Here is an 83889-nt window from a genome sequence, read left to right on the forward strand (position 1 = left end):
TTCGTATATGTAGATGCTGATCAGAATTAACGTAATCACAAAACTCAGTAAAGCCGGTGCTTGCAGTTTAGTTACAAATTGACGGAGCTTAGAGAGTCTCATCACATTCACTATTCCTTTAGATCATGGCTGGTGTGTGTCAGATATATTGTTACATAGTTTATAAGGGTTTTAGTGTCTACTATTTACTCTTTTTTTAACAGACCTAACGGTCTTTATGCCTCAGATCATGGTTTTATAGAAGGTTTTTAAGTTGAATAGGAAAAAAGATTCTGGTGAGAGGTAAGGGGCATGAAACGAGTAACCGGTTTGATTTTAGGTTTGTTAGTAGCGGCATCACCTATGACAGTACAGGCTGATGGTCAGGCAATTTACGACAAACACTGTAAAGGGTGTCATGTTGCTGGTGTGGGTGGTGCACCTAAACCGGGTGATAAAGCTGCATGGGAACCCCGTATTGCCAAAGGGGTCGATGTGATGGTTCAGACGGTGGTCAGTGGTAAAGGGGCTATGCCGCCTAAAGGGACCTGCATGAGCTGTGATGAAGCTACGCTGAAAGCAGCGGTAGATGTGCTGACTGCACAGTAAGTATTATCCGCTGTCCAGAGAGGGCTGCCTTAGGGCGGCCTTTTTTATACCTGCTATTTATGCCACTCTTAAGGATAATTATGAGTCGAGGGTGTTATGTCAGATTACATCAGTGAAATTCAGCTCGATGAGATGTTGGCTAAACTTAATCAGCTACGCAATGAGCTGGAAGAGGAGGCTTCATCTTTGCAGCACGCATCTGAACCGGTCATGCTGGATCAGCAGTCTGTTGGACGGGTTTCGCGAGGTGATGCATTGCAGCAGCAAAATATGGCGATTGCGAGTCTGGGGCACTGTCAGGAACGGATCCGCCAGATCGAGGAAGCATTAAGTAAAATTGATAATGATGAGTACGGCTATTGTGAAGGTTGCGGTGAGCAGATCCCTTCTGCTCGCTTGAATGCAAAACCCGAATCACCGTTGTGTATCTCCTGTCAGGAAAAGCAGGAGCAAAATGCGCCATAAGTATTTTATAAATTATTCGTGATCTATTTTTTATGTCAGAAAAGAACGCTCCCATCGATGTAACCTCTCCGAACGCTGAAGATGCGTGGGTCAGTGTCATCCAGAAAATGGATGAAGCCTATGCTGATCTGGTGCATTCCCAGGTAGAGGTTGAGGAGAAAAATGCAGAGCTTGAGGAGAGTAAGCTGTTTTTTGACAGTGTCCAGAGCTCGATGAGTGATGTCCTGATTGTATGTGATCAGGTAGGAGCGATCCAGCGGGTTAATCGTGCCCTTGAGCGCTTGACCGGAAAAAGCAGTGAGCAGCTGTTTGGTGTTCATTTTACAGAGTTGGTGGATTCGCGTTACCTGCAGAAAGTAAACAGCTTTCTGACTCAGATTAAGCTGCAGCCTGTTAAGGACTGTGAACTGGAACTGAAAACCCAGGAGGGCTCAGTACCTCTCTCGATGAACTGCTCTCCCCGTCGCAATCATCGGGGAAGACTGGTTGGGATGGTGCTGGTAGGACGTCCACTTGGGGAGTTACAGAAGGCCTATATCGAACTCAATAGCGCTCATGCTGAGTTAAAACTGGCTCAGGAACGGTTGGTTCAGTCTGAAAAAATGGCATCGCTGGGTCGTCTGGTTGCGGGTGTCGCTCATGAGCTGAATAATCCGATCAGTTTTGTTTACGGCAATATGCATGCACTGCAACGCTACACTGACAGACTCAGCCAGTATTTCGATGCGATCAATGAGGGGCAGTCACGGGAAGCATTGCGTGAGATGCGTGAAAGCTTGCGTCTTGATAAGTTGATCAAAGATCTGAACTCCTTGGTTGAGGGAACCATGGAGGGAGCTGATCGGGTCAAAGAGATCGTAAATGATCTTAAACAGTTCTCCTCGTCACAGGAGTCCGAAAAGCAGCTGTTTGATCTCACCCATGTTATCAGAACGGCACTTCATTGGATCATCAAAGAGAGCAAGCGGCCGATCGAAGTTGTAGAAAAGATCCCGGATAAAGTTCAGGCATTCGGGCATTCGGGTCAGATTCATCAGGTGGTCGTCAATCTGATTCAAAATGCGGTTGATGCGATGAGCGATTCATCGCGACAATGCCTGGAGCTAACGCTTAAGCAGAGCGATTACCAGATTGAGTTCACTGTTACAGATAGCGGTCCCGGAATCTCTGAGGAAAATCTCTCGCGCCTGTTTGATCCCTTCTTTACGACAAAGCCGGTTGGCCAGGGAACTGGTCTTGGACTCTCGATTAGCTATGGGATTGTCTCTGAACATGGGGGAGTACTCGAGATAAAGAATTGTGATCCGCAAGGTGCTCGGGCGCGATTGGTTCTATCCAGTCAGGAGCCGGCTGATGTTTAATGTGCTTTGGTTGCAGTCTGCGGGGTGCGGTGGCTGTTCAATGTCGCTGCTGAACGCAGAATCTCCCGACCTGCTCTCTATACTTGAATCTGCCGGAATAAATCTGCTTTGGCACCCCTCTCTCAGTGAGGAGACCGGATCAGAAGTGGTTTCGATTCTGGAGCAGATTCTGAGTGACCAAATACAATTGGATGCCCTCTGCATCGAGGGATCAATCCTGCGTGGTCCCAATGGGACAGGGCGTTTTCATATGTTGGGAGGCACGGGCTGCTCGGTGATGGAGTGGGTGCAGAAACTCTCACAGAAATCGCGTTACCTTTTTGCAATCGGTTCCTGTGCCGCTTATGGCGGTATTTCCGCAGCGGGTGAAAATATAACCGATGCCACTGGCTTGCAGTTTGAAGGGGAGTTGGCGGGAGGGCTACTGGGGGATCACTACCGCTCGGTAGCGGGATTTAAAGCGATCAATATCTCCGGTTGTCCGGTACACCCTAACTGGGTAACAGAAACCCTGATTAGTGTGGCGCTCGGTGAACACGAGGAGGCAGCCCTTGATGCGTTTGGTCGCCCTCGAATGTATGCTGACCAACTGGTTCACCATGGCTGCAATCGGAATGAGTATTATGAATATAAAGCGAGTGCCGAGTCGCCGGGTGAACGTGGTTGTATGATGGAGAATATGGGCTGCCTGGGTACTCAGGCGCATGCTGATTGCAACAGTCGGCCCTGGAACGGAGAGGGGTCATGTACCAAAGGGGGGTATGCCTGTATTAACTGCACCGCTCCAGAGTTTGAAGAACCCGGCCATAGCTTTACCGAAACCCCCAAAATAGCGGGCATACCTGTCGGATTACCTACCGATATGCCGAAGGCCTGGTTCGTAGCACTGGCTTCCCTATCGAAAGCAGCTACCCCTGACCGGTTACGTAAAAATGCGACCTCTGAGAAGCTGATCTATCCGCCCACTATTCATAAGAGAAAAAACTGAAATGAGCCGTATTTTGGTAGGCCCGTTTAACCGGGTTGAGGGTGATCTCGAGATCAGCCTCGATATTGAAGAGGGTCAAGTGAACAGTGCGCGCGTGAACTCTCCGCTCTTCAGAGGTTTTGAACGAATCCTTCAGGGTCAGCAGCCGATGGATGCGTTGGTTTATACCCCCAGGATCTGTGGGATCTGTTCTGTCAGTCAGTCAGTTGCCTGCGCCAATGCGCTAGCAGATCTTATGGATCTTGATGTGCCGGAAAACGGTGAACTGGCTACCAATCTGGTGCTTGCCAATGAAAACATGACGGACCTGCTGACACATTTCTATCTGTTTTTTATGCCAGATTTTGCGCGGGAGATATATGCAGGTCAGCCGTGGTTTAGTGAAGTTGAATCGCGCTATAAGGCCCAGAAAGGGAGTGCGTCGCAACGGATGCTACCGGCTCGTTCTGATTTCCTCCATCTTATGGGGATCATGGCTGGTAAGTGGCCGCATACATTAAGCCTGCAGCCTGGGGGTAGTTCAAAACCGGTTGAACCACAGGAGAGAATACGTCTTTTAGCCGTGATCGGCTCATTTCGTCGGTATCTGGAGCAGCACCTGTTTGGTGATGATCTGGAGGCGATCACTGAGCTGCAATCAGTTGACGAACTGCAGGATTGGGCTGACAAAGCCGATTGGGCAAGCAGTGATTTCCGTACCTTCCTCCACCTGAGTGATAAGTTACAGCTGTCTGAGCTGGGACAGGGGACCGGTCAATTTTTGAGCTACGGAAATTATCCCGTTAAGGGGCAACGTTTTATCCGTTCTGGAACCTATCTTGATGGAAAGATTAACCCAGTAGATTCTTCGCAGATCACTGAAGACCTGGCCTACGCCTGGATGCAGGGGGGGGACCAGCCATTACACCCAAGTTCCGGCATTACTGAGCCCTCACTCGATAACAGTGAGGCATATAGCTGGTGTAAGGCTCCCCGGTTGCAACAGCAGGTGGTTGAGGTGGGTGCGCTCTCCCGGCAGTTGATCAATGGTCATCCGCTTATCACCGATCTGGTAAGGCAGCAGGGAGCAACAGTTGAAAGCCGTATTATCGCTCGTCTAGTTGAATTGGCTCTGGTTATCCCACAGATGCAACACTGGGCAAAAGCACTGAATCCCAATGAACCGTTCTGTCACCAGGGTAAGTTACCGAAAGAGGGAAGTGGTGTAGGTATGGTTGAGGCGGCCAGAGGGAGTCTGGGGCACTGGTTGAGGGTTGAAAAAGGCCGGATCAGTAATTATCAGATCATTGCGCCCACCACCTGGAACTTTTCGCCACGAGATCAGCAGTCGGTACCCGGTGTGTTGGAGCAGGCCTTAGTCGGTACACCGGTACAGCCAGGGGAGAAAGAACCGGTTGCTGTCCAGCATATCGTCAGATCGTTTGACCCTTGTATGGTCTGTACGGTTCACTAGATTAGTTAAAGATAGAGAGATCCAGTTGAGCTGAATCACCCAGCCACATGGCATAATCCCGATGATCTTTAAGATGATCGTCAGTAACGGGGTGTACCAGGATCCTCAGTCCATTTCGATGGGCGTTGAGCCAGGGGATCAGCTCTGCAAAAAGCTCTGCTTCAAAACTGAGTTGGCAACTCCAGAAGGGGTGCGGACCTACCGGTTTCTGGTGTATGCGTCCCATGCGTACAGGAAAATGTTCCGCTGCCGAATGGCAGAGAATTTCAGCCTGTTCTAATGTGCTTTTATCAAAGTAGATATGGGCATGATAGGCCGGGAATGGGGACATAATCTCTCTTCAGTATTGCTACTCCCCTGAGTTTTCAGGGGAGTAGGGTTTGTGACTTAATTGATCTTAAACTGACCTACTTTACCATTCAGGTCAACCGCCAGCCTGGAGAGCTGTTCGCTGGCAGCGGAGATCTGAGTCGCGCCATCAGCGGATTCCTGAGAGGCATCATTGATCGCAACCAGTGAGCGATTGATCTCTTCGGCTACGCTGGTCTGCTCCTCACTGGCAGAGGCGATGTGAGTGTTCATATCGGTAATCATACCCACGGCCTCTGAAATGCCCTGCAGTGCCGCACCGGCTTCAGCTGCTTTGCCTCCGGCTTGTTCTGCTTCCGTATGACTCTGTTCCATTGAGGTAACAGCCATTCGGGTGCCAGACTGCAGTCGATCAATGGCTTGTTCAATTTCAGTAGTGGATTGCTGAGTGCGCTGTGCGAGTGTACGTACTTCATCTGCGACGACGGCGAATCCGCGGCCCTGATCGCCCGCACGGGCAGCCTCAATCGCTGCATTCAGAGCGAGTAGATTAGTTTGCTCGGCGATATCATTAATTACACCAACAACAGAACCGATACTTTCGCTGTCCGCTTCAACCGCCTTAATCCGTTCAGAGACTTCGCTGACATTACCTACCAGCGTGTTAGTGGATTGTACGGCTGCGTTAACAATTTTATTGCCCTCATCGGCCTGGTCGAGCATCACTTTTGCCTGGCTATCGGCGTGTTCAGCATTGGTGGCAACATCCTGAGAGGTGGAGACCATCTCATTCATAGCGCTGGCGACCTGTTCAATCTCCAGGCGTTGATTATTAATGCTCTGGGTTGCCTGAATACTGACGGATGACATCTCTTCTGCCGCAGCACTCAACTGATGAGTGGCGTTACCAATTTCACCAATCAGTGCCTGTTGATGTTTCAGCATCTTATTGAAATTATCAGAGATCTCAGAAAGCTCATCTCTACCCGTCACCTCAACCGAAGCGGTCAAATCAGATTCGCCAGCGACTTTATTCATCGCAACATTCAGACGGTCCAGAGGGTGCTTAATAGAGCTGTATACCAATCGACTCGAAATACCGAGAATCAGTATGGTAATCGCACCAAGGACGATCATTAAGGTGATCGCACTATGGTACTCATCATCTACGTATCTCTTCTCTTCAGCTGCGACCACCAGTTGGAGATGTATCAGCTCTCCAAGTTTGTTACCTACAGGATCGATGCTGGCGTATAGCGGGCCGTCAAATTCATTTAGCAGCCCGGCGACATTGCCGCTACCCAACGCTTTCAGTGCATTTTGCAGTTGATCGATTGAGCGATTGGCCATAGCGAACAGGGCTTCAGCCTCTTTGGCTAAAAGGGCCTCCTCCGTTGTCAGGGTTGTGGCCATATATTTCTGCCACTTCTCATTAATGTGAGCCCGCGCTTTCACAATACCGGCCTGGGCTTCACTGCTGCTCATTAAACCTGCATTGGCCTTGTTAACAGCATCAATGACATGAACTGCGTAATCATCCGCAATCAGTTTTAAGTCCTCCAAAGGGACAACACGATCATCGTAGATGCGGCCAACACCTTCGTCTGCGTGTTTCAGTTTAGTTAGGGAGGTAGTGATAATGATGATGATGCCTATGACAGGCAGAATTGAAGTGATTAGCAGTTTACTGCGTATGGTTAAGCCGTTTAAAAGCATATCTTGTCCCCAGCATTGCGAATTGAGTCTGCTGCCGAGAACAAGAGTGTTCAGATCCGTGGCTGCTCTTTGAAAGTTATTCCATACGTACGATTAGAATTATTATCTCTTTGGAATTTATAGCAAAAAGTCAGTTTATTACAAACAGTTACTTAATTTTTTTGTGTTTTTCTTTTTCAATTACCTTATTAAACCACTTGGTTATTATAGTCGAGTATTTTTTATTCGATAATTGAGTGACTTTTCTAAAAAAAAGGAGTGTTCATTCAGCTAGAATTAACGTTAGCTTAAGAGGAATCGTCGAAACAGGGTAAAGCTAAATTTATCGTCAAAAAAATGCGTGTATCATCGTTTTGCTGGACTAAAATTTAAAGTGGAACTGTCGTTGAAGGGGCTTCTGTGAAAGCGTTGGTAGCGGGCTTGTTGTGTCTGGTCAGTACTCTTGTTTTTGCGCAAGAGAACATCTCATTGCAGCTGTTGTGGAAGCATCAGTTTCAGTTTGCCGGGTATTATATGGCGATTGAGAAGGGTTTTTATGCTGAAGAGGGTATCGGTGTTGAACTGAAGGAGTTTGATTTCGGTATTGACCTTGTGGATGAGGTCTTACAGGGAAACTCTCAATTTGCTGTTGCCAGAACCTCGCTATTGATCGATAAAAATGCGGGCGCAGATGTTGTTGCGTTGTTTGCCGCATATCAAAAATCCCCTCTTATGCTGTTAACCACCAAAGCCTCCGGAATAAGCACTTCGTCTGATCTTAAAGGGCGAAACATCATGATCACCAACGATGCAAAGAAAGTGGGTGAGGTGATTGCAATGCTGTTGCAGGCGGGTATTACCCTTAATGATTTCAATCAGCAGCAACATAGCTATAACGTCGCTGATCTTATATCAGGTAAAACCGAGGCGATGGCGTCCTATGTTTCCAATGAGCCTTTTCAGATGGCAAAAAAAGGGGTGCCCTACCATATCATTCATCCGAAGGATTACGGATTTGATATGTATTCGGATATTCTTTTCACCTCACGCGAGTTTATTGAAAAAAATCCTGAGCTAACTGATCGCTTTTATCGGGCTTCTATCCGAGGTTGGCAATATGCTTTCAATCATATTGGCGAAACGGCTCAGGTTATTTTTGATAAATACAACTCTCAGGAAAAAACACTCGATGCACTTGTGTTTGAGGGGCAGGAATTAAAGAAGCTTGCGTTTGATTCCGAGGGAAGTTTTGGCACCCTATCGTTAGAAAAGTTTAATGAGATGGCACAGGTTTATCTGATTACGGGCAGTATATTCCTTGGGTATGACTTCTCAGACTTTATCTATCAACCGCCGAGCAATCTATACCGCCTGAGTCAGGATGAGTTGAAATATATCCGAGAAAGGGGGCGTGTAAAGGTGTGTATTAATCCGGATTGGTACCCCTATGAATCTTATCTCCGTGGGGACCATGAGGGGATGATCTCTGATTATTTGAAACTGATCATGGGTAATGTGCATTTGAAATATGAGATTGTGCCCAGTACAACCTGGTCAGGTACGCTGCAACTAGTTCGTAGTGGCCAATGTGAATTGATTGCCGGGGCGATGCAAACCGTCAAGAGAAGTCATTATCTAAAGTTTACCAAGCCCTATCTGAGCATTCCTGCTGTCGTCGCTACCCGAACGGATAATGAGGAAAAACCTCTGGCGGCAATGAGAGTCGGGGTGATTGAAGGATCAGCATTCCATGAGATTCTTCAAAGCCGATATTCAGGGCTGAAAGCGATCGGTGTGAACCGTAATATTGATGGTCTTAGGATGGTGATGTCAGGTGAGGTGGACGGTTTCATTGGAGGGGATGCAAATATCGCCCATCACCTGAAAGCGCACCAGTTGAGTGGGATCACTCTATCAGACACGCTGCGCGATAGTTGGGATATCAGTATCGCTGTCTCACAACAAGCGCCCGATTTTCTTTTGAATATTCTGAATAAGTCGATCTCCTCGATTGATGCTGATCAGCAGGATAATATTTTTAAACGCTGGGTTGTGGTCAATTACGAACGCAAGATCGATTACACCATTATTTGGCTGATTCTGGGTGTGGCCGTTATTCTGATGTTGATTGGTTTATACCGTTATCTTAGTGTGCTTTCCTACAATCGAATGTTGAAACTGATTGCTGAGCAGGATGCATTAACGGGGATTTTAAGTCGACGTAAGATGAGAGAAGAGCTGGAGAGTTTTACCAATCTAGCACAACGCCACAATTGGAATATGTCCGTGATCTTTTTTGATGTCGATGATTTTAAGCGTGTCAATGACAGCTATGGTCATGATGCAGGGGATCGGGTTCTGATCAGTGTGACTAATCTGATTAAAAAGATGTCCAGAAAAACAGATCGGTTTGGTCGCTGGGGTGGTGAGGAGTTTCTCTTCCTGATGATGGAAACCGATCTGGATCAGGCAGACCGGATTGCGGAAAAATTCAGACAATCCATCGCCGAGCATAAATTTGGATTAAGGCGCTCTGTAACCTGCAGCTTTGGTGTCGCACAGTACCGAAGAGGAGAGAGTGTTGAAAGTTGGATAAGTAGGGCGGATGCCGCACTATATTTGGCTAAAGCTGAGGGTAAAAATTGTGTCAGATATGAATAAAAAAAACGCCGGGGTTTCCGGCGCTTTTTATTCAGTCTTACTTAGTCGATCAGGCCGTAATCCTTACGCAGGATCTCAACGATCTCAGCTTTAGGGTTTTCTGACAAAGTCAGTTTTTCACCTGTGATCTTCTCCGCGATACCGACGTAAGTTTCGGATACCTTCATCAGCAGCGCTTCTGGTAGATCATTCTCTTTTGCCAGCGCATAGCGCTCATCCATACGCTCTTTATTCAGCAGGATGTCAGGATCTGGGAAGTGATTCAGCAACTCCTGGCGGAAGACCTCTTTAGAGTTTTCGATCACTTTGCCTTCACGGTAGGATGGGCCATCCCAGATGCGTGATGAATCTGGCGTGCCGACTTCATCCATATAGATCAGTTTCTCATTACCTGATGCGTCAGTGACATAACCGAACTCAAATTTGGTATCAACGAAGACCTGATCCAGTTTTTCAAGTTCACTGCTGATGACATCGAAACCTTCCTGCAGCAGTTTTTCATACTGAGCGATATCTTCCTGGCTACGGAACTGGAAGGCTTCATGGTTGTTAACGATATCATCACGTGTGATGTTGACGTCGTCGACCTCAGGAACACCAGGGATGCCCGTCAGAATTCCTTTAGTGGAAGGGGTGATCAGCAGTTCAGGTAGTTTCTGATCTTTTTCAAGCCCATCAGGTATCTGAATGCCACAGAACTCACGCTCACCTTTTGCGTAGGAGCGCCACATAGAGCCCGTGATGTACTGGCGGCAGATCGCTTCTATCATCACTGGTTTTGCTTTCTGGACAATCCAGACAAATGGATGAGGAATGTCCAGGATGTGGCTGTCAGCAAGCCCATTTTCACGGAACAGCTTGAACCAATGGTTGGAGATCGCATTCAGAGCGGCGCCTTTGCCAGGTACGCCGTTCATGCCGCCTTCGCCGTGCCAGATGCATTCAAAAGCGGAGATTCGGTCACTGATTACCATGATGGCCAATGGGGCATCTTCGGCAACATCGTAGCCTTTCTCTTTGATCAGTCGTTTACTGTCTTCCTCTGTTAACCAGTAAACAGAGCGAACTTTGCCGCTGTGAATAGGGAGATCAGTGCGAATGGGAAGATCATTGTTAACAGCCAATACTTTATCAGCAAGACTCATGGATATATGTCCTGTATTAATTCTTTAAACGGTTAAAAGTAGTTATTGGTAAATGAAAATATCTTAGAAACTGGTTTGCCGTGTGGCCTCATATCAGGAGTAGCGTTTTACATCACGCATCAGTGAGCTCAAGTCCAGCCCCTGCATATCTGCAAGCGCTTCGAGATCGTTAGAGGTCCGAGGCGGTAATTTTTTGAGTCGCTCTCTCTCTGCTTCCTTGCGCTCTGCGTGTTCATGCAGTTGTTGTTGAATAGCATCCAGTTGCTCTGTTGATAAAGATGCGAGGCGACTGATTAATTCTTCTTCAGTCATGCGCTTTGCACTTACTCCGAAACAGCAAAAATTAAACGAATAGTATACCAGAATAGTGCGATATCTGATCAATAGGTAGTGTGAAATATATGATGGAAAGTAGCTTTCCACAACGGAGCTAAAATGGAATGTTAATTTCTTTTAGTGGTGTGTTTATATTTTGTAACCCTAAGCGTAACAGCCATTAATGCGGCCCTCCCAGTGCTATCGACAGGTTTGGCACGTTCCTTGAAGTTACTGGTGTAAAGCGAGGTTGTAACTCAATGTGTAACAGTTGCTGTGACGGTAAAGAATAATGACAGACACAGAAACCCCTCTAGACAAACAGGTCCTGATTCTGGGGATTGGAAACGTTTTATGGGCTGATGAAGGATTTGGTGTCCGCTGTGTGGAAGCTTTGAACCATCAGGTCCAGTTTAGTGAAAGTGTAAAATTGATGGATGGTGGCACGCAGGGGATCTATCTGGTGCAGCATGTTCAGGCTGCTGACGTGCTGGTGGTGTTTGATGCGATTGATTATGGATTGGAACCAGGCACGCTGAAGAAAATTTACGATGAAGATGTGCCTAAGTTTATGGGGGCAAAACAGATGAGCCTCCATCAGACAGGATTTCAGGAGGTGTTGGCGATGGCTGAATTTACAGGGAGCTATCCTGAGCATCTACTGTTGGTGGGATGTCAGCCGGTTGAGTTGGAAGATTTTGGAGGTAGCCTCAGAGATAAAGTGAGAGATCAGATCCAGCCAGCCCTGAAAATTGCACTGGATTACCTGAAAGAGCTGGGCATTGAACCCGTGACACGTTCCGGGCGACCTGAGGCGCTGGCTCCGGGCGAGTTGGAGATCGGTATGTATGAGTCCGGCAGGCCCTCAGAAGAGGATGCTTTTCGGGAGGGGGACCCCCGTTTTGTTAATCCGATCAGCAGGTCTGAGTGATGTGTCTGGGTATTCCGATGCAAATTGAGAGTTCCGATGCTCAGACTGCAATCTGTCGGCATGGAGAAGTTCAGGAGAGGGTAGATATCTCTCTGTTGGGTGTTCAGCCACCTGGGACATGGGTTCTGGTTTTCCTGGGGGCTGCACGAGAGATCCTCAGTGAGGAGAGAGCATGCCAGATCCAAAATGCACTGCAAGCCGTGGCGGCAGTCATGCAGGGAGAAACCGCTGATGTTGATTCGCTGTTCTCTGATCTGCTAGAGCGTGAACCACAACTTCCACCCCATCTGCAAAATAACAATTAAGAGAGTGACATCATGAGTTCACCATTAATTAACCGTTTGATTGAAGAGTTGAAGTTTCCATTATTAACTGAGGAAAATTTCACCGCTTTTATTCAGGCACATGATTTTTCCGTATTGTTTTGTACTGAAGAGCCTAAGCGCTTTCCGGAAAGTAATGATGTGGCGGTCATTCTACCTGAGCTGGTTCGTCAGTTCCCTCAACTAACGGCAGGTGTTGTTTCTCCCGCCTATGAGAAAACAGTGCAGGGGCGTTACAACTTTACTGTCTGGCCGACGCTGGTTTTCCTCAAGCAGGGCCGATATCTGGGACATATCAGTAAAGTTCAGGACTGGGATATCTACCTTGCAGAAATCAACAGTATTCTCAATCTGGAACCGCGCCGCGATCCTGGAATTGGGATCCCTGTGGTCGTCAACCCTTCAGCTACACCGTGCGGGCAATAATCAGAGGAATTCAAGATGGAAAATAATGGTATCCCTTTAGTGAATGTTCCGATGGGCCCGGGTAGCCAGGATGAAGGTGACATGGTCCTGGATTACATGAAGATGCCCTCCGAGATGGCTAGTTATGATATCCCTGTGCTGCCTGAAGCCGAGCAGGCTGCTGATTGCCCACAAGCGTTAGCGGTTATGGAGCTACTCCAGAAGGCATTAGAAACTTACCGCGTGGGTGATGATACCGCTAAAATTATGCTTTCCTCTTTAGCCGATAAGGATCGAGCGCTTCTCAATCAGATACTGGGTGAAGGGGAGGTGAGTATCTCCATTCAAGGCAACCAGAAGCTGGTAGCCCAGGAAACAGTTTTAGCTGGTGTCTGGTGGATACGTGAATTGAATGAAAATGATGGTTCGTTAAAGGATGAGTTTCTTGAGGTTGCAGATGTACCTGCAATGGTTAGAACCTATGCTTTTGAAGAGGCCCGACCTATGAGATTGACAGAGCCAGCTCTTCCTCAGGACGTACTTAATGCACCGTCCGTTCTGGTTGAAATCAGTGATGCCTCACAGGCTTATATCGCACTTAAAGAGGAGGGTTTCGCAGGGTCGACACCTCATGTTATCAATCTGTCTCTGCTGCCCTTCTCCCCTCAGGACCATCTCTACCTAAGTGAAGTAACCGGTACAGGAGCTGTGACCGTTTTGTCTCGTGGATATGGCAACTGTCGTATCACCTCCACCCGTGTCGAGGGGCTTTGGCGGGTACAGTACTACAACAGCACAGATCAACTGATACTAGACACCCTTGAAATTACCGATGTCCCGCTGGTTGCCTGTGCAGCGCAGGAAGATCTGGGAGATTCTGCGGAGCGACTTCATGAGATCAGAGAGGTGATGGTGTGAATGGACAATATCAGGGCTTTGAGGGAAGTTATCTGGGGGATAACAACCGTCTGGATGAGGGAGCCCGCCTTGAATGCAAGATCTGCTGGCATGTCTATAACCCCGAAGAGGGGGATTCGGTATGGCAGATAGCTGCAGGGACTCCGTTTAGCCAGCTTCCTGATCACTGGCGCTGTCCTGAGTGTGATGGCGACAAAGAGCAGTTTATGGTGATTGAGGATTGAGTATGCAGACGCAGATTGAAGCTGTTAAAGCACCGTTTTTACGTGCGGCTGAGCGAATGGCTGATCTGCCGGTCTACAACCCAAAACTTGAAGTTGATTTTATCGGATATCAACCCCTGAACTCATACCGTATGGGGGTGCTGATCACGCCTTGGTGTATGAATCTCTTGTTACTGCCTGACAACAAAGATCAGTGGAACGCTAATGAGATAGGTGAAACCCAGATCATTGAACTACCGTCAGGACGCTATGATTTTATCCGTCACTGGGATGCGTCTTTGGGAGGCTATCTGAGTTGTTCTCTATTTTCGCCTATGGCTGAGTTTGAAGATCAACCCGCTGCGGTAGCGGTGGCTGAGGAGGTGATCCGGGCTGTGGTCGATAAAGATCATGTAGCGTTGACCGATCGTCAACGTGAATTGAGTACCAAAGAAGAGCAGGAGAACCGTACTGCACCGAGTGGCAGTGTCAGAAGATCCTCTCCGTCCGAAGGAGTGAGCCGGAGAGGTTTCTTGACTGCTACCTGGGCAGACAGGCGCTGAGTGATTGTTATGAACATGCATACGAATATTGCCGGTCAGATTAAAGTGGGTGTCCATTATCGTAGAGGATATATTCAACAGGTTGAGCTGATCTCCTCCCGTCCGGTCCAGCTAACCCGCATGCTGGAGGGAAAAACTCCGGATGAAGTTGTGCAGCAGGTACCGCTTTTATTCAGTCTTTGCCGCTGTGCTCAATCCGTTGCAACGTTGACTGCAATTGAATCTCTCCAGGGGTGGAAACCGCATGCTGCAGTGATAGAGGCTCGCCAGTTTCTGCTGTTAGCGGAGACAGCCAGAGAGCTGGGGATCCGTCTTGCTCGGGATTGGATGCCAGAGAGTAAAGTGATCGACCTTCCTAAGCTGCTGTGTTGGTATGCCGAAGTGAGCAATGCATTGAGCTGGGCCCTGTTATTGAAGCCTGGCAGGGAGCCTTCGGTGCTTGCATATTCTGATTGGGCTGCCGAGCTCTGCCGGATTCTTTCTGTAATCACTGAAGCAGATGAGCTGCAGTTTAAAGAGGCGGTCTTAACACATCGACGTTCCCATCCTGTTGGGCAGGTTGTCGCTGAGTTAAGTGAAACATTCAAAGGTATTGAGTTAGGGCGGGGCTGCCATGAAATTCAGATGACGCCGGGGTACTTGGGGCATAAACTGAATACTGATGCGTTTGAGTTTTGTGCGAAACCTGTTACTGAAACGGGTTGTCTTGAAACCAGTATGTGGACACGAAATAGAACCCGGCAGATGATTAAGGAATCAGAGCTGTTAGCGATGCACCCCATAGCGCAACGTTTTCTGGCTCTGTTGCTGGAGTTACGCAGTTTGCCCCAGCGTTTACATCAGATTAAAGCTGAGAGTCTGATTGAGGTAGAGGAGCCTGGATTGGTCAAAGTAGAAGCAGCAAGAGGGATGTTGGTTCATCAGCTTAAGACTGAGATCAGTGATCAGGGGGAGCGTGTCAGAGGCTTTAAACTGATCGCACCTACAGAGTGGAACTTTCATCCGCAGGGAACACTGGTCCGAATGCTCGAGGGAGTCAGAGTGCCCGCAGATAAGTTGAAATTGTTGGTAGAAAAGCTGGTTCTTGCTGTTGATCCCTGTGTTTCTTATGAGGTTGAAGTGATCTGATTATGCATGAGATGTCGATTGCAGAAGGGATTGTTCAGGTACTGGAGGAGCAGTCAGCCACACAGAACTACACCCGGGTAAAAACGGTCTGGTTAGAGATCGGCCCATTAGCGATGATTGAAGCAGAAGCACTGATCTTCTGTTTTGATGCAGTGACCCGGGATACGCTGGCAGAAGGTGCAGTTTTGAAAATAATAGATATAGAGGGTGAGGCGTTCTGTATGCAGTGTCTGAAAAATGTTGCGATCACCCAGAGATACGATTGTTGTTCTCTCTGTGGCAGTCATCAGTTACAGGTGACTCAGGGTGATGAGATGCGAATTAAAGAGCTGGAGGTGGAGTAATGTGTACTGTCTGTGGATGTAGTGAGGGTGAAGTACAGATTGAGGGAGGGCAGCACAGCCACTCTCATGATCACCCGCACACCCATGATCATCATGAACACGCCAGCCCGATTGAGCAGGATGGTGATAATCTTCACTTCGGAAAGGGGCCTGCACATGCACATGTGGCGGGTATGAGCCAAAGCCGTATGGTGCAGATCGAGCAGGATATTCTTGGGAAAAATGATCGTTACGCTGCGATCAATCGGTCCCGCTTTGAAGCCCTGAGCCTGTTTGTGTTAAATCTGGTTTCAAGTCCAGGTTCAGGCAAAACGACACTTCTGACTGAGACGATAAACCGGATTAAATCTGAGCGTCAGGTCGCTGTAATTGAGGGGGATCAGCAGACCGCGAACGATGCTGATCGTATTCGTGCAACGGGGGTGCCTGCGATTCAGGTAAATACCGGTAAAGGGTGTCACCTGGATGCGCATATGGTGGGTCATGCCCTGGATAATTTTACTGAGTTGAAAGGGGGGATGCTGTTCATTGAAAATGTCGGCAACCTGGTCTGCCCGGCAGCCTTTGATCTGGGTGAGGCTCACAAGGTGGCTATCCTTTCCGTCACAGAGGGTGAAGATAAACCGCTGAAATACCCTGATATGTTTCATGCTGCGGACCTGATGATTCTGAATAAAGTGGATCTGCTTCCCTATCTTCAGTTTGATGTTGATAAGTGTATCGATTTTGCTCGTCAGGTGAATCCTGACATTCAGGTGATAAAGCTATCAGCAACCAGTGGTGAGGGGATGCCCGAGTGGATTGAATGGCTTGAAAACAATCGCAGGGAAATGATTCAACAGCGTATCGATCAGCTTGAATCTGAGATCCACCAGTTTAAGGCGCTACTCTGATGCTTTCACGAACCCGACCTACTGTACTCTGTGTTGATGATGAGATCCGCTCCTTAGAGACGCTGGAGCGAACCCTCGATGAAGAGTTTGATGTGTTAACTGCATCCAATGCCGAACAGGCGATGGAACTCCTGCAGAAAAATGAGGTGCACGCGATTCTCTGTGATCAGCGGATGCCCGGCCAGACTGGCGTTGAGTTTCTGACAGAGGTACGCCAGCGCTGGCCTCAGGTGGCGCGCCTGATTCTCTCTGGATATACCGATTCTGAAGATATTATCAAAGGGTTGAATGAAGCCGGTATCCTGCAGTACATCACGAAACCCTGGCACCCGGATAACCTGTTACTGATCATGCGGGGGGCGTGCCGGCTCTATGAGCTGCAAAACGAGAATGAGTTGCTGGCGATGGAGATGCGCCTGACGGAAGGTCAGGCGGAGCAAAATATTGCAGCGAAGAAGCAGCGCCTGCAGCAGACCTTTCAACTGGATGAGATCCGTCGCCATCCCGCCAGTCCGATCAATAACCTCTGTGATCAAGCCGCGAAAATTGCGCCTTATGATGTATCTGTACTTGTGACGGGTCCCTCAGGTGCGGGTAAGGAACTGTTTGCCCGCGCGTTGCACTACAACAGCCTCCGTGCAGATCGACCCTTTGTGGTTGAGAACTGCGGTGCGATGCCGGATGAGCTACTTGCTTCGGAGTTATTTGGACATAAGAAGGGCTCTTTCACTGGTGCGATTACCGATCATGTCGGCCTGTTTGAACAGGCTGATGGTGGCACGATCTTTCTTGATGAGATCGGAGAGATCAGCCCGGCTTTCCAGGTAAAACTACTACGAGTCTTACAGGAGCGGGAGGTCCGCCGTCTGGGTGAGCATCAACGCCGCAAGGTCAATGTTCGTGTGGTTGCCTCAACCAACCGTGATCTGGAAGAGGAGGTCAGGGCAGGCCGGTTTAGACAGGATCTCTATTTCAGATTAGCTGAAGTCACGCTGGAGCTGCCCGCACTCGAAAAGCGTGGGATGGATATCCCGGTGTTGGCGCAGGCCTTTCTCGCTACAGCAGTGCAGGCGTTTGATAAACCGGTTCAGGGATTCACCGAAGAAGCGCTCGATTGTATGAGGCGCTACTGCTGGCCGGGCAATGTTCGTGAACTGCAGAATGAGATTCGCCGCATGCTGGTTTTGACAGAAGGTGAGTGGTTGTCAGCAGATCTGTTGAGCCCCAGAGTTCTGCGGGCAGCGCCGGTTGAGGAAACCGCCGAGACCGAAGTGCTTGCGGGTCTCGATGGTACGCTGAAAGAGCGCATCGAAACATTGGAGAAACGGATTCTGAGAGAAACACTGATCCGTCACCGCTGGAACAAGAGTCAGGCTTCACGAGAGCTTGGATTATCCCGAGTGGGCTTGCGCTCCAAGTTGGAACGCTACGGGTTAAACAAGGATTTTCACTAAGTGTGAGGTCCGGATGCCATTATGAGCAACTCAGCATTTAATATTCAGATTCATGGCCAGGTACAGGGGGTCGGGTTTCGTCCCTTTGTGCACAATCTTGCCCGACGCCTGGGAGTTGAAGGTGGGGTTTCGAATGGAGCTGATGGTGTCAAAGTGATTGCTCAGGCTCCTGAAGAGGTGCTGGAGCAGTTTGTGCATCTGCTTCAGTCCGAAGCCCCATCCATGGCCGAGATCGATACCATCAGTATTGACGCTGTTGATGTCATTCACGAGTGTGATGGCTTTAAAATTTTGACCACAGAGGGCGGGGAGGTTGATCAGACAGTCACCCCGGATGCTGCAGTGTGTATGGATTGCCTGACTGAGCTATTCGACCCGGACAATCGACGGTATCGGTATCCGTTTATTAACTGTACTAACTGTGGCCCGCGCTACAGTTTGATTACCGCACTGCCCTATGACCGCATCAATACGACGATGTCAGCGTTTAGTTTATGTCCTCCCTGTCGAGAGGAGTATCTGAACCCTGATGATCGACGCTTCCACGCACAACCGACCGCTTGTGAATCTTGTGGGCCGCAATTGGCGCTTCATGATGCAGCGGGCGAGTTTACAACCAGTGAAGATCCTTTAGCGGATGCCCTTGAACTGATTCTTCAGGGGGGGATTTTGGCCATGAAGGGCGTGGGTGGATTTCATCTTGTGTGTGATGCGCGCAATGCCGACGCTGTAGAGAGGCTGCGATTTCGTAAACATCGGGATGAAAAACCGTTTGCGCTGATGGCTGCTAACCCGCAATCGCTGTCGCCGTTTGTGGAGCTGAATGAATCACGCAGGCAAAGGTTAACAGCCATGGATGCTCCGATCTGCCTGTGCCCGAAAAAGGAACTTGGAAGTGACCCGCTACCTGAGGGGATTGCGCCCGGGCTGGCCTGGTTGGGGGTGATGCTGCCACACGCCCCTGTGCACTATCTGCTGTTTCATAAAGCCTCAGGAGAGCCCACAGGCACGCAGTGGCTATCTGAAGCGCAATCACTCCTGTTGGTCATGACCAGCGCTAACCTCAGTGGAAACCCTCTGATTATTGACAATGAAACGGCTCTCAATGATCTGCAGGGTATCGCTGATGGTTTTTTAGTGCATGACCGGAGGATACATACCCGTTGTGATGATTCAGTTGTCAATGCGGTTCCCTCTAAGCCTTTTTTGATCCGCAGGGGACGGGGGTTAGCCCCTCAGCGCATCCGTTTACCCGCAGCGCTGAGATCCACCAATCGGTCGGTGTTGGCGGTGGGTGCATTCTTTAAAAATACCCTTTGCCTGACCAAAGGGGAGTACGCATATGTGTCGCAGTATATCGGTGACCTGGACAATCCTGACTGCTGTCGTCAGTTGAAACAGACGGCAGAAGCACTGAAGTTGCTGCTGAACATTGAGCCTGATCTGGTGGTATCTGATAACCATCCGGATTTCTACAGCTCTCAGTTTGCAGCACAGTACAGTGAATCGTTCTCTATCCCTCTTCTCAGGGTTCAGCACCACCATGCACATATCGCAGCGGTAATGGCGGAACATCAATTGTCTGAACCTGTTATCGGTTTAGCGCTTGATGGGTTGGGTCTGGGTGAAGAGGGAGCGCTTTGGGGTGGTGAGCTTCTCAGAGTTGAGGGAGAGGGGTATCGTCGTTTATCCCATCTATCACCGTTAATGTTACCTGGAGGTGATCAGGCCGCGAAAGAGCCCTGGCGGATTGCGGCGGGCGCACTGTCGCAACTGGGGCAAAGCGAACAGATCGATACCCGGTTCGCAGATCATCCAGGCCATAAGGTGATCCGACAGTTGCTGGAGCGCGATATCAACTGTCCGCAGACCAGTAGTGCCGGACGATTGTTTGATGCAGCAGCAGCCCTTTTGGGGATCAAAGAGGTATCAAATTATGAAGCGCAGGCCGCGATGATGCTTGAATCCAGTGCGTATCGATATCTGCTTAAGCACGCCTGGCCGCAGGAGGAGAGGTTAATCTTCCAGCAGGGTGAGGCACTTAATACGCTGCCGCTTTTATCCCGTCTCACGCGGTGCGAGGATGCTGAATTTGGTGCTGCGCTGTTTCATCGGCAATTGATTGATGCTTTAGGTGACTGGGTTACCGAGGCTTCTCACCAGCAGGGGCTCACCAGTGTTGTCTTAGCGGGTGGCTGCTTTCTCAATCAACTGCTGCTGACTGAGCTGTCTTCGTTATTGTGTGCCCGGGGGGTGAAAGTCTTCTGTGCTGAAAAGATGCCCTCCAATGATGGTGCCATTGCCCTCGGTCAGGCTCAGATTGCTCTGATGCAGCTGGCGGGGGGTCAACATAAAGAAAATAATAAAAGAGAATCTGTATGTGCCTAGCCATACCCGTTCGAATTGAAGAGATTTTGGATCAAGAAACGGCGATTGCCGATATCGGTGGTGTCAGAAAAGAGATCAACGTTGCCCTGATCACTGATCTGGCTGTGGGGGATTATGTGATTATGCACGTGGGCTATGCACTGAATAAAATCGATCCGCAGGAAGCTGAAAAAACACTGGCACTGTTTGCTGAACTGGATCAGCTCAGTCAGCAGCAGGCGATTGAGGCCTCCCAATGAAATATGTAGATGAATACAGGGACGGTGAACTCGCTCGGGAGATAGCGGCTAAAATTCGCACGGAAGCAGATCCAGAGCGTGATTATCACTTTATGGAGTTTTGCGGCGGTCATACCCATGCGATCTTCCGTTATGGTATTCCTGATCTGCTACCTGACAATGTGAAAATGATTCATGGGCCTGGTTGTCCGGTATGTGTATTACCTATCCCCCGCTTGGATGCTGCGATTGAGCTGGCCGTCACCCATGGTGTCATACTCTGCTCTTATGGCGACATGCTACGTGTCCCGGGATCTCGAAAAAGGAGTTTGCTGAAAGCTAAGGCGGAGGGGGCCGATGTCCGAATGGTCTACTCCTGCATGGATGCACTAAAAATAGCTCAGGATAACCCGGAACGGGAGGTGGTATTTTTTGCGATCGGTTTTGAAACGACCACGCCACCAACAGCGCTGGTGATCCGTCAGGCAGAAAAACTCAATGTGAAGAACTTCAGTGTTTACTGTAACCATGTTCTAACACCCGCTGCGATCAGTAATATTCTGGAATCACCCGAAGTAAGGGAGCTCGGTGTGCTGCCTCTGGATGGCTTTGTGGGGCCTGCTCATGTCAGTACCGTGATCGGTGCGCAGCCCTATTACTATTTTGCTGAAGAGTATCAAAAGCCTGTTGTGATCGCTGGTTTTGAACCACTTGACGTATTGCAGGCGATCCTGATGTTGGTGCGCCAGATTAACGAAGGCAGAGCTGAAGTAGAGAATGAGTTTTCACGTGCGGTGACAGCTGAGGGGAATCCACAGGCAAAATCAATTGTTGCAGATACGTTTGAATTACGTCGCTCGTTTGAATGGCGCGGCTTAGGTGTTGTGCCCTACAGTGCATTGCGAATTAAAGAGGCGTTTGCCTCTTTTGATGCTGAGAAGCGCTTCACCGTAGATTATCGTAGCGCCAGAGAGAATAAGGCCTGTGAGTGCGGGGCTATTCTCCGAGGGGTTAAATCGCCTCGTGACTGCTCTCTGTTTGGTGATCCCTGTACCCCTGAAAATCCACTTGGTTCCTGCATGGTATCCAGTGAAGGTGCCTGTGCTGCCTATTATAGTTATGGCCGCTATCAGGAGCGTACATTTGCATCTGATAAGACCCATCCTGCTGCCTGAAAAGAGATCTATATATGAGTAATCAACGTCAATTCAGTTCAACGCTTGACCTTAAAAACGGTAAGGTGGAGATGGTACACGGTAGCGGTGGTAAGGCGATGGCGCAGTTAATTGATGAACTGTTTCTGCCCGCTTTTTCTAATCAGTGGCTGGATCAGATGAACGATCAGGCATGCTTTGAACTACCCGCCGGCCGGGTCGTGATGGCAACGGACAGCCATGTTATATCACCACTCTTCTTCCCTGGGGGGGATATCGGAGCGTTGTCGGTGCATGGAACAGTGAATGATGTAGCGATGTCTGGCGCTGTCCCTCAATACCTCTCAGCGGGTTTTATCTTAGAGGAGGGATTTCCGCTTTGTGATCTCCAACGCATTGTTCACTCAATGGCGGCAGCGGCGGAAGAGGCTGGCGTTGCGATCGTTACAGGCGATACCAAAGTGGTAGAGCGTGGTAAAGGGGATGGCTGCTTTATCAGTACAACCGGGGTTGGTGTGGTTCCTCAAGGTATCTCGTTAGGAGCTGACCGCGTATCGGTGGGTGACAAAATACTGGTATCAGGAACACTGGGCGATCATGGGGTTGCAATCATGTCTCTGCGTGAAAACCTGACCTTTGAAACTACCATTGAATCTGACAGCCAGTCGCTCGATCGGTTGGTGGCTAACATGGTTAAAGAGGTGCCGGAGTTGCACTGTTTAAGAGATCCAACGCGTGGTGGTTTGTCTGCAACTCTCAATGAAATAGCGCAGCAAGCGAACGTCGGTATGCAGATTTATGAAGCGGACATTCCGGTCAGATCTCAGGTTAAAGCGGCGTGTGAATTCTTAGGCCTTGATCCACTGTTTGTAGCAAATGAGGGAAAATTGGTGGCGTTCTGCCCAGCCGATAAAGCCGATCTTTTACTTAAGACCATGCAGGAGCATCCTCAGGGCAGGGATGCGGCTGTGATTGGCGAGGTGACCGAAGATACGTTGAATTTTGTACAGATGCAGACCGCTTTTGGTGGCAACCGGATGGTTGATTGGATCAATGGTGAGCAACTTCCGAGGATCTGTTAATGCGCATTCTGCTACTGACACACAGCTTTAATAGTTTGACCCAACGTTTATTGGTTGAACTGCGTCAATTGGGCCATGAGCTTTCCATCGAATTTGATATCAATGATGAGGTTGCGGAGCAGGCGGTTGAACTTTTTAAACCGGAATTGATCATTGCGCCTTATCTGAAAAGAGCGATCCCGGAATCGATCTGGCAGCATCATCGCTGCATCATTGTCCATCCTGGAATAAGAGGAGACCGTGGGCCCTCTTCAGTCGATTGGGCGATCAGCAGAGATGAAAAAGAGTGGGGAGTGACTTGCATTGAGGCGGTAGCGGAGATGGATGCTGGAGATATCTGGGCATCCGTTAGTTTCCCTATGCGAACCGCCAGTAAAAGCAGCCTCTACCGCAATGAGATTACAACTGCAGCCATACAAGCGGTCAGGTTGACGCTTGAAAGGATTCAATCAGGTAGCTTTTTCCCTGAGCCGTTGAATTATGATGACCCGGAAATAAAAGGGCAGTGGCACTGCCTGATGCAGCAGTCGGAGAGACAGATCGACTGGGGTCAGGATGATACTGAGACGGTGTTGCGTAAAGTAAGAGCGGCTGATTCCTTTCCGGGTGTGAAAGAGTCGATTGCTGGACGCGAGTACTATCTATATAACGCTTTTCGTGAAGATAATCTGTCTGATTTTGAGGGAGAGGCTGGGTCAATCATCGCCATGCGTGATGGTGCAATCTGCCTGAAAACACGTGATGCTGCGATCTGGATAACTCATCTTCGTCTGGCTCATCCGGTTTCTGACGAGTTTAATTTCAAACTACCTGCCACAGAGTTATTGGCTTCGCATATTGATAAAGCGCCTGAATCATTAAGAGTACCTGAAATCGCAATCTCCCCGGCATCTGAACTGTCGGGGGAAACCTGGCAGGAGATCCGGTATCGGCAAGTGGGTGATGTCGGCTATCTCCATTTTGATTTTTACAATGGCGCGATGGATACACACCAATGTCAGCGCCTGCAACAGGCTTTGGTTGATGCGAAACAACGACCGATTAAGGTCTTGGTACTGATGGGGGGTGAGGAGTTTTGGTCGAATGGGATTCATCTCAACCAGATTGAGGCGGCTGAGAGTCCTGCAGAAGCCTCCTGGGATAATATCAATGCAATGAATGATCTGTGTCTGGAGATTATCAATACGCCGGATCAGTTAACCATGGTTGCAATGCAGGGGAATGCAGGAGCGGGAGGCGTTTTCATGGCTCTTGCAGCAGATCAGGTTTATGCCCGAAGTGATCTGATTCTTAACCCGCACTATAAATCGATGGGTAACCTCTATGGCTCTGAGTATTGGACCTATCTGCTACCCAAACGAGTAGGGACAGATCAGGCGGAACAGTTGATGCAGAACCGGCTGCCACTCTCTGCCATAGAAGCGGAACAGGTGGGGCTTATCGAAGAAGCTATTACTGCAGATCGTCACGGCTATATTGAAACTATCCATTCCAAAGCGCAGCAATTAGCCGCCAGCTCTGACTTTCAGGCCCGCTTGGCTATGAAAAATCTGCAACGTCAGCAGGATGAATTGTGCAAACCATTGCAATCCTACCGCGATGAGGAACTTGCTCAGATGAAACTAAACTTCTTCGGTTTTGACCCCAGTTATCATGTGGCTCGTTATCACTTTGTGGAGAAGTTACCAAAGGCTAGAACACCGGTGTATCTGGCAAAACACCGCGCATTATAGGTAGAGAAAAAGAGTTGATTACAGGTTGGCTTGACGATAAAGTGCAGGTGAAACTTTTGACATCAAGAGTAGGGCTGACGTCCTCACCAACCTGCCAACCTGGGCAAGGTGGTTGCTGAAAAGCGATGTGGTCGATACCGACAATTAATCAGGTAGACCTCCAACGTCAGCTCTCATTAATTTATGGGAGCCAATCATGTTCGAAGCACACACACTTTACTCTACTGAACTTCATACTGCCTCTGCTGTTGTTTTGCCTATCCGGCGATATCAACGTTTTCACCTGAAACAGTTAATACCATTGAGCATCTGGTTTGTTGAAGGAACAACGCAGTGCGCAGGTGAAAGTCCTAAGCGAGCAGTGTTTGTATATACAGAGTACTGTGACCAGCAGGGTAACAACCGGGCTGTCTGTCAGTGTTACCCCTATCCTGAGTTCCTGCTGCAACAGACTATTGAAAATTGGTTGAAACAAGCCGCTTCTCGCCCATTACAGGTGTGAGCCACTGACGTGTCTGCTAGCAGTAAAGTTTTCGGTTGACCAGAGTACAGTGAGCACAGCTATGCGTTTTAGGGCACTGACTGGAGGTCAGGCTTTCCAGTTCAGCCAGTTTGAGGCCGACATGTTTCTGTATATGTGAAGGTATCTGCTGCTGAACAGCATAGTGCTTGCTCAGTTCTGTTACTTCATCAAAACTCAAGGTCAGGGGCGAAGTGGTGTGATCACAGCTACTTAGTGTGAAGTTCACCGCATTTTTATCGATGAGAATGCTGGATTCGACGGCGGGGATCCCTCTGAACTTAAATCCTTTGCTGCAGATCAGGTTGAGTATGGAGTGAGTTATTGGGGCACAAATTTCGTTATCAGTCGCGCCTAAACTGGTAATAAAGATACTCATGGCGACGTCCTGTCATAGATGTTGAACGATGACTTGATAATAGAGGAGTTGGGCTCTGTAGGGTACTGGTAGAACTGTTAGTCCCGAATGGTCGGTTTCAAAAAGTATCCTGGGCTCTAGTAGATTTTTGACATAAAAAAACCGGGCAAAAGCCCGGTTTTTTTTAGAAGGTGATCACTTACTTAGTGATAGCCTGCAGTTCAGCCATAGCTGCATCGCGAGTTTCGTTAGCGATTGCAGTGAATGCTTCACCCTGGCCTTTAAGCAGTTCGAACAAAGCTTTGTTAGCTTCCATGTTGAACTTGATCAGCTCTTCAGGAGTTTTAAGTTCTTTAGCTTTCTCTGCTTCAGTTTTGAAGAAAGAAGTCAGCTCTTCACCAGATTTTTTCTGCTGCTCGATAGATTTAGTAACTGCCTGAGCCTGTAGGTTCATCAGAGACTGAACAGCTTCGAAAGACTTCTGGAAATCAACAGTAGGATTAGTCATAGTATTCTCCAAAAAAATTAGTTTGTTGCACTGCACAATATAGAGCCTATTTTAGGCTGTTTTTTAATCAAGTCAATATTTTTTTTGTGCACTGCACAAAAAATTAACAGAATGATTTCTCTCTATTCTTTCTGGATCTTGATGAAGCGGAATGATCTCTGGACCTCGGATAAACATCTTGCTCTAATTGTCGCCCTGAAATTGAACTATGTGTGGTTAGTGTGATGGCAGGTATCGAAACAATTCTGACTCTGTTTATTCTGATCGGCTTAGGCTATGTCGGTAAAAGAACGGTGTTATCTGGACAGAGCATCGCCCCACTAAACACATTTGTATACTATTTTGCGGTCCCTGCGCTGTTGTTTAATTCAGTCTATCAACTCTCCCTTGAACGACTGTTTCAACCCATCTATCTAGCGGCTTTTCTGATTGCGGTGGTGATGACTGCTATTTTGGCTGCCGCTGGATCGGCGTATTTATTTAAGGAACGTAACCGGGAGGTTCTGGTTATACGCGCCCTGAATGGCACGTTTTCAAACTATGCCTATATGGGTATCCCTATGGTCTTTGGGTTATTGGGTGAAGCTGCCTATGGTGCGATGATCAGCATTATCCTTTTAGGTAACGTGTTTCAGATTGGGGGCACTCAATTTTTGATAGAGAGTCAGCGTCAGGAAGGGAGGGGGATAAAGCAGTTATTAGCCATACTTGATAAAGCACTGCTGCGTAGCCCTATCTTTCTCGCAACCCTCTGTGGTGTTTTAGCTTCTGCTGTCGAGCTTAAACTACCTGTCATTTTAGCTTCCACACTGGAGCTGCTTGCTCCTGCTACGGTCCCCGTCGCACTCTTCTGTCTGGGAGCCAGCCTCGAGTTTAAAACGCTTAAAGAGAGCAAGGTCGAGTTAATCTGGTTGGTCGGGGTGAAGCTGTTGATTCACCCGTTATTGACACTGCTGATCTTCACCCTGTTTGGCTTAGAGGATAAGAACTGGTTGCTGGCGGCGGTATTTCTTGCGGCTTTGCCAACTGGCGCGTTGGCACACGTTATGGCTCTGAGGTATGACGTTAAGGAGAAGGAAACATCTTTGGTTGTCGTGCTTTCAACTTTGATCGCTCTAATCAGTGTGTCTGCCTGGGTTGCGTTGTTGATGTGAGTTCCCTGGCCTCTTTATCTGCGCTTTAAGGCTGTTTTAGCAGGCAGTTCTAAAAGCGGCTTATTACCTCAGAGGGTTATGCTGCCGACCTGCCTTTATAGAAGACAAACAGTTGATCGGGTTGTTGCGGATGGTTGGTAATTTCAGTGATAGTTTCGTAACGTTCCGGTTGGAGATCAACTGCGACTATGTTTAATCTGCTGCCGCAGAGGTAGATTTTTATTCCCGCATAACCACTCTCCTGAAGTATCTCTCTGACAGATCCAATAACTTTGGCCTTGTTACCACGGTCTACACCAAATAGATGGCCATAAAGTTTCATTGTTCACCCCCCAGTATCGGTTACAGCAATGTGTTGTAGATTCAAGAGTCTGTAACTGATACTGAAAATCGACTTGATTGGATCACATGGGGATGAGTAGAAGTAAGATGACAGTGGGTATGTTTGATACCCACTGAGTGGTAAGGAGTTCAGTGTTTGTGCTGGTGGGTGATCAGGACTCTTCCTGCTCCAGCGCTTCGCGCAACTGATTCACCACTTTACTGGGCAGACGATTGATGATGATCCGGCCATTGTCTTCATCAAATTCGATATCTTTTCCTGCGTTAAGGTCACCCAGATTACGTTTAGTAAAATCCAGACTCCAATTATCAGATTTGACCTTTAGCTTGGCAAAACGGTTGATGGTGCTGGTATGTGGTTGGAACTCCTGACTGACATTATAAGGGCCCTTATTGGCAAAGCTACCAAATGTACCTGCTGCGGTTTCTGCTTGCTCGGGCGGGATATAAGCGTCAAACAGGTTTTCAATATCATGCAGGTTGGCTGATTCCTTTTCGGTTCGCTGTCTTTCAAGGTAACTGACCACATCTTCAACTACCTCCTCTTTTCGGTCAGTCATGTTGTTCTGGTTACAGAAGTCTCTGGCTGCTCGGATCAATTCACCGGTAGATTTGCGGGATGGAGTAACATCGGTACAGCCAAATGCGTTGGAGAAATAGTGGGTGATCTCACCTTTCTCTTTACTACCGATAAAGCTCAGGTAGCTGTCCTGCTTTTTCTTAAACGTGCTGATATTGATGCGTGCACCCTGATGCAGCTGGTCAAGATTAACCTCCATTACCTCTGTGGGGTGAAGGTCATTATCAAATCCGATGCTGGCTTTATCACGGACCAGTGCGATCAGCAGGTATTCATAACGGTCACTGGCATAGAGCGCAAACAGGACATATCCACCATGTGCGGTGTGTGCCGAAGGGTTATTGATCGCAGCAGCCAGCTGGGTCATGCTTTTGTCAGTTAATGTAGTAAAGCTCTCCTCATTCCAGTCAGATGATACGAATGATTCAAAGGCTGAAATAAAGGGGTAGCCCTCTTCGTTTTCATTATTAAATGATCCATGGGTCAGGCTGGAGCGGCGGCTAAAGGCCGCGTTCAGGGTATCAAACAGCTGGTTTGCAATCGGTTCTGTGGTGGGGATGATCCCGCCTCGATCAGTGATACGTGCAGGCGCATCTTCATTTTCTTTTACCAATTCACGAATAGCCAGGTGCTTTAGTTCCATAGGGACCTCAAAGAGAGAATGTGCAATACCAAGAGGCGATTGTATTTAAAACAGCAGGGGGATGCAGTATAAAGATGCCTCAAACTCTCTTAACAGGCATCCTAATGGCACTTAAACCGACGATCTATAAAGCCTCACTCAATCTCGTAGATATGAACCGCGATGTTTATACCACCGAGAAACTGACATTGGCGTTACACCCATCTGAAACAGAGATTCGAATGATGGTGCGCTTGTTGGCTTATGCGCTGAACTATGATGAGGATCTGCAGTTCAGTAAAGGGCTATCTGCGACGGATGAACCTGATCTATGGGTTATACGACCGGAAGGAAGTGTGGCTTGTTGGATTGAGGTGGGTCAGGCCTCCTCTGATCGCTTACGCAAAGCGGTTAGCCGCGCTGACCAGATCAAGTTATATGCTTACGGTTCAGAAGTTGATATCTGGTGGGGTAAATATCAAGAGGAGATGTCCGGGCTGGCCAAAACCAAGGTATATCGTTTTGATGCTGATGAAGTGGAAGCATTGCCAGAGATCTGCAGCCGTAATATGGAACTAACCATTACCCTCAGTGAGGAGCAGATCTTTATTGCATCGGGAGATCAGCAACTGACATTAAATCTGTATACACTTCAGGATTGAGTTCTCAGTAATCAACTTTACCGCGCGCTTTTTTTATCTGACCCCGTTTGGTTTTTTTATCCATACGCTTCCGTTGAGAGCTGCGCGTCGGTTTTGTTTCTCTTCGAGCTTTCTCAACCACTGTGGCCAATTGAATCAACTCTAACAGCCGTGCCTTGGCATCCTCTTTATTCCGCTCCTGATCTCGGAAGTTCTGTGCTTTTATAACGATGATCCCTTCATTGGTGATTCTTTGATCACGAAAAGCGAGCAGACGCTCCTTATAAAACTCAGGCAGGGATGAGCGCCGGATATCAAAACGCAGGTGGATCGCACTGGAGACCTTATTAACATTCTGGCCTCCACTGCCCTGAGCCCGAATGGCGTTGAACTCCAGTTCATGGGGGTAGATAAATACGCGGTTAGATACTTTTAGCATAATGCTATTGTATCAATGGCTGATAGGGATAGGGAAATAAGAGTGAAAACTGACAACCGGCCTTAAGTAAGGAGGCTAACTGGTGTTGATGGACGTCAAACAGTGACCTTTAGCGGATCAGATGTTGGCTATCTAATCATCCCACTCATCAAAGACATCTTTTAGATCTTTGAGGAGTTCCCTCTCTTCTCGCATCGCCTCAAGCCTGCGCCTTTTGGCAGGGTTGATGCCGTCTTTCTGGTAAATTTTTGCATCGTTCAGGCCGGAGTCCAGATCATCCTCCTGCATCCATTCATCTGATTCTGCAAAGGTATCCTGTGGATTATCAGTATGGCTTTGGCGGCTCATAGCAATCTTTCCCCTGGTAATACGGATTGGTCAAGGATCAATGAAATTGTTCACGGCGTTATAGCCTGATTATGGTACAGATTTCAGAATTGGGAAGTAAGAATTTAGACTTATAGAAAAGAGGAAAAAAGTCGGGCAGGGAATGCCCGACGAAACCACTTTTGGGTGATGGTACGAATGAAAAAGAAGCTGGCCGCCAGAGGGCAGCCAGAAAGGGAGCTCTCTCTGTAAGTGAGTGGAAAGAGAGCTCCAGCGAAGTTAGCTTAAAAGGAATATTGCACCTGATACACTCAGGAATCCGCCGATCAATTTATGGGCTACAGGCATCATTCGGGTAATAGAATGGCTACTGGCTACACCTGTTATGTGGAGTAGAGCACTGGCAGCGATAAAACCGATTGCAAACAGTCCCGCACTTGCGGCACCGAGCTCTGCTCCGTGGGCAAAGCCGTGGAATAAAGCAAAGATCGCAATCAATGGAAGTGCTGCTGTGGCTGAGAGCTGTGTTGCGGAGATGATCAGGAAGCCAAGAATAAGCACGGATGTGGCGATACCGCTCTCTACACCCGGTAGGGTGATTCCGCTAAGAGCAATGCTGAAACCCAGTATCAATGTAATGATAAAGGTTGCTGGTATAGCCAAGGTTTTTTGACCTGTTTGTTGCGCGGCCCAGAATCCAACAGCAAGCATGGCCAGAAGGTGATCGAATCCGGTGAAGGGATGAAGAAAGCCACTCAGCAGACTGGCCTCAACAGTGGCGCCGGTATGTGCAAGCGCAGGAATAGAAGTCAGACTCAGGGCAATCAGTGTCAGCCCGGTTACAAATTTGTTAGATCGCTTCATAAGGCTATCCTGTCGTTATGTTTTTGGGATTGGCGTTGTGGTGATAAAAATCTACTTACCGCCTTAACTGCAAAGGTAGTGCCAAATAAATGAAACAGAGTGTTGTTAAGGTAACTGGGTCTGCATATCGTGATATAAGTGCCCTGAAGAGCAACCTCGATGTTCCTCTCCAAGAGAGGCAGGCTTAGGATTGGCTGTTTAAGTGGTAACTTAGTTACCGAATACTGGAAAGCTGGACTGCTTTCAGTTCACATCATGAGTACTATGTGCAATGAATCAGTATTTATTGATCCTTCTCAATAGGTTTATAAGCAGTTTGTATTTATGAGACTTTGGTATAGTTTTATAGTTTTGCTGCAGTGCAAAAAAGGATAAGATGGCTCTATTAGCAAGAGAGGATATAACTGAGTGTCTACCAAATACCTGAAACGCTTTTTTAAGCCCGCTTCTATCGCAGTCTTCGGTGCATCAGCCCGTGACAACAGTATGGGGGGCGTCGTGTTGCAGAACCTCCAGGAGGGTGGGTTTAAAGGTACGCTTTATGCGGTCAATTCGCAGGGGTATTCAGAGGTGCATGGGGTTCCATGTTATAGCAGCTTAGCGGATCTTCCTGAGATGCCTGATCTGGCGATCATCTGTTCACCCCCTGAAACGGTAGCTGACATTATCCGTGCACTGGGTGTCAGTATGGTCAAAGCGGCCATGATCCTTACCGGCGGGCTTTCAATAGCACAGGGTGACAGTAACCAGAGCTTACGTGATGAGGTCCGCGAAGCGGCTAAGCCTTATGGCATCAGAATTCTTGGGCCGGATTGCATGGGTATGCTGGTGCCTGGGCATAGCATGAACGCCAGTTACTCTCATATGAACATTATGAAGGGCAAGGTCGCTTACATCGGCCAATCCGGGATTCTGGGTACCGCCATGATCGATTGGGCGACCGGGCAGGAGATCGGATTTTCACATTTCCTGACTCTGGGAGATGGTGCTGATGTCGATCTGCCTTCAGTGATCGATTACCTCGCTCAGGATCCATACACCCATGCAATTTTAATTCAGCTGAATAGAGTGGATGGCTCTGCCAGGGACTTTCTCTCTGCGGTTCGTTCTGCATCACGTAATAAGCTGGTTTTGGTACTCAAAAATGACACCTTTATCGGTGAAAAATCAGATACTGAACTTGCGCCGGGAATCTACGACGATGACATGGTTTACGATGCTGCGTTGAGACGCGCGGGTGTTGTCCGGGTTGAAACTTCGGATGAGTTGTTTAACGCACTGGAAACGCTTACGCGTATGAAACCGATGCGTGGAGAGCGACTGGCGATTGTCTCAAACGGAGCAGGTCCTAATGCTTTAGCGACAGAGAGGCTGCTGAGTCAAAATGGAAAGCTTGCTCAGTTGACGGCTGAAACCACCGACGCATTGGCTGAACTGCTGCCGGATCACTGGAATCGATCTAATCCGGTTGACCTGAACGCAGATGCAGAACCTCAGTTGTTTGCAGATGCGGTGCGGATCCTGACCAAAGATAAGAATGTCGATGCGGTATTGATGCTCCACGCACCGACGCGTATGGCTCCCTCAGTTGAAACCGCTGATGAAGTGATCCAGGTTGCCAAGAAAACCCCCCGTAATGTTTTGACCTGCTGGATGGGGCGTGCGACTGCCATTGAAGCCCGTAACCATTGTAACTCGGCGGGCATCTCCACCTTCCTGACGCCGGAAGAATCTGTTGATGCATTTATGCACATGGTGGATTTTCATCGTAATCAGGAGGTGATGAAGCAGACACCACCCCCCTATATTGAGCAGAACACGCCTAACCATATTAAAGCCCGTGAGCTTATCCAGAACGCATTGAAAGATCAGCGTGATTATCTTACGCATCAGGAGGCCTGCTCCCTGCTGGACCTCTACGATATCCCAGTCGCTAATACGTTCTACAGCGATCAGATCGATCAGGTCGTCGCTCACGCACGAAAATTAGAGACCTCTGTGCAGATCAAGGCGTTACATAAACAGAATGCTTACCCATTCAGTTATGATGATCGAGGTAGTCAGCGCTGGAAAGATATCGCACAGGATCTTTTCTCAGCATCTGAAGTTAAACATGCAACCACACAACTTTCATACCGTATGGGTGAATCCTTCTCTGCGGAAGAGCAGATGGGATTCTGCGTACAGCAGATGAAACGTGGATTTCAGTCACTTCAGATTAATGTGGGTATCACCCGTGACCCAACCTTTGGTCCGGTCATTGTTTTTGGTGCGGGTGGGCATACAGTCGACGTACTGGCCGATCGGCATGTGATGCTGCCGCCGCTGAATTTGGCATTGGCATCGGAGCTGATCCGTCAGTCCCGAATCTGTCAGATTATCGAGGAGAACAGCTACCGCCCTAAAGAGGATATTGATCAGCTGGCTTCGTTGCTATTAAACCTGTCGGAGATGATTGTCGATCTGCCTAACCTTAAAGGCTTGGAGATCAATCCGCTGCTGGTGAACAAAACGGGGCTTCTGGTGACAGACGCTTCTGTCTCAATCTCGGAAGAGGAGGGGCGCCTGTCGATCTCTCCCTACCCTGAACACCTGACTGAAGAGATCACGCTGAAGCGTTCAGGCCGCAAAGCGATCATGCGTGCGATCCGGGGTGAGGATGAGCCAAACCATCTGGAGTTCTACAACAAGCTGAGTCCTCAGTCGATCCGTCTGCGCTATTTCTACAGCCGTGGGATTCCAACCCATCAGGAGTTGGCGAACTGGACTCAGATCGATTATGACCGTGAGATGGCCTTCATCATTACCGTCCCTCGCGATGAAGGGAAGGGGATGGAAACGCTGGGTGTCGTCCGCGCTGTAACTGATGCTGATAATGTCCGCTCTGAATTTAGTGTAGTTATCCGTGATGATCTTCAGGGTGAAGGGCTCGGGGTTGCTCTGATGAGTAAGATTGTCGAGTACTGCAAGAGCCGTGGAACATTGCAGATTATCGGTTCTACCCTTCCCAATAATAAAGGGATGCAGAACCTGGCTCGGAAACTGGGTTTTGCCAACAGTTTCAATGTCGAAGAAGATGTTGTCGATATGAAGATGATGTTGAATGAACCGACAGAGGATTGGCAGCGCCTACGCCTTAACCTGCCGCTCTAGTCTTTTTCCCGTAATATCAGGGCACCGCGGTGCCCTGATAAGCTTATTCCCTCCACAATCACTACCAAACATCTATAGCTGAATATTCAGAGTAGGTGAAAACCCTTATTTATCTGTTACTATCGATCCTCCTGAAAGATTAATAAGGTATCCAGATGTCTAATGCATTTATCATCGCAGCGGCTAAAACAGTTGATAGCTTGGGTTGTCAGAAACACTGCCTTGCGCTTGAGCAAGAGATTCGCTCATTGGGTGTTCCCATTCAGGAACTGGTGATTGAACCTCTCAGTGCAGATTGGCATAGTCCTGAGCCCGCAAACCATTTTCGCAGTGGTTGTGCGCCGATAGAAGCGTTAGCACGTGCCCGAGAGTTGATAGAACAGGGGATGGAGGCTGTGGTGATCAGTGGTGAAGATCACCTCAAAAGTGGGTATGCCCGTGATGAACGGCTGAACAAAATGGCGGTCTATGGGAATGATTACCCACTGACCGAAGCTTACAACGACTTGGCTGAGCACTTTCTTCGGGTGCATGATCGTGAAGATGAGCATTTTCGTGACATCGCCCACTCGCTGTTTGAAAACTATAAACTCAGCTATCGCAATTCACTCGCGGATGACTTCAATCCTGAGCTGTTACCGGATGAGCGCTGGTACCGCCCCATCACCTCACTCTTCCGTGGTGTAGACTGTGCTAATCCGTTGGTTGATTTCTCGGGTCGCTTGCTGATCTGTTCTGACGCCCTGTTACAGCGATTATCGGTCTCTGCTGATACTGTTGTTGCGATCAGGGGAGTAGGGCTGGGCCGCCTGGCGGGGGACGGACCTGAATATATTCAGGAGATTGCGGATTATACCCACCTAAAACAGGCTTACGAGCAATGTTGCGCTGAAGCCAATATCGATTTCCCCAAACTGTTCCGCTCAGGTGAGGCGCTTTTGGAGGCTTATACCTGTTATCCGGTTGTGCCGATGGCATTTCTGTTGATGAGTGGTCTGGTGGATCTGTTGGAGGAGGTGCCTGCTTTTCTCGAGGAGCACAGCATAACGATTACCGGTGGAATGAATCTGGCCAGAGCCCCCTGGAACAATCCAGCACTGAATGGACTGATTACGATGTATGAACGTCTCATTGAGGGGGATGAACACTATGGCATGGTTCATGGAAATGGGGGGCTGGGCTACCGGCAGGGTGTTGCATTGTTATCCAGTGCGGCATCGTGAAACGGATACCTATTCTGATCTGATAATGACACGGATGCGTAATACACCCCATAGGAGGGTGTATGGGCATCAGTCAAAACTTTTGGGTGAACTTTACCGGCTTCCAGTTAATCTGGTGGTTATCTATTCTTTATGGGAATAGTGCGGCTCTCCCTGTAACCATTCTGATACTGCTCCATCTTCTCCTCCATACACAGCCCCTCATCGAGCTTTTCACTCTGATACTGACTGCACTGCTGGGGTTTTCAATTGATTTTTTGCTGACGCTGAATGGTGTCTTTATCTTTACCGAAAGTGAAGCTGTTCCTCTCTGGCTGGGACTCCTTTGGTTGGGGTTTTGTGCCACCTTGCGAAATAGCCTGAGCTTTTTCTCGGGACGATATCTCCTCTCGGCATTTGTTGGCAGTATCGGTGGAAGTACAACCTATTTAGCTGCAGCTACATTGGGAGTGGTTGAACTCGGTTTTTCCCCAATCACTGTCTTTATCATTCTCCTGCTCATCTGGGCAGGTTTATTCCCTCTATTAATCTTCCTAAGTCATCGTATAGGTGTTCGCTATGCTCTCCGGCCAAATTAGGGATCGTTTGCACGTCATGCTGGTGCTATTGGCAATGAGCACTGCTGTCCCTGCTGAGGAGGTATCCGAGCGATGGCAAAAAGTAGGGAGCGCCACGTTATCTGTTCTTTGGTTTGATATCTACGATGCGTCTTTGTATTCGTTATCAGGCCAATTCAGAGGTTATGACGAACCGTTGCTGTTTCAGCTGGATTACAAAAGAGAGATTAGTCAAAAGGCGTTACTTGAAGAAACAGAAAAGCAGTGGAGTCGGTATCTGCCAGGCTCTCACCCACAAAAACGCTGGTTATCTCTATTAAAAAAAATATGGCCTGAGATCCGTAAGGGAGATCAGTTGGCATTGGAACTCACTTCTGAGGGGGAATCCAATTTTTATCACAACCGTATGCTGATTGGGGTCATCACAGATCAGCAATTTGCACCCTCATTTCTACAGATATGGCTCTCAACTGAGAGTCAATATCCAGAACTGGCGAAGCAACTGAGAGGTGAGCAACGATGAAACCTATTCAGATCATTACGGTGACTCTGCCTCTGCTTCTGCTTCTGGTGGGATGCGGAGCAACATTAAATGATTATCAGATGGAGAAGCCAACGCTTGTACTGGAGGAGTTTTTTCTCGGACAGCTGGAAGCGTATGGCATGGTTCAGGATCGTAATGGAAAAGTGGTTAGGCGATTTCGTGCGGATATCCGAGCACAATGGAAAGATAGGCAGGGTGTAGTGGATGAGCAATTTTATTTTGCTGATGGTGAGATGCAGGTTCGGTGTTGGCGGTTAGTAAAAATTGGTAATCAATATGTGGGGACTGCAGATGATGTCATTGGGCAGGCAACCGGTCGTGTCGCAGGAAACGCCTTCAATTGGCGGTATCGGTTACAAATACCTGTAGCTGATAAAAGCTGGGAAATAGACTTGAATGATTGGATGTATCTGGTTGATAAAGACAATCTGCTGAATAGGGCCGTGATCTCTAAATTTGGTTTTAATGTGGGAGAGATAACGTTGTATATCCGCAGGGTTTCATCACAACACCATAGGGAACCTTCTCAGGGATGTGTCATTTAATGGCCAGCTATAAGTATTCTGCTGCGCTAAAGGTCATAAACGACGGGAGTCTGGAGCCTATTTTGTGTAATGACTGTCTCTTTTTGGTCGTTCTTGAATATCTGGGGGATCTATGAAAATTTCTTCGTTGCCATGGGAAAGTGCATGGATTACGGGGGCGGGCAGAGGGATTGGCGCGGCTTTAGCTCGATTGCTCTCGCAGCAAGGGGTCACAGTATATATATCAGCACGAACCCCAGCAGATCTGGAAAAAGTGAAACAGGAGTGTCTGGATTACTCAGGCATGGTGGTCCCTATCCCGCTTGATATTACTCAGCCGGCTGAGATTGAGGATATGATGCAAAGCTGGGATCAGGGGGCGGGTATCCCTGAACTGGTCGTTCTGAATGCTGGGACACATGACCCTTTTGCGGCAACTGAATTCAGTGCTCGGAGATGTAGAAAGCTTCTGGATATTAATCTACAGGGAACCCTGAACTGTATTGATCCGGTATTAAAACGGTATCTTGAAAAGAACTCGGGACAGATTGCAGTGATGACTTCAGTTGCCGGCTATCGGGGATTGCCTACAGCCGCTGCTTATGGGGCAGGCAAAGCCGCACTGATTAACCTCTGTGAAGCACTGAAGCTGGATTTGAAAGGGAGCCAAATCAAATTGCAGATCATCTCACCTGGGTTTGTTAAAACACCCTTAACAGATAAAAACAGGTTTAAAATGCCAGCGATGATATCTGCTGACGAGGCTGCAAGGGAGATCATTGAAGGGCTTTGTAAGGAGCGGTTTGAGATCACCTTTCCCAAGCGCTTTACCTATATCCTAAAACTACTTCGTATTCTTCCTTATTCGATCTATTTCAGATTGTTGGGGAGTTTAGTTCCGACAGTTAAACCCGAGGCGATTGAGCAAAAACATGGATAACTGGTTAGAAAACTACGTGGCTGGGCTTGAAGCGCTTAACCTTGATTCGTTGGACGTGATTGAACCACTGTTAGCAAAGGAGATGTTTTTTAAAGATCCGTTTAATGAGACTCATAGCCGTGCTCAATTCCTGATGCTGATGCGACACACCTTTGAGAGGCTTTCCGATGTGAGATTTGAGGTTCATCAGCAGATCTATCAGGAGCGAGAGGGGTTTATCTATTGGACCTTTCATGGTGAAAGTAAGATGACTGGTTCATTCAGTTTTAGAGGGACCAGCCGGATATCTGCGAATGAGAAAGGACTCATTACTTATCATGAAGATTTCTGGGATGCGTCTGTCCTGATGACGTGCTTACCTCTGGTCGGAGGCTTAATCAGACAGATCCGTAAAAAGTTTGTAATAACAGTCACCTAACCTGTTGTCTGCAAAAAACCAGAGCTCCAAATCCACTTCTTTTACTATGAGTCCCCCTCATAATGAATTTGGTACTTTTGACTGATTCTTTTTCCGCTCCCTTGTATAAAGAAAACGAGCGTTTTAGTGTGGTATTCCGTTGAAGTAAAGATAACTTACAAGGATATAAGTTTTGCTTGACGCACTGAGACACCGTGAGACGGTAAGGAACGCTACGATCATTGGGAAAAATCGTCTGCAGGCAACGATGTTGTGCAATTTTTTGATTTCAGAATTGGGGATAGCCTGTCAGACAACCCACCTCTCCAAAGCGGAAGATATTACAGATCCGCAACTCCTGCTGATTGATTGCGGCTCATACTCTATTGACCAGATTCAAAACCTTCTTGAACGGATTGATACTAAACGCAATCCCTGTTTTGTCGCCTTGTTGAACTCTCCCCATGACACCGCCTACGAAGCGCTGACCCATTGGCCCCAGGTGAAAGGTATTTTTTATGAAGATAACAGTACCGAAATACTGGCGCTCGGTGTTCAGGAAATTATCGAACAGGGGTTGTGGTTACCCCGGAAATTAACTCATTCCTTACTGGAGTATTATCGCAAACCGCTCACACAACGAGAGCCTTCTGTTTCTGATCAATTGACAAAGAAAGAGCGGAAGGTGCTCGAAAAACTCGCTGTTGGTATGAGTAATGAGGAGATCGCTTCAAGCCTCAATGTCAGTTGCCACACGGTAAAAAGTCATCTCTACAAAGTCTTTAAAAAGATTGGCGTCAGCAACAGATTGCAGGCAGCGAATTGGGCTCAGGAATATTTGTAATGCGCAAAAAAGGCCTTCTGGTTATGACAGTGATCAGTTTCTTATGGCCTCCCATGCTCAGTTCCCAAGGCTTAGAAGATGAGATTAAGGGATTTACAACGGATAACACCATCACAAGGATTGGTCATGATTTTACGCGTTACCTCAGTGACTATCGGCACACCCATATCCCTGATGGTGAATACAACCTGAGTATTTTTGAGCGCCCTTCAGCCCGTTGGGGGAATCTGATTTGGGTCGAAAAAGATCATAAAACGGTGTACCGCCGATTCCTTTCGCCGAGTAGCACAAACTTGCAACGTGAGGCTGAGCAGGCTGCACGGCAGATAGATAAAAGGGTGAAGCAGTTGGAGCTAAAAGCGCTCTTCTCTGACACCTTTGATATTGATAAAGATGAATTATGAGGTGATCAGCATGATGAGTAGATGGATCGCAGGGAGTCTGTTGTTAATCAGTTTACAGGCGGTTGCGACAGAACTGGTGTATACACCGGTCAACCCCAGTTTTGGAGGCAACCCAATTAATGGCAGCTACCTCTTGAGCAATGCACAAGCTCAAAATGATAAGACCGATCCGGATTCGGGTGCTGGTGGCTCACCTTTCTCTCAGACATCTGCGATCGAACGTTTTACTCGTGCCGTAGAGTCCCGTTTGTTGAGTGATCTCTTATCCAATGCGGAGGAGGGGACGCCAGGGCGTCTTGAAACCAGCGATTTTATCGTCGATGTCATCTCTGAAGATGGCTCTCTTTCTATTTTAATCGTGGATAAGCTCACCAACGAATCAACACAGATTGATGTTAGTGGTTTTTAATCACGTTTAATGGATTAAACAGGAATAGGTTATGCAATCTCCACAGGTTAAACAGATAGGCAAACTCGTTTTAATAACCGCCACCATGTTACTTGGAGCCTGTAGTGCGGTACAAAAAAGTGGGAGTGCAGTGTTTGGTCCCGGGGAGCAGGAAGCACAACTAACTCCTCGGGCCAGCACCTATCAGGATCTGAAATCGTTGCCCGCTCCCCGTGGAAAAATAGTTGCCACAGTTTATAACTTTCGTGACCAAACCGGTCAGTATAAACAGGCACCCGCCAGTTCATTTTCGACAGCAGTTACCCAAGGGGCAACCGCGATGTTGATCGGTGCGATGCAGGATTCCGGGTGGTTTATTCCCTTGGAGCGTGAGGGGCTGCAGAATATTCTGACAGAGAGAAAGATTATTCGGGCCGCCCAGAAAAAACCCAATACGCCGATCAATAATGAGATTGAACTGCCTTCACTGTTAGCTGCTAATGTAATGCTTGAAGGAGGAATTATTGGCTATGACAGTAACATCAAAACAGGTGGTTTGGGGGCAAAGTATTTTGGAATCGGAGCATCTGAGCAGTATCGTGTTGATCAGGTGACGGTTAACCTGCGTGCAGTGGATGTGCGTACCGGACGAATTTTGCATTCAGTGATGACAACAAAATCGGTTATGTCTCGTGAGATCAGTACCGGCGTTTTCCGTTTTATTGAATTTAAGCGTTTGCTTGAACTGGAAGCGGGAACAACCAGTAACGAACCTAAGCAACTGTGTGTTTTATCTGCAATCGAATCAGCTCTGCTTCACTTGATTGCTCAAGGGGTTAAAGATAAAAGTTGGGGGCTCAAATCACCTAAGATGATTGATTCTCCTGTTCTCAAGCACTACATGAATGCACAACATGAGTTGATTTGATAGTCACTCAATACCTCCCCCCCCCCCCCTGTGGTGGCTTTAAAAAGGGGTTTAGCTTCCTGCTAGGCTCCTGAATTTGAAGGTAATCGGTTATTCAATTCTAATCATTTTCTGATCTATAAAATCATACTTTTGCCTGATCTTTTCTGGTTTCTATCAGCCGGATGACTGAAAAAAATAGTCATGAAAATCAGTCTTCCCCCTGATGGCAGGGTATCACCTCAAAGCTAAACTGGATTCAACTCTGAGTTTAATGATTATCAGCCTGAGCAGATAACAGAGGATGTTTCTCCCTTTTACAAAATGATTTGGGGAGATCGCTAAGGGTAGCTAGGGAAGGTGGAAGATAAGCATGCTAACTAAGGATACTGCATCAGGTTTTGCGCCTTTTAAGCCGAAGTTACGCTCTTCAAAGAAAGCGCAGGCTATGACTCAACCCATCTTAATGTACTGGCTTCAGGCTTTATTTCTCACCCTAACAACCACCTCGGCTATTGCAGCAGATCTGGATCCGTTATCTGAACTTGATGATACCGTCCAGCAGGGGCAGCACTATCTCGCTGCTGAACAGTGGGGGGATGACCATCAGCTCCGAGTGCTCCAATCCGGTACTCAGCAGCATGCTCTGATTCTTCAGAAGGGTCGATCAGATCAGGCTCAGATTGAGCAGTATGGGCAGCAAAACCAGATAAAGCTGAGTCAGGACGGAGTTGAAAATCTCATACTGGCTCTGCAGTCAGGAGCGGGTAACCAGATCAACAGTGTTCAACGTGGTGGATTCAATCAGTCGGAGATCACTCAACAGGGTGATAACAACCTGGCGGGAATCGATCAGGTCGGTAGTTTCAATACCGCTTTCATAGAGCAGATTGGAAGTGGTCTTGAAAGTCATGTCAGCCAGTTCGGTGACTCACTTTCAGTCTCAGTAAGACAGTTCAACTAACCCCCGTGCTAGTAATGAAACATAATGAAAAGGACAGCGTCATGAAAAAACTTACACTTAGCTTAGCGATTGCCGCCATTACCGCCTCTTCCTCCGTAGCGATGGCTGCCGGTAACAGCGGTTACCAAACTCAGTATGGCAATGGAAATACTGCGTTAATCGACCAGACTACCGGTTCGACCAATAATTACGCTTCTCAGTATCAGAGCGGCAATAATAATGATGCTACGACGACTCAGGAGGAAGCCGATTCTAACAGTGCATCTCAGTCTCAGTATGGCGATGATAATGTTGCTACTGCGGATCAGTATGAAGCGGATCAAAACTACGTATCTCAGTATCAGTCAGGTACCGGAAACGGTGCGGATAGTGATCAGGAGTATGAACTGAGCAGTATTGCATACCAATCTCAATATGGCAGTGGTAACGCTAGCTATAATCAGCAATTTGGTGGGCAGGATAACTATACATCCCTGTACCAATATGGTGATGGCAACAGCAACGCAAACTATCAATCTTATAGCCTGAACAGTTCAACACGGGTATGGCAGGGCTACACAACCGATGGGGGTTATGCTTACAGCTCAAATAACGCTGCGACAGCTTATCAGGATGGCCAGGATGCCAGTGATATTTTGATTGAGCAGGCGGGAGATAATAACATTGCAGCTACGTGGCAGTATTATTCGGGCAGTGCGAATGAGGCCTCCACAACGCAGGTAGGTAATGCTAACACGGCAACTACCTACCAGTATTATACGGTTGGATCGACTGTTGATGTTGATCAGACGGGTGATAATCACAACTCATATGTCCTGCAGGATGTTACAACAACGTCTCAGGTGGATGTGGATCAGTTAGGTGATGGTAATATCTCCGATGTTTATCAGACCGGTACCGATCTGGCGGCTACGGTTTATCAGGATGGTGTGGGTAACGACTCTGATATCGATCAGAGCGGCTCTCTGCATCAGGCTTACGTAACTCAGTACGGTACAACCAATATGGCGACGATTGCACAGACTACCTCTGGTAACTACGGTTCTATCTACCAGAATGGAACCAGCAATATGGCCACTATTCTGCAGAACTAAGTTTTTGATAAATAGCATGAATGGCCTGAGTTTAAACACTCGGGCCATTTTCTTGGGCTATTCGAATGGTGAATCAACTACTGGATGTTGAGTTTGATTGAGTAAGCACGAATAGGCCGACATCCACAGTCCCCTCTTCAAACCCGCCTTCACAGTAGGCGAGATAGTAGCGCCAAAGTCGGTAGAACTGTTCATCAAATCCCAGCTGGATGATCTGCGGCCAGTTGTTTTCGAAAGCGTAGCGCCACTCTCTCAGAGTCTGGGCGTAATCTTTGCCGAACATCTGCTGCTGAGTGAGTGTAAAGCCATGTTGTTCAATCTTCGCTTTCAGGGCTTCAACACTGGGTAGCATCCCGCCAGGGAACACATAACGCTGGATAAAATCAGCCTGCTTGCGATAACTGTGAAAACGTTCATCATCGATAGTGATCACCTGTAAGACTGCGTTGCCACCCGGTTTTAGTACCCGTTTTAGGGTATTGAAATAGGTATCCCAGTGCGCTTCGCCCACCGCTTCAAACATCTCTATCGAAACGACCCCATCATACTGATGCACAAGATCACGGTAGTCGGTCAGGCTTAAATGGACCTGTTGCTCTAAATGGGCTGCTGATATGGCGTGCTTTGCCCATGCAAGTTGCTCTTTTGACAGGGTAATACCATGCATATTAAGGTTTTCGGTCTGCGCCGCCTGTGCTGAAAAGCCTCCCCAACCACAACCAATCTCTACAATCTGATCACCCGCATCAGCGTTCAGAAGCTCAAGGATGCGTGCATTTTTTGAGTACTGTGCTGCTTCCAGGGATTGCTCCGCAGTTTGATAGAGTGCTGCGGAGTATGTCATCGAGGGGTCCAGCCAACGGCTGTAAAATTCATTGCCCAGATCATAATGGGCTGCAATATTTTGGCGACTCCCTTTGCGGCTGTTGTCACGGTACCAGTGATAAACATTGTGCAGTGACTGGGTAACAAAACCCGCTTTCGAGAGTTGGTTGAGTTGAGGTTCATTGCGTAAGGCCCATCGAACAAGTGATGTCAGGTCAGAGCTGACCCACTCTCCAGCCAAATAACTCTCAGACCAACCGTTAATTCCGCCAAAAAACAAGCGTAGAAGTGGTCGGTAGCTCTCAAGTTTTACATCAGCTACGGGCTGTCTATCCCCAAAGCTAACTTGGTGTCCAGAGGGTAAAGTGAGGGTTAAACTCCCGATAGCATTCTTAAGATTCGCATTAAGCACACTCACCAGCTTTTGTTCGACCCAGGTCAGTTCGCTTGAACCTCGGAACGCTTTGGGTGTTAGCTGCTCATAAACTTTCATAGTGAGATACTCCTTGTTCATCCTGCCAACTGATCGTGTTAGATCGGTTTTTTTCGCGTGGTTGAATGCTCAGTTTCTTCCGCCACAGTCTGAAGGCTTCCCAATGTATCGCGGTGATGACCTTCAGTGTCATCAACGGATAGAGGAAAAACATTTTTATTAAGGTACGGTCTGAAAATGGATTCCGATCACCTGAGAATGTTGCATGTAACAACGGGCGTTGCTTGCCGTCGGTATCCGCTTTCTCAGACTGCCGGATACACACGGCTACTTTGTCGGCGGGAGGGGTGATATGAAAGCTGTATTGTGTTTCCAACGGCATAAAAGGGCTGACATACATCGTTTTATTACATGTTTGTCTGATACGTGATTCGCACTGTTTATTCTCAAGCAGGTAGGTGTGGCGTGAGCCAAATGTGTTACTGACCTCATATAAGATCACCTTAAGTTGCCCTGAAGAGTTGTAGCAAAAATAGACACTCAGGGGATTGAAGGTATATCCCAGGATTCTGGGGTAACAGAGCAGTTTGATTGAGTGTGTGGCGTTGCGGTAGCCTCGTTTTATCAGTAGTTGGCGTATAAACCCCGCCAGATCTCCCTCTCCAGATCCATGATCTTTTTCGTGGAAGCTAAACAGATTAAACCGGTTGATGGAGAAAAACCTCAAACGGTTCAATCGGGGCAGCTCATCGAGATCAACGCAGAGAGAGAAAACCCGATAGATAAAACGGTGTCGCACCGGATGAAATCTGTGATGCATGACTAAGCCACGATAGATGCCTGAACACTGATCATCCATGCGCACTGACCCTCTGATGCAGGCCCGGCGAGGATACAGGCAGATCCCGAACATAGATCCGACTGTTTTTATTCTCCAGAACCCAGGGGCGGGGGAGACCGCCTAACTGCTCTGCGACCGCAAGACCTGCCTGTAATCCATCTTCATGAAAACCGTAGCCAAAGTATGCACCACAGTACCAGGTTCTCTGTACACCCTGCAGCTCCCACAATCGTTTTTGATTGGCTAAGGCATCATGGCCAAATTCTGGATGATCATAGAAAAAGGTACGATGAATGCTCTCTTTTCCGGGCTCTCTGAGAGGGTTCAGAGAGACAAACAGGTTTTGCCCGGTATTCAATGGTTGAAGGGTGTTCATCCAATAGGTGACAGATACACTCTGTGTCAGATCACGTTCCCCCTCAGACAGATAGTTCCAGCTTGACCAGACCGATCTTCTTTGGGGCATCAAACGGTCGTCCTGATGAAGGTAGGCTTTGTTGCGTTGATAGGGAAAACAACTTAAAAGCTTTTGTTCTAATTCTGATGGTGTTTCGAGTAACTTCAGAGCTTGGTCGGAATGGCAGGCGAGTACGACATCATCATAGTGCTCACTGTGACCATGATGATCTAAAATCGTAATGTGTGTGGGATGGCGGATGATCTTATGGATCCGGCTGTTTAGACGGATTTTCCCTTCGAGGGTCTCGGCAATTTTATCAATGTACTGCTTGCTGCCGCCGTTGACTGTTCTCCATTGAGGCCTGTCTTTTAACTGTACCAGACCGTGGTTTCTGCAAAACCTCAAGAAGCTGCTGGCGGGATAGTTCAGCATCTTTTCAACCGGTGTTGACCAGATCGCTGCACCCATGGGTAGCAAGTGATTGTAGATAAAAGCGTTGCTGTAGCCATGAATATTGAGTAACTCCCTTAGAGAGATCTGATCGACATCCTCTCTGTTCAGCATCTCCCCCGATTCACGGTAAAACCGCATAAGGTCGCGTATCATCTGCCAAAAGCTGGGTCTGAGAAGGTTTTTTTTCTGAGCCAGTAATCCCGACATACCGGTGCCGGAGTATTCCAGATCACCCTTATTAACTGAGACAGAAAACGACATATCTGTTTCAACCGAAGGGATATGCAGAGTCTCAAAAAACTTGACCAAGTTCGGGTAGTTGACCGGATTGAATACGATAAAACCGGTATCCACAGCGATATCCTTACCCTGAATCGGTATCGTGACTGTATTGGTGTGCCCCCCTAGACGATCATCTTTCTCGTAGAGTGTCACATCATGTGCTTTGCTGAGAAGCCATGCACAGCTCAAACCGGAGATGCCCGATCCAACGACTGCTATTTTCTTTGGACGTATGGCCGCAATTTTCATCTGATCATCCATAATTTACTGATAGAGTTACTTTTTACTACGAGGTGATCATAGAAAAGGATCAGTAATTTTTAAAAATAGCTTATTTAACAAGGAGTCGATGCGGTACTACCAATAATGGGTGATAGAAAAATATTTAATTAATGGTGATCCACTGCTTAATCTGATGCGTAGAGAGGGATATGGAAACTAAACCACCAGGTGACGACGTGGAAAATATTGTAGCGATTCCCCAGCAGGAGATGAAAAACAACTGGAGTGATCTGTTAGTCCAGTTGGCTGAACGTAGGGATAAGCAGATCTACATTGCGATATTTCGTCATTTCGCTCCAAAAATTAAAGCTTATATCGCGCGCCTTGGCCTTGTTGAATCGACGGCTGAAGAGTTGATGCAGGAAACAATGCTGGCTGTATGGCGAAAAGCTCACATGTACAACCGCTCCAAGGCGGCTGCCAGTACCTGGATCTATACACTTGCACGTAATCTGAGCATCGACTGGATGCGTAAGCAGAAGTATCCGGAGTATGGGCTGGAAGCCTGGCATGAAGAGCCTGACGAAGAGCGTAACAGTGGAGAGGATGAGGTGACAGCAGATCGCCTGCAAAAAGCGATCAGCCAGTTACCAGAAAAACAAGCTCAGGTGATCTATATGTCATTCTTTGAAGGTCGTTCACATACGGATATATCCGACCGCTTGGGAATCCCCTTAGGGAGTGTTAAATCGCGGCTAAGGTTGGCCTCAGAAAAACTTAAAATGATATGGAGGGATGATGTATGAACATTAAACATCACCTTGATGAAGCAACGCTTGTCAGCTACGCAGCCGGCTCTATGTCTCAGGCGATGGCGTTGGTTGTTGCCTGCCATATCTCTATGTGTTCCTCCTGTCGGCAGCGAATCCATCAAACCGAGATGATCGGCGGTATGTTACTAGAGAATCTTGAACCGGCAGATATCAGTGAAAGTGCGCTTGAGCAGGTATTAGCCTGCATAGATGAGGCACCTGAAATCGAGGAGTCGGTAGCCGCAGCACCAATATTTGATTCTGCGCCATTAGAAAATGGGGCAGACCGTATATCGGACCTTCCTGCTCCTCTGGCTGATTACATTGGAGGTTCTCTGGATCAGGTGGAATGGAGCAGGATTGTACCGGGCGTTTACTACCATGATCTGCCCTGTAAAACCGAACGGGGTGGTGTATCCCGTCTGATGAGAATAGCGCCTGGAAAAGCGATGTTACCTCACAGTCATGATGGGAATGAACTGACCCTCATATTGAAGGGATCATTTTCGGATGAAATCGGGCGCTTTACCGCGGGTGATATTGCCGATCTGGACAGTGAGATTGAACACCAGCCACTGGTTGACAGTGATGAAGACTGTATCTGCCTGATCGCCACTGATGCACCCCTGAAGTTCAGTACGTTGCTGGGCAAACTTGTTCAGCCAATGACCGGATTCTGATTTTTGTGAAGGAGAACCCTATGCACACCGTTAACGATCACGCCCTCATTCCAGTGGGTATCAGTGCTTGCTTACTGGGGCATAAAGTTCGTTATGATGGAGGTCATAAACGCTCCAAGTACTGCCTCAATGTATTGAGCGAGTGTTTTGAGTTCCGTCCCTTCTGCCCAGAGGTTTCGATCGGTCTATCCACTCCCAGAGAACCGATTCGTCTGGTAGGCAGTGCGGAAGCACCGCGTGTTGTCGGCACAAAGGATCCATCGTTGGATGTGACCGAGCCGCTGCAGCGATATGCCGATGAAGTCGGGCAGGCGCAGCCAGATCTTTGTGGGTATATCCTGATGCAGGGATCACCCAGCTGCGGTATGGAGAGGGTGAAGGTATACCATGAAAATGGCATGCCCAATGTGGCTGGTAGTGGTGCCTATGCGGCGCGCCTGATGAAAAACAATCCAGCCCTTCCGGTTGAAGAGGAGGGGAGACTGAATGATGCAATTCTCAGAGAAAACTTCATTACCCGTGTGTTTGTATATCATGCCTGGCGCCAAGAGGTGATGCAGCAACCTTCGCTGCATGAAGTGATTCAATTTCACAGCCGGCATAAATATCAGCTCATGGCTCACAGCTATGAGGGATATAAAGCACTGGGTAAGTATCTTGCCGAAGAGGCGTCGGAGTTGCCTCTGACGCAGGTATTGGAGACCTATATCCTCAGGTTGATGACCTTTTTAAAAAATAGAGCGAGTCGTAAATCCCATACCAATGTGTTGATGCATATTATGGGTTATCTGAAAAAAGAGATAGATACCGATACCAAACAAGACCTGCTTGAAGCGATTGAGCAGTACAGAACCAATAAAGTACATCTGGTGGTTCCTCTGGCGTTGTTGAAACACTACCTCAAGCGACATGGCTCAGAATATATCCGCACACAGGCGTATCTTGATCCCTATCCCCATGAGTTGGGCTTAAGAAACTATATCTGAGAGATAATTTAATATGAAACTGGTCTGGTTTCGTAACGATCTAAGGACGGGAGATCACCACGCCCTCTATCATGCCTGTCAGGATAACCGTGGTGAGGGTGTTCTTGCCGTTGCAGCCCTGACACCCCATCAATGGATCTTGCAGGATGAAGCTAAATCACGGGTACAGTTCTGGTTGGCGAACCTGGCTCCACTGAAAACTGAACTTCAGGCTTTAAATATCCCGCTGCTGATTTTGCAGGTTGAATCGAATCAGCAGCTGCCGGCAGAGATGTTGGCTCTGGCTCAAAAGCATAAAGTAACAGGGCTTTACTTTAATCGTGAGTATCCTGAATACGAACGGATACGTGACCGATCGGTGAAACAGCTATTCGAAAAACAGTCGATACCCTGCCTGAGTTACGAGAGTGATCTTATTATTGCCCCGGGAACTGTCCTGAATAAACAGGGGGGGGCTTACAAAGTCTTTACTCCGTTTAGCCGTGCGTGGCGTCAGCAGTTTCTCACTCAGCTTCCGCAGCCGCTGCCTGTTCCAGAGGTACAAAACCTTGTTGCGGTGAACTCAAGCCTGATACCGAAGAGTATCCCCTATGAACTTAGGAGTGGAGCGGATTGGTCGGAGCGCCTGTGGCCTGCTGGCAGTGAAGCTGCGCATCAACGGCTCTACCGTTTTATCAGTTCAGCCGTAGGACGCTATAGTGTCGAGAGAGACCTTCCCGCTTGCACAGCGACCTCATCACTCTCACCCTATCTCAGTCAGGGCGTTATCACTGCCCGCCAATCTATTACTGCCCTGAATAGCTTCAGTGATGATCCTGATTGGTTCGAGAGTCAGTGGATGACGGAGTTGATCTGGCGGGAGTTCTACCGGCATCTACTAGTTCAGTATCCGGAGATGAACCGCTGGAAACCATTTAAACCGGAGGTGGAAAAACGGTTGGAGTGGAGCCAGGATGAGAAGCTTTTCCTGGCATGGAGTCGAGGTGAAACAGGGTTTGCGATCGTTGATGCCGGTATGAAACAGTTATTACAGACCGGATGGATGCATAACCGCCTCAGAATGATCACCGCTTCGTTTCTGACTAAAATTTTGCGTCAGGATTGGCGCTTAGGTGCACGTTTCTTCATGCAACACCTCATCGATGGGGATTTTGCATCCAATATCGGCGGGTGGCAGTGGAGTGCATCGGTTGGGGCGGATGCTGCACCCTATTTCAGGATCTTTAATCCAACTCGACAGGCTGAACGGTTCGATAACAGGGGCGAGTATACCGCTCGCTGGTTGCCAGAGTTAGCGGGCCTGTCCGCCACTGAGCAGCATAATCTGAAGGTTCTTCAGCAAAGGGGAGGGCTGTTGCCCATCGTTGATTATCAGCAGGAGCGACAACACAGTCTTGCGATCTACAATAGAGGGAAGGGCTGATGAACCGCTTCAACCCTGAGAAACTGCTGCATTCAAAATGGACAGCGGTGGTTCCGGCTAAGAAACGTAAGCATTTTATAGTTGTGGAACTGTTGCGGGGCGGGGAGGATCTTAGAGTAGTCGGTTGTATTCTGGAAGCGGTTATTGATAAACAGCGGTTTCAGATGGAACTGTGTGATCTGAAGCTGGTTGAGCACTGGAGACAGGGGGGGCGTTGATAGTCTGTTGTGATCCTATTCAGCCGGTTTGACGTAACAGTCTCATCCTTGTTTTGTGGAGATGGATAATGCAGTGGCCTCTTTCCTCATTGATCATGTTGGTAGCCCTATCATGTTTGGTAGTAATACCCGCCCAGGTGTAACCTCTTTAATAACAGTGAACTCTATTTGCGTGGCTCGATGGAGCAAGCTCTGTTGCAGCGATGGTTTATACGCCATCGTGTGAACAGGAGATAGATCTTTTGCAGAGGCGCTTTAAGCTTTAGCAGACGAACCCCACTGGCCAACCAGCGGTAATAAGGTAACTGCTCCCATATCATCATAAATGATTCAACCCCTCTGATCTTTTCACCTGTAGGGGAGATCCCATGCAGTTGCTCCATCGCATCCTTATATTTAATCTTAAAACGCTTGAGCTCTTCGGGATTGCGGGTGATGTCGATCCAGAGGATTGAGTTGGCTGGAGCGATTCGCTGGTAGTGTTGTATCTCTTTACGGCAAAGAGGGCAGCCACCATCGTAGAAAATGTAGGGTTCCCTCACGTTGTATCTGAGTGTTCTCATCTCTCTACCACCTCAAAAATCATTCTTCTGGTACGAAGCTGGGGGGAGATTGGTTCAGTCCGGGTCTAGCTCTTTACACATTTTCTGCCTCGTAGTTTCTTTGTACCCCTTTGCGAAAGAGGGGTCGAAGGATAATAGGGGTGATCCGGATAGGAGTTCTGCTCGTAAAAGCAGTGACTACCTAAATGGTTTGGATGATGAATACACACCTTCAGAAGCATTGGCCTCAACAACTGAATATTTTTGAATATTTTTCAGGGAGGACTGTGGCTTACGGACTGTTTGAAAGTCGTTTTGGTTCTGTCCGCAGACGCTTTGTCGTTGAGATCGATGGCAGGGTTCAAAATGACGAGTTGATCCTGAATGAGTCGTTTATTTACGATGATGGTGAACACCAACGTCGTATCTGGACAATCGTTTCTGATCAGAAGGGAGGTTACCAGGGACGGGCTGATGATGTGATCGATGAGGCTGTGGGGCATGTTATCGGTAACTGTTTGAACTGGCGTTACGAGATGCTCTTGTCGGTTAAGAATCGCAAGTTTAAAGTCAGCTTTGATGACTGGATGTATCTAATGCCGGATAACGTATTGTTCAACAGAGCTGACCTGTCTAAGTTGGGTGTAACCATCGGAAGCGTTTCCATCAGCTTCCATAAACCGGTAGATAGTCGTTTTGTCGGATGAGCTGGTTCGTACAGCCCGCTATCAAGAGGCCTGTAATTTACGCCGGCCTTTTCTGACAGGTGAGGTCTTCAAACGAGCCATGTGGACATGAATCATTTTTTTCTGAACAGGAAAAGAAACATTGAATACCCTAAAAGGCATACAAAGAAACAGGTTAAAAAGCCGTATATGATTGAATGAATATAAAAAGCACTAGCCCTGCGTTCTTTCTCTTTGATATAGCGTTTCCTCACATCACTAAATGCTTCGCCATTATGTGTAAAGCCCACTATGGATCTATAACCGAGCGCATAATCTGAAGCTCTACTATAGAACCAGTAAATATTTATGTTTCTATCCTCAAAGTCCTTTTTTACTATTTCTTCAAGAGCTTTTCTGTCAGGGAGCCTCATATATTTTAATGGCTCACCATCGCCATATGAATAACCCCGAATCCCTTCTCTAGCATCCTTCCCGATAGCATACGCTATTTTATCTACCCTAAACTTATCTTGATTAAGCTCTTCAAACCTCTCGGGATACATGAAATAACCATCTGCGACTATCATCATAGGTAAATAAATCAATATGAGAGCTGGAAGAACGGCCTTAGGATACCGATAAAGGATTTCACCTAATGCAGAAAGAAAGTTCACCTTATTAAGCTCCTTTCATGTAAAGCAGAGCACGTAAATCGAAGATGATTAGGCTTTTTGGCTGACTCATCACATGACTCCCTTCATGCTGTATTCCAGTTAAGATATGAGCAAGTACTGAGAGGCTATCATGTCTTTTTTGAAATGTCTGTTACTGGCACGGAGCAGTCATCTGTAGCCCCTCCGTGCTTACTCAAGTCAGCCTGCCGACACGGAATAGACCTCATAAGCCTACCCTAGCCTATTCGAAGTCCTCTACCGATCCATTGCGGACATGATTGTGCGAGTGATAGCTGCCATTGTGGTGCTCGAAGCAGACATTTACTCCGCATGTCGGAATGGTATTTCTATAGGGTTTTCTGACTCTGTTACAATCTTGCTATGAAGAACTCAAACCTAAAGCTAGAGCTTCGTAGTTACAGTTCTGAAAATCATACCCATCATCATGATTTTCACCAGCTAGTACTTCCGGTAGCAGGAGAGTTATCCATGAATGTGGATAAACAGGAGGGGCTCGTATGCTCACAGCAAGTTGCTGTTGTTGCCGCCGGTCAAGAGCATGGATTTTCTGCTAATGACAAAAATATCTTTATTGTGGCAGATGTGCCGGAAGCATTAGCTCCAGACTTAGAACGCCTTCCTGCATTCATATCGATAGATCCTGCATTAACTCAATACGTCTTTTTTTTGCATCAACAGCTGATTACAGACTCATGTAGTCAAACTAGCGAAAGACAGATGCTGTTACTACTGATCCAGCTACTACAAGAACGTTATGGTGAAGAGTTACGACTAGATCGTCGCATAGAGGCTACTCGGACATACCTTGATCAACACTACTGTAAACCAGTTTCTCTTGCACAATTATCGATTATCGCAAATCTAAGTTCTCGACAGTTAAGTGAGCTTTTTAAGCGTCAATTGGGTATGACTCCACAACAATACTTAACTGAAAAACGGATGCAGAAAGCTTGGCAATTGCTGGAAAGTTCAGCTTTGAGCGTGCAACAAATTGCTGATCAAGTCGGCTATCAAAATCTGGCGAGTTTTAGTGATAGGTTCCGTAAGCACTTCGGTCACTCACCCAGTTATTTCCGCAAGATTGGCAAATAATTCCGCTGTATATCAAAAGATCATCTCTCCTCACCCTCATACACTTAGGTTTCATCTAACTAAGTACCAGTTGAGGGGAGTTTATGTCTCGGTTACATAGGGCAACTTTTATCGGGTCGTTATCCATCGTACTTTGGGGCGCGTTAGCTTTACTTACGAAACTGACCGACGGACGTATTCCAGCCTTTCAGCTAATGGCGATGACTTTTAGTGTTGCATTTTGCCTCATGGCCCTGCGCTGGTTACAGCAAGGACATTTGGGATTAAGGTATTTACGGCAACCTCCTGTTGCTTGGATATTAGGTGTGGGGGGGTACTTTGGATACCATTTTTGCTATTTCATGGCGATGAGCAAGGCTCCTGCCGTAGAAGTTAGTTTGCTAGCTTATCTGTGGCCTTTGCTAATCGTTTTATTCGCTGCTCTTTTACCGCAAGAAAAGTTTAAGGTTCAGCATACAATAGGAGCACTCATTGCGCTTTTAGGTTGTTGGGTATTGATCAGTAAAGATGGTGCGAACTTTAGCTCTGAATATCTATATGGTTATCTTTTAGCACTTGCTTGCGCTTTTATATGGTCGACCTATTCAGTAGCCAGCAGGTTATTGAGTGCGGTACCTACAGATGCTGTGGGTTGGTTCTGTGCTGTTACTGCTTTGTTGGCGACTATCTGTCACCTTTGGTGGGAGCAGACGATTTGGCCTCTTGATCTCCGACAGTGGATCGGTGTTTTAGGGCTAGGTTTAGGGCCAGTGGGTATAGCATTTTTTACTTGGGACTACGGTGTAAAGCATGGCAATCTCCAACTATTAGGTACGCTTGCTTATGCCGCACCATTAATCTCTATCTTACTTCTAGTGGCTGCTGGAGAAGCCGAAGCAAGCTGGGAAATCGCTTTGGCATGTATAGCTATTGTTAGCGGATCAGCATTGGCAGGGATAACCAGAAAGCAGAACGTATCAGGAAAAGCTTAATGCCCGCACTGGGTAGTTAGCCGAACTATTTGCTATGCCAGCTTATGGCACCTAGCTGCCGTTCTTTGAATTCTACACCGAGTGCGCTTTGTGCCGTTAGCTGCCCCTTCTTTAGGTAGGCTAGTGGCACAAAGTTAAAGCTTTTACCCTGATCTAATCAGAATTTGAGAGGGATCGCCTGTTGATCATAGTGAACCGCTGAACTGATACAGGCTTCATCGTGGGGGATTATCTGAACGAGCTCTGCATGGTGAATACCTGTATCCCGGCAGAGTTCATAGGCTTGTGTGATATTTTTAAATGCGAGTACTTCGCCCCGCCTGTCTTTGAGCAGATCTGTTTTGAGATCGGTCACTTTGCCATACTGCACTTCAATGACCATTGGGCTGCAGCCTGATTCAATAAATCGGACCTGATTAATCTGAAGTTGCTGTGCAATACTTCTGAAATCTTGGATTGTCATGTTGCCTCCGCTGTAGCTGTCATTTGTATCCAACTATTAGCAATTACGCAGAGGCAACCATCTCAGATCAATTCTATCAGTGTACCGCTATGGGTTTCTTAGAAAAGATCGGGAAATGGAAAGTCATCACACATCATGCGGGGATGTTTGGTTACCTTGATTGCATGCTCTATATCAGAGCCTTCTCGCATCGCATTGATCAGCAGTGTTAAGACAAAGGTGATGGAGTAGTACTCGATATCATCCGTTAGAAACGGGAGCTGGATATCATCATGAGCTTGTTTGCTCAGACGGGCAGCGAGCTGAGCCGCTTCACTATCATCAAAGCCTTCATCAAGGTTATGTATCAGCTCATAGATCTCATTAGGAAGCAGTTCATAGAGATAGGTATCAATTTTTAAAACCACTTTCACCAGGACATTGTGCTCTTTCTTTTCATTCAGGAAAGGCAGGCTAACTTTTTCTGATAAGCGTTGAGCGATTGCGATAGCTTCTTTATGGCTCAGAAGTCTACGGGCGGTACGTTTGGCAAAAAACTCTTTAACCAGCGTGTTGTACAGACTTTCCGATAGTGAGATACGAGCCATTGCGATTCCTTAATATCCGATTGGCGAACGAAGTATCACGATTTTAGGTCAGTTTGCCTGCAGAGGGTAGTGCGAAGATCATCAGAGATTAAGACACTGTTGATAAAGACCGGGTTATCTTCTCCTAAAGTACTGAATTACGACAAAATCATTAAATATTCGATAGTTAACTAATGAAACGATTTCTGAGTCCAGTTAATATGTGCACAACTTAACCACTATTAGGGAGGCAGTTCTGGATGTTCTTCTCAGGGAAACTAAATCTGCAGATTAAAGAGTTACAGGGAGAGATCGATACTCTGCAGTTAAATAATGCTCAGCTGGTTGCGGAAAACCAGGAGCTAACCCGTCGCTGTTATGAGAAGGAAGACACACAGCAGAATAATGCCAGTGATCAAGAAGCGATCTGTGCATCTTGGGTAAAAGGTGGTCAACTGGTTTCTCAGGTTAGAGAGACGATTGCTCAGGCAGCCTCTAATCTGGATTCAGAAAAACAGAGCCTGGAGGACTCTCTATCAATCTTTGATGAGACGCGACAGGCAGTAGAAACGATTCTGGATCGCGTTAATGTGATTCAGGTTAGAGCACAGGATGGCAACCAGCAGGTTAAGGGGTTGTTGAGTGTGACTGAGCAGATTGAAAAATTTGTGGGCGTTATCCGTGATATCTCTGATCAGACCAATCTGCTTGCATTGAATGCGGCTATTGAAGCGGCACGTGCGGGTGAATCCGGTCGAGGGTTTGCGGTTGTTGCTGATGAAGTGAGAAATTTGGCACGTAAAGCCAATGAAGCCAGTGATGAGATTGCAAATTTAGTGGGCGAGATCAGTTCTCAAACAGCTATCGCATCAGATGATATTGGGCAGGTTGATCTGCTGAGTTCTGAAGTGGTTGCATCGGCAGAACAGATTAAAGCCGGTGTTCGTGATGTAGTAGCACTCTCTGACCGTATGAGTACCGTGATTGAGCACAGTGCTGCAGATACGTTTGTAGAAACGGTCAAGCTGGATCACGTGAATTGGAAGAACAGTGTTTATGAAGGCATTGTTTCGGGCAATTTAGATAGTATGACGGCGTTGGCGGATCATACCTCCTGCCGTTTAGGTAACTGGTATTACCATGGTGTTGGCCGTGAAAAATATAGTCATCTTAGCAGCTTCTCAGAGCTGGAGTATCCCCATGAGCAGGTACATACCCACGGTTTAGCAGCTGTTGAATCTGCGCGTGCAGGGGATCTTCAAGACGCAGCCAAACATCTTTCCGAGATGGAGCGGGCGAGTCTGAAAGTTGCTCAGATCCTTGATCGAATTAACGCCGATCATAAGTAAACGCTTCTGATGCGATCTGTTGCTGTTTTTTGTGGTTCAAAACCGGGTTTCGACCCGGTTTTTCTTCGTCAGGCCAAACAATTAGGTGAATTGCTGGCTGAGCGTGGGATTACTCTCGTTTATGGTGGCGCCCGTTCGGGTCTTATGGGGGCCTTGGCTGACGCTGTTCTTCAGAGAGGGGGGCTGGTTATCGGTGTTATGCCGGTACAGCTGGAATCCAAGGAGAAGGTTCATCCCGGCTTGACGCAACTGATTGAAGTGCCAGATATGCAAACCCGCAAAGAGCAGATGATTCAGCTGAGTGATGGTTTTATCGCCCTTCCGGGTGGAACGGGCACTTTAGATGAGATCTTTGAAGTGATCACGCTCTCACAGTTGGGTATCCATAAGAAACCTTGCGCGTTTCTTGATGTGGCCGGTTTCTATGATTTGCTCTTCCAATTTATGAAGGGTGGAACCTCTCAAGGGTTTATTCACCCTGACTACAATGAGATGTTAATTCGCTCAACAGATAGCTCTGACCTTCTCAATCAGATGGCCTGTTTTCAGCATCCGCACCTTACGAATTAGCAGATCACACTCTAAGAAAATCGCCTATATAAGAAATTGATATATTAGTTTAATTGAATATATTGGTGTAACAAGACAGACTAAAGCCTGACATTTTTGACAAGCTACCAGTCATCGCTGGCAGTATGTAGGAGAGCCGTCTTGATTAACACCGTGATCGGTGATGAAGAGTTTATCTCTTTGTTGAATGCCTTCAGCCAACCCGCCGCTATCCTGTCTGCGGATTACAAAATCGTTGCCACTAATCAGGCCTATAAAGAACACCATAAGGTTACTGAATCGATTATTGGGCAGTACTGCTATCGTGTGTCACACGGTTACCAGCGCCCTTGTGATCAGGAGGGTGAATCCTGCCCCTTAAAGCAGTGCCAATCCTCCGGACTGCGTCAGCGGGTATTTCATCTGCATAATACCTGTCACGGTCAAGAGCATGTAGATGTGGAGCTACTACCTCTACCGCAAGGAACAAAAAATCCACAGTTTTATCTGGAAATCATGCATATGGTAAAGGTGGCTACTGCCCAACCCGAAGGTGAAGGTCTGGTTGGACGATCAGCTATTTTTAACCAGATGCTTTCGCTTATACAGCGTGCTGCACCCAGCGAAATATCTGTACTGCTGCAGGGGGAGTCCGGAACGGGTAAAGAGTTAGTGGCCAAGGCGCTGCACACAGCCAGTAGACGATCTCAGTCACCCTTTGTCACCGTTGAGTGTTCTGGCTTAAGTGAAACCCTGTTTGAGAGTGAGATGTTTGGACATGAGAAGGGGGCATTCACGGGAGCAATCAATAAAAAAGAGGGGCTTGTTGCAGCTGCAAGAGGGGGAACTCTGTTTCTGGATGAGGTTGGGGATATTCCTCTTTCACTGCAGGTTAAGTTACTGCGCCTTATTGAAACGGGTAGTTACAGGAGCGTGGGGGGAGTCGAATTGCAGCATGCTGATTTTAGGCTGATCTGCGCTTCTCATCATGATCTGAAAAAGCAGGTAGAGCAGGGCGTATTTCGTCAGGACCTTTACTATCGCATCAGTAGTTTCCCCATTAAATTACCTTCGTTGAAAGAGCGATCTTCTGACCTGCCAATGTTGACAGAGGTACTCTTGAAGAGGATCCAGGGCGGAGAGGGGGTGACCGTTTCAGATGAAGCGATGAGTATCCTTCGACGATATGGCTTTCCCGGAAATATCCGTGAGCTACGAAATATTCTGGAGCGTGCTGTGCTGTTGGCTGACCAGGAGTGCATCCTGCCAGAACACCTGCCTGAGGAGTTGTTGCATTCACAGCCGCTTCCAGCAGAAAGCAATCTGCTTAATGCGGACCTGATACCTCTCTCAAAACTGGAGGGGGCTTACCTGCAGAAGGTTAAAGAGCATTTTCAGGGCAACAATCGTGAGCTGGCTGAAAGGCTCGGAGTCAGCGAGCGGACCCTCTATCGCAAGCTACAGCTGCTTTAGAATGCGTGGGGTTAATTAAGATATTAGTTATGTTTGCATAAGGTAAGCTTAAATTAGCGCTATACGATGGTCGAATTCTTGTATATTCATTGATAGAATATAGTTATTACTAAAAACAATATAAAGAATAATAAAGCGCTTTTGGTACGCCACGTGGAGGCATGAATGTCCAAGATCATCAAAGGTCCTAGCACGCGCGAGCTGATGGAGCAGATGGTTCGGGAATCCGAACATCTCTCGATCAATGATCGTCGTGACTTTTTGCGAAAAGGGGTGGCCGCAGCTGCGGGTATGGCTGCAACAACCATCGCAGGTCAGTCCATTGCGAGCGAGGTAAGTAAAGCTAACCTTCCTCCTAATGAACCCGCCTGGGGTAAACAGCTCGGTCACGGTGTGGTCGAGCATCCCTACGGTTCACCTTCACGATTTGAAAAGCATGTTGTCCGCAGAACCGTACCCTGGTTGACCGCAGATTCTATCGCCTCCATCTCCATGACGCCTCTACAGGATCTGAAAGGCATTATCACCCCCAATGGTCTGGTGTTTGAACGTTATCACGGCGGCGTCCCTCAGATACCGGCTGAAGAGCATCGATTGATTATTCATGGCCTTGTTGAACGTCCAATTATCTTCACGATGGAAGATTTGATGCGCTTCCCTTCCGTTTCCGAGATCAAATTTATTGAGTGCCCTGCAAACGGTGGTATGGAGTGGAAGGGTGCTCAGATGGAAGCGCTACAGTTTACGCACGGTATGTTGAGCTGCTGTGAATGGACCGGCGTTCCTCTACGAGTACTACTTGAGGAAGCAGGGGTTAAACCTGAAGGGAAATGGATTCTGGCAGAGGGTGCTGATGGTTCCCATATGAGCCGTTCTATCCCGATTGAGAAAGCACTGGATGATACTCTGGTTGTTTATGCACAGAACGGTGAGATGCTGCGCCCTGAACAGGGATACCCACTGCGCCTTCTGAACCCGGGCTGGGAAGGTAATACCTCGGTCAAATGGCTTCGTCGCCTGGAGATTGGAGATAAGCCCTGGTACCACCGCGAAGAAACGTCGAAGTACACCGATCTGATGCCTGATGGTCGAGCGCGTAAATTCACTTTCGTTCAGGAAACAAACTCCGTTATCACAAGTCCTTGCCCTGAAAACCCTCTCGTTAAGCCTGGTTTCCTTGAGATAGAGGGCTTGGCTTGGACGGGTCGTGGAAAAATTAAACAGGTGGATATCTCTTTTGATGGTGGTGTCAGTTGGGTGCCTGCAAGCCTGAAGGGCTTGGTACTGGATAAGGCACTGACCCGATTCAGCTTGGTCACTAAGTGGGATGGTCAGCCTTGGCTGCTGCAATCAAGAGCCATCGATGAAACAGGCTATGTACAGCCGACACTGGGACAGTTACGTAAAGTACGTGGCGGTAACTCCATCTACCATAAAAACTCGATCCACACCTGGAAAGTGGCACCTACAGGGGAGGTTACCAATGTTCAAATTACTTGATAACAAACTTAAGAACTCCCTGCTAGCCGTTGCTATCGGTGCGACTCTTTCTCTGTCTGGCATAGCTCAGGCTGGAAAATATGGGATCGGTGAAACCGCAACAGCAAAAGAGATCGCGGGTTGGGATATCGATATTCGTCCAGACGGTAAAGGGCTACCTGAAGGTCAGGGGACAGTAGAGGCAGGTGAAGAGCAGTACGAAGCCTTGTGTGCAACCTGTCACGGTCTGTTTGGTGAAGGTGAAGGTCGCTGGCCTGTTCTGGCGGGTGGTGAAGGTACGTTAACCGAGGAGCGCCCTACTAAGACTGTAGGTTCCTATTGGCCATACGCTTCTACACTCTACGATTATATTCGTCGTGCGATGCCATTTACTGCACCCCGTTCTCTGTCAGATCAGCAAGTGTATGATATTACAGCGTATGTTTTATATCTGAATGAGATCATTGATGAAGAGTTTGTGCTGACAAAAGATAACCTGGCACAGATTGAGATGCCGAATCAGGCGAATTTCTTTGTCGATCCCCGTCCTGATGTAAAAAATACCCGCTGCATGAAAAACTGTGCTGATCCGGACAAACTCCAAATTGCCGGAACATTGCGAGGTATCACTCCGGTAGGACATTTTGTCGAAGGTGCGGATGCACCGGCTGCCTCTCACGATGCTCAGATGGAGCAGGAGCAGCATAAGGAGAAAGCGCGTAAGGCAACACTGAAAGGTGAGTCGCTGGCTGCGCATAGTTCATCTGGGGCCGTCACACTCTCGGCTACCGCTGAGGCGGGCAAACCGACTTACGAGGGCGCTTGTAAGGTATGTCATGGTTCAGGACTGACAGGGTCTCCTAAATTTGGTGAGCCTGATGCTTGGACTGATCGTATCAAACAGGGCATGCCTGTACTGGTAGACCACGCAATTAAAGGATTTACTGGTGATACGGGTGTGATGCCGCCAAAAGGTGGACGTGTAGACCTTAGTGATAAGCAGGTTGAAGAAGCTGTGGCATACATGGTTGAATCTAGTCGCTAAAATTTATTAGTATATAAGATTTGGTTATAAATTGGGCGATATACAACCCGTTCAGGGATTTTGATAACAATAAAAATACTGTCACTAGACAGAACTCCGGAGGAGAAACAATGCGTAAGCTGACCACCTCTCTGTGTGCAGCTGGTTTGATGGCGATGTTTACGACAGCCCCGGCTGTTGCAGACAACCATGCAGACCAGATAGCGCTGGGTAAAGCAGTTTATATGGGTAAATCCCGCGGTAACTGTATCTCCTGTCATGCGATCGATGATCCAGACGCAAATTTGGCAGGAAATCAGGGACCACCCACTGTTGCGATGAAAACTCGCTACCCGGATAAGCGCAAACTGCGCGCACAAATCTGGGATGCCACTAAGAATAATCCGCTGACAATCATGCCACCTTTAGGTAAGCATTGGATTTTGTCAGAAGAAGAAATTGATGCTGTTGTAGAGTATATCTACCAGTTCTGATCTCCCTTTGGGTGAACGTAAGAGGAAACATAGAATGAGCATGAATCGTCGATCCGTAGTTAAAGCGATCGCAACAGGCGGAGCACTGATCGGTGCAAGCGTACTGATGCCACGTATCGCAATGGCAGCCTGGAGCAGCAAAGCATTTAAAGCGGAAGATCAGGCAACAGCAATGAGTGAGCTTTTGGGCGGAACGCCTTCAGAGAGCGCAGAAGTGACGTTGAAAGCACCTGATATCGCAGAAAACGGTGCAGTTGTACCGGTTACCGTTCGTTCGACACTGGCGAACGTTGAGTCTATGAGCATCTTTGTAAAAGATAACCCAACACCTCTGGTTGCAGAGTTTATGATTCCAGCCGGTACTGAAGCCAATGTTTCTACCCGTCTGCGTATGGGTAAAACGTCAACTGTTACAGCTGTCGTTAAAGCGGATGGCAAGCTCTACAGCGCTTCTAAAGAAGTTAAAGTAACCATCGGTGGTTGTGGCGGTTAATCCCAGTTTAAGCCGAATACAGAGGTAAGAATCATGGCTAAAGGTATTTTGAAAGTAAAAGCAAAGGCTTCTGGTGATAAGACCAAAGTAAAGCTGATGGCGAAGCACATCATGGAGAGTGGGCAGCGTAAGGACAAGAAAACAGGTGAGTTGATCCCTGCGATGTTCCTGCAGGAGCTTAAAGTGATGCACGCAGGTAAAGAAGTGTTTGCTGCAAATCTTGGCACTGCTGTTTCTAAGAACCCCTACTTTGCGTTCAACTTTTCTGGTGGCGCCAAGGGTGATGAATTGACCATGACCTGGGTTGAGAGCACAGGCAAAACAGCAACAGAAACTGCCAAAATCAAATAAAGGCAGCCGGTTATCCGGTTGAGCTGTGGGGTGTGATAATGAAAATAATAAAAACATTTGCGCTAGGTCTGACGGTTGCTGCAGCATCCCAGATGACCTTCGCGGCGGATTCAGGTTTCGACTTGAAAACAGTTGATCCTGAGGCTGATCGAATTGCTTTGCAGAACTACTTCAAAGCACGTTTTCCTGAGTCAGAGATCTCTGATTATGTGAATGGTATCTATGCAGTTGATGCCGGATCACGTGAACAGTGGGAGGAACTGGAAGAGTTTCCTCCGTACGAGTTTGATGTTGAGAAAGGTGAAGAGCTTTTCAATACTCCCTTTGCAAACGGTAAAGGTTATGCGGATTGCTTTGAAAACGGCGGTATAGGGATTCGTCATAAGTTTCCTTACTGGAGTAAAGAGGAAGGCACCGTTAAAACTCTGGAGCAGGAGATAAACGAATGTCGTGAGGACAATGGTGAGAAACCATTGAAGTGGGGTAAAGGTGAAATCGCTCAGGTTTCAGCTTATATGGCCTGGACTTCTCGCGATAAAGTCTTCGATGTTCAGATTCCAGCAGATGATAAACGTGCCTTAGCGGCATATCTGGATGGCAAAAAGTTCTTTTACGCAAAACGAGGACAGCTGAATCTGTCTTGTGCAAACTGCCATGTTCAGGGAACGAATATCCGAATTCGAGCTGACTTGCCGAGCCCACAGCTGGGTCATGTCTCTCACTTCCCGGTATTCCGTTCCAAGTGGGGAGCTTTAGGTACACTGCATCGTCGTTACAGTGGTTGCCATAAAGATTCTCGCTCTAAGCCATTGAAGCCTCAGACTGAAACATTCCGCAATCTGGAATATTTCCAGACGTATATGTCTAACGGTCTGATCGCAAATGGGCCAGGTGCTCGTAAATAATTGGAGGGTGGCAAAATGAAGAAAGGTTTAGTTATTGCTGCTGCTCTGGCATTAGCACCAACATTTGTAGCTGCAGAGAGCTTCCAGGAAGCGTTTGAAATGAACCGGGCTATGTATGGAAACGACCATGTCTTTGATTGGAATGGTGGGAAGTATCACACCAACCATGAAGAGGAGTTGGAGGCGCGTGTTCAAGCTACAAAAACAAATGCAGAAGATCTTCTGGCAAAAGCAAATGCAAAAAATAAAGAGGTTGCTGAATTAGGTTTCGAATGGAAACTGACCGGCGGCATTCTTAAAGATGCGCAAGCTGCGATTGATGAGGGAGATTACCAGAAAGCGTTGGATCTGGCTGCTCAGGCTAAGTATCACGCGCGGATCGGAATTGATCAGTATCATTACGCACAGAAAAACTGGCACCTGTCTGTACCTCAGTAGGAGGTGATCAGAAATCGTCAGAGAAAATGCCTGCCACGTTACAGACGTTTGCAGGCTTTTTTTTACCTCAGGACATAACATTAGGGTGATTTAATATGTCTATGACACGCCGTGAATTTGCTCGTTTATTGGGCATGGCTGGTGCAGCGGGCGTGCTGCCAGTAACTGGGTTTGCTGCAAAGAAACAACCTTCTGAACTCTATGAAGTGCCGAAAAGCGGTAATGTCAGATTGCTGCACATGACAGATTGTCATGCCCAATTACTCCCTGTTTATTTTCGTGAACCCAATGTGAATTTGGGTATCGGCTCCGCTTATGGTCAAGCGCCACATCTGGTAGGTGATAAATTACTGAATCATTTTGGGATCGCTTCGGGGTCTTTGGAAGCCCATGCATTTACCTATCTTAACTTTGGGGATGCTGCCAGCCAGTACGGTAAAGTGGGCGGGTTTTCTCATCTGAAAACATTGGTCACCCGATTGCGTGAAAGCTTCGGCAGTGCCAACACGTTGTTACTTGATGGTGGTGATACCTGGCAGGGTTCTGGAACTTCGTTCAAAACTCGTGGCATGGATATGGTTAAGGCTACTAATGAGCTGGGCGTAGATATCATGACCGGTCACTGGGAGTTTACCTATCATCAGGAGGAGATCCTTAACAACATCAAAGCATTCAACGGTGAGTTCCTGGCGAACAATATCTTTGTAACCGAAGATGCGTTATTTGATGGCGCTGATGAATATATACACGATGAAGATACGGGTCACGTCTTCAAGCCCTATTCGATTAAAGAGCTAGGGGGCGCGCGTATCGCTGTTATTGGTCAGGCATTCCCGCGTACCAAAATTGCCAATCCAGCCCGGTTTATCCCGGATTGGACGTTTGATATCTATGACAGTGAGATGCAGGAGTTGGTTGATCAGATCCGCTCCGAAGAGAAAGTGGATGCCGTTGTTGTTATCTCGCATAACGGTATGGATGTGGATATCGCGATGGCAAACCGAGTGACCGGGATCGATGTGATTCTGGGTGGTCATACCCATGATGGCATGCCGAAACCCACCACAGTGAAGAATGCCAAAGGTCAGACCCTAGTCTGTAATGTGGGTTCCAATGGTAAGTTCCTCGGTGTCATGGATCTGGATATTCGTAATGGCAAGGTGAAGGGCTATAACTATCGGCTGTTGCCGGTGTTCTCGGAACTACTTCCGGCCGATCCGGCTATGGCAAAACTGATCAATGATATCCGGGCTCCTCATCTTGATTGGCTTAGCGAAGAGCTGGCAGTTGCAGATGAAGTGATGTTCCGTCGTGGTAATTTTAACGGCACCTTTGATCAGGTGATCTGTAATGCTCTGATGGAGCAAAATAATGCCCAGATCTCCCTGTCTCCAGGTTTCCGTTGGGGTACCAGTGTTCTGGAAGGGCAGAAGGTGACGATGGAGCATGTTCTTGATCAGACCTGCCTAACCTATCCTGAGACTTATGTTCGTCCGATGAAAGGATCTGAGTTGAAACTGATTCTGGAGGATGTCGCTGATAATATCTTTAACCCTGAACCCTATCTGCAATCGGGTGGGGATATGGTGCGTGTGGGTGGCTTTGATTATATCTGTGATCCAATGCAACCGATCGGCAAGCGAATTTCAGAGATGCGTCTGGATAACGGTGAGCTTATTGATGCTAACAAGAGCTATACCGTTTCGGGTTGGGCTACTGTTGGGGCTAAGTCGGATGGTCCAATCATCTGGGATGTGGTTGCGGAACATCTACGTGATAAGCAGGTCGCCCGTATTGATAAACTGAATACACCGGTACTCAAAAATGTGACGGATAATCCAGGTATCGCTGCTTACCCTAAAATGAGCTGATCTACCTGTAACTCATACTAAAAGGGCCATAGGGCCCTTTTTTGCTTATAAGCCCTAATGTGTTCTCGCCGTTGTAGCCTATTTTTGTTTAAATTGGCAGATCTGAATTTGGTGGCTTGGTACTTCAGGAGAATGAAGGTGAATTTACCCCGATCAATATTGCTGCTGCTGACGTTATGCTTAACCGCCTGTAACTCTGCAGGTGTGAAGTCTGATACGTCTTCGGCATCACCTCAAGAGATACCCAGTTCTGTTCAGACTGCTCAGCCAGATTCATCATCTCAGGCACAAAATAAAGCTGATGTAGCCTCCCCGGAAGAGGCTGCAGGCCAGTTGGAATTGATAGCCAATCGAATGACCGCAGTTCAGGACCACCTACTTCAGATCAAGTCTCAATCTGTCAAACTGCAGCAACAGAATCAGGCGCTCGCCATGCAATTGCAATCATTGCAAACTGCTTTGGGGGACTATGTGTCTGAGGCTGATACGAGCTCCCCTGAATCGGTGCCACAGCCGGATGCTTTTAACGGCGTTTTGGATCAGATCACGATGATGGCGAATGAACTAAGCAGTCAGGTACAGGATGGTCCTTTCCGGATTACGTCAACTTACACTGCGAAAGGGCAGTGGGTACTGATCCGTTACCATCGCTACAGTGGGGAAACCTGGTTGGCTGATAAGGGTCAATGGAACCTGTTAGAGGAGAGCGACAGCACTGGTACTGCTGAGTACGAAGTAGTAGTGTTGCGCGCAGATAAAGATGTTAAAGGGTATGTTGCCTCCAGAGTAAACCGCTTAAATGGTGACAGCTGGTGGCTGAAGCAAGATACCTGGCAGCCCTACCTGAGCAACTGATAGGCCTCGTGTGAAAGAACCTGTAGTAGAAGAACTGATCTCGCTGTTCAATCAACTGTTTAAAGAGTCATTGAATACGGTACTGGTGAAGGGTGACGATGAGCCTATCTACCTGCCAGCAGATCAAGATAACCCACATCATCGTGTCATTTTTGCCCATGGCTTCTATGCCAGTGCCCTGCATGAGATAGCCCATTGGTGTGTTGCCGGACCTGAGCGTCGTAAGCTGGAGGACTTTGGTTACTGGTATAAACCAGATGGCCGAACTGCTGCCGAACAGGCCGAGTTTGAAAAGGTTGAAGTTCGTCCGCAGGCCTTTGAATGGTTAATGTCGAAGGCTGCCGGACATAATTTTAATTTCAGTGCGGATAACCTGTCAGCCGATATAGGTGCTAGTGAAAGCTTTAAAAAGGCTGTGTTGCATACCGTACACCAACTGCTGGAACAGGGATTGCCGGAACGGGTTGGTATGCTGGTAGATGCTCTGTGTCTGCACAGTGGCAGAAAACCTCTAGCTAAAGAGGAGTTCTCCCTTTAGGGCTCTGGATTATTCCTCACGTGTGTGAAGTGGGGAGTGCGCGGTGACTAGTTGAGGTGTTTATCCGCTTCAAGACGTCGACCGAGGATATCAATCAGTCCTCTTACTTTACTGTTTTCATAGCGCCCCTCACGGTGCAGGATATGGACGGGCATCGCTACCGGTTCGTATTGCTCCAAAACTATTTTAAGCTCACCTGCCTGTAACTCGTCTGAGACCTGATATGAGAGGGTTCGGATAATCCCCAGGTGCTGTTTAGCCGCTTCAATGGCTGCCTGATTTGTAGATACTTTCAATCGGGGCTTCAAGCGTTGGATTCGGTTTTTCCCATTGAGAGTGAACTGCCAGTCATGAGACAGACTGCTGGCCGTTGTCATTATTGTTGTGTGATAACTAAGCTCTTCAGGTGACTGTGGGATACCATTTTGTGCAATATATTCCGGTGATGCCAGACAGTGAAGCCGAACACTGCCGACTCTTTTTGCCCGCATGGTTGAGTCTGGGAGGTGGCCAATACGTATTCCCAGATCAAATCCCTCCTCCAGCAGATTGACAACACGGTCAAGAAAGACGGCATCGACCTGTGTGTCTGGATATCTGTTGAGATATTCGGTGATCCCGGGGAGGATGAACTTCTGACCAAAGAGTACTGGCGCTGTAATGCTGAGATGCCCTTTGGGTTCGCGATTGATACCAATCGCTGCTTCATTCGCCATCTCCACCTGTTGCAAAATGCGGCGGGCATCCTCCAGATAGCGTTCGCCTGCATCGGTCGTCCGCACATAGCGAGTTGTTCGGGTAAGCAGCTTCACCCCCAGATTCTCTTCCAGTGTCGCAATCGCACGTGTGATTGCTGGTGGGGAGATATTTAGTTTGCGGCTGGCTGCAGAGAAGCCCCGTTCCTCCGCAACGGCGACAAATACTGTCATGAGATGAAACTGATCCATATAGCTATCTCTATTATTCCAATAAATGGAATAGTTATTTAATTGTAGTGAGTATTCTGTTTGTTAAGGGTAATTGTCAAACTGGATTCACACCATAGGCAAGCGGATTTGAATGCCGCTGCATAACTTAATTCAGTTGAGGATAGAGAGATGAGCCGTATCAATTTAGTTACAGCGGAACAGGCAAACAACGAGCAGACAGCACTATTTGATGCCATTCAGGGGCAGCTGGGGATGGTGCCTAATTTTCTAAAGGTGTTTGCCAACTCGCCAGCGGCACTGAGAGCATTTTTAGGACTCCACGGGATTGCTAATGAGGGCGCATTGGATCCACAAACCCGCGAACGAATTGCGCTTGGACTGGCTGAGCAGAATGCGTGTGAATACTGTGTCTCAGCGCATACGGCGATTGGACGTAAAGCGGGATTATCCAGTTCGGAGATCGAAGCAAACCGTGCTGGAGGGAGCCAGGATGCAAAAGCCGCCGTTGCTGTGAAGTTTGCGAGATCTTTAGCTGAGCATAGTGGAGCGGTGACGACAGCTGAGCTACTGGAGGTGAGAAATGCGGGTTACAACGATGCTGAGATCGTCGAGATCATCACCCACGTAGGTATGAATCTACTTACCAATATCTTGGGTAAAGCGAGCCGTGTTGAGATTGACTTTCCTAAAGTAGAGCTTCAACAGGCATCTTCATTTCCCCTTTAGCGGGTGTCCCAGCCCGCTTTTTTCAGTTTCGGGCCCAGGTAATAAAAAGTAGAGGAGAGGGTAATCATGGCTCATAAGTATGCACAGATCGCGTTCACCGACACTGTCAGAAAGGTACAGACTGAACTGAATAGTCGTTCAGGCTATGCCAGTATGGATGAGGGCGAGGATTACAACTATCTGTTATCTGATTACGAAGCTGAGTTTATTGAACAAAGGGACAGCTTCTATATTGCGAGTGTGGGTGAAACCGGTTGGCCCTATGTTCAGCATCGTGGAGGCCCTAAAGGGTTTATGCGGGTATTGGACGCATCAACATTGGGCTTTTCCGATTATTCAGGTAATCGTCAATACGTTAGTACTGGTAATTTCAGAACCAATAATCGGGTATCTCTCTTCTTTATGGATTACCCCAATCGGCGTCGGCTGAAACTGATGGGGAGAATTGAGCAAGTGGATCCTCATGATTGGGATACGCTTGCCAGATTAGAGGTTGAACACTACCGTGCGGAGGTAGAGCGCGCTTTCCGGATAAAAATTGAAGCCTTTGATTGGAACTGCCCACAACATATTACCCCACGTTTTACCGAGCAGGAGATAGAGCCGTTGGTCGCACCTGTGATCGAGGAAAATAAGCGCCTCAAAGCACAGTCAGATCAACCGATCTATCCTCACCGTTCCAAATTAGGTGATGGTCCTTTAGCGTTGGAGGTAACTGGTATCAGGCAGCTCACACCCCGAGTCCGGGCCTATGAGCTCCGTAATCCGGATGGAACTGATCTACCCCGTGTGGAAGCGGGGGCGCATCTTCAGATTCCGGTTCATTTAGTCGATGATAGTTTGGCCTACCGGCACTATTCGATCTGCTCCAATCCTGAGCGTCGTGATATTTATGAGATTGCCGTACTCAAAGAGGAGAGTGGGCGTGGTGGCTCTGTATCCATTCATCAATCGATAGGACTAGGGCAGTTACTCCATTGTCAGCCGCCGCAGAACTTTTTTACTTTGCATGAGGATCAGCGCCCAGCAGTGCTGATCGCAGGGGGGATTGGTATCACCCCGATAAAAGCGATGGCACAGCAATTGCTGCACAGAGGGGTGCAGTTTGAACTTCATTATTCGGGTCGAAGTCAGCGGGAGATGGCGTTTTATGACCGCCTGCATAGAGAGTTCAAGGGGCGAAGCTTTTTCTATCGGAGTGACCAAGGGGAGCGCTTAGCCCTTACGGAGCTGATGAGAACTTTAAACAGGGACTGTGTCATCTATGCCTGTGGCCCAGACTCACTGCTGTCAGCAATACAGAGGGAAGCCCTAGACGCAGGGGTGGCTAGCGAGCAGCTTCGATTTGAGCAGTTTAGTGCGACTAAAAAAAGCAGCGATACCCCCATGACTGTTGAATTGGCTAAAAGTGGCTTCTCAATCGAGGTTGAGGCAGAGTAAACCGTACTGGATGCAATTCTGGAGAGTGGAGTTGAGTTGGCTCACAGCTGCCGCAGTGGTGCTTGCAAAAGTTGTTCAGTCAGGGTGTTGCAAGGAGAGCCTGATCATCGTGATCACTGTCTTAGCAGCGCTGATAAAGAGGAAAAGGGGATGTTCTGCCCCTGTGTATCACGCAGTCGAAATGATTTTTTGAAATTAGATATTTAAAAAGGATTAGATTATGAAAACCGATCTGGCCGTAGAGAATATTCGCCAACCTATCCCTCCGTTCACTCGAGAGGAGGCGATCCAGAAAATCCGTTTGGCTGAGGATGGATGGAATAGTCGCCAGCCTGAAAAAGTGGCATTGGCGTATAGTATAAACAGCCTGTGGCGTAACCGTGATCTGTTCCTCACAGGACGGGATGAGATTGTTCGTTTCCTTACTGCTAAGTGGGAGAAAGAGCAGGCATACCGTTTGATTAAAGAGCTGTGGGCATATGAGGATAATAGGATTGCGGTGCGTTTTGTTTATGAGTGGCAAGATACTGATAATCAGTGGTATCGGTCACATGGCAATGAAAACTGGCTATTTGATGATAAAGGTCTGATGGTGGAGCGGCATGCCAGCATCAATGACGTCAGAATCTCTGAACAGGAACGTAAATTTAGATGGCCTCAGGGGCGACGCCCAGATGATCATCCAGGTCTCAGTGAATTGGGCCTATAAAACAAAACACCCGGAGCGATGCCGCACCGGGTGTTTGTTTACAAATGCATGGTTAAATTGGTCGAAAGGTCTTATCCCTGTTGGGGTTCGTTGACGAGAATCACCTTGCGGTGAGGGAATGGAATCTCGATATTGTTATCATCCAACGCCTTTTTAATCTGTTCTGGAACCGAGTAGAGGATATCGAAGTAGTGCTCTCCCTTGCAGAAGGGGCGAACCAGAAAGTCGACTGAGCTGTCGTTTAGGGTTTCAACCTCAATAAAGGGTGCTGGAGTTTGCAGAACATGTGGATGCTCTGAGATAACTTTTGTGATGACGGCTCTGGCGGCATCAACATTCTCATCGTAAGCGATTCCAAAGTGCATATCGACACCGCGGATCTCATAGTGGGAGTGATTGATGATTTTCTCTCCCCAGATCTGACTATTGGGGATGATGATCTGCTGATGGTCGAACGTTTCCATGATTGTGGTAAACATATCGATCTCAGTGACTTTACCAAAACAACCCCCTGCATCGATAAAATCTCCCACTTTATAGGGGCGAAAAACCAGCAGCATCACGCCTGCTGCTAAATTTGATAGGGTGCCCTGAAGTGCAAGTCCGACTGCTAGCCCCGCTGCACCCAGAAGCGCCACGATTGATGTAGTTTCAACCCCGAAGCGGTTTAATACGGCGATAATCACAAAGGCGAGAATCAGATAGCGAGTCAGGCTACCCAGGAATCGAAACAGAGTGTCATCCAGATGTTTGTGTTGTTGACCGATGTCAGCGACAAATCTGCCGATACGACCGGCTAGCCAGAAGCCTATGATTAGGATAGCTATGGCTAGTAGGATATTAGTGGTCCAGGCGATAATCGCCGGTAGGTGCTGGTTAAAGTCCGAGCTGTCGAGAAGTTCCATGTTATTCAACCCCGTAGAAGATGGATTGCAGAACAGTATAGAACAGAGGCTTAATCGTGGATTAAGCAGGGCTTAATCTGAGCTGTTTTCGTTTTCTGAATGAGGAAAAATGCCCCGCACTGCTGGCGGGGCATCAGTTATTCTTTCAATCAGGATTATTCAGTTACGTTAACTTTATAGACTGACACAGTATTGCTGATCTCACTGGTGACGATTAACCAGCCTTTGTCATCTACAAACAAGAGTCCTTCCGGGCCGATATCATTTACAAAAGGATCATTCTCATTAGCGTAATCAGAAGGGCGCCAATCAAGATTGACAAAGGCCTGACCTGAAGGCTGTGACGGGTTACTGATCTTATAGATAAAGATATCGTTGGTACGTTCTGCGCCAATAAACGCATAGGTTTCATCCGCGATAGTACCGGTTGTGATCGATTCGGGTTCCGGGCCTTTATCATCACTGCGGCTGTCTACCCAGTTAGCTTGATCGCTTTCAGCGTACTTTTGAATGGTGATTTCGAACTGGTTGCCAGAATCGAAAACCTGTTTACCATTCTGGTTCCAGATAGAGAAGGAGCGAGCACCGTAAGAATATATCTCATCATGGTCACCGTCCTGATCTTTGTCACCGGTAGCCAGAGTCGTTTTTAAACGCCCCAGTTGAGCACTTTGCTGCAGTGTTTCTGCATTTGGGAACGCTTTTGCATCCAGGGTTAGATCTTTTACACGTACCTCTTCGCTATAACCGTCATAGTCACGAGCATCACCCTCATTGGCAGTGAGAATGAAGGTACTGCCGTCACGCTCATAAGTCGCAATAGCATCCGGCTGGTACATTCCCTGTGTTGGCCAGCTTTGGATGTTAATGCCCTCATCTTTATTGCTAGCATCAAATGCGTTGCGTTTCTGGTGATGTTTTTTATAACCCAGTCCATAGATATCAGTGATAGTGGCGGAGGCGATATCTAGCTTTGCCAGTGCATTGTTTTCCTGAAGGCTTATCCAGGCAGTTTTGGAGTCTGCATCAACCGCGATGTATTCAGGCTCAAGATCCTGTGCAACGCTGGCGTTAGGACCGAAAATACGTACATCTTTAAGGCGAGAGTCGTTAAACTCCTTGAAATCGGCCTGTACTGCTGACCAGTCAGAGGTTTTGATTACGGTGACAGAGCCTTCAGGATCTACATCATAGGCTTTATTCGGTTCGCCCTCATTAGCAACCAACAGGTATTGGCCGTTGGGTGTGAAGGTCAACATATCGGGCAGAGCCCCCGCTTCAATCTGCTCCAGCGGGTTGCCATCCAGATCAAAAATAACAACGACACCCTTATCCTGTTTGGTTTCCGCTTCAATCGCGACAGCGACAAACTCTTCAAAGACCGCGACACTGTTAGGACCACCACCGTATGGGCTCAGATCGATAAAGCTGTTTTCACTCAATGAACCTGTTTCGTCGATCTCCAGTATACGCAGACCATTCTCTTCAGCATTCGTGACATATAGGCGATTGGCTGATCTGCTGTAGGCTGAGATCTCGGTACAGCTTTCAGCATCCTCAGCACTGCATGCGCCAATCGTTTCTTTAAACTGCCCCAGTTGTGTAACAGAGATATCTGCATGGGAGACTGTCGAGATTGATACAGACAGGGCCAGTGCGATGCTGGCGGGCAGTAGGTGCTTATTCATTTGTTTTGCTCCGTAAATCGGTCAGGGGTAACGCTTGATTCTGGTCTATAGGTGTTGCAGTTATTTGACGGAACGATGACGGCTTGATTAAGTGGTGCATCCCAGGTTAACGGAGTAGGCTGTGTGGAATATTTTTTCTTTTGGAGCCGCGATGCGCCTGCAAATCTATTCAGACCTTCATCTGGAGTGCTTTCCTGAAGGGCGAGATCTCAACACGGATGAGGCTGATATCATCATCCTGGCTGGTGATATTCACAATGGCACTCAGGGGCTGACATGGGCCAGAAAGCAGTTTCCGTACAACCCGATTATCTATGTACCTGGCAACCATGAGTTCTATGGTTCCCATCTATCTGATCTTCGCTATCAGCTTCAAATCTGTGCCCAGAAACTTGATATTCATCTGCTTGATAATGGTGAGAAGATCATTGATGGTGTCCGATTTTTAGGTACAACGCTGTGGACCGATTTCCAGCTTTATCAAGAAAATGAGGATTATCCGACTGAGGTTATCAAAGCTCAGGCGGCGGAGAGGATACCAGACTTTCGTAATATCCTGCAGAACCCGGGTGAGCTATTTAGTGTGGATGAAAGTATCAGGCTACATCACCACTGCAGGGAGTGGCTTCAGATCGCATTGGCAGGCAAGTTTGACGGAAAAACCGTTGTCATTAGTCACCACGCTCCTTTAGAGCAGTGTATTCCGCTGCAGTATCAAGGGGATATGTTATCCCCCGCTTTTGCCTCTGATCTGTATTCGATGATGGGACAGATGTCTCTCTGGATTCATGGGCACGTTCATGAAGCGGTTGATATAACCTGTCGGGGAACCCGAGTTGTCGCTAATCCAGGTGGCTATCCGATCGAGGTGGCTGCAGGGCAGGCGTGTGGGCGAGCATTGAATATTGAGATCTAGGTTGGTTAACACCTCATTCTTGGATAGCGTTAAGTGTGTCGAGGCTTTACCAGAGTCGAAATTATTAGAAGAGCGGTCATAACATAATTGCAACGTTGTCTTTTAGGCTGAGTACTATACCCTAGAGTGATCCCCACAATTTGTCATTTATCCTGGATATCTGGCTGAGCATCAAACTATGAGGCAGCCAAATGACAGATCTTCGCTTATGCTATCAAACCGTTGAGTTTGGGAAGCTCGATATCCATCTATGTACCTTACGTAATCGTCAGGAGTTCCATGACCCTGATGGTGAAGCTGAAAAACTGGGAATATCATCCTCATCCTGGCCGATATTTGGTGTTATCTGGCCCTCTAGCCGAGTCCTTGCGAACTATCTTGACGAGTATCAGACAGAATCAAAAAGGATTTTGGAGGTGGGGTGCGGCATGGCACTGACGAGCCTTCTTCTCAATAAACAACATGCGGATATTACAGCGACGGATTATCATCCCGAGGCGGAGAAGTTTCTCGAAAGAAACGCCCGATTGAATGAGGATGACAAGATCGCTTTTGAGCGGGTCGATTGGGCCGATGATGATGATAACCTGGGGAGGTTTGATCTCATTATAGGTAGTGATCTGTTATATGAAGATCAACATATTGAGCTTCTTGCAGCGTTTATTGAACGTCATGCAAACGAAACCTGTGAGGTGATTATTGTTGATCCAGGTCGGGGACGTAAAACCAAACTGAGCAAAAAAATGATTGAATTCGGCTTCTCCTCCGCGCATCTGAAGCCTGAACAGTCCACTTCTCTGAAGGAGGAGTTCAAGGGACATATACTTAAATTTCTGCGTATCAAAACGACGGATTGAATCCAGACAAGTAAGTTATAAAAGCACTCATTGGTCTGTTCTGCTTCGGGAGATAGGCTTTGATTGTTGGGTAGACTTGAGAAAAGGTAAACGCCCTGCAATGTACAAGGCGTTAAATACAGACTCTACTAGTGGTGTTTATGATGGTGGCCTTGCATACCTCCCATCACTTTCTTAACAGGTAGCGTAAGCAATTTGCTGCTTTCGTCAGAAAAGTTCAATTTAAGATCGATCTCTCCACCCTCAGCAAGATCGGTTTTCAGACCAATAAGCATAATGTGATAGCCACCAGGCTGGAGTGCTACAGAACCCTCGGCTGGAACGGTGATGGTTTCAACCTGACGCATCTTCATTACACCGTTTTCATTTGTATGTGTATGAAGTTCAACGACTTTAGCTACGCTGGAACTGCCGGAAACTAGTTGGATATCGGATGCATCACTGTTGTTAATAATCATGAATGATGCACTGTTCATCTGTCCTGGAGGAACCGCTCGGGCATACCCATTTTCGACACTGACTTCAGCCATAGCAAAAGGGGCGGCTGACAGAGTGGCCAATAAAAACGAACGTTGTAACATTGATTTAATCATCGATAATTCCTTGATTACAGCAGGTTGCGAATTTCAGCGGCCAACGCATCCGGGTTGGTAGCATGAGCAAGGGCTTTTGCCAGCTTGCCCTCTTTATTGATGACATATAGTCGTGAAGAGTGATCAACCGCATAGCCCATCGCTGAGCCATCAAGATCCACCATACGGTAAAAGGCTCCATATTGTTTGACCACTTTGTCTATAGTTTCCCGATCTGCTGTGCCACCGGTGAAATTGGGGTGGAAAAAGCCTGCATATTTTGCCAGCTTTTCCGGCGAGTCTCGCTTAGGGTCGACACTCATGAAGATACCGGCAACCTCCTGCTGCTCAGTTTGGCTGAGTCGTTTTAAACCTTGGGACGCAACAGCAAGAGCGGTGGGACAAATATCTGGGCAGGATGCATAACCGATAAAGAACAGTACAACTTTGCCGCGGTAATCCTCAAGTCTGAGGGGGCCATTTTCCGCTTGCAGGGTGAAATCGCCACCCAATTGTTCGCCAAGAGCGATTCTTTGTTCGACCGGTTGTGGGCGGAAGTAGAATGCGATGGCGACACCAACCAGCATGAATACCGTAAGTAAAAGTAGGTTGCGGAGTGCTTTCATTGCTGTCGTCCTATTCTCTTTACTGAGTATCAATGAGCGTTAAATTCAAAATTTGCTTGTGTTAGATCACCCTCAGCTTCGGTTATGACCGAAGTGATCCAGGTCATCTCACCGGTGGTACACACCGCCAGAGTAACTTCGGCTTGCCAAAGGCCTGCACTGTCGGGCACTTGTCTCATCATGACCTGATTCAGCCCCATAAACATCTCTTTACCTTTAAGGTCCAGCATCACCTGATCGGCTGAGATATTTTTCAGTGATACCTCAAAAACCAGAGGGGTCGCTGAGCGAATGTTGTCAGATTTTATGGTAACGCTGATCTGCTGATCTTCGTGAGTGGCAATACAGCTACTGGTGTTGAGGCTGCACCCGGGAGCTGATGTCAGAATACGAGATTGTGGGGGCGTCTTCTGTGCGATCAGCTCAGGCAGATAGAGAGCAAGTCCTAAACCTACGATCACTGCAAGAGTGATAATAATTTGAAGGAGGAGGGTGTTTTTACCCTGTTTAGGTTCTGACATAACTATCTGTATCCGAGTACCGGGCTATTGTATGGGGTCGCCCTATATTAAAAGAAGTGACAAATTGTCGCACGGTTAGATTTCGGTATTACCTATGAGGCGACAGTTCAGGAGTTTTTGTTCGATCAAAGGCCACTCTATAGATTCAGACGCTATAATCTCGACACGGCTGTCTCTTCGGTATGCGATAGATGAAGATGTTGCTTCATCGATGACCTGGTTATAAAAGATCCACCCCTGGTCTGTATTAAAAACGCCCTTTATACGTTGTACTGAGGGAATAGACCCCAGTAGGTCAGTCAGCTCTTTGAGTTGAAAACGTTCAACAGGGGAGAATACCCAGCCACAGGAGTAGAGGTTATTGGCGGCAGCAGCTTTCGAGAGCGGTGAGCCTGGTTGAGGGCTGAGCCGAATGGGCGCTTCATCGGATGTCAGTTGTGAGGTTACCTGTCTGACCTCCGAGTTGTGAGCATTGGGATACGTACTCTTAAGCTCGCCGTTTCTCACCAGATCTAGCAGTGAGAGCTCGAATCTACCCTGATCACTTTTAATAATTGCCTGTTTAGGAGGGAATAGAGCATTACAGTGTCCCTCGGCTTTGGCGATCTGCTTTTGATCGGCAAGATCGGTCTTATTGATAACAATGACATCCGCCAGGTTTATCTGATCCTGAAAAGTGGGTTGAGCGATGGCCTCTGGTTGTTGGATTGATCTTGGGTCGAGCAAACAGATAACAGATCGTAGATCGAGAACCTCACGAAAGTATTCACTTTGGAGCGTGTCGATGATCCCGGCGGGGTGACCGATGCCTGTTGGTTCGATGATCAGTCTGTCAGGTTTGACCCGTCTCAGTAGCATTGCCAATGTGGTGGTTAGGGCAGGACCCAAGGCGCAGCAGATGCACCCCCCTGCAAGCTCCTTAACAGCAACCCCTTCAATCTGATTCTCCAGTGCTGCCTGATCAATTCCGATTTGCCCAAATTCATTAACCAGCACTGCCCATTTCTCATTCGTGGGTTTGTTGGCTAACAGTGCATTGATCGCAGTGGTTTTACCGACCCCGAGGAAACCGGTGATGATATTGGTCGGTATATCAGTCAATTTTGGCATTGATCTTCTCTCGTTTCCTAAGCGCGGGTAGCTGTGAGATCAGCATACCTAGCAACATGAAAGAGCACCCGGCAATTCCTGCGGTACTAAACTGTTCATCCAACATGAGCCAACCGCCGAAGGCAGCAGCAACGGCTTCTAAGCTCATTATAATGGCTGCGTGTGCAGGTGGAGCATGCTTCTGGGCAACGATCTGCAAAGTATAAGCGATACCGACTGAGATCAGTCCGGCATATGCGATTGGTGCCCAGGAGAGAAGGGCGTTATCAACTGTAAAGCTATCGGCTTCAATAAATAGGGCAACGAGGCCACTGAGTATGGCGCAAACGATAAACTGGGAGATAGCCAGTCTGAGGTTGTCTACTTTGGGAGCGAGTTTTGCGATGAGTAGTACGTGGGCCGCCCAGCAGATCGCACCTAAAAGTTCCAGGATATCACCGAAGTTAATCGTGCTCAGGTCCTGAAAGCTCAGTAGATAAAGCCCTGCAACTGCCAGTAATCCACCGATCCAGGTATTAACTATGGTTGTTTGGCCAATTAACAGCCCAAGTACCGGCACTAAAATGATATAGAGTCCGGTAATGAATCCAGCGTTTCCTGCGGTTGTATAAACCAATCCGGCTTGTTGTAGAGAGGCGCCAGCAAACAATACCCCCCCTGCAAGCAAGCCACTTTTCAATAATCTCTTATTGCAGTGTGATGAGGGGGCTTTAAAGAAGAGAAGTAGGGGGAGTAAAGAACAGGCTCCAAGCATAAACCGCAGTGCGTTAAAGCCGAAGGGACCTAGAGATTCCATCCCTAGTCGTTGTGCAACAAAAGCAAAACCCCAGATGATCGCAACCAATAGAAGCATTAGGTCGGCTTGTAGTTTTTTTGAGTGCATTATCTCTTTTTCTAGCAGGCTAAATTGGAAAGGCGCATACGCTACTCTTATCCAGAGAGGAGGTAAAATAAAAATAAATAAACGCTATTGCAAATCGTTATCAATATCATTAATATCGTAGTCGCTCATAAGTGATAGGCAATGGACGACCTCACCTCACAACATTACCGAAACTTGTACCGCTTTCAATGCTCACTGGAAGCTGGTACAGATATTGATACTTCCCCTCGAATATCAATATCCTAAGCTGAATTCTCACCAGTTCAGTTTACTCCTAAAGCCGGATCACTCGATCCGGCTTTTTTCATTCCAGGCCCTTTGACTCAAAAGGTTGTTGGTTTACAGGATTAGAGGGTATTTACGAAGGAAGATATTTTTAATAAATAGTGTTGCAAATCATTCTCATTCGTATATTATGGGTACCAACACGGCAGGCGGAGGGCTCCCCTCACTGGCTTCACCGCCTGGTAATAGAGATATTGCATATTCGTGTATGTGTCTGCACCTACGCCTCCGCAGGTGCAATAAGCACAGGCTCTTGTCATTGAAGCAAATTGCTTAACCGGACCCGCGAGGGCTCCGGTTTTTTTTTTAGTATCCTTATTTGAAGGCTATAACTAAATAAACTGAATATGAGCTTGAGTGATCAGAGGGAGCCAGATGATTGTTTACGAGTCTCTACTGACCTGTCCTGAGTGTGGATTCCAACATAAGGAGATCATGCCGGATAACTACTGCCAATGGTTCTATGAGTGCGTCCAATGCCACAAAGTGCTTAAACCCCTTTCGGGCGATTGTTGTGTCTTTTGTTCCTACGGTTCAGTGAACTGTCCGCCCGTTCAGGCTAACGGTACTTGCTGCACTGATTAACCCCGAACGTTGTTACAGGCTTATCGGCAGGTGACCAACCTTTACCCAGATGATGGTTTCTTCCTCTACAAAGGGATAGTGCTCACTCATATGTGGGTTACGGATCCAGCTGAGGGCAGGGTAGATGCCGAGTTCATCCTGAAAGGTGCCTGACAGAACCAGTATCTCTTCCCCACCAAAATGTTTGTGCGGCTGAAAACGTTCGTTTGCGGGCCATCTGACAAGGGCGGTATGCTCACCTTCGAAGTCATGCAGGGGCATCACTTCAAGTTTACCTTGGCCGGGTTGCCAAGTCTGTTCGCGGGTTTTGATCTTAACCTCCTGGCTATCTCCCGTGGCAAATTGCTCCAGTTTAACCAGAATGATACACCCCTCGTCACTGTATGGCGCATGGGTACTACCGGGAGGATTGCGGATATAGCTTCCGGCAGGATAGTCACCGGTTTCATCAGAGAAGACCCCCTCCAGAACCAGTATCTCTTCACCATTGGGATGAGGGTGTGATGTGAAGCGGGAGCCGGGATCGTAGCGGACAATACTGGTGGCATGGCCTGATTCTTTATCCTCTCTGGCCAGTGGTTTGCGCCAGACCCCTTTTGCCGGGCTGGGTAGCCACTCAATTGTATTGGTATCGATAACGATACGCTGTGAAAAATCCATATTAAGCATCACATACCCTACGCCGCCTTCCGGCCGTTAAATTGATTACAGGTGTCCGCCTAATTCCAAACGGCGGAGGATTGAACGGACTCAGGCCCGTGGTAATGACTAAAGTTTAGATGAGTTATCAGATAGACAGCTAGTGTTTCTTGTCGTTCCCAGTTCATCTAATCAATTTCTGCCTTTTAAAAGCATAAAAAAGCCCGGCATAGGCCGGGCAAAAGTGATGTTGATCGTTATGATGCTGCTAAGGGTTGTATGACCGATCTAGCGGCCTGATGCCCGCAGATTCTGTACCGAAAACTTCTGCTCAGGGCTTAGCTTAGGATCAAGCTGGCCTTTGAACTGACCGGTAGTACAGTGATTAGCTTGCAGATCGACCATGGAGAATGCGTCATCGATTGATACCCCTGTACCTTTGTTTGCAGGCAGGTGGAAATCAGGGTGAGACTGACCAATGGTGAAGATCTTCCAGAGTTCACCTTTACGGTCATATGCATTGGTACGTGGAATAGCGAAGGTCTGTGCATCCATAAAGTGGACTCGCTTAGACAGCGGGTGGTTTGGATCAACCGGAGATGATTCAACCTCGTAGACCTTACGCACCTGCCAGCTTACGTTAGGGAAACATTGCCCTTTACCGGTGAAGCTCACCACCTGATAGCCTTCATCATCTTTATGTGTTTCGGCGTCCAGAGGTTGTTCGTTATGGTTGTAGTAAGGCATCAGCATGTAACGTGTCCCTTTGTAGGTCCAGTTCATATCACTGATGCGTCCGTTGTAACCCTCAAAGTCCTCGATCATTAGATCTGAACCGAGGAAGGCATCGGTTGTCTGACCACTGGAGAGACGACGAACACGGCGTTGGAAGCCCAGATAGAGATAGGCATTATCACGCTTTAAGTCATTTTCGGAACGCTGGATCAGCAGCTGTGTATTTTTTACATCAAACGGTTCCAGTACCTGTACGTAGATACCACGGAAAAGGTTAGATGGGTTCGGCGTGATATCACCGATAGGCTCCTGCTTTACACGGTGCTTGTAATTCAGAAAGTGGAAGTTAAATTTCAGCATACGTTCCTGTTTACCGGACGCCATATCACGGAACTTCCAGTAGAACGGATAGACCGCACCGGTATCACCCCAGTTGTAACCGTACTTGAAGTTCCACGCCATTTTTTCACCTGCACGCGGGTCATCTACAGAGGGCTCTTCCGGGAAAGGGCGTCCTGCGACGAAGCCCTGAATATCACCGGGCTGCTCACCCAATGTCGTGGTGTTCAGGTTTTTGCGTGTTGCTTCGACATAGCTTTCATGCAGGTCAAATGAGGTTGTATCCCCGACGCGAATCTCGTAGTCACCGTTTTTGATGAACTGATACATTGCTGGGTCTAATGCATCTTTAACCGAATCCACATTACTCTGGTTAATTGTCATACCCGCTTTCAGGTTTGCGAACTCTTTGCTGCCGTTCTTGTAGGGGTAGAATGAATTCTCAACATCTTCCAATGTTGCTGCAAAAGCAGGCGCGGCAATAACACCGGCAACCATCAAACTTAGTACTGCTTTTTTCATCAGAATTTTCCTTTTTATTATCATAAGTTAGAAGCTGTAACGCACAGTGAACTGAATCTCATCTTCCTGATTGGCTACACCGATCGGACCGTTTGTGAAGCGTGCCAGTGGTTCATACTGCGGTACGCCCGGCTGACCAACAAGCCCAGTCGCCCCCCATGGGAACTTCTCATCACCACCGACTTTCACATTCAGACCGACGTTGAACATCCAGTGGTTATCCGGTGTCCATGAGACACTTGGCGCAATCGCGGTCGCTTTGGCCGCAAAGTCATGTGCAACGATGATCTGTGGGCTCAAACGGTTGTTCTTGTACCAACCTTTGAACAGACCGGTTGCGATCCAGTTATCTTCATCGTTTGGCATATCCACTTCATGATCGAGGATATGTTCACCAAACAGCTGTGTAGAGATCAGGAAGGCGCTGGAGGTACCCAACGATGGGATCACCAGGTTCTTATCGAAGCCGATCACGTAGCGCAGCATATCGGTCTCTTTATGACCGTTCAGGTCACGTGGCTGCTCTTCACCTTCGGTGTAGGCCACTTCAAGACGCCAGACCGCATCCATATCCATGGAGTAGTAATCGATCGAACCACCCAGCAGGGTCACCCGTGGGAATTTAATGTCAAATACACCATCATCCATGAATGGAAAGTTACCCGGAGCCAATGGATTCATTGGGTTGAAAGCCGTATTGGCTCTGAAGTGCAGAGAGGGTAGCTGCTGACGGTAGTGCAGCGCATTCAATGAGAATGTGGTGTCTTTATATACACCTTCCCACTTCACACCGAACTGCGTGTTGTCCAGACTCCAGTTAGGCTCTTCCACATCATGGATAACCGGTGCAATCGCCGCTGAAGAGCTGAAGAAACAGCCCGCATCAATGATCTTATACGATTGTCCACAGGTACCCAGGTTATTCGGACGGAACTTATCGATGTTCCAGATAAAGGAGAGGTTGGAGTCATCCAACACATCGTTAGGCCCCATACGCCACTCAGCGGTCAGCATCCACTGTGGGATACGGATATCCTCTAACTCGTCATAGATATTATGACGGGAGTAATCCACCGGATTGATCACATCCAGTACACGGAACAGGTCGGTTTTACCCCAGACCACCTGCTGCTTACCGAAGGTGATGTTGAAGATGTCGCCGTTATCCAACTGCTTATCTGCGGTGATATAGAACTCACGCAGGAAGTCTAAGCGGTCATTAAACTCCGGGAACTTGGCATCGCTCTCATCTTCATCCATATAACCGTCAAGGTTCTTACACTTAACCGGATCGTTTTCACAGGGGAAAGGGGTTCCTGCTGAAAGCAAAATATCGGCAGCCGTATTCCCTCCCGGGTGCCAGTTCTCACCCAGGTAGTTTTCCTGGGCATCTTTACCGAACTCGTTATCGTTCAGGTCATAAACACCGTCGTAGCTGCCTCGCAGCACACCGTTGATGCTGACATTACTCCAGCTATCAGACTCAATCGGCTTATGGAA

Annotated in this window: 95 protein-coding genes and 1 riboswitch (1 of these 96 running past the window's edge); of the genes, 65 read left to right on the forward strand and 30 right to left on the reverse strand. The window is 47.8% G+C overall.

What is annotated here, in order from left to right; translation table 11 throughout:
* Positions 1–102: the 5' portion of an EAL domain-containing protein gene (locus Q0882_RS07085; protein WP_299179637.1), read on the reverse strand. The gene continues 1515 nt to the left of window position 1, outside the view; 102 of the gene's 1617 nt are visible here — the first part of the coding sequence; its start codon is at positions 100–102; the stop codon falls past the left edge of the window.
* 189 nt (positions 103–291) lie between these two features.
* Here Q0882_RS07085 and Q0882_RS07090 point away from each other — a divergent pair, with 189 nt between their 5' ends.
* The 5 genes from Q0882_RS07090 (at position 292) to Q0882_RS07110 (ending at position 4855) form a co-directional block, all read left to right on the forward strand.
* Positions 292–588, forward strand: a complete 297-nt coding sequence (locus tag Q0882_RS07090) for a c-type cytochrome (RefSeq protein ID WP_299179380.1) — start codon at positions 292–294, stop codon at positions 586–588.
* 96 nt (positions 589–684) lie between these two features.
* A complete protein-coding gene (locus Q0882_RS07095; RefSeq protein WP_299179382.1) occupies positions 685–1053 on the forward strand; it encodes a TraR/DksA family transcriptional regulator in 369 nt (122 codons plus the stop codon).
* 32 nt (positions 1054–1085) lie between these two features.
* A complete protein-coding gene (locus tag Q0882_RS07100; protein WP_299179384.1) occupies positions 1086–2414 on the forward strand; it encodes an ATP-binding protein in 1329 nt (442 codons plus the stop codon).
* Positions 2407–3402 carry a HupU protein gene (locus Q0882_RS07105; protein ID WP_299179386.1) on the forward strand — a complete coding sequence of 332 codons (996 nt, stop codon included), beginning with the start codon at positions 2407–2409 and terminating at the stop codon, positions 3400–3402. The genes Q0882_RS07100 and Q0882_RS07105 overlap by 8 nt, the downstream gene beginning before the upstream one ends.
* A 1-nt stretch (position 3403) precedes the next feature.
* Entirely contained in the window at positions 3404–4855 is a 1452-nt protein-coding gene (locus Q0882_RS07110; protein ID WP_299179388.1) for a nickel-dependent hydrogenase large subunit, read from the forward strand.
* A gap of 1 nt (position 4856) precedes the next feature.
* On the opposite strand, the gene Q0882_RS07115 is transcribed toward Q0882_RS07110, so the two are convergent.
* Together Q0882_RS07115 and Q0882_RS07120 are read right to left on the reverse strand one after the other, a co-directional pair.
* Positions 4857–5186 carry a DOPA 4,5-dioxygenase family protein gene (locus tag Q0882_RS07115; protein ID WP_299179390.1) on the reverse strand — a complete coding sequence of 110 codons (330 nt, stop codon included), beginning with the start codon at positions 5184–5186 and terminating at the stop codon, positions 4857–4859.
* 56 nt (positions 5187–5242) lie between these two features.
* Entirely contained in the window at positions 5243–6880 is a 1638-nt protein-coding gene (locus Q0882_RS07120) for a methyl-accepting chemotaxis protein (protein ID WP_299179392.1), read from the reverse strand.
* Between the two features lie 399 nt (positions 6881–7279).
* Here Q0882_RS07120 and Q0882_RS07125 point away from each other — a divergent pair, with 399 nt between their 5' ends.
* Complete coding sequence (locus Q0882_RS07125; protein WP_299179394.1) at positions 7280–9520, forward strand: diguanylate cyclase; 2241 nt, start codon at positions 7280–7282, stop codon at positions 9518–9520.
* Positions 9521–9561: 41 nt separating this feature from the next.
* Here the strand turns inward: Q0882_RS07125 and Q0882_RS07130 are convergent, their stop codons facing one another.
* Positions 9562–10665: a phosphoribosylaminoimidazolesuccinocarboxamide synthase gene (locus Q0882_RS07130; protein ID WP_299179396.1), complete on the reverse strand. Its 1104-nt coding sequence runs from the start codon at positions 10663–10665 to the stop codon at positions 9562–9564.
* A gap of 93 nt (positions 10666–10758) precedes the next feature.
* On the reverse strand, positions 10759–10977 hold the full coding sequence (locus tag Q0882_RS07135) for a hypothetical protein (RefSeq protein ID WP_299179400.1): 219 nt from the start codon (positions 10975–10977) through the stop codon (positions 10759–10761).
* A 295-nt stretch (positions 10978–11272) separates the two neighbouring features.
* On the opposite strand from Q0882_RS07135, the gene Q0882_RS07140 reads away from it, so the two are divergent.
* The 16 genes from Q0882_RS07140 to Q0882_RS07215 all read left to right on the forward strand — a co-directional run bounded on the left by Q0882_RS07140 (position 11273) and on the right by Q0882_RS07215 (position 25219).
* On the forward strand, positions 11273–11911 hold the full coding sequence (locus Q0882_RS07140) for a HyaD/HybD family hydrogenase maturation endopeptidase (RefSeq protein ID WP_299179403.1): 639 nt from the start codon (positions 11273–11275) through the stop codon (positions 11909–11911).
* A complete protein-coding gene (locus Q0882_RS07145; RefSeq protein WP_299179406.1) occupies positions 11911–12216 on the forward strand; it encodes a HypC/HybG/HupF family hydrogenase formation chaperone in 306 nt (101 codons plus the stop codon). Before Q0882_RS07140 ends, Q0882_RS07145 begins: the two co-directional genes overlap by 1 nt.
* Positions 12217–12228: 12 nt before the next feature.
* Positions 12229–12660: a hypothetical protein gene (locus Q0882_RS07150; RefSeq protein WP_299179409.1), complete on the forward strand. Its 432-nt coding sequence runs from the start codon at positions 12229–12231 to the stop codon at positions 12658–12660.
* Between the two features lie 15 nt (positions 12661–12675).
* Positions 12676–13557: a hydrogenase expression/formation protein gene (locus tag Q0882_RS07155; protein WP_299179412.1), complete on the forward strand. Its 882-nt coding sequence runs from the start codon at positions 12676–12678 to the stop codon at positions 13555–13557.
* Positions 13554–13781: a rubredoxin gene (locus Q0882_RS07160; protein WP_299179415.1), complete on the forward strand. Its 228-nt coding sequence runs from the start codon at positions 13554–13556 to the stop codon at positions 13779–13781. The genes Q0882_RS07155 and Q0882_RS07160 overlap by 4 nt, the downstream gene beginning before the upstream one ends.
* Before the next feature lie 2 nt (positions 13782–13783).
* Positions 13784–14323 (forward strand): [NiFe]-hydrogenase assembly chaperone HybE, encoded by a 540-nt coding sequence (hybE, locus tag Q0882_RS07165; RefSeq protein ID WP_299179418.1) that lies wholly within the window; start codon positions 13784–13786, stop codon positions 14321–14323.
* A gap of 9 nt (positions 14324–14332) precedes the next feature.
* Positions 14333–15451 carry a nickel-dependent hydrogenase large subunit gene (locus Q0882_RS07170; RefSeq protein ID WP_299179421.1) on the forward strand — a complete coding sequence of 373 codons (1119 nt, stop codon included), beginning with the start codon at positions 14333–14335 and terminating at the stop codon, positions 15449–15451.
* A 2-nt stretch (positions 15452–15453) separates the two neighbouring features.
* Positions 15454–15795, forward strand: a complete 342-nt coding sequence (hypA, locus tag Q0882_RS07175) for a hydrogenase maturation nickel metallochaperone HypA (RefSeq protein ID WP_299179424.1) — start codon at positions 15454–15456, stop codon at positions 15793–15795.
* The gene (gene hypB, locus Q0882_RS07180) at positions 15795–16688 is read left to right on the forward strand and encodes a hydrogenase nickel incorporation protein HypB (protein ID WP_299179427.1); all 894 of its coding nucleotides are present in this window, start codon (positions 15795–15797) and stop codon (positions 16686–16688) included. Before hypA ends, hypB begins: the two co-directional genes overlap by 1 nt.
* The gene (locus Q0882_RS07185) at positions 16688–18142 is read left to right on the forward strand and encodes a sigma-54 dependent transcriptional regulator (RefSeq protein ID WP_299179430.1); all 1455 of its coding nucleotides are present in this window, start codon (positions 16688–16690) and stop codon (positions 18140–18142) included. Before hypB ends, Q0882_RS07185 begins: the two co-directional genes overlap by 1 nt.
* Before the next feature lie 21 nt (positions 18143–18163).
* Positions 18164–20530, forward strand: a complete 2367-nt coding sequence (gene hypF / locus Q0882_RS07190; RefSeq protein WP_299179433.1) for a carbamoyltransferase HypF — start codon at positions 18164–18166, stop codon at positions 20528–20530.
* Complete coding sequence (locus Q0882_RS07195; RefSeq protein ID WP_299179435.1) at positions 20521–20769, forward strand: HypC/HybG/HupF family hydrogenase formation chaperone; 249 nt, start codon at positions 20521–20523, stop codon at positions 20767–20769. The genes hypF and Q0882_RS07195 overlap by 10 nt, the downstream gene beginning before the upstream one ends.
* Complete coding sequence (hypD, locus tag Q0882_RS07200) at positions 20766–21923, forward strand: hydrogenase formation protein HypD (protein WP_299179436.1); 1158 nt, start codon at positions 20766–20768, stop codon at positions 21921–21923. The genes Q0882_RS07195 and hypD overlap by 4 nt, the downstream gene beginning before the upstream one ends.
* A 14-nt stretch (positions 21924–21937) precedes the next feature.
* The gene (hypE, locus tag Q0882_RS07205; RefSeq protein WP_299179439.1) at positions 21938–22984 is read left to right on the forward strand and encodes a hydrogenase expression/formation protein HypE; all 1047 of its coding nucleotides are present in this window, start codon (positions 21938–21940) and stop codon (positions 22982–22984) included.
* Positions 22984–24717 (forward strand): hydrogenase maturation protein, encoded by a 1734-nt coding sequence (locus Q0882_RS07210; protein WP_299179442.1) that lies wholly within the window; start codon positions 22984–22986, stop codon positions 24715–24717. The genes hypE and Q0882_RS07210 overlap by 1 nt, the downstream gene beginning before the upstream one ends.
* Positions 24718–24771: 54 nt before the next feature.
* Positions 24772–24875: riboswitch (SAM-I-IV-variant riboswitch) on the forward strand.
* 38 nt (positions 24876–24913) lie between these two features.
* Positions 24914–25219 (forward strand): hypothetical protein, encoded by a 306-nt coding sequence (locus tag Q0882_RS07215; RefSeq protein ID WP_299179445.1) that lies wholly within the window; start codon positions 24914–24916, stop codon positions 25217–25219.
* 16 nt (positions 25220–25235) lie between these two features.
* On the opposite strand, the gene Q0882_RS07220 is transcribed toward Q0882_RS07215, so the two are convergent.
* Together Q0882_RS07220 and Q0882_RS07225 are read right to left on the reverse strand one after the other, a co-directional pair.
* The gene (locus tag Q0882_RS07220) at positions 25236–25616 is read right to left on the reverse strand and encodes a hypothetical protein (RefSeq protein WP_299179448.1); all 381 of its coding nucleotides are present in this window, start codon (positions 25614–25616) and stop codon (positions 25236–25238) included.
* A gap of 178 nt (positions 25617–25794) precedes the next feature.
* Positions 25795–26103 (reverse strand): hypothetical protein, encoded by a 309-nt coding sequence (locus tag Q0882_RS07225; RefSeq protein WP_299179450.1) that lies wholly within the window; start codon positions 26101–26103, stop codon positions 25795–25797.
* 224 nt (positions 26104–26327) lie between these two features.
* On the opposite strand from Q0882_RS07225, the gene Q0882_RS07230 reads away from it, so the two are divergent.
* Positions 26328–27257: an AEC family transporter gene (locus tag Q0882_RS07230; RefSeq protein ID WP_299179452.1), complete on the forward strand. Its 930-nt coding sequence runs from the start codon at positions 26328–26330 to the stop codon at positions 27255–27257.
* A 76-nt stretch (positions 27258–27333) separates the two neighbouring features.
* Here Q0882_RS07230 and Q0882_RS07235 read toward each other — a convergent pair whose 3' ends face one another.
* On the reverse strand, positions 27334–27579 hold the full coding sequence (locus Q0882_RS07235) for a hypothetical protein (RefSeq protein WP_299179453.1): 246 nt from the start codon (positions 27577–27579) through the stop codon (positions 27334–27336).
* Between the two features lie 172 nt (positions 27580–27751).
* Entirely contained in the window at positions 27752–28822 is a 1071-nt protein-coding gene (locus tag Q0882_RS07240; protein ID WP_299179455.1) for a nucleoid-associated protein, read from the reverse strand.
* A gap of 104 nt (positions 28823–28926) precedes the next feature.
* Here Q0882_RS07240 and Q0882_RS07245 point away from each other — a divergent pair, with 104 nt between their 5' ends.
* Positions 28927–29463, forward strand: coding sequence for a YaeQ family protein (locus tag Q0882_RS07245; protein ID WP_299179458.1), 537 nt, complete (start codon positions 28927–28929; stop codon positions 29461–29463).
* Between the two features lie 4 nt (positions 29464–29467).
* Here Q0882_RS07245 and arfB read toward each other — a convergent pair whose 3' ends face one another.
* The 3 genes from arfB to Q0882_RS07260 form a co-directional block, all read right to left on the reverse strand.
* Positions 29468–29881, reverse strand: a complete 414-nt coding sequence (gene arfB, locus Q0882_RS07250; RefSeq protein WP_299179459.1) for an alternative ribosome rescue aminoacyl-tRNA hydrolase ArfB — start codon at positions 29879–29881, stop codon at positions 29468–29470.
* A gap of 132 nt (positions 29882–30013) precedes the next feature.
* Positions 30014–30229 (reverse strand): PA3496 family putative envelope integrity protein, encoded by a 216-nt coding sequence (locus Q0882_RS07255; RefSeq protein ID WP_299179462.1) that lies wholly within the window; start codon positions 30227–30229, stop codon positions 30014–30016.
* 258 nt (positions 30230–30487) lie between these two features.
* The gene (locus Q0882_RS07260; protein WP_299179464.1) at positions 30488–31072 is read right to left on the reverse strand and encodes a HupE/UreJ family protein; all 585 of its coding nucleotides are present in this window, start codon (positions 31070–31072) and stop codon (positions 30488–30490) included.
* A 408-nt stretch (positions 31073–31480) separates the two neighbouring features.
* On the opposite strand from Q0882_RS07260, the gene Q0882_RS07265 reads away from it, so the two are divergent.
* The 13 genes from Q0882_RS07265 (at position 31481) to Q0882_RS07325 (ending at position 43011) form a co-directional block, all read left to right on the forward strand.
* Positions 31481–34225, forward strand: coding sequence for a bifunctional acetate--CoA ligase family protein/GNAT family N-acetyltransferase (locus tag Q0882_RS07265; RefSeq protein ID WP_299179466.1), 2745 nt, complete (start codon positions 31481–31483; stop codon positions 34223–34225).
* Between the two features lie 155 nt (positions 34226–34380).
* Positions 34381–35448: a hypothetical protein gene (locus tag Q0882_RS07270; protein ID WP_299179468.1), complete on the forward strand. Its 1068-nt coding sequence runs from the start codon at positions 34381–34383 to the stop codon at positions 35446–35448.
* Positions 35449–35510: 62 nt separating this feature from the next.
* Positions 35511–36026: a DUF2878 domain-containing protein gene (locus Q0882_RS07275; protein WP_299179470.1), complete on the forward strand. Its 516-nt coding sequence runs from the start codon at positions 35511–35513 to the stop codon at positions 36024–36026.
* Complete coding sequence (locus Q0882_RS07280) at positions 36007–36528, forward strand: chalcone isomerase family protein (RefSeq protein ID WP_299179472.1); 522 nt, start codon at positions 36007–36009, stop codon at positions 36526–36528. Before Q0882_RS07275 ends, Q0882_RS07280 begins: the two co-directional genes overlap by 20 nt.
* Entirely contained in the window at positions 36525–37094 is a 570-nt protein-coding gene (locus tag Q0882_RS07285) for a DUF3833 domain-containing protein (protein ID WP_299179474.1), read from the forward strand. Before Q0882_RS07280 ends, Q0882_RS07285 begins: the two co-directional genes overlap by 4 nt.
* A 112-nt stretch (positions 37095–37206) precedes the next feature.
* On the forward strand, positions 37207–38013 hold the full coding sequence (locus Q0882_RS07290) for an SDR family NAD(P)-dependent oxidoreductase (protein ID WP_299179476.1): 807 nt from the start codon (positions 37207–37209) through the stop codon (positions 38011–38013).
* Complete coding sequence (locus tag Q0882_RS07295; protein WP_299179479.1) at positions 38006–38431, forward strand: nuclear transport factor 2 family protein; 426 nt, start codon at positions 38006–38008, stop codon at positions 38429–38431. Before Q0882_RS07290 ends, Q0882_RS07295 begins: the two co-directional genes overlap by 8 nt.
* A gap of 172 nt (positions 38432–38603) precedes the next feature.
* Positions 38604–39254, forward strand: a complete 651-nt coding sequence (locus Q0882_RS07300) for a LuxR C-terminal-related transcriptional regulator (protein ID WP_299179482.1) — start codon at positions 38604–38606, stop codon at positions 39252–39254.
* Entirely contained in the window at positions 39254–39658 is a 405-nt protein-coding gene (locus Q0882_RS07305; protein WP_299179485.1) for a CsgE family curli-type amyloid fiber assembly protein, read from the forward strand. Before Q0882_RS07300 ends, Q0882_RS07305 begins: the two co-directional genes overlap by 1 nt.
* Before the next feature lie 10 nt (positions 39659–39668).
* Positions 39669–40067, forward strand: coding sequence for a curli assembly protein CsgF (locus Q0882_RS07310; RefSeq protein ID WP_299179487.1), 399 nt, complete (start codon positions 39669–39671; stop codon positions 40065–40067).
* Between the two features lie 31 nt (positions 40068–40098).
* Entirely contained in the window at positions 40099–40974 is an 876-nt protein-coding gene (locus tag Q0882_RS07315; protein WP_299179490.1) for a CsgG/HfaB family protein, read from the forward strand.
* Positions 40975–41326: 352 nt separating this feature from the next.
* Positions 41327–41917: a hypothetical protein gene (locus Q0882_RS07320; protein WP_299179493.1), complete on the forward strand. Its 591-nt coding sequence runs from the start codon at positions 41327–41329 to the stop codon at positions 41915–41917.
* A gap of 41 nt (positions 41918–41958) precedes the next feature.
* Positions 41959–43011 carry a hypothetical protein gene (locus tag Q0882_RS07325; RefSeq protein ID WP_299179496.1) on the forward strand — a complete coding sequence of 351 codons (1053 nt, stop codon included), beginning with the start codon at positions 41959–41961 and terminating at the stop codon, positions 43009–43011.
* Positions 43012–43084: 73 nt separating this feature from the next.
* Here the strand turns inward: Q0882_RS07325 and Q0882_RS07330 are convergent, their stop codons facing one another.
* The 3 genes from Q0882_RS07330 to Q0882_RS07340 are packed head-to-tail and all read right to left on the reverse strand — an operon-like array spanning position 43085 to position 46494.
* Complete coding sequence (locus tag Q0882_RS07330; protein WP_299179498.1) at positions 43085–44329, reverse strand: cyclopropane-fatty-acyl-phospholipid synthase family protein; 1245 nt, start codon at positions 44327–44329, stop codon at positions 43085–43087.
* Complete coding sequence (locus tag Q0882_RS07335) at positions 44316–45128, reverse strand: DUF1365 domain-containing protein (protein WP_299179501.1); 813 nt, start codon at positions 45126–45128, stop codon at positions 44316–44318. The genes Q0882_RS07330 and Q0882_RS07335 overlap by 14 nt, the downstream gene beginning before the upstream one ends.
* Positions 45121–46494, reverse strand: a complete 1374-nt coding sequence (locus Q0882_RS07340; RefSeq protein WP_299179503.1) for an NAD(P)/FAD-dependent oxidoreductase — start codon at positions 46492–46494, stop codon at positions 45121–45123. Before Q0882_RS07340 ends, Q0882_RS07335 begins: the two co-directional genes overlap by 8 nt.
* Positions 46495–46676: 182 nt before the next feature.
* Between Q0882_RS07340 and Q0882_RS07345 the strand changes: the two genes are divergently transcribed.
* The 5 genes from Q0882_RS07345 to Q0882_RS07365 are packed head-to-tail and all read left to right on the forward strand — an operon-like array spanning position 46677 to position 50586.
* Positions 46677–47273: a sigma-70 family RNA polymerase sigma factor gene (locus Q0882_RS07345; protein ID WP_299179505.1), complete on the forward strand. Its 597-nt coding sequence runs from the start codon at positions 46677–46679 to the stop codon at positions 47271–47273.
* Entirely contained in the window at positions 47270–47959 is a 690-nt protein-coding gene (locus Q0882_RS07350; RefSeq protein WP_299179507.1) for a ChrR family anti-sigma-E factor, read from the forward strand. Before Q0882_RS07345 ends, Q0882_RS07350 begins: the two co-directional genes overlap by 4 nt.
* A gap of 20 nt (positions 47960–47979) precedes the next feature.
* Positions 47980–48945 carry a DUF523 and DUF1722 domain-containing protein gene (locus Q0882_RS07355; protein ID WP_299179509.1) on the forward strand — a complete coding sequence of 322 codons (966 nt, stop codon included), beginning with the start codon at positions 47980–47982 and terminating at the stop codon, positions 48943–48945.
* Positions 48946–48958: 13 nt separating this feature from the next.
* A complete protein-coding gene (locus Q0882_RS07360) occupies positions 48959–50368 on the forward strand; it encodes a deoxyribodipyrimidine photo-lyase (protein ID WP_299179511.1) in 1410 nt (469 codons plus the stop codon).
* Positions 50368–50586 (forward strand): TIGR02450 family Trp-rich protein, encoded by a 219-nt coding sequence (locus Q0882_RS07365; protein ID WP_299179514.1) that lies wholly within the window; start codon positions 50368–50370, stop codon positions 50584–50586. The genes Q0882_RS07360 and Q0882_RS07365 overlap by 1 nt, the downstream gene beginning before the upstream one ends.
* A gap of 164 nt (positions 50587–50750) precedes the next feature.
* On the opposite strand, the gene Q0882_RS07370 is transcribed toward Q0882_RS07365, so the two are convergent.
* Complete coding sequence (locus Q0882_RS07370) at positions 50751–51149, reverse strand: thiol-disulfide oxidoreductase DCC family protein (RefSeq protein WP_299179517.1); 399 nt, start codon at positions 51147–51149, stop codon at positions 50751–50753.
* A gap of 197 nt (positions 51150–51346) precedes the next feature.
* Between Q0882_RS07370 and Q0882_RS07375 the strand changes: the two genes are divergently transcribed.
* Entirely contained in the window at positions 51347–51835 is a 489-nt protein-coding gene (locus Q0882_RS07375) for a DUF3833 domain-containing protein (protein ID WP_299179520.1), read from the forward strand.
* 92 nt (positions 51836–51927) lie between these two features.
* Here the strand turns inward: Q0882_RS07375 and Q0882_RS07380 are convergent, their stop codons facing one another.
* Positions 51928–52470 (reverse strand): hypothetical protein, encoded by a 543-nt coding sequence (locus Q0882_RS07380; protein ID WP_299179523.1) that lies wholly within the window; start codon positions 52468–52470, stop codon positions 51928–51930.
* A 489-nt stretch (positions 52471–52959) separates the two neighbouring features.
* On the opposite strand from Q0882_RS07380, the gene Q0882_RS07385 reads away from it, so the two are divergent.
* Positions 52960–53583, forward strand: coding sequence for a helix-turn-helix domain-containing protein (locus Q0882_RS07385; RefSeq protein ID WP_299179526.1), 624 nt, complete (start codon positions 52960–52962; stop codon positions 53581–53583).
* A gap of 83 nt (positions 53584–53666) precedes the next feature.
* A complete protein-coding gene (locus Q0882_RS07390; protein WP_299179529.1) occupies positions 53667–54554 on the forward strand; it encodes an EamA family transporter in 888 nt (295 codons plus the stop codon).
* Positions 54555–54711: 157 nt separating this feature from the next.
* Here the strand turns inward: Q0882_RS07390 and Q0882_RS07395 are convergent, their stop codons facing one another.
* The gene (locus Q0882_RS07395) at positions 54712–55017 is read right to left on the reverse strand and encodes a hypothetical protein (protein ID WP_299179532.1); all 306 of its coding nucleotides are present in this window, start codon (positions 55015–55017) and stop codon (positions 54712–54714) included.
* Between the two features lie 98 nt (positions 55018–55115).
* Entirely contained in the window at positions 55116–55604 is a 489-nt protein-coding gene (locus Q0882_RS07400; protein ID WP_299179534.1) for a hypothetical protein, read from the reverse strand.
* Between the two features lie 239 nt (positions 55605–55843).
* Here Q0882_RS07400 and Q0882_RS07405 point away from each other — a divergent pair, with 239 nt between their 5' ends.
* The 13 genes from Q0882_RS07405 (at position 55844) to Q0882_RS07465 (ending at position 67402) form a co-directional block, all read left to right on the forward strand.
* Positions 55844–56932 (forward strand): methyl-accepting chemotaxis protein, encoded by a 1089-nt coding sequence (locus Q0882_RS07405; protein ID WP_299179537.1) that lies wholly within the window; start codon positions 55844–55846, stop codon positions 56930–56932.
* A gap of 9 nt (positions 56933–56941) precedes the next feature.
* Positions 56942–57502: a TIGR00730 family Rossman fold protein gene (locus tag Q0882_RS07410; RefSeq protein WP_299179540.1), complete on the forward strand. Its 561-nt coding sequence runs from the start codon at positions 56942–56944 to the stop codon at positions 57500–57502.
* Between the two features lie 141 nt (positions 57503–57643).
* Complete coding sequence (locus Q0882_RS07415; protein ID WP_299179543.1) at positions 57644–58954, forward strand: sigma-54-dependent Fis family transcriptional regulator; 1311 nt, start codon at positions 57644–57646, stop codon at positions 58952–58954.
* A gap of 165 nt (positions 58955–59119) precedes the next feature.
* Entirely contained in the window at positions 59120–60454 is a 1335-nt protein-coding gene (gene soxC, locus Q0882_RS07420; protein ID WP_299179546.1) for a sulfite dehydrogenase, read from the forward strand.
* A complete protein-coding gene (locus Q0882_RS07425) occupies positions 60438–61478 on the forward strand; it encodes a c-type cytochrome (protein WP_299179548.1) in 1041 nt (346 codons plus the stop codon). The genes soxC and Q0882_RS07425 overlap by 17 nt, the downstream gene beginning before the upstream one ends.
* 110 nt (positions 61479–61588) lie before the next feature.
* A complete protein-coding gene (soxX, locus tag Q0882_RS07430) occupies positions 61589–61951 on the forward strand; it encodes a sulfur oxidation c-type cytochrome SoxX (RefSeq protein ID WP_299179551.1) in 363 nt (120 codons plus the stop codon).
* A 34-nt stretch (positions 61952–61985) separates the two neighbouring features.
* On the forward strand, positions 61986–62444 hold the full coding sequence (gene soxY, locus Q0882_RS07435) for a thiosulfate oxidation carrier protein SoxY (RefSeq protein ID WP_299179554.1): 459 nt from the start codon (positions 61986–61988) through the stop codon (positions 62442–62444).
* 33 nt (positions 62445–62477) lie between these two features.
* Positions 62478–62795, forward strand: a complete 318-nt coding sequence (gene soxZ / locus Q0882_RS07440; protein WP_299179556.1) for a thiosulfate oxidation carrier complex protein SoxZ — start codon at positions 62478–62480, stop codon at positions 62793–62795.
* A gap of 38 nt (positions 62796–62833) precedes the next feature.
* Positions 62834–63700 carry a sulfur oxidation c-type cytochrome SoxA gene (gene soxA, locus Q0882_RS07445; RefSeq protein ID WP_299179558.1) on the forward strand — a complete coding sequence of 289 codons (867 nt, stop codon included), beginning with the start codon at positions 62834–62836 and terminating at the stop codon, positions 63698–63700.
* Between the two features lie 15 nt (positions 63701–63715).
* On the forward strand, positions 63716–64138 hold the full coding sequence (locus tag Q0882_RS07450) for a hypothetical protein (RefSeq protein WP_299179561.1): 423 nt from the start codon (positions 63716–63718) through the stop codon (positions 64136–64138).
* A gap of 95 nt (positions 64139–64233) precedes the next feature.
* Positions 64234–66009: a thiosulfohydrolase SoxB gene (gene soxB / locus Q0882_RS07455; protein WP_299179564.1), complete on the forward strand. Its 1776-nt coding sequence runs from the start codon at positions 64234–64236 to the stop codon at positions 66007–66009.
* A 138-nt stretch (positions 66010–66147) separates the two neighbouring features.
* Entirely contained in the window at positions 66148–66864 is a 717-nt protein-coding gene (locus tag Q0882_RS07460) for a hypothetical protein (protein WP_299179567.1), read from the forward strand.
* 10 nt (positions 66865–66874) lie between these two features.
* Positions 66875–67402, forward strand: a complete 528-nt coding sequence (locus Q0882_RS07465) for an elongation factor P hydroxylase (RefSeq protein ID WP_299179570.1) — start codon at positions 66875–66877, stop codon at positions 67400–67402.
* A 47-nt stretch (positions 67403–67449) separates the two neighbouring features.
* Here the strand turns inward: Q0882_RS07465 and Q0882_RS07470 are convergent, their stop codons facing one another.
* Positions 67450–68349 carry a LysR substrate-binding domain-containing protein gene (locus tag Q0882_RS07470; RefSeq protein WP_299179573.1) on the reverse strand — a complete coding sequence of 300 codons (900 nt, stop codon included), beginning with the start codon at positions 68347–68349 and terminating at the stop codon, positions 67450–67452.
* 150 nt (positions 68350–68499) lie between these two features.
* Between Q0882_RS07470 and Q0882_RS07475 the strand changes: the two genes are divergently transcribed.
* The 4 genes from Q0882_RS07475 (at position 68500) to Q0882_RS07485 (ending at position 71206) form a co-directional block, all read left to right on the forward strand.
* A complete protein-coding gene (locus Q0882_RS07475) occupies positions 68500–69057 on the forward strand; it encodes a carboxymuconolactone decarboxylase family protein (protein WP_299179576.1) in 558 nt (185 codons plus the stop codon).
* A gap of 66 nt (positions 69058–69123) precedes the next feature.
* A complete protein-coding gene (locus Q0882_RS07480) occupies positions 69124–70497 on the forward strand; it encodes a pyridoxamine 5'-phosphate oxidase family protein (RefSeq protein WP_299179579.1) in 1374 nt (457 codons plus the stop codon).
* A gap of 6 nt (positions 70498–70503) precedes the next feature.
* Positions 70504–70704 (forward strand): 2Fe-2S iron-sulfur cluster binding domain-containing protein, encoded by a 201-nt coding sequence (locus Q0882_RS16750; RefSeq protein WP_366915920.1) that lies wholly within the window; start codon positions 70504–70506, stop codon positions 70702–70704.
* Between the two features lie 13 nt (positions 70705–70717).
* Positions 70718–71206 carry a nuclear transport factor 2 family protein gene (locus tag Q0882_RS07485; protein ID WP_299179582.1) on the forward strand — a complete coding sequence of 163 codons (489 nt, stop codon included), beginning with the start codon at positions 70718–70720 and terminating at the stop codon, positions 71204–71206.
* A gap of 71 nt (positions 71207–71277) precedes the next feature.
* Here Q0882_RS07485 and Q0882_RS07490 read toward each other — a convergent pair whose 3' ends face one another.
* Both Q0882_RS07490 and Q0882_RS07495 read right to left on the reverse strand, forming a co-directional pair.
* A complete protein-coding gene (locus Q0882_RS07490; protein ID WP_299179585.1) occupies positions 71278–72111 on the reverse strand; it encodes a mechanosensitive ion channel domain-containing protein in 834 nt (277 codons plus the stop codon).
* 155 nt (positions 72112–72266) lie between these two features.
* Complete coding sequence (locus tag Q0882_RS07495; RefSeq protein ID WP_299179588.1) at positions 72267–73799, reverse strand: choice-of-anchor I family protein; 1533 nt, start codon at positions 73797–73799, stop codon at positions 72267–72269.
* Positions 73800–73950: 151 nt separating this feature from the next.
* Here Q0882_RS07495 and Q0882_RS07500 point away from each other — a divergent pair, with 151 nt between their 5' ends.
* Together Q0882_RS07500 and Q0882_RS07505 are read left to right on the forward strand one after the other, a co-directional pair.
* On the forward strand, positions 73951–74715 hold the full coding sequence (locus Q0882_RS07500; RefSeq protein WP_299179591.1) for a metallophosphoesterase family protein: 765 nt from the start codon (positions 73951–73953) through the stop codon (positions 74713–74715).
* 191 nt (positions 74716–74906) lie between these two features.
* Positions 74907–75572 (forward strand): methyltransferase domain-containing protein, encoded by a 666-nt coding sequence (locus tag Q0882_RS07505; RefSeq protein ID WP_299179594.1) that lies wholly within the window; start codon positions 74907–74909, stop codon positions 75570–75572.
* A gap of 128 nt (positions 75573–75700) precedes the next feature.
* On the opposite strand, the gene Q0882_RS07510 is transcribed toward Q0882_RS07505, so the two are convergent.
* The 5 genes from Q0882_RS07510 to Q0882_RS07530 all read right to left on the reverse strand — a co-directional run bounded on the left by Q0882_RS07510 (position 75701) and on the right by Q0882_RS07530 (position 79284).
* Positions 75701–76165: a copper chaperone PCu(A)C gene (locus Q0882_RS07510; RefSeq protein WP_299179597.1), complete on the reverse strand. Its 465-nt coding sequence runs from the start codon at positions 76163–76165 to the stop codon at positions 75701–75703.
* 14 nt (positions 76166–76179) lie between these two features.
* Complete coding sequence (locus Q0882_RS07515) at positions 76180–76770, reverse strand: SCO family protein (protein WP_299179600.1); 591 nt, start codon at positions 76768–76770, stop codon at positions 76180–76182.
* Positions 76771–76799: 29 nt separating this feature from the next.
* Positions 76800–77291 (reverse strand): hypothetical protein, encoded by a 492-nt coding sequence (locus Q0882_RS07520; protein WP_299179603.1) that lies wholly within the window; start codon positions 77289–77291, stop codon positions 76800–76802.
* Positions 77292–77366: 75 nt separating this feature from the next.
* The gene (locus Q0882_RS07525; protein ID WP_299179605.1) at positions 77367–78401 is read right to left on the reverse strand and encodes a GTP-binding protein; all 1035 of its coding nucleotides are present in this window, start codon (positions 78399–78401) and stop codon (positions 77367–77369) included.
* Positions 78385–79284: a DMT family transporter gene (locus tag Q0882_RS07530; protein WP_299179607.1), complete on the reverse strand. Its 900-nt coding sequence runs from the start codon at positions 79282–79284 to the stop codon at positions 78385–78387. Before Q0882_RS07530 ends, Q0882_RS07525 begins: the two co-directional genes overlap by 17 nt.
* Before the next feature lie 660 nt (positions 79285–79944).
* On the opposite strand from Q0882_RS07530, the gene Q0882_RS07535 reads away from it, so the two are divergent.
* Complete coding sequence (locus Q0882_RS07535) at positions 79945–80154, forward strand: GDCCVxC domain-containing (seleno)protein (protein ID WP_299179609.1); 210 nt, start codon at positions 79945–79947, stop codon at positions 80152–80154.
* A gap of 12 nt (positions 80155–80166) precedes the next feature.
* Here the strand turns inward: Q0882_RS07535 and Q0882_RS07540 are convergent, their stop codons facing one another.
* From Q0882_RS07540 to Q0882_RS07550, 3 genes are all read right to left on the reverse strand, one after another.
* Positions 80167–80823: a cupin domain-containing protein gene (locus Q0882_RS07540; protein WP_299179611.1), complete on the reverse strand. Its 657-nt coding sequence runs from the start codon at positions 80821–80823 to the stop codon at positions 80167–80169.
* Positions 80824–81081: 258 nt separating this feature from the next.
* A complete protein-coding gene (locus Q0882_RS07545) occupies positions 81082–82389 on the reverse strand; it encodes a DUF1329 domain-containing protein (RefSeq protein ID WP_299179613.1) in 1308 nt (435 codons plus the stop codon).
* A gap of 27 nt (positions 82390–82416) precedes the next feature.
* Positions 82417–83889 (reverse strand): DUF1302 family protein (locus Q0882_RS07550; protein WP_299179616.1); only part of this gene is annotated, 1473 nt, incomplete at its 5' end.

Source organism: uncultured Neptuniibacter sp. (genome assembly GCF_947498015.1).
Taxonomy (GTDB): Bacteria; Pseudomonadota; Gammaproteobacteria; order Pseudomonadales; family Balneatricaceae; genus Neptuniibacter.

Coding starts and splice junctions, on each gene's coding strand:
- Q0882_RS07470 (WP_299179573.1), bottom strand. CDS start 68,349: ATGGATCAGTTTCATCTCATGACAGTATTTGTCGCCGTTGCGGAGGAA.
- Q0882_RS07510 (WP_299179597.1), bottom strand. CDS start 76,165: ATGATTAAATCAATGTTACAACGTTCGTTTTTATTGGCCACTCTGTCA.
- soxY (WP_299179554.1), top strand. CDS start 61,986: ATGAGCATGAATCGTCGATCCGTAGTTAAAGCGATCGCAACAGGCGGA.
- Q0882_RS07110 (WP_299179388.1), top strand. CDS start 3,404: ATGAGCCGTATTTTGGTAGGCCCGTTTAACCGGGTTGAGGGTGATCTC.
- Q0882_RS07305 (WP_299179485.1), top strand. CDS start 39,254: ATGCGCAAAAAAGGCCTTCTGGTTATGACAGTGATCAGTTTCTTATGG.
- Q0882_RS07485 (WP_299179582.1), top strand. CDS start 70,718: ATGAAAACCGATCTGGCCGTAGAGAATATTCGCCAACCTATCCCTCCG.
- Q0882_RS07235 (WP_299179453.1), bottom strand. CDS start 27,579: ATGAAACTTTATGGCCATCTATTTGGTGTAGACCGTGGTAACAAGGCC.
- Q0882_RS07150 (WP_299179409.1), top strand. CDS start 12,229: ATGAGTTCACCATTAATTAACCGTTTGATTGAAGAGTTGAAGTTTCCA.
- Q0882_RS07480 (WP_299179579.1), top strand. CDS start 69,124: ATGGCTCATAAGTATGCACAGATCGCGTTCACCGACACTGTCAGAAAG.
- Q0882_RS07120 (WP_299179392.1), bottom strand. CDS start 6,880: ATGCTTTTAAACGGCTTAACCATACGCAGTAAACTGCTAATCACTTCA.
- Q0882_RS07330 (WP_299179498.1), bottom strand. CDS start 44,329: ATGAAAGTTTATGAGCAGCTAACACCCAAAGCGTTCCGAGGTTCAAGC.
- Q0882_RS07520 (WP_299179603.1), bottom strand. CDS start 77,291: ATGTCAGAACCTAAACAGGGTAAAAACACCCTCCTCCTTCAAATTATT.
- Q0882_RS07185 (WP_299179430.1), top strand. CDS start 16,688: ATGCTTTCACGAACCCGACCTACTGTACTCTGTGTTGATGATGAGATC.
- Q0882_RS07385 (WP_299179526.1), top strand. CDS start 52,960: ATGAATGTGGATAAACAGGAGGGGCTCGTATGCTCACAGCAAGTTGCT.
- soxX (WP_299179551.1), top strand. CDS start 61,589: ATGCGTAAGCTGACCACCTCTCTGTGTGCAGCTGGTTTGATGGCGATG.
- hybE (WP_299179418.1), top strand. CDS start 13,784: ATGCAGACGCAGATTGAAGCTGTTAAAGCACCGTTTTTACGTGCGGCT.
- Q0882_RS07315 (WP_299179490.1), top strand. CDS start 40,099: ATGCAATCTCCACAGGTTAAACAGATAGGCAAACTCGTTTTAATAACC.
- Q0882_RS07425 (WP_299179548.1), top strand. CDS start 60,438: ATGTTCAAATTACTTGATAACAAACTTAAGAACTCCCTGCTAGCCGTT.
- Q0882_RS07225 (WP_299179450.1), bottom strand. CDS start 26,103: ATGACTAATCCTACTGTTGATTTCCAGAAGTCTTTCGAAGCTGTTCAG.
- Q0882_RS07295 (WP_299179479.1), top strand. CDS start 38,006: ATGGATAACTGGTTAGAAAACTACGTGGCTGGGCTTGAAGCGCTTAAC.
- Q0882_RS07405 (WP_299179537.1), top strand. CDS start 55,844: ATGTTCTTCTCAGGGAAACTAAATCTGCAGATTAAAGAGTTACAGGGA.
- Q0882_RS07220 (WP_299179448.1), bottom strand. CDS start 25,616: ATGAGTATCTTTATTACCAGTTTAGGCGCGACTGATAACGAAATTTGT.
- Q0882_RS07245 (WP_299179458.1), top strand. CDS start 28,927: ATGGCACTTAAACCGACGATCTATAAAGCCTCACTCAATCTCGTAGAT.
- Q0882_RS07115 (WP_299179390.1), bottom strand. CDS start 5,186: ATGTCCCCATTCCCGGCCTATCATGCCCATATCTACTTTGATAAAAGC.
- Q0882_RS07290 (WP_299179476.1), top strand. CDS start 37,207: ATGAAAATTTCTTCGTTGCCATGGGAAAGTGCATGGATTACGGGGGCG.
- Q0882_RS07170 (WP_299179421.1), top strand. CDS start 14,333: ATGAACATGCATACGAATATTGCCGGTCAGATTAAAGTGGGTGTCCAT.
- Q0882_RS07370 (WP_299179517.1), bottom strand. CDS start 51,149: ATGAGAACACTCAGATACAACGTGAGGGAACCCTACATTTTCTACGAT.
- Q0882_RS07105 (WP_299179386.1), top strand. CDS start 2,407: ATGTTTAATGTGCTTTGGTTGCAGTCTGCGGGGTGCGGTGGCTGTTCA.
- Q0882_RS07210 (WP_299179442.1), top strand. CDS start 22,984: ATGCGCATTCTGCTACTGACACACAGCTTTAATAGTTTGACCCAACGT.
- Q0882_RS07090 (WP_299179380.1), top strand. CDS start 292: ATGAAACGAGTAACCGGTTTGATTTTAGGTTTGTTAGTAGCGGCATCA.
- Q0882_RS07365 (WP_299179514.1), top strand. CDS start 50,368: ATGAACCGCTTCAACCCTGAGAAACTGCTGCATTCAAAATGGACAGCG.
- Q0882_RS07310 (WP_299179487.1), top strand. CDS start 39,669: ATGATGAGTAGATGGATCGCAGGGAGTCTGTTGTTAATCAGTTTACAG.
- Q0882_RS07130 (WP_299179396.1), bottom strand. CDS start 10,665: ATGAGTCTTGCTGATAAAGTATTGGCTGTTAACAATGATCTTCCCATT.
- Q0882_RS07280 (WP_299179472.1), top strand. CDS start 36,007: ATGCTCTCCGGCCAAATTAGGGATCGTTTGCACGTCATGCTGGTGCTA.
- Q0882_RS07500 (WP_299179591.1), top strand. CDS start 73,951: ATGCGCCTGCAAATCTATTCAGACCTTCATCTGGAGTGCTTTCCTGAA.
- Q0882_RS07140 (WP_299179403.1), top strand. CDS start 11,273: ATGACAGACACAGAAACCCCTCTAGACAAACAGGTCCTGATTCTGGGG.
- Q0882_RS07275 (WP_299179470.1), top strand. CDS start 35,511: ATGGGCATCAGTCAAAACTTTTGGGTGAACTTTACCGGCTTCCAGTTA.
- Q0882_RS07155 (WP_299179412.1), top strand. CDS start 12,676: ATGGAAAATAATGGTATCCCTTTAGTGAATGTTCCGATGGGCCCGGGT.
- Q0882_RS07320 (WP_299179493.1), top strand. CDS start 41,327: ATGCTAACTAAGGATACTGCATCAGGTTTTGCGCCTTTTAAGCCGAAG.
- Q0882_RS07285 (WP_299179474.1), top strand. CDS start 36,525: ATGAAACCTATTCAGATCATTACGGTGACTCTGCCTCTGCTTCTGCTT.
- Q0882_RS07345 (WP_299179505.1), top strand. CDS start 46,677: ATGGAAACTAAACCACCAGGTGACGACGTGGAAAATATTGTAGCGATT.
- Q0882_RS07100 (WP_299179384.1), top strand. CDS start 1,086: ATGTCAGAAAAGAACGCTCCCATCGATGTAACCTCTCCGAACGCTGAA.
- hypF (WP_299179433.1), top strand. CDS start 18,164: ATGAGCAACTCAGCATTTAATATTCAGATTCATGGCCAGGTACAGGGG.
- Q0882_RS07145 (WP_299179406.1), top strand. CDS start 11,911: ATGTGTCTGGGTATTCCGATGCAAATTGAGAGTTCCGATGCTCAGACT.
- Q0882_RS07255 (WP_299179462.1), bottom strand. CDS start 30,229: ATGAGCCGCCAAAGCCATACTGATAATCCACAGGATACCTTTGCAGAA.
- hypA (WP_299179424.1), top strand. CDS start 15,454: ATGCATGAGATGTCGATTGCAGAAGGGATTGTTCAGGTACTGGAGGAG.
- Q0882_RS07535 (WP_299179609.1), top strand. CDS start 79,945: ATGATTGTTTACGAGTCTCTACTGACCTGTCCTGAGTGTGGATTCCAA.
- Q0882_RS07390 (WP_299179529.1), top strand. CDS start 53,667: ATGTCTCGGTTACATAGGGCAACTTTTATCGGGTCGTTATCCATCGTA.
- Q0882_RS07195 (WP_299179435.1), top strand. CDS start 20,521: ATGTGCCTAGCCATACCCGTTCGAATTGAAGAGATTTTGGATCAAGAA.
- Q0882_RS07335 (WP_299179501.1), bottom strand. CDS start 45,128: ATGGATGATCAGTGTTCAGGCATCTATCGTGGCTTAGTCATGCATCAC.
- Q0882_RS07355 (WP_299179509.1), top strand. CDS start 47,980: ATGCACACCGTTAACGATCACGCCCTCATTCCAGTGGGTATCAGTGCT.
- hypD (WP_299179436.1), top strand. CDS start 20,766: ATGAAATATGTAGATGAATACAGGGACGGTGAACTCGCTCGGGAGATA.
- soxB (WP_299179564.1), top strand. CDS start 64,234: ATGTCTATGACACGCCGTGAATTTGCTCGTTTATTGGGCATGGCTGGT.
- Q0882_RS07530 (WP_299179607.1), bottom strand. CDS start 79,284: ATGCACTCAAAAAAACTACAAGCCGACCTAATGCTTCTATTGGTTGCG.
- soxC (WP_299179546.1), top strand. CDS start 59,120: ATGTCCAAGATCATCAAAGGTCCTAGCACGCGCGAGCTGATGGAGCAG.
- Q0882_RS07260 (WP_299179464.1), bottom strand. CDS start 31,072: ATGAAGCGATCTAACAAATTTGTAACCGGGCTGACACTGATTGCCCTG.
- Q0882_RS07400 (WP_299179534.1), bottom strand. CDS start 55,604: ATGGCTCGTATCTCACTATCGGAAAGTCTGTACAACACGCTGGTTAAA.
- Q0882_RS07495 (WP_299179588.1), bottom strand. CDS start 73,799: ATGAATAAGCACCTACTGCCCGCCAGCATCGCACTGGCCCTGTCTGTA.
- Q0882_RS07490 (WP_299179585.1), bottom strand. CDS start 72,111: ATGGAACTTCTCGACAGCTCGGACTTTAACCAGCACCTACCGGCGATT.
- Q0882_RS07395 (WP_299179532.1), bottom strand. CDS start 55,017: ATGACAATCCAAGATTTCAGAAGTATTGCACAGCAACTTCAGATTAAT.
- Q0882_RS07360 (WP_299179511.1), top strand. CDS start 48,959: ATGAAACTGGTCTGGTTTCGTAACGATCTAAGGACGGGAGATCACCAC.
- Q0882_RS07325 (WP_299179496.1), top strand. CDS start 41,959: ATGAAAAAACTTACACTTAGCTTAGCGATTGCCGCCATTACCGCCTCT.
- Q0882_RS07515 (WP_299179600.1), bottom strand. CDS start 76,770: ATGAAAGCACTCCGCAACCTACTTTTACTTACGGTATTCATGCTGGTT.
- Q0882_RS07095 (WP_299179382.1), top strand. CDS start 685: ATGTCAGATTACATCAGTGAAATTCAGCTCGATGAGATGTTGGCTAAA.
- Q0882_RS07505 (WP_299179594.1), top strand. CDS start 74,907: ATGACAGATCTTCGCTTATGCTATCAAACCGTTGAGTTTGGGAAGCTC.
- soxZ (WP_299179556.1), top strand. CDS start 62,478: ATGGCTAAAGGTATTTTGAAAGTAAAAGCAAAGGCTTCTGGTGATAAG.
- Q0882_RS07375 (WP_299179520.1), top strand. CDS start 51,347: ATGAATACACACCTTCAGAAGCATTGGCCTCAACAACTGAATATTTTT.
- Q0882_RS07545 (WP_299179613.1), bottom strand. CDS start 82,389: ATGAAAAAAGCAGTACTAAGTTTGATGGTTGCCGGTGTTATTGCCGCG.
- Q0882_RS07340 (WP_299179503.1), bottom strand. CDS start 46,494: ATGAAAATTGCGGCCATACGTCCAAAGAAAATAGCAGTCGTTGGATCG.
- Q0882_RS07525 (WP_299179605.1), bottom strand. CDS start 78,401: ATGCCAAAATTGACTGATATACCGACCAATATCATCACCGGTTTCCTC.
- Q0882_RS07240 (WP_299179455.1), bottom strand. CDS start 28,822: ATGGAACTAAAGCACCTGGCTATTCGTGAATTGGTAAAAGAAAATGAA.
- Q0882_RS07450 (WP_299179561.1), top strand. CDS start 63,716: ATGAAGAAAGGTTTAGTTATTGCTGCTGCTCTGGCATTAGCACCAACA.
- Q0882_RS07350 (WP_299179507.1), top strand. CDS start 47,270: ATGAACATTAAACATCACCTTGATGAAGCAACGCTTGTCAGCTACGCA.
- Q0882_RS07540 (WP_299179611.1), bottom strand. CDS start 80,823: ATGCTTAATATGGATTTTTCACAGCGTATCGTTATCGATACCAATACA.
- Q0882_RS07270 (WP_299179468.1), top strand. CDS start 34,381: ATGTCTAATGCATTTATCATCGCAGCGGCTAAAACAGTTGATAGCTTG.
- hypB (WP_299179427.1), top strand. CDS start 15,795: ATGTGTACTGTCTGTGGATGTAGTGAGGGTGAAGTACAGATTGAGGGA.
- soxA (WP_299179558.1), top strand. CDS start 62,834: ATGAAAATAATAAAAACATTTGCGCTAGGTCTGACGGTTGCTGCAGCA.
- Q0882_RS07230 (WP_299179452.1), top strand. CDS start 26,328: ATGGCAGGTATCGAAACAATTCTGACTCTGTTTATTCTGATCGGCTTA.
- Q0882_RS07410 (WP_299179540.1), top strand. CDS start 56,942: ATGCGATCTGTTGCTGTTTTTTGTGGTTCAAAACCGGGTTTCGACCCG.
- Q0882_RS07475 (WP_299179576.1), top strand. CDS start 68,500: ATGAGCCGTATCAATTTAGTTACAGCGGAACAGGCAAACAACGAGCAG.
- Q0882_RS07135 (WP_299179400.1), bottom strand. CDS start 10,977: ATGACTGAAGAAGAATTAATCAGTCGCCTCGCATCTTTATCAACAGAG.
- hypE (WP_299179439.1), top strand. CDS start 21,938: ATGAGTAATCAACGTCAATTCAGTTCAACGCTTGACCTTAAAAACGGT.
- arfB (WP_299179459.1), bottom strand. CDS start 29,881: ATGCTAAAAGTATCTAACCGCGTATTTATCTACCCCCATGAACTGGAG.
- Q0882_RS07215 (WP_299179445.1), top strand. CDS start 24,914: ATGTTCGAAGCACACACACTTTACTCTACTGAACTTCATACTGCCTCT.